The organism is Leifsonia williamsii (genome assembly GCF_030433685.1).
GTDB lineage: Bacteria > Actinomycetota > Actinomycetes > Actinomycetales > Microbacteriaceae > Leifsonia > Leifsonia williamsii.
In genome coordinates, this window is the sequence record NZ_JAROCF010000001.1 from 1,863,438 (window position 1) to 1,976,212 (window position 112,775).

At 71.4% G+C, this 112,775-nt stretch carries 105 protein-coding genes and 1 tRNA gene (1 of these 106 only partly in view); 64 read left to right on the forward strand and 42 right to left on the reverse strand.

What is annotated here, in order from left to right; translation table 11 throughout:
- Positions 1-415 carry the beginning of a glycosyltransferase family 2 protein gene (locus tag P5G50_RS08725; protein WP_301210888.1) on the reverse strand. It extends 482 nt beyond the left edge of the window, so the window shows 415 of its 897 coding nt (coding positions 1-415); it begins with the start codon at positions 413-415; the stop codon falls past the left edge of the window.
- A 22-nt stretch (positions 416-437) separates the two neighbouring features.
- On the reverse strand, positions 438-1,478 hold the full coding sequence (locus P5G50_RS08730; protein ID WP_301210886.1) for a glycosyltransferase family 2 protein: 1,041 nt from the start codon (positions 1,476-1,478) through the stop codon (positions 438-440).
- Here P5G50_RS08730 and P5G50_RS08735 point away from each other — a divergent pair.
- From P5G50_RS08735 to der, 15 genes are all read left to right on the forward strand, one after another.
- A complete protein-coding gene (locus tag P5G50_RS08735) occupies positions 1,477-2,922 on the forward strand; it encodes a hypothetical protein (protein WP_301210884.1) in 1,446 nt (481 codons plus the stop codon). The genes P5G50_RS08730 and P5G50_RS08735 overlap by 2 nt on opposite strands.
- A 10-nt stretch (positions 2,923-2,932) precedes the next feature.
- The gene (locus P5G50_RS08740; RefSeq protein ID WP_301210883.1) at positions 2,933-3,085 is read left to right on the forward strand and encodes a hypothetical protein; all 153 of its coding nucleotides are present in this window, start codon (positions 2,933-2,935) and stop codon (positions 3,083-3,085) included.
- Entirely contained in the window at positions 3,072-3,869 is a 798-nt protein-coding gene (locus P5G50_RS08745) for a TlyA family RNA methyltransferase (RefSeq protein WP_301210881.1), read from the forward strand. The genes P5G50_RS08740 and P5G50_RS08745 overlap by 14 nt, the downstream gene beginning before the upstream one ends.
- Positions 3,870-3,999: 130 nt before the next feature.
- The gene (locus tag P5G50_RS08750; RefSeq protein ID WP_301211391.1) at positions 4,000-4,914 is read left to right on the forward strand and encodes an NAD kinase; all 915 of its coding nucleotides are present in this window, start codon (positions 4,000-4,002) and stop codon (positions 4,912-4,914) included.
- A complete protein-coding gene (recN, locus tag P5G50_RS08755) occupies positions 4,890-6,665 on the forward strand; it encodes a DNA repair protein RecN (RefSeq protein ID WP_301210880.1) in 1,776 nt (591 codons plus the stop codon). Before P5G50_RS08750 ends, recN begins: the two co-directional genes overlap by 25 nt.
- Positions 6,666-6,738: 73 nt before the next feature.
- Positions 6,739-8,454, forward strand: coding sequence for a CTP synthase (pyrG, locus tag P5G50_RS08760; protein WP_301210878.1), 1,716 nt, complete (start codon positions 6,739-6,741; stop codon positions 8,452-8,454).
- Positions 8,454-9,128, forward strand: coding sequence for an NUDIX domain-containing protein (locus tag P5G50_RS08765; RefSeq protein WP_301210877.1), 675 nt, complete (start codon positions 8,454-8,456; stop codon positions 9,126-9,128). Before pyrG ends, P5G50_RS08765 begins: the two co-directional genes overlap by 1 nt.
- 4 nt (positions 9,129-9,132) lie before the next feature.
- Positions 9,133-10,038 (forward strand): site-specific tyrosine recombinase XerD, encoded by a 906-nt coding sequence (gene xerD, locus P5G50_RS08770; RefSeq protein ID WP_301210875.1) that lies wholly within the window; start codon positions 9,133-9,135, stop codon positions 10,036-10,038.
- Between the two features lie 130 nt (positions 10,039-10,168).
- The gene (locus tag P5G50_RS08775) at positions 10,169-11,068 is read left to right on the forward strand and encodes a ParA family protein (RefSeq protein WP_301210874.1); all 900 of its coding nucleotides are present in this window, start codon (positions 10,169-10,171) and stop codon (positions 11,066-11,068) included.
- A complete protein-coding gene (locus P5G50_RS08780) occupies positions 11,052-11,888 on the forward strand; it encodes a segregation and condensation protein A (protein WP_301210872.1) in 837 nt (278 codons plus the stop codon). The genes P5G50_RS08775 and P5G50_RS08780 overlap by 17 nt, the downstream gene beginning before the upstream one ends.
- On the forward strand, positions 11,878-12,516 hold the full coding sequence (gene scpB, locus P5G50_RS08785; RefSeq protein WP_435870857.1) for an SMC-Scp complex subunit ScpB: 639 nt from the start codon (positions 11,878-11,880) through the stop codon (positions 12,514-12,516). Before P5G50_RS08780 ends, scpB begins: the two co-directional genes overlap by 11 nt.
- Positions 12,506-13,282 (forward strand): pseudouridine synthase, encoded by a 777-nt coding sequence (locus P5G50_RS08790; RefSeq protein WP_301210871.1) that lies wholly within the window; start codon positions 12,506-12,508, stop codon positions 13,280-13,282. Before scpB ends, P5G50_RS08790 begins: the two co-directional genes overlap by 11 nt.
- A 9-nt stretch (positions 13,283-13,291) precedes the next feature.
- Entirely contained in the window at positions 13,292-14,380 is a 1,089-nt protein-coding gene (locus tag P5G50_RS08795) for a prephenate dehydrogenase (RefSeq protein WP_301210869.1), read from the forward strand.
- Positions 14,377-15,057 carry a (d)CMP kinase gene (gene cmk, locus P5G50_RS08800; RefSeq protein WP_301210868.1) on the forward strand — a complete coding sequence of 227 codons (681 nt, stop codon included), beginning with the start codon at positions 14,377-14,379 and terminating at the stop codon, positions 15,055-15,057. Before P5G50_RS08795 ends, cmk begins: the two co-directional genes overlap by 4 nt.
- Complete coding sequence (der, locus tag P5G50_RS08805; protein WP_301210866.1) at positions 15,050-16,555, forward strand: ribosome biogenesis GTPase Der; 1,506 nt, start codon at positions 15,050-15,052, stop codon at positions 16,553-16,555. The genes cmk and der overlap by 8 nt, the downstream gene beginning before the upstream one ends.
- Before the next feature lie 31 nt (positions 16,556-16,586).
- On the opposite strand, the gene P5G50_RS08810 is transcribed toward der, so the two are convergent.
- The 3 genes from P5G50_RS08810 to P5G50_RS08820 all read right to left on the reverse strand — a co-directional run bounded on the left by P5G50_RS08810 (position 16,587) and on the right by P5G50_RS08820 (position 20,359).
- Positions 16,587-17,537, reverse strand: a complete 951-nt coding sequence (locus tag P5G50_RS08810; RefSeq protein WP_301210865.1) for an alpha/beta hydrolase — start codon at positions 17,535-17,537, stop codon at positions 16,587-16,589.
- Between the two features lie 92 nt (positions 17,538-17,629).
- Positions 17,630-19,966: a carbohydrate-binding protein gene (locus P5G50_RS08815; RefSeq protein WP_301210863.1), complete on the reverse strand. Its 2,337-nt coding sequence runs from the start codon at positions 19,964-19,966 to the stop codon at positions 17,630-17,632.
- 57 nt (positions 19,967-20,023) lie between these two features.
- Positions 20,024-20,359 carry an L-rhamnose mutarotase gene (locus tag P5G50_RS08820; protein WP_301210861.1) on the reverse strand — a complete coding sequence of 112 codons (336 nt, stop codon included), beginning with the start codon at positions 20,357-20,359 and terminating at the stop codon, positions 20,024-20,026.
- A 57-nt stretch (positions 20,360-20,416) separates the two neighbouring features.
- Between P5G50_RS08820 and P5G50_RS08825 the strand changes: the two genes are divergently transcribed.
- The 11 genes from P5G50_RS08825 to P5G50_RS08875 all read left to right on the forward strand — a co-directional run bounded on the left by P5G50_RS08825 (position 20,417) and on the right by P5G50_RS08875 (position 33,452).
- Positions 20,417-21,055 (forward strand): GntR family transcriptional regulator, encoded by a 639-nt coding sequence (locus tag P5G50_RS08825; protein WP_301210859.1) that lies wholly within the window; start codon positions 20,417-20,419, stop codon positions 21,053-21,055.
- Positions 21,056-21,155: 100 nt separating this feature from the next.
- Complete coding sequence (locus tag P5G50_RS08830; protein ID WP_301210858.1) at positions 21,156-22,394, forward strand: ABC transporter substrate-binding protein; 1,239 nt, start codon at positions 21,156-21,158, stop codon at positions 22,392-22,394.
- An 86-nt stretch (positions 22,395-22,480) separates the two neighbouring features.
- The gene (locus P5G50_RS08835) at positions 22,481-23,374 is read left to right on the forward strand and encodes a carbohydrate ABC transporter permease (protein ID WP_301210857.1); all 894 of its coding nucleotides are present in this window, start codon (positions 22,481-22,483) and stop codon (positions 23,372-23,374) included.
- Positions 23,371-24,195, forward strand: a complete 825-nt coding sequence (locus P5G50_RS08840; protein ID WP_301210855.1) for a carbohydrate ABC transporter permease — start codon at positions 23,371-23,373, stop codon at positions 24,193-24,195. The genes P5G50_RS08835 and P5G50_RS08840 overlap by 4 nt, the downstream gene beginning before the upstream one ends.
- Positions 24,192-26,147, forward strand: a complete 1,956-nt coding sequence (locus P5G50_RS08845; protein WP_301210854.1) for a DUF8034 domain-containing protein — start codon at positions 24,192-24,194, stop codon at positions 26,145-26,147. The genes P5G50_RS08840 and P5G50_RS08845 overlap by 4 nt, the downstream gene beginning before the upstream one ends.
- Positions 26,144-26,941, forward strand: a complete 798-nt coding sequence (locus P5G50_RS08850; protein WP_301210853.1) for an RraA family protein — start codon at positions 26,144-26,146, stop codon at positions 26,939-26,941. Before P5G50_RS08845 ends, P5G50_RS08850 begins: the two co-directional genes overlap by 4 nt.
- 17 nt (positions 26,942-26,958) lie before the next feature.
- Positions 26,959-27,828, forward strand: a complete 870-nt coding sequence (locus tag P5G50_RS08855; RefSeq protein WP_301210852.1) for an amidohydrolase family protein — start codon at positions 26,959-26,961, stop codon at positions 27,826-27,828.
- On the forward strand, positions 27,825-28,763 hold the full coding sequence (locus tag P5G50_RS08860; RefSeq protein ID WP_301210851.1) for an aldo/keto reductase: 939 nt from the start codon (positions 27,825-27,827) through the stop codon (positions 28,761-28,763). Before P5G50_RS08855 ends, P5G50_RS08860 begins: the two co-directional genes overlap by 4 nt.
- A gap of 228 nt (positions 28,764-28,991) precedes the next feature.
- Positions 28,992-31,493, forward strand: coding sequence for a glycosyltransferase family 2 protein (locus P5G50_RS08865; RefSeq protein ID WP_301210850.1), 2,502 nt, complete (start codon positions 28,992-28,994; stop codon positions 31,491-31,493).
- Positions 31,493-33,118 carry a chitinase gene (locus tag P5G50_RS08870; RefSeq protein WP_301210849.1) on the forward strand — a complete coding sequence of 542 codons (1,626 nt, stop codon included), beginning with the start codon at positions 31,493-31,495 and terminating at the stop codon, positions 33,116-33,118. The genes P5G50_RS08865 and P5G50_RS08870 overlap by 1 nt, the downstream gene beginning before the upstream one ends.
- A gap of 260 nt (positions 33,119-33,378) precedes the next feature.
- Positions 33,379-33,452: transfer RNA gene (locus tag P5G50_RS08875), tRNA-Pro, on the forward strand.
- Between the two features lie 224 nt (positions 33,453-33,676).
- Here P5G50_RS08875 and P5G50_RS08880 read toward each other — a convergent pair.
- Together P5G50_RS08880 and P5G50_RS08885 are read right to left on the reverse strand one after the other, a co-directional pair.
- Positions 33,677-37,255 carry an nSTAND1 domain-containing NTPase gene (locus tag P5G50_RS08880; protein WP_363319492.1) on the reverse strand — a complete coding sequence of 1,193 codons (3,579 nt, stop codon included), beginning with the start codon at positions 37,253-37,255 and terminating at the stop codon, positions 33,677-33,679.
- Positions 37,194-37,868: an AfsR/SARP family transcriptional regulator gene (locus P5G50_RS08885; RefSeq protein WP_301210845.1), complete on the reverse strand. Its 675-nt coding sequence runs from the start codon at positions 37,866-37,868 to the stop codon at positions 37,194-37,196. Before P5G50_RS08885 ends, P5G50_RS08880 begins: the two co-directional genes overlap by 62 nt.
- A gap of 152 nt (positions 37,869-38,020) precedes the next feature.
- Here P5G50_RS08885 and P5G50_RS08890 point away from each other — a divergent pair, with 152 nt between their 5' ends.
- The gene (locus P5G50_RS08890; RefSeq protein ID WP_301210844.1) at positions 38,021-38,227 is read left to right on the forward strand and encodes a hypothetical protein; all 207 of its coding nucleotides are present in this window, start codon (positions 38,021-38,023) and stop codon (positions 38,225-38,227) included.
- 18 nt (positions 38,228-38,245) lie between these two features.
- Here the strand turns inward: P5G50_RS08890 and P5G50_RS08895 are convergent, their stop codons facing one another.
- A complete protein-coding gene (locus P5G50_RS08895; RefSeq protein WP_301210842.1) occupies positions 38,246-38,671 on the reverse strand; it encodes a hypothetical protein in 426 nt (141 codons plus the stop codon).
- Positions 38,672-39,006: 335 nt separating this feature from the next.
- On the opposite strand from P5G50_RS08895, the gene P5G50_RS08900 reads away from it, so the two are divergent.
- From P5G50_RS08900 to P5G50_RS08910, 3 genes are all read left to right on the forward strand, one after another.
- Positions 39,007-39,570 (forward strand): hypothetical protein, encoded by a 564-nt coding sequence (locus tag P5G50_RS08900; RefSeq protein ID WP_301210841.1) that lies wholly within the window; start codon positions 39,007-39,009, stop codon positions 39,568-39,570.
- Between the two features lie 263 nt (positions 39,571-39,833).
- Positions 39,834-40,385, forward strand: a complete 552-nt coding sequence (locus tag P5G50_RS08905) for a PadR family transcriptional regulator (protein ID WP_301210839.1) — start codon at positions 39,834-39,836, stop codon at positions 40,383-40,385.
- 5 nt (positions 40,386-40,390) lie between these two features.
- On the forward strand, positions 40,391-42,133 hold the full coding sequence (locus P5G50_RS08910) for an ABC1 kinase family protein (protein ID WP_435870858.1): 1,743 nt from the start codon (positions 40,391-40,393) through the stop codon (positions 42,131-42,133).
- A gap of 18 nt (positions 42,134-42,151) precedes the next feature.
- On the opposite strand, the gene P5G50_RS08915 is transcribed toward P5G50_RS08910, so the two are convergent.
- The 6 genes from P5G50_RS08915 to P5G50_RS08940 form a co-directional block, all read right to left on the reverse strand.
- Positions 42,152-42,607, reverse strand: a complete 456-nt coding sequence (locus P5G50_RS08915; RefSeq protein WP_301210838.1) for a very short patch repair endonuclease — start codon at positions 42,605-42,607, stop codon at positions 42,152-42,154.
- Between the two features lie 73 nt (positions 42,608-42,680).
- Positions 42,681-43,430 carry a DUF6339 family protein gene (locus P5G50_RS08920; RefSeq protein WP_301210837.1) on the reverse strand — a complete coding sequence of 250 codons (750 nt, stop codon included), beginning with the start codon at positions 43,428-43,430 and terminating at the stop codon, positions 42,681-42,683.
- On the reverse strand, positions 43,427-44,308 hold the full coding sequence (locus tag P5G50_RS08925) for a hypothetical protein (RefSeq protein WP_301210836.1): 882 nt from the start codon (positions 44,306-44,308) through the stop codon (positions 43,427-43,429). Before P5G50_RS08925 ends, P5G50_RS08920 begins: the two co-directional genes overlap by 4 nt.
- On the reverse strand, positions 44,298-46,190 hold the full coding sequence (locus P5G50_RS08930) for a hypothetical protein (protein ID WP_301210835.1): 1,893 nt from the start codon (positions 46,188-46,190) through the stop codon (positions 44,298-44,300). The genes P5G50_RS08925 and P5G50_RS08930 overlap by 11 nt, the downstream gene beginning before the upstream one ends.
- Positions 46,187-47,146, reverse strand: coding sequence for a PD-(D/E)XK motif protein (locus P5G50_RS08935; protein WP_301210834.1), 960 nt, complete (start codon positions 47,144-47,146; stop codon positions 46,187-46,189). Before P5G50_RS08935 ends, P5G50_RS08930 begins: the two co-directional genes overlap by 4 nt.
- Positions 47,143-49,698 carry a Z1 domain-containing protein gene (locus tag P5G50_RS08940; protein ID WP_301210833.1) on the reverse strand — a complete coding sequence of 852 codons (2,556 nt, stop codon included), beginning with the start codon at positions 49,696-49,698 and terminating at the stop codon, positions 47,143-47,145. The genes P5G50_RS08935 and P5G50_RS08940 overlap by 4 nt, the downstream gene beginning before the upstream one ends.
- A gap of 114 nt (positions 49,699-49,812) precedes the next feature.
- Between P5G50_RS08940 and P5G50_RS08945 the strand changes: the two genes are divergently transcribed.
- Entirely contained in the window at positions 49,813-50,910 is a 1,098-nt protein-coding gene (locus P5G50_RS08945; RefSeq protein ID WP_301210831.1) for a DNA cytosine methyltransferase, read from the forward strand.
- Between the two features lie 50 nt (positions 50,911-50,960).
- On the opposite strand, the gene P5G50_RS08950 is transcribed toward P5G50_RS08945, so the two are convergent.
- Complete coding sequence (locus P5G50_RS08950) at positions 50,961-51,254, reverse strand: hypothetical protein (protein ID WP_301210830.1); 294 nt, start codon at positions 51,252-51,254, stop codon at positions 50,961-50,963.
- Between the two features lie 107 nt (positions 51,255-51,361).
- Here P5G50_RS08950 and P5G50_RS08955 point away from each other — a divergent pair, with 107 nt between their 5' ends.
- Together P5G50_RS08955 and P5G50_RS08960 are read left to right on the forward strand one after the other, a co-directional pair.
- The gene (locus tag P5G50_RS08955) at positions 51,362-52,954 is read left to right on the forward strand and encodes an FAD-dependent monooxygenase (RefSeq protein ID WP_301210828.1); all 1,593 of its coding nucleotides are present in this window, start codon (positions 51,362-51,364) and stop codon (positions 52,952-52,954) included.
- A gap of 155 nt (positions 52,955-53,109) precedes the next feature.
- Entirely contained in the window at positions 53,110-53,574 is a 465-nt protein-coding gene (locus P5G50_RS08960; RefSeq protein WP_301210827.1) for a hypothetical protein, read from the forward strand.
- Between the two features lie 21 nt (positions 53,575-53,595).
- Here P5G50_RS08960 and P5G50_RS08965 read toward each other — a convergent pair whose 3' ends face one another.
- Complete coding sequence (locus P5G50_RS08965; protein WP_301210826.1) at positions 53,596-54,132, reverse strand: helix-turn-helix domain-containing protein; 537 nt, start codon at positions 54,130-54,132, stop codon at positions 53,596-53,598.
- 181 nt (positions 54,133-54,313) lie between these two features.
- Here P5G50_RS08965 and P5G50_RS08970 point away from each other — a divergent pair, with 181 nt between their 5' ends.
- The 12 genes from P5G50_RS08970 to P5G50_RS09025 all read left to right on the forward strand — a co-directional run bounded on the left by P5G50_RS08970 (position 54,314) and on the right by P5G50_RS09025 (position 66,858).
- The gene (locus P5G50_RS08970) at positions 54,314-55,909 is read left to right on the forward strand and encodes an ABC transporter substrate-binding protein (RefSeq protein WP_301210824.1); all 1,596 of its coding nucleotides are present in this window, start codon (positions 54,314-54,316) and stop codon (positions 55,907-55,909) included.
- Positions 55,910-56,010: 101 nt separating this feature from the next.
- Complete coding sequence (locus tag P5G50_RS08975) at positions 56,011-57,033, forward strand: ABC transporter permease (protein ID WP_301210822.1); 1,023 nt, start codon at positions 56,011-56,013, stop codon at positions 57,031-57,033.
- Positions 57,030-57,947 (forward strand): ABC transporter permease, encoded by a 918-nt coding sequence (locus tag P5G50_RS08980; protein ID WP_301210820.1) that lies wholly within the window; start codon positions 57,030-57,032, stop codon positions 57,945-57,947. The genes P5G50_RS08975 and P5G50_RS08980 overlap by 4 nt, the downstream gene beginning before the upstream one ends.
- On the forward strand, positions 57,944-58,765 hold the full coding sequence (locus P5G50_RS08985) for an ABC transporter ATP-binding protein (RefSeq protein ID WP_301210819.1): 822 nt from the start codon (positions 57,944-57,946) through the stop codon (positions 58,763-58,765). Before P5G50_RS08980 ends, P5G50_RS08985 begins: the two co-directional genes overlap by 4 nt.
- Positions 58,762-59,616, forward strand: coding sequence for an ABC transporter ATP-binding protein (locus P5G50_RS08990; RefSeq protein ID WP_301210818.1), 855 nt, complete (start codon positions 58,762-58,764; stop codon positions 59,614-59,616). The genes P5G50_RS08985 and P5G50_RS08990 overlap by 4 nt, the downstream gene beginning before the upstream one ends.
- Positions 59,613-60,854, forward strand: a complete 1,242-nt coding sequence (locus P5G50_RS08995; RefSeq protein WP_301210817.1) for an amidohydrolase family protein — start codon at positions 59,613-59,615, stop codon at positions 60,852-60,854. The genes P5G50_RS08990 and P5G50_RS08995 overlap by 4 nt, the downstream gene beginning before the upstream one ends.
- Positions 60,851-62,539 carry a DUF885 domain-containing protein gene (locus P5G50_RS09000; protein ID WP_301210816.1) on the forward strand — a complete coding sequence of 563 codons (1,689 nt, stop codon included), beginning with the start codon at positions 60,851-60,853 and terminating at the stop codon, positions 62,537-62,539. Before P5G50_RS08995 ends, P5G50_RS09000 begins: the two co-directional genes overlap by 4 nt.
- A 20-nt stretch (positions 62,540-62,559) precedes the next feature.
- On the forward strand, positions 62,560-62,976 hold the full coding sequence (locus tag P5G50_RS09005; protein ID WP_301210815.1) for a YybH family protein: 417 nt from the start codon (positions 62,560-62,562) through the stop codon (positions 62,974-62,976).
- Positions 62,977-62,989: 13 nt separating this feature from the next.
- Positions 62,990-63,919, forward strand: coding sequence for a dihydrodipicolinate synthase family protein (locus P5G50_RS09010; protein ID WP_301210814.1), 930 nt, complete (start codon positions 62,990-62,992; stop codon positions 63,917-63,919).
- Entirely contained in the window at positions 63,916-65,118 is a 1,203-nt protein-coding gene (locus P5G50_RS09015; RefSeq protein ID WP_301210813.1) for an NAD(P)/FAD-dependent oxidoreductase, read from the forward strand. Before P5G50_RS09010 ends, P5G50_RS09015 begins: the two co-directional genes overlap by 4 nt.
- The gene (locus P5G50_RS09020; RefSeq protein WP_301210812.1) at positions 65,111-65,404 is read left to right on the forward strand and encodes a (2Fe-2S)-binding protein; all 294 of its coding nucleotides are present in this window, start codon (positions 65,111-65,113) and stop codon (positions 65,402-65,404) included. The genes P5G50_RS09015 and P5G50_RS09020 overlap by 8 nt, the downstream gene beginning before the upstream one ends.
- Entirely contained in the window at positions 65,401-66,858 is a 1,458-nt protein-coding gene (locus P5G50_RS09025) for an FAD/NAD(P)-dependent oxidoreductase (protein ID WP_301210811.1), read from the forward strand. The genes P5G50_RS09020 and P5G50_RS09025 overlap by 4 nt, the downstream gene beginning before the upstream one ends.
- Before the next feature lie 13 nt (positions 66,859-66,871).
- Here the strand turns inward: P5G50_RS09025 and P5G50_RS09030 are convergent, their stop codons facing one another.
- The 4 genes from P5G50_RS09030 to P5G50_RS09045 all read right to left on the reverse strand — a co-directional run bounded on the left by P5G50_RS09030 (position 66,872) and on the right by P5G50_RS09045 (position 70,165).
- Positions 66,872-67,567 (reverse strand): DUF6766 family protein, encoded by a 696-nt coding sequence (locus P5G50_RS09030; RefSeq protein ID WP_301210810.1) that lies wholly within the window; start codon positions 67,565-67,567, stop codon positions 66,872-66,874.
- A gap of 142 nt (positions 67,568-67,709) precedes the next feature.
- On the reverse strand, positions 67,710-68,012 hold the full coding sequence (locus P5G50_RS09035) for a DUF5652 family protein (protein WP_301210809.1): 303 nt from the start codon (positions 68,010-68,012) through the stop codon (positions 67,710-67,712).
- Between the two features lie 49 nt (positions 68,013-68,061).
- A complete protein-coding gene (locus P5G50_RS09040; RefSeq protein WP_301210808.1) occupies positions 68,062-68,847 on the reverse strand; it encodes a neutral zinc metallopeptidase in 786 nt (261 codons plus the stop codon).
- A 106-nt stretch (positions 68,848-68,953) separates the two neighbouring features.
- Positions 68,954-70,165 carry an ROK family protein gene (locus tag P5G50_RS09045; protein WP_301210807.1) on the reverse strand — a complete coding sequence of 404 codons (1,212 nt, stop codon included), beginning with the start codon at positions 70,163-70,165 and terminating at the stop codon, positions 68,954-68,956.
- A gap of 217 nt (positions 70,166-70,382) precedes the next feature.
- Here P5G50_RS09045 and P5G50_RS09050 point away from each other — a divergent pair, with 217 nt between their 5' ends.
- From P5G50_RS09050 to P5G50_RS09070, 5 genes are read left to right on the forward strand one after another with little or no spacing between them, the layout of a single operon-like run.
- A complete protein-coding gene (locus tag P5G50_RS09050) occupies positions 70,383-71,312 on the forward strand; it encodes a carbohydrate ABC transporter permease (RefSeq protein WP_301210806.1) in 930 nt (309 codons plus the stop codon).
- An 18-nt stretch (positions 71,313-71,330) separates the two neighbouring features.
- On the forward strand, positions 71,331-72,302 hold the full coding sequence (locus P5G50_RS09055) for a carbohydrate ABC transporter permease (protein WP_301210805.1): 972 nt from the start codon (positions 71,331-71,333) through the stop codon (positions 72,300-72,302).
- Positions 72,303-72,355: 53 nt separating this feature from the next.
- Positions 72,356-73,696, forward strand: coding sequence for an ABC transporter substrate-binding protein (locus tag P5G50_RS09060; RefSeq protein WP_301210804.1), 1,341 nt, complete (start codon positions 72,356-72,358; stop codon positions 73,694-73,696).
- Between the two features lie 48 nt (positions 73,697-73,744).
- Positions 73,745-75,247, forward strand: a complete 1,503-nt coding sequence (locus P5G50_RS09065; RefSeq protein WP_301210803.1) for a glycoside hydrolase family 36 protein — start codon at positions 73,745-73,747, stop codon at positions 75,245-75,247.
- Between the two features lie 8 nt (positions 75,248-75,255).
- The gene (locus tag P5G50_RS09070) at positions 75,256-76,476 is read left to right on the forward strand and encodes a Gfo/Idh/MocA family protein (RefSeq protein ID WP_301210801.1); all 1,221 of its coding nucleotides are present in this window, start codon (positions 75,256-75,258) and stop codon (positions 76,474-76,476) included.
- A gap of 36 nt (positions 76,477-76,512) precedes the next feature.
- Here the strand turns inward: P5G50_RS09070 and P5G50_RS09075 are convergent, their stop codons facing one another.
- Both P5G50_RS09075 and P5G50_RS09080 read right to left on the reverse strand, forming a co-directional pair.
- Positions 76,513-78,210, reverse strand: a complete 1,698-nt coding sequence (locus P5G50_RS09075; protein ID WP_301210800.1) for an MDR family MFS transporter — start codon at positions 78,208-78,210, stop codon at positions 76,513-76,515.
- A 57-nt stretch (positions 78,211-78,267) separates the two neighbouring features.
- Positions 78,268-78,870 (reverse strand): TetR family transcriptional regulator, encoded by a 603-nt coding sequence (locus P5G50_RS09080; RefSeq protein ID WP_301210799.1) that lies wholly within the window; start codon positions 78,868-78,870, stop codon positions 78,268-78,270.
- Between the two features lie 86 nt (positions 78,871-78,956).
- On the opposite strand from P5G50_RS09080, the gene P5G50_RS09085 reads away from it, so the two are divergent.
- Entirely contained in the window at positions 78,957-79,541 is a 585-nt protein-coding gene (locus P5G50_RS09085; protein ID WP_301210798.1) for a YdeI/OmpD-associated family protein, read from the forward strand.
- 5 nt (positions 79,542-79,546) lie between these two features.
- Here the strand turns inward: P5G50_RS09085 and P5G50_RS09090 are convergent, their stop codons facing one another.
- A complete protein-coding gene (locus P5G50_RS09090; RefSeq protein ID WP_301210797.1) occupies positions 79,547-80,080 on the reverse strand; it encodes a hypothetical protein in 534 nt (177 codons plus the stop codon).
- A gap of 121 nt (positions 80,081-80,201) precedes the next feature.
- Between P5G50_RS09090 and P5G50_RS09095 the strand changes: the two genes are divergently transcribed.
- Together P5G50_RS09095 and P5G50_RS09100 are read left to right on the forward strand one after the other, a co-directional pair.
- On the forward strand, positions 80,202-81,626 hold the full coding sequence (locus P5G50_RS09095; protein ID WP_301210796.1) for an MFS transporter: 1,425 nt from the start codon (positions 80,202-80,204) through the stop codon (positions 81,624-81,626).
- Positions 81,623-83,008, forward strand: coding sequence for an MFS transporter (locus tag P5G50_RS09100; RefSeq protein ID WP_301210795.1), 1,386 nt, complete (start codon positions 81,623-81,625; stop codon positions 83,006-83,008). The genes P5G50_RS09095 and P5G50_RS09100 overlap by 4 nt, the downstream gene beginning before the upstream one ends.
- On the opposite strand, the gene P5G50_RS09105 is transcribed toward P5G50_RS09100, so the two are convergent.
- Complete coding sequence (locus tag P5G50_RS09105; protein WP_301210794.1) at positions 82,941-83,345, reverse strand: hypothetical protein; 405 nt, start codon at positions 83,343-83,345, stop codon at positions 82,941-82,943. The two genes, P5G50_RS09100 and P5G50_RS09105, sit on opposite strands and share 68 nt — an antisense overlap.
- A 141-nt stretch (positions 83,346-83,486) precedes the next feature.
- Here P5G50_RS09105 and P5G50_RS09110 point away from each other — a divergent pair, with 141 nt between their 5' ends.
- Positions 83,487-85,076, forward strand: a complete 1,590-nt coding sequence (locus P5G50_RS09110; protein WP_301210793.1) for a Na+/H+ antiporter — start codon at positions 83,487-83,489, stop codon at positions 85,074-85,076.
- Between the two features lie 80 nt (positions 85,077-85,156).
- Here the strand turns inward: P5G50_RS09110 and P5G50_RS09115 are convergent, their stop codons facing one another.
- Complete coding sequence (locus tag P5G50_RS09115) at positions 85,157-87,754, reverse strand: DUF4062 domain-containing protein (RefSeq protein WP_301210792.1); 2,598 nt, start codon at positions 87,752-87,754, stop codon at positions 85,157-85,159.
- A gap of 120 nt (positions 87,755-87,874) precedes the next feature.
- Here P5G50_RS09115 and P5G50_RS09120 point away from each other — a divergent pair, with 120 nt between their 5' ends.
- Entirely contained in the window at positions 87,875-88,198 is a 324-nt protein-coding gene (locus tag P5G50_RS09120) for a hypothetical protein (protein WP_301210791.1), read from the forward strand.
- Positions 88,199-88,305: 107 nt separating this feature from the next.
- Here P5G50_RS09120 and P5G50_RS09125 read toward each other — a convergent pair whose 3' ends face one another.
- From P5G50_RS09125 to P5G50_RS09140, 4 genes are read right to left on the reverse strand one after another with little or no spacing between them, the layout of a single operon-like run.
- Positions 88,306-88,953 (reverse strand): NADPH-dependent F420 reductase, encoded by a 648-nt coding sequence (locus tag P5G50_RS09125; RefSeq protein ID WP_301210790.1) that lies wholly within the window; start codon positions 88,951-88,953, stop codon positions 88,306-88,308.
- Between the two features lie 44 nt (positions 88,954-88,997).
- Complete coding sequence (locus P5G50_RS09130; protein ID WP_301210789.1) at positions 88,998-89,687, reverse strand: glycosyltransferase family 2 protein; 690 nt, start codon at positions 89,685-89,687, stop codon at positions 88,998-89,000.
- Positions 89,684-91,012, reverse strand: coding sequence for a bifunctional PIG-L family deacetylase/class I SAM-dependent methyltransferase (locus P5G50_RS09135; protein WP_301210788.1), 1,329 nt, complete (start codon positions 91,010-91,012; stop codon positions 89,684-89,686). Before P5G50_RS09135 ends, P5G50_RS09130 begins: the two co-directional genes overlap by 4 nt.
- Entirely contained in the window at positions 91,006-92,127 is a 1,122-nt protein-coding gene (locus tag P5G50_RS09140) for a hypothetical protein (protein WP_301210787.1), read from the reverse strand. Before P5G50_RS09140 ends, P5G50_RS09135 begins: the two co-directional genes overlap by 7 nt.
- A gap of 104 nt (positions 92,128-92,231) precedes the next feature.
- Here P5G50_RS09140 and P5G50_RS09145 point away from each other — a divergent pair, with 104 nt between their 5' ends.
- Positions 92,232-92,642, forward strand: a complete 411-nt coding sequence (locus P5G50_RS09145; RefSeq protein ID WP_301210786.1) for a four-helix bundle copper-binding protein — start codon at positions 92,232-92,234, stop codon at positions 92,640-92,642.
- A 49-nt stretch (positions 92,643-92,691) separates the two neighbouring features.
- The gene (locus P5G50_RS09150) at positions 92,692-93,513 is read left to right on the forward strand and encodes an ABC transporter ATP-binding protein (protein ID WP_301210785.1); all 822 of its coding nucleotides are present in this window, start codon (positions 92,692-92,694) and stop codon (positions 93,511-93,513) included.
- 19 nt (positions 93,514-93,532) lie between these two features.
- Here the strand turns inward: P5G50_RS09150 and P5G50_RS09155 are convergent, their stop codons facing one another.
- The gene (locus P5G50_RS09155; RefSeq protein ID WP_301210783.1) at positions 93,533-94,003 is read right to left on the reverse strand and encodes a GNAT family N-acetyltransferase; all 471 of its coding nucleotides are present in this window, start codon (positions 94,001-94,003) and stop codon (positions 93,533-93,535) included.
- A 33-nt stretch (positions 94,004-94,036) separates the two neighbouring features.
- On the opposite strand from P5G50_RS09155, the gene P5G50_RS09160 reads away from it, so the two are divergent.
- A complete protein-coding gene (locus tag P5G50_RS09160) occupies positions 94,037-94,816 on the forward strand; it encodes an alpha/beta fold hydrolase (protein WP_301210782.1) in 780 nt (259 codons plus the stop codon).
- A gap of 195 nt (positions 94,817-95,011) precedes the next feature.
- Positions 95,012-96,391: an FAD-binding oxidoreductase gene (locus P5G50_RS09165; protein WP_301210781.1), complete on the forward strand. Its 1,380-nt coding sequence runs from the start codon at positions 95,012-95,014 to the stop codon at positions 96,389-96,391.
- 85 nt (positions 96,392-96,476) lie between these two features.
- Here P5G50_RS09165 and P5G50_RS09170 read toward each other — a convergent pair whose 3' ends face one another.
- Complete coding sequence (locus P5G50_RS09170) at positions 96,477-97,865, reverse strand: DUF2252 domain-containing protein (protein WP_301210780.1); 1,389 nt, start codon at positions 97,863-97,865, stop codon at positions 96,477-96,479.
- 171 nt (positions 97,866-98,036) lie between these two features.
- Here P5G50_RS09170 and P5G50_RS09175 point away from each other — a divergent pair, with 171 nt between their 5' ends.
- The 4 genes from P5G50_RS09175 (at position 98,037) to P5G50_RS09190 (ending at position 101,913) form a co-directional block, all read left to right on the forward strand.
- Positions 98,037-98,330, forward strand: coding sequence for a hypothetical protein (locus P5G50_RS09175; RefSeq protein WP_301211384.1), 294 nt, complete (start codon positions 98,037-98,039; stop codon positions 98,328-98,330).
- Positions 98,331-98,409: 79 nt separating this feature from the next.
- A complete protein-coding gene (locus P5G50_RS09180) occupies positions 98,410-100,284 on the forward strand; it encodes a glycoside hydrolase family 15 protein (RefSeq protein ID WP_301210779.1) in 1,875 nt (624 codons plus the stop codon).
- A complete protein-coding gene (locus tag P5G50_RS09185; RefSeq protein ID WP_301210778.1) occupies positions 100,281-101,378 on the forward strand; it encodes an ATP-binding protein in 1,098 nt (365 codons plus the stop codon). The genes P5G50_RS09180 and P5G50_RS09185 overlap by 4 nt, the downstream gene beginning before the upstream one ends.
- A 16-nt stretch (positions 101,379-101,394) precedes the next feature.
- Entirely contained in the window at positions 101,395-101,913 is a 519-nt protein-coding gene (locus P5G50_RS09190) for a hypothetical protein (protein ID WP_301210776.1), read from the forward strand.
- Positions 101,914-101,972: 59 nt separating this feature from the next.
- Here the strand turns inward: P5G50_RS09190 and P5G50_RS09195 are convergent, their stop codons facing one another.
- The 6 genes from P5G50_RS09195 to P5G50_RS09220 all read right to left on the reverse strand — a co-directional run bounded on the left by P5G50_RS09195 (position 101,973) and on the right by P5G50_RS09220 (position 107,507).
- The gene (locus P5G50_RS09195) at positions 101,973-103,193 is read right to left on the reverse strand and encodes an AI-2E family transporter (protein ID WP_301210775.1); all 1,221 of its coding nucleotides are present in this window, start codon (positions 103,191-103,193) and stop codon (positions 101,973-101,975) included.
- A 173-nt stretch (positions 103,194-103,366) separates the two neighbouring features.
- On the reverse strand, positions 103,367-103,864 hold the full coding sequence (locus P5G50_RS09200; RefSeq protein ID WP_363319464.1) for an SHOCT domain-containing protein: 498 nt from the start codon (positions 103,862-103,864) through the stop codon (positions 103,367-103,369).
- 232 nt (positions 103,865-104,096) lie between these two features.
- The gene (locus P5G50_RS09205; protein ID WP_301210774.1) at positions 104,097-104,972 is read right to left on the reverse strand and encodes an ADP-dependent NAD(P)H-hydrate dehydratase; all 876 of its coding nucleotides are present in this window, start codon (positions 104,970-104,972) and stop codon (positions 104,097-104,099) included.
- Positions 104,959-105,669 (reverse strand): histidine phosphatase family protein, encoded by a 711-nt coding sequence (locus P5G50_RS09210; RefSeq protein WP_301210773.1) that lies wholly within the window; start codon positions 105,667-105,669, stop codon positions 104,959-104,961. The genes P5G50_RS09205 and P5G50_RS09210 overlap by 14 nt, the downstream gene beginning before the upstream one ends.
- Complete coding sequence (locus P5G50_RS09215) at positions 105,666-106,589, reverse strand: prenyltransferase/squalene oxidase repeat-containing protein (protein ID WP_301210772.1); 924 nt, start codon at positions 106,587-106,589, stop codon at positions 105,666-105,668. Before P5G50_RS09215 ends, P5G50_RS09210 begins: the two co-directional genes overlap by 4 nt.
- Before the next feature lie 78 nt (positions 106,590-106,667).
- On the reverse strand, positions 106,668-107,507 hold the full coding sequence (locus P5G50_RS09220; RefSeq protein ID WP_301210771.1) for a helix-turn-helix transcriptional regulator: 840 nt from the start codon (positions 107,505-107,507) through the stop codon (positions 106,668-106,670).
- 101 nt (positions 107,508-107,608) lie between these two features.
- Here P5G50_RS09220 and P5G50_RS09225 point away from each other — a divergent pair, with 101 nt between their 5' ends.
- A complete protein-coding gene (locus tag P5G50_RS09225) occupies positions 107,609-108,385 on the forward strand; it encodes an SDR family oxidoreductase (RefSeq protein ID WP_301210770.1) in 777 nt (258 codons plus the stop codon).
- 109 nt (positions 108,386-108,494) lie between these two features.
- Here the strand turns inward: P5G50_RS09225 and P5G50_RS09230 are convergent, their stop codons facing one another.
- The 5 genes from P5G50_RS09230 to P5G50_RS09250 all read right to left on the reverse strand — a co-directional run bounded on the left by P5G50_RS09230 (position 108,495) and on the right by P5G50_RS09250 (position 112,770).
- Positions 108,495-109,595, reverse strand: a complete 1,101-nt coding sequence (locus P5G50_RS09230) for a DNA glycosylase AlkZ-like family protein (RefSeq protein ID WP_301210769.1) — start codon at positions 109,593-109,595, stop codon at positions 108,495-108,497.
- Positions 109,592-110,665, reverse strand: a complete 1,074-nt coding sequence (locus P5G50_RS09235; RefSeq protein ID WP_301210768.1) for an NAD(P)/FAD-dependent oxidoreductase — start codon at positions 110,663-110,665, stop codon at positions 109,592-109,594. Before P5G50_RS09235 ends, P5G50_RS09230 begins: the two co-directional genes overlap by 4 nt.
- Positions 110,662-111,396: an alpha/beta fold hydrolase gene (locus tag P5G50_RS09240; RefSeq protein ID WP_301210767.1), complete on the reverse strand. Its 735-nt coding sequence runs from the start codon at positions 111,394-111,396 to the stop codon at positions 110,662-110,664. Before P5G50_RS09240 ends, P5G50_RS09235 begins: the two co-directional genes overlap by 4 nt.
- A 107-nt stretch (positions 111,397-111,503) precedes the next feature.
- Complete coding sequence (locus tag P5G50_RS09245) at positions 111,504-111,896, reverse strand: DoxX family protein (RefSeq protein WP_301210766.1); 393 nt, start codon at positions 111,894-111,896, stop codon at positions 111,504-111,506.
- 40 nt (positions 111,897-111,936) lie between these two features.
- Entirely contained in the window at positions 111,937-112,770 is an 834-nt protein-coding gene (locus P5G50_RS09250) for a class I SAM-dependent methyltransferase (protein WP_301210764.1), read from the reverse strand.
- Between the last annotated feature and the right edge of the window lie 5 nt (positions 112,771-112,775).

Here is a 112,775-nt window from a genome sequence, read left to right on the forward strand (position 1 = left end):
CCGTCGAGACGGGATGCGGGAACTGCGGGCGCACCCTGGCCGTCCCCTCCCACCACTGCACCCCTGTCGTGAAGCTGAAGTCGATCCCGGCGCTGATCCGGCCGAGCTGGGCCCGGAACCGCCCGGGGAGGCTGATGTCGTCGGCGTCCATCCGGGAGACGAGCGGCGTCTCCACCTGATCGAGGAGCACGTTGCCCGAGGCGGCCGTGCCGAGCCAGCGGTCGTCGGCCAGCACGCGCACCCGCGGGTCCGCGACCGCGCGCACGGCCGCCAGCGTGCCGTCGGTCGACCCGTCGGACCGCACGATCATGCGTCCGTCGGCGGGCAGGGCGCTCAGCACGCTGCGCATGGCGAGGCCGACGGTGCGCTCGGCGTCGCGGGCCGAGACGAGGACGGTGATGGCGGGGGAGGGCATGGCTGATCCGTTCGAGAGGGTTTCAGGAGGCGCGGCGGGTTGCGCGGCGTGCGGCGCCGCGTGCGGTGCGCAGAAGGTCCAGCCCGTGGAGGGCCGTCCGCAGCAGCGGGGGAAGGGCGGGCGGGCACGCGCGCAGCAGGAGCACGACGGCGCCGAGCGCGGGGGAGCGACGGAGGAGCCGCGCGAGGCGGACCTCCCGCGCCCGTCTCGCGGCGACCGCGACCGCCTCGCGCACCGCCGCTCGTCCGGCGCGCCAGCGCACCGCGGTCTTGACCGCCGCGAGGCAGAGGAACCGCGCCGTGAACGCGTCCCGCGCGTCCGCCGACGCGTGACGACCGGCGCTGGCGAGGACGAGGTCGTGGGCGCGCTCCAGCGCCGAGGCGTCCGGCGTGCGGCGCGTGATCGACCCGGGCGTCCGCACGTAGGTGTACACGGTGTCGGGGAGGAGGCGGACCGTCTCCGCCGCAGCGAGCGCCGTCGCGACGCCGACGATGTCGCTCTGCGCGGGCAGGGCGGGGAAGGGGGCGGCGCCGAGGGCCTCCCGGCGGAACAGCTTCGACCACAGGAATCCGTGGAACGCGCCCTCGACGAGCATCGCCGATGCGCGGGCGCCGTCGACCTCGGTGGGGCCGTCGACGCGCGCCCCGTCGACCCGGCGGCGCTCGCCGGCGCCGGGGCCCCAGCGGTAGTCGGCGCCGGCCACGACGACGTCCGCTCCTGCGGCGGCCCCGCGCAGCGTCATGAGGTCGCCGGCGGTCCACTCGTCGTCGTGGTCCACGAACCACACGTGCTCGCCGCGCGCCCATGCGAGCGCCTCGTTGCGGCGGGCGGCGACGCCGGCGGACTCCGGATGCCGGACGAGCGTCACGTCGACGCGTCGGGGCAGCAGCCGGGCGAGGGCCTCGCCGGTGCCGTCGGTCGATCCGTCGTCCACGACCACGACGTCGACACGGCGCAGCGCGGCGACGGCCGCGACGCGGGCGGCGACAGCAGGGACCGCGTCGAGCGCGTCGCGGACGCACAGGACGACGGAGGCGGAGGGCGGCGGAGATGAAGGAGTCATGACTGAAATGCAATACGCACTATACTGGACCTTTCATGGAGTTCCGCTGAAGCCCGCCCTCCCTCCCTCCCTCCCTCTGCTCGAACGGACCACCGTGCCCTCCCCCTCCTCGCCTCCCCGTGCCGCTCGCCGCTTCCGGCGCGCGGTCTCCGTGCTGGCCGGGTACCTGGCGGTGCCGCTGCTCGCCGCCGTGTCGCCGCTGCTGGCGCTGCCGGCGATCACGGCGACGTACGGAGACGCGGCGTGGGCGGCGATCGCCCTCGGGCAGTCGCTCGGGGCGACGGCCGGTGTCGTGGCCGAACTCGGCTGGGGCATGTCGGGTACGCAGCGCGTCGCTCGTCAGGCTCCCCGCAACCGGGCCCGGCTCTTCGCCCTCTCGCTGGTCACGAAGGCGATGGTGGGGGTGCCCGTCATCGGCGCCGCGGCCGTGGCGGCGGCGCTGCTCGCTCCCGCGCATCCGCTGGAGGCGTCGCTCGTCGCGTGCGGCGCCGGCATCGGGATGTTCGCGGGCGGCTGGGTGTTCATCGGGACCATGCGGCCGCGGCTGTTCCTGGTGACGGAGGTGCTCCCGCGCGCCGTGCTCGTCGCCGCCTCCGCTGTCGTGATCACGGCAGGCGGGCCGCTGATCGCCTACGCCGCGGCGCTGCTGCTCGCGGCGCTCTCCGCCCCGGTCGCCGGCGCCGTCGTGCTCGGGGTGCGGGCCGCCGACCTCGGCCGGGTCTCGCCGCGCCGCTTGCTGCGGGTGCTGCGGTTCCAGCTGGCCGCGCTGTCGACCAACGTCTTCTCGAGCCTCTACATCTCGCTCGGCGTCACCGTGGCCACGCTCGGGTCGCCGCACTCGACCCTGCTGTACGCCTCCATGGACCGGCTGCTGCGCATGACCCAGCAGGTCATGGCGGCCCCGAACAGCCTGCTGAAGGGCTGGGTCGGACGCGTCGTCGATCCCGCCGCGCGCGTCGAACGCGCGGTGGGCGCCGTGCGGCTGGCGGCCGGGGGCGGCCTCCTCGCCGGGACGACGTTCGCCCTCGGCAGCCCCGTGGCCGCGCGGCTGATCTTCTCCGGGACGGTGGAGGTGCCTCCGGCGGCCGCCGTGCTCGGCGGGCTGTCGATCGCGGTCATCTGCACGAGCATGGCGAGCGGCTTCGTGCTGCTGGTGGCGCTCGGCCGGATGGACGAGGTGGCGCGGTCCGCGGCAGCGGGCGCGGTCGTCGGCATCCCGCTGATCCTCGTCGGGAGCGCGACCGGTGGCGGGGTCGGCGCGCTGTCGGGGCAGCTCGCGGCGGAGTCGGTGGTGCTGGCTTACCAGCTCGCTGCCGCCGGCCGGGCGCTGCGTCGGCGGCGGGCGGCAGCGTTGCGCGGGGCCGCGTCGCAGCCACCGGGACCGGGCCACCCCGGCCCGCGCCACCCCGCCGCGTCCGCTCCCTCCCCGCCGGCCGCCGTGTAGCGTTGTCGGCATGTCCGATCAGACCGGTGACGCCGACGAGCTGCTCGCGCGGCTCGAGGTGATCGAGCAGCAGTCGCTCGCCGATCGCGCCGACGCGTACGCCCAGCTGCACGAGCGGCTGCGCCGCGAGCTGGAGGGCGGCGACGCGCATGCCGCCGGCTGAGCGCCTCGACGTCGCGCTCGCCGCCCGCGGTCTCGCGCGCTCGCGCAGCCACGCCGCCACGGTGATCGCCGAGGGCCTCGTGACCGTGGACGGACGGCCGGAGCTGCGCGCCTCCGCCAAGGTGCGTCCGGAGCAGGTCGTGGAGGTGGCGGGCGCCGACCACTACGTCAGCCGGGGCGCGCACAAGCTCATCGCGGCGCTCGACGCGTTCGACGTGCCGGTCGAGGGGCGGGTGGCGTTCGACGCCGGCGCCTCCACCGGCGGCTTCAGCCAGGTGCTGCTGGAGCGCGGCGCCGCGCTCGTCGTCGCGGTGGACGTGGGGCACGGCCAGCTCGCGCCGCTGCTCGCCGGCGAGGAGCGCCTCCACTCGTTCGAAGGCGTCAATGTGCGGTCGCTGACGGCCGCCGGCTATGCCGAGCTGACCGGGGGAGCGCCCGCGCCCGCACTCGTGGTCGCCGATCTCTCGTTCATCTCGCTGACGCAGGTCATCCCCGCGCTGGTCGCGGTCTCCGCGCCCGGCGCCGACCTGGTCGTGCTGATCAAGCCGCAGTTCGAGGTGGGCAGGCAGGGCGTGCGCGAGGGGATCGTGCGGGAGGCCGGCCTGCGCCTCGACGCCGTCACCGACGTGCTGTGGGCGGCGCACGACGCCGGCCTCGGGACCGCCGGCGTCATCCCGTCTCCGATCGCCGGAGGGCACGGCAATCGGGAGTACCTCGCGCATCTGCGCGCCGGAGCGCCGGACCCGTCCGCGCTGCGCGACGAGGTCGAGCGCATCACCCGCTGATCGCCGCGCGAGCTCTCCCCAGCCGTGAGCCCGGTGAACGTTCTGCACAATCGCGGCCCTGCGGCACATCCCCGGCCCGAAACCAGACAGAATGGAAGGACGACCAGTGAGGGAGGGACCAGTGGCGGCAATCGGTGCAGCGGCACGCTACATCCTCGTCGTCGCGCACACGGGTCGCCAGGACTCCCTCGAGGCCGGCGTGCTGGTGTGCCGGCAACTGCTCGCGGCGGGCGTCGTCCCGGTGCTGAGCGCGGATGAGCGACGCGACCTCCTGCAGGCCGACCCTTCGCTCGGCGAGGTGGCGGTGCTCGGCGACGAGGTGCGGGCGCAAGAGCTGGAGCTCGTCATCGTGCTCGGCGGCGACGGCACGATCCTGCGCGCCGCCGAGCTCGTGCGCGGCTGCTCGGCGCCGCTGCTCGGCGTCAACCTGGGCCACGTCGGCTTCCTCGCCGAGAGCGAGCGCGACGACCTCGAGATCGCGGTCGCGCGCGGCCTGGCCAAGGACTACGAGGTGGAGGAGCGCATGACGCTGTCCGCCCGCGTCAAGGTCGGCAAGGAGGTCGTCTACGAGAGCTGGGCGCTCAACGAGGCCACGGTCGAGAAGGCGAGCCGCGAGCGCATGCTCGAGGTCGTCATCGAGGTCGACGGCCGGCCGATGTCGAGCTTCGGCTGCGACGGCGTCGTCATGTCGACGCCCACCGGCTCCACCGCGTACTCGTTCTCCGCGGGCGGCCCGGTCGTCTGGCCGGGGGTCGCCGCCCTGCTGCTCGTGCCGCTCAGCGCGCACGCCCTGTTCTCGCGGCCGCTCGTGGTCGACGCGGAGTCGTCGCTCGCCGTCGAGCTGCTCGACCGCGCCGGCGGAGCCGGCATCCTCTGGTGCGACGGCCGCCGCGCGTTCGACCTGCCGCGCGGTGCGCGCGTCGTCGTGCGCCGGTCGCCGATCCCGGTGCGGCTGGCGCGCCTCCACCCCGGTCCGTTCACCGACCGGCTGGTGCACAAGTTCGATCTTCCCGTGACGGGATGGAGGGGGCCGGCGGGCTCGTGACCGGCGTGCGTGACGACAGCGGAGCGCGTGGCGCGGGCGAGCGCGGCGGCATCGAGGAGATCTCGATCAAGGACCTCGGCGTGATCGCCGACGCGTCCCTCCCGCTCGGGCCGGGCTTCACGGCGATCACCGGCGAGACCGGCGCGGGCAAGACCATGGTCGTCTCGGCGCTCGGGCTGCTGCTGGGCGAGCGCGCCGACACCGGCGCTGTGCGGGCGGGCAGCCCGCAGGCGTGGGTCGAGGGCCGCTGGCGCGTCCGCGGCGAGGGCGATGTGGTCGAGCGCGTGCGCGACGCCGGCGGCGACGTCGACGAACTGGGCGACGGGGGTGCGGAGCTGGTGCTCAGCCGTTCGGTGTCTGCCGAGGGGCGGTCGCGTGCGGTGGTCGGCGGCCGGAGCGCCCCGGTGAGCGTCCTCACCGAGCTGGGGGAGCAGCTGGTCGTCGTGCACGGGCAGTCCGACCAGCTGCGGCTGCGCTCGGCCATCGCGCAGCGCGAGACGCTCGACCGGTTCGCCGGACCGGCCTTCGCGGAGGCGCTGGAGACCTACGCGAACGTGTACCACCGCTGGCGCGACAACCGCGGCGAGCTGGACGAGCTGATCGCCGACCAGGACCGCCGCGCCCGCGAGGCCGAGGACCTCCGGCTGGCGATGGCCGAGATCGAGGCCGTCGCCCCGCAGCCCGGCGAGGACGACGAGCTGGCCGAGCGCGCCGAGCGCCTGACCAACCTGGAGGAGCTGCGCGTCGCCGCCGCCGGCGCCCGCGAGCTGCTCTCGGCCGAGGAGTCCGAGGGCGCGGACGCGCTCGCGCTGCTCGACAACGCGCGCAGGCAGCTGGAGCGGATGGCGCCGCACGACGCCGCCCTCGGCCCGCTGGCCGAGGCGGTCGCCAACGCGAGCTACCTCGTGTCGGATGTCGCCCTCCAGCTCTCCAGCTACCTCGCCACCCTCGACACCGAGGGCGCGCGCGAGCTCGAGATCGTGCAGGAGCGGCGGGCCGATCTGGCCGGACTCGTCCGCAAATACGGCCCCACCCTCGACGACGTGATCAGCACGCTCGAGACCGGCAGCCTGCGCCTCCTGGAGCTCGACGGCGACGCCGACCGCATCGACGAGCTGACCCGCGAGGTGGAGGCCGACGCGGCCCTCGTCGCGGAGCTCGCCGACGGCCTCAGCGCGAGCCGCCGCGAGGCCGCTGCGCGGCTGGGCGAGGCCGTCTCGGACGAGCTGGGCGCTCTCGCGATGCCCGACGCCCGCGTGGTGGTCGAGGTCACCGAGCGCGACGAGTACTCCGCCTCCGGCCGCGACCAGGTCGCGATCCTGCTGCAGCCGCACCCTGGCGCGGAGCCGCGCCCGCTCGGCAAGGGCGCCTCCGGCGGCGAGCTGTCGCGCGTGATGCTCGCGCTCGAGGTCGTCATCGCGGGCAGCGACCCGGTGCCCACCTTCATCTTCGACGAGGTCGACGCCGGTGTGGGCGGCGCCTCCGCGATCGAGATCGGCCGCCGCCTCGCCCGCCTCGCCGAGTCGGCGCAGGTGATCGTCGTCACGCACCTGGCCCAGGTCGCCGCGTTCGCCACCAACCACCTCACGGTCGTGAAGGGCAAGGACGGCGCTGTCACCGCCTCCAGCGTCCGCCGGCTCGAGGGGGAGGAGCGCATCGCCGAGATGGCGCGCCTGCTCTCCGGTCTCCCCGACTCCGAGAGCGGGCTCGCCCACGCGCGCGAACTCGTGGAGCTCGCCGTCGCCTCCTGAGTGCGGATCGCGCACGACGCGCGCCCGTCGCGGTCGGGACGGCCGGGTCTCGGTGATAAGCTATAAGCCCGTGGTGGATTATTCAGACGCGGGCCCTGTAAACGACAAAACCAACGGCATTACCAAGCACATCTTCGTGACTGGTGGTGTCGTTTCTTCGTTGGGGAAGGGGCTCACGGCCGCCTCCCTCGGCAATCTCCTGACCGCCCGCGGGCTGCGGGTCGTCATGCAGAAGCTCGACCCCTATCTCAACGTCGACCCCGGCACGATGAACCCGTTCCAGCACGGCGAGGTCTTCGTGACCGACGACGGCGCCGAGACCGACCTCGACATCGGGCACTACGAGCGCTTCCTCGACATCAACCTCGGCCAGTCGGCCAACGTGACCACCGGCCAGATCTACTCCAACGTCATCGCCAAGGAGCGCCGCGGCGAGTACCTCGGCGACACCGTCCAGGTCATCCCGCACATCACCGACGAGATCAAGCGCCGGATGCGCCTCCAGGCCCAGCCCGGCCCCGACGGCGAGCCCGCCCCCGACGTGATCATCACCGAGATCGGCGGCACCGTCGGCGACATCGAGTCACAGCCGTTCATCGAGTCGGCCCGGCAGGTGCGGCACGAGCTCGGCCGCAAGAACTGCTTCTTCGTGCACGTCTCGCTCGTGCCGTTCATGAACGCCTCCGGCGAGCAGAAGACCAAGCCGACGCAGCACTCGGTCGCGGCCCTGCGCTCCATCGGCATCCAGCCGGACGCGCTCGTGCTCCGCAGCGACCGCCCGGTCTCCGAGAGCAACAAGCGCAAGATCGCGCTCATGTGCGACGTCGACGAGCAGGCCGTGGTCAACGCGGTCGACGTGCCGAGCATCTACGACATCCCGAGCATGCTGCACGACCAGGGCCTCGACGCCTACATCATCGATCAGCTCGGCCTCGACAAGGCCGAGGATGTCGACTGGGACGGTTGGGCGCGCCTCCTGGAGGCCGTGCACGACCCCAAGCACGAGGTCACCATCGGCCTGGTCGGCAAGTACATCGACCTCCCCGACGCCTACCTCTCGGTGACCGAGGCGCTGCGGGCCGGCGGGTTCGCCCACCAGACCAAGGTCAAGCTCAAGTGGATCGCCTCCGACGAGGCGCAGACGCCCGAGGGCGCGGCCGCACAGCTCGGCGACGTCGACGCGATCTGCGTGCCGGGCGGCTTCGGTGTGCGCGGCATCGAGGGCAAGCTCGGCGCGCTGCGCTTCGCCCGCGAGAACGGCATCCCCGCGCTCGGTCTGTGCCTGGGCCTGCAGTGCATGGTGATCGAGTACGCCCGCAACGAGGCCGGCCTGGCCGGGGCCTCCTCGTCGGAGTTCGACCCCGACACCGAGTTCCCGGTGATCGCGACGATGGCCGAGCAGGTGGAGATCATCGCCGGCGGCGACCTGGGCGGCACCATGCGACTCGGCCTCTACCCGGCGGCCCTCGCCGAGGGCTCGATCGTCGCCGAGCTGTACGGCGCACCCGAGGCCAGCGAGCGCCACCGCCACCGCTACGAGGTGAACAACAACTACCGCGAGCAGATCGCCGACGCCGGCCTGTGGTTCTCGGGCACCTCGCCCGACGGCCACCTGGTCGAGTACGTCGAGCTGCCGCGCGACGTGCACCCGTTCTACGTCGGCACGCAGGCCCACCCCGAGCTGCGCTCGCGCCCGAACCGCGCGCACCCGCTGTTCGCCGGCCTCGTCGGCGCCGCGCTGCAGCGCCAGCAGGCCAGCCTGCTCTTCGAAGTGGCGGCGGACGCCTGATGGCGCGGGTGACCTCCGGGCTGCAGGACGAGCCGTTCCGCCCGGAGATCGTCTCGTCCGAGGTGGTCTTCGACGGCAAGATCTGGGACGTGCGGCGTGACGACTTCCGGTACAACGGCGACGTCATCACCCGCGAGTACGTGGATCACACGGGCGCCGTCGGCATCCTGGTGCTCGACGACGACGACCGCGTGCTGCTGATCAAGCAGTACAGGCACCCGGTGCGGCACCGCGACTGGGAGATCCCGGCCGGCCTGCTCGACCAGGCCGGCGAGGACCCGCTGGAGGCGGCCAAGCGCGAGCTGGGCGAGGAGGCCGACCTCACGGCCGAGACGTGGAACGTGCTCACCGACGTGTTCACGAGCCCCGGTGGCAACGACGAGGTCATCCGCATCTACCTCGCCCGCGGCGTGAAGCCGACCGGCTCCGCCTTCGCCCGCGAGGCGGAGGAGGCCGACATCGAGGTGCGCTGGGTGCCGCTCGACGAGGCCGTGGACGCGGTGCTGGCCCGCAGCCTCCACAACGCCCCCCTGCTGATCGCGCTGCTCACCGCGCGCACCGCCCGCGAGAAGGGGTGGAGCACGCTGGGCGCGGCCGACGAGCCGTGGCCGAGCCACCCGAAGCTGGAGCGGCTCGTTCAGGGCGGGGCGACCGGCGGCACCGGCGCGGAGTGACGGCGTGACCGTCGCGGCGGACGTCGACGCGTACCTGCGGCACGTCACGATCGAGCGCGGTCTGTCGGCCAACACCGTCGCCGCCTACCGCCGCGACCTGGCCCTGTACTCCGGCTGGCTGGCGCAGCGCGGGGTGGGGGAGGTGCAGGAGGTGACGGCTCCGCTGATCGCGGACTTCGCCCTGCACCTCGGCACGCGCCCGGAGTCGCCGCTCACCGCCTCCTCGCTGGCGCGCGTGCTGTCGACCGTGCGCGGCCTCCACCGGTTCCTGCTGGAGGAGGGGCGCATCGAGCGCGACGTCGCCGCCGAGGTGCGCCCTCCCAAGCTGTCGTCGCGCCTCCCGAAGGCCATCTCGGTGGAGCAGGTGACGGCCCTGCTCGCCGCGACCGACGGCGACGAGGTCGCCGACCTGCGCGACAAGGCGCTGCTGGAGCTGATGTACGCGACCGGCGCCCGCGTGAGCGAGGCCGTCGGCCTCAACGTGGACGACGTGGTCGATGCCGAGGTCGTCCGCCTGACCGGCAAGGGCAGCAAGCAGCGGATCGTGCCGCTCGGGAGCTACGCGCGCGCCGCGATCGACGCCTACCTCGTGCGCGCCCGTCCGCTGCTGTCGGCGAAGGGCCGCGCGACCCCGGCGCTGTTCCTCGGGATGCGCGGCGCCCGGCTGTCGCGGCAGAACGTCTGGCTGATCATCCGCGCCGCCGCCGAGAAGGCCCAGCTCGGCGTGGAGGTGTCGCCGCACACCCTGCGCCACTCCTTCGCCACCCACCTCCTCGCGGGCGGCGCCGACGTGCGCGTCGTGCAGGAGCTGCTCGGCCACTCCTCGGTCGCGACCACGCAGATCTACACGCTCGTCACCGCCGACACGCTGCGCGACGTGTACACGACGGCGCACCCGCGGGCGCGGTGAGGCCGGCGCGCTTCACGCCCACTGAGCCCGCCTCACGAACCGCCGCCGGCGCGGCCCGCGGGCGAGGGACACGGTGGATAGACTGTCCCCTTGAAACAGGCCGCCTAGGAGAGGGACGAGGAACACCCCGGTGACGCGCAACGACGAGGTCAGGACCGAGCTTCCGGGCATGGACGAGGCGTCCGTGCCGGCGCGGCTCGGACCCACCGGGCGGCCGCTGCGCTCCTTCGCGCAGCCTCCCGCGCTCGCCCAGCACGGCCCCGCGAAGATCATCGCGCTGACCAACCAGAAGGGCGGGGTCGGCAAGACCACGACCTCCATCAACCTCGGGGCATCGCTCGCCGAGTACGGCCGCAAGGTGCTCGCCGTCGACTTCGACCCGCAGGGCGCGCTCTCGGCGGGCCTCGGCGCGCAGACGCACGACGTGACGACCATCTACGACCTGCTGCTGAACCGCAACGCGGACATCCAGGGCGCCATCCAGCGCACGAACGTGCCGAACCTCGACATCATCCCGGCCAACATCGACCTGTCGGCGGCGGAGGTGCACCTCGTCAACGAGGTCGCCCGCGAGCAGATCCTGGCGGGCGTGCTGCGCAAGGTGAGCGCCGACTACGACGTCATCCTGATCGACTGCCAGCCCTCGCTCGGCATCCTGACCGTGAACGCGCTCACCGCCAGCCACGGCGCGCTGATCCCGTTGGAGTGCGAGTACTTCGCCCTGCGCGGCGTCGCCCTGCTGCTGGAGACCATCGAGAAGGTGCGCGAGCGGCTCAACCCGGCGATCGAGCTCGACGGCATCCTCGCCACCATGTACGACTCGCGCACGCTGCACTCGCGCGAGGTGCTGGAGCGCGTCGTCGACGCGTTCGGCGACCGCGTGCTCGAGACGGTGATCTCGCGCACGGTGAAGTTCCCGGACGCGTCGGTCGCCGCCACCCCGATCACGCAGTTCGCGCCGGAGCACCCGGCCGCTGAGGCCTACCGGCAGCTGGCGAGGGAACTGATCTCGCGTGGCGCCGTCGCCTAGCACGTCGCCTGCGGACCCCGCGGAGGCGCCCGAGGCGCCGGCCGGGTTCCGGGTGTCGCTGGGGGAGTTCGAGGGGCCCTTCGACCTCCTGCTCACCCTGATCGGCAAGCACGAGCTCGACGTCACCGAGATCGCGCTCAGCAAGGTCACCGACGAGTTCATCGCCTACCTGCGGCAGCTCGACACGGAGGAGAGCCTCGACGAGGCGAGCGAATTCCTGCTGGTCGCCGCGACCCTCCTCGACCTCAAGGTCGCCGGGCTGCTGCCGCAGGGCGAGCTCGTCGACGCGGAGGATGTGGCGCTGCTCGAGGCCCGCGACCTGCTGTTCGCGCGCCTGCTGCAGTACCGCGCCTTCAAGGAGGCGTCGGCCTGGTTCGCGCAGCGGCTGGAGGCGGAGGGCGCCCGCCACCCGCGCGCCGTGCGGCTGGAGGACAAGTTCCGCCAGCGCACCCCCGAGCTGGTCTGGACGCTGACCGCCGACGACTTCGCCGCCCTCGCCACGCTCGCGCTCACCCCGCGCGAGATCCCCGTGGTCGGGCTCGACCACCTCCACGCGCCGCTGGTCAGCATCCGCGAGCAGGCCGCCGTGGTGGTCGGGATGCTGCGGCAGGGGGAGCCGCTGTCGTTCCGGCAGCTGGTCGCCGGGGCGGAGCAGAAGGGCGTGATCATCGCGCGGTTCCTGGCTGTGCTGGAGCTGTACCGGCACGCCGCGATCGCCTTCGAGCAGCTGGAGCCGCTGGGCGAGCTGACCCTGCGCTGGACGGCCGAGCACTGGTCGGAGGAGAACCTGTCGAATCTGGGAGCGGACTATGACGGTTGAGACGATGCCCGAGGGGAGCGCCGCCGACGTCACAGAGGCGACCGACACGACCGAGGTGCCGGCGCCCGTCGAGGACGCACGCATCGAGCGAGCGCTGGAGGCCATCCTGATGGTCGCCGACGAGCCCATGAGCGTCGTCACGCTGGCCACCGCGGTCGGCGCGCCGGTCAAGCGCGTGCGCCAGGCGATCGCCGCGCTGGTCGCCGACTACGACGGCGAGACCGACGGTGGCGTGCGGCGCGGCTTCGAGCTGCGGGAGGTCGGGGGAGGCTGGCGCATCTACGTGCGCGACGAGTTCGACGCCGTGGTGTCGGGCTACGTGCTGCAGCAGAACCCGACCAAGCTGTCGCAGGCAGCGCTGGAGACGCTCGCGGTGATCGCGTACAAGCAGCCGATCAGCCGCGGGGCCATCGCCTCCATCCGGGCCGTCAACGTGGACTCGGTGGTGCGCACGCTGCTCGGCCGCGGGCTGATCACCGAGCTCTTCACCGACAGCGAGACCGGCGCGATCAACTACGGGACGACCGACCTGCTGCTCAGCCAGCTGGGCATCAACACGATCGACGAGCTGCCGAAGATCTCGCCGCTGCTCGACGACGGAGCGGAAGGATTCGAGGATGTCCGCTGACAACGGGTTGCAGAGCGAGGGCGAGCGCCTGCAGAAGGTCATGGCCGCCGCGGGAGTCGCCTCCCGCCGCGTCTCCGAGCAGCTGATCGTGGAGGGCCGCGTCACCGTCAACGGCCGCACGGTGACCGAGCTGGGCACCCGCGTCGACCCGGCCGTCGACAAGGTCGCGGTCGACGGCACCGCGGTGCAGCTCGACCCGAGCCGCCGGTACGTGATGCTCAACAAGCCCGTCGGGGTGGTCAGCTCCATGCGCGACGAGCAGGGCCGGCCCGACCTGTCGCGGTTCGTCTCCGGCTACTCCGAGCGGCTGTTCAACGTCGGGAGGCTGGACGCCGAGACCTCCGGGCTGCTCATCCTCACCAACGACGGCGAGCTGGCGCACGTGCTCGCGCATCCCAGCTTCGGCGTCACCAAGACGTACATCGCGCGGGTGCGCGGCATCGTCACGCCGCAGACCATCTCGCGGCTGACGAAGGGCGTGCAGCTGGAGGACGGCCCGATCGCGGCCGACAAGGCCAAGCTGCTCCAGGTCAACCCCGGCGTGCGCGACAGCCTGGTCGAGATCACCCTGCACTCGGGCCGCAACCGGATCGTGCGCCGCATGCTCGCCGAGGTCGGGCATCCCGTCGTCGAGCTGGTCCGCCGCCAGTTCGGGCCGCTGCACCTCGGCACCCTCAAGGCGGGCGCGCTGCGCGACCTGACGAAGGAGGAGCTGGGGGCGCTGCTCACCATCTCGCGCGAGGGCGGCGCCTCCGCCGCTGACTAAGGTGGATGGGTGACCGATCCCTCCTCCCGCCTGGCGGGTCCCGTGCGCGTCGTCGGCGCCGGGCTGCTGGGCGCCTCCGTCGGCCTGGGCCTGCGCGCCCGCGGTGTCGACGTGCTGCTCGCCGACGCCTCGCCCGCGCACCTGCGGCTGGCCGCCGACTACGGCGCCGGCCGCCCGGACGACGGAGCGGCGGAGCCGGCGCTGATCGTCGTCGCGACCCCGCCCGACCTGGTCGCGCGCGTGGTCGCCGAGGAGCTCGCCGCCCATCCCGACGCCGTCGTCACCGACGTCGCGAGCGTCAAGGTCGCCCCGCTCGCCGAGCTGGAGCAGACCGGCGCCGACCTCTCGCGGTACGTCGGCTCGCACCCGCTCGCCGGCCGGGAGCGCGGAGGCCCCAGCGCCGCCCGCGCCGACCTCTTCATCGGCCGCCCGTGGGTGGTCTCCGCACGCCCGGAGAACCCGCGTGCCGCCGTCAGCCTGGTGGAGGCGCTCATCCTCGACCTCGGCGCCACGCCCGTCGAGATGGCGGCCGCCGACCACGACGCCGCCGTCGCCCTCGTGTCCCACACCCCGCAGCTCGTGTCGACGCTCATGGCGAAGCGGCTCGCCGACTCCACCGACGCCGCCCTCGGCCTCGCCGGCCAGGGCGTGCGCGACGTGACCCGCATCGCCGCGAGCGAGCCGGAGCTGTGGGTGCAGATCCTGGGCGCCAACGCACCGGCGATCGTGGAGATCCTGCACGCGTTCCGCGACGATCTCGACCGGGTGCTCGTGGCCCTGGGCGACGTGGACGCCGTCGGCGCCCGCCGGACCATCGCCGAGGAGATCGCGGGCGGCAACGTCGGCGTCTCCCGCCTCCCCGGCAAGCACGGCCAGGACAAGCGCTACGCGAGCCTGATCGTCATGGTGGAGGACCGCCCCGGCGAACTGGCCCGCCTCCTCGCCGAGCTGGGCGAGCTGGGCGTCAACCTCGAGGACCTGCGCCTGGAGCACTCGCCGGGCGCCCCCTTCGGCCTCGCCGAGATCGCCGTGCTGCCCGAGGTGCTGCACCGCACCGTCACCGACCTGACCGACCGCGGCTGGAGGATCGCCGGATGACCGAACTCGTGCTCGCCATGGACGGACCCGCCGGCAGCGGCAAGTCCTCTGTCTCGAAGGCCGCCGCGCGCCGCCTGGGCTGGGCGTACCTCGACACCGGGGCCGCCTACCGCGCGCTCGGCTGGTACGTCGTGCAGCGCGGTGTCGACCCGACCGACGCCGCGGCGGTGATCGACAGCCTTCCCGACTTCGACTACCGCGTCGGCACCGACCCCGACGGATACCACGTGTTCGTGGGCGAGCACGACGTGACGACGGCCATCCGGGAGCCGGAGGTCACCGCCGTGGTCAGCGCGATCGCGCGGGTCCCCGAGGTGCGCACCTTCCTCACCGGGCTGTTCCGCGATATCGTGCGGCACTCCGAGAAGCCGGGCATCGTGGTGGAGGGGCGGGACATCACGACCGTCGTCTGCCCGGATGCCCCGGTCCGCATCCTGCTCACCGCCGACGAAGCAGTTAGAATGGCCAGGCGCGCCGCCGAGCTCACCGAGCACTCCGCGGCGCACGTCGGCGAAGCCCTCCGTCGTCGAGACGCCGCCGATGCGCGCGTCGTCGACTTCATGAACGCCGCGGAGGGCGTCACCACCCTCGACTCCACCGACCTCGACTTCGACCAGACCGTGGACGCCGTCCTCGCGGTCGTGCAGAACGTCGTACAGAAAGAGACCCATGGCTGACTTCGACACCGAGCCCGTCGGCGACGACGACCTCGCCGACCGCCTCGCCGGCATCGACGAGGAGCTCGCCGTCCAGCGGGCCGCCGCGCTGCGCAGCGGCCTCGATGACTACGACCTCGACGAGAGCGACCTCGACGTCCTGCAGGCCGCCACCGAGGACGTCGACACGATCACGTACCTCCCCGCCCTGCCGGTGCTCGCCATCGTCGGCCGCCCGAACGTCGGCAAGTCCGCGCTCGTCAACCGCATCCTCGGCCGCCGCGAGGCCGTCGTGGAGGACACCCCCGGCGTGACGCGCGACCGCGTCTCGTACCAGGCGGAGTGGAACGGCCGCCGATTCACCGTCGTCGACACGGGCGGCTGGGAGCCCGACGCCCGCGGCATCGACGCCTCCGTCGCCGCGCAGGCCGAGGTCGCGATCGACCTCGCCGACGCGGTGCTGTTCGTGGTCGACGCGACCGTCGGCGCCACGGCGACCGACGAGCACGTCGTGCGGCTGCTCCGCAAGACCAAGAAGCCGGTCTTCCTCGCCGCCAACAAGGTGGACGACGCCCGTCAGGAGCCGTACGCGACCGAGCTGTGGTCGCTCGGGCTCGGTGAGCCGCGCCCCGTCTCCGCGCTGCACGGCCGCGGCGTGGCCGACCTGCTGGACGACGTCCTGAAGGTGCTGCCCGAGGTCTCCGCCGTCGCCAAGCACGAGGTCGGCGGCCCGCGCCGCGTCGCGATCGTCGGCCGGCCGAACGTCGGCAAGTCGTCTCTCCTAAACAAGGCCGCGGGGGAGGAGCGGGTCGTCGTCAACGAACTGGCCGGCACCACCCGCGACCCGGTGGACGAGCAGGTCGAGCTGGGCGGCAAGGTATGGCGGTTCGTCGACACCGCGGGCATCCGCCGCCGCGTGCACCTGTCGCAGGGCGCCGACTTCTACGCGTCGCTGCGCACCTCCACCGCCCTGGAGAAGGCGGAGGTCGCGGTCGTCGTGCTCGACGTCTCGCAGCCGATCAGCGAGCAGGACGTGCGCATCATCGACCTGGTGCTGGAGTCGGGCCGCGCGCTCGTGCTCGCCTTCAACAAGTGGGACCTGCTCGACGACGAGCGCCGCCGCTACCTGGAGCGCGAGATCGAACAGGACCTCGCCCACGTCTCCTGGGCGCCGCGCGTCAACATCTCCGCCCGCACCGGACGCCACCTCGAGAAGCTGGTGCCGGCGCTGGAGCAGGCGCTCGAGTCGTGGGACACCCGCATCCCGACCGGCAAGTTCAACGCGTTCCTGGCCGAGCTCACCGCCGCGCACCCGCACCCGGTCCGCGGCGGCAAGCAGCCGCGCATCCTGTTCGGCACCCAGGCGTCGAGCCGGCCGCCGACATTCGTGGTGTTCACGACCGGGTTCCTCGACCCGGGCTACCGGCGGTACATCATCCGCCGGCTGCGCGAGGTGTACGGCTTCGAGGGCACCCCGATCGTGCTCAACATGCGCGTGCGGGAGAAGCGCAAGCGGTAGCGGCGGCGGCCGGCCGTCGGTCGTCCCGGCGTCAGTCGGTGCCGAGCGCCTTCCTCAGGACGTGGATCGCCTGCTCGACGGCCGCCGTGACGGCGGGCGACGGGCGCAGCGGGTTCAGCATCATGAAGTCGTGGATCGTGCCGTTGTACCGGACGGACGTCGTGCGCACCCCCGCCTGCGCCAGCTTGCGCGCGTACGCCTCGCCCTCGTCGCGCAGCACGTCGTTCTCGTCGACGATCACGAAGGCCTCCGGCAGCCCGGCGAGATCGTCGAGCGTGGCCCGCAGCGGGGAGGCCGTGATCTCGGCGCGCTTCGCGGTGTCGGGCAGGTAGGCGTCCCAGAACCACGCCATCGCCTTCGCGGTGAGGTACGTGCCCTCGGCGAACGTGCGGTAGCTCTCGGTGTCCTGAGCCGCATCGGTCACCGGGTAGTACAGCGACTGGTGCACGAAGCGCACGTCGCCGCGCTGCTTGGCGAGCAGCGTCAGGGCCGTCGCCATGTTGCCGCCGACCGAGTCGCCGGCGATCGCCATCCGGCTCACGTCGAGCCCGTGCTCGGCGCCGTGCGCGGTGATGTGCTGCGCCGTCGCGTACGCCTGCTCGATCGCGACCGGGTACTGCACCTCGGGCGAGCGGTCGTACTCGACGAACACGAGGGCCGCACGGGCGCCGACCGCGAGCTCGCGGACGAGCCTGTCGTGGGTCCCGGCGTTGCCGATCACCCAGCCGCCGCCGTGGACGTACAGGATCACGGGCAGCGTCCCGGTGGCACCGGCCGGGCGGATGATGCGGACGCGCACGTCGCCGACCGCGGCGGGCACGGTGGTCCAGGTCTCGTCGACGTCGAGCTTCGCCACGGGTGCGGCCTGCAGGTCGTCGAGCACCTTCCTGGCCCCCTCCGGGCCGAGCTGGTAGAGCAGCGGCGGGGTGGACGTCGCATCCACGAGCGCCTGGGCCTCGGCATCGAGCACTGGTCTGGTCATGTCATTCTCCCTCGATCGGGTGAGGGCTCCGGGAGTGGAACCCTCACCCGATAAAGACCCGGGAGGGTGGTGCGTTGTGACAGGGCGGCCGGTCAGGGCGCGACGGAGCCGAACGACACGGTGTCCACGTCGCCGACGCCCGGCCCGGTGCCGAGAGCGACCAGGTAGACGTCGTGCACGCCGCTGGTGCGCACGATCGGGGCGTACTGCGACGAGAAGTTGTCGAAGCCTCCCGTCGCGTTCACGGTCAGGGTGCCGATGCTCGGCCCGGTGAGCGACCCGATCCGCACGTCGATCCGCTGGCCGGCGTACGGGTCGTCGGTGGCGATGGAGAGCCGGAGGGTGTCCTTGCCCGCGCCGAAGTCGACCGCGCTGTAGCCCACCCAGTCGCCGCCGTCGAAGCTGCCGAACACCGTCCCGCTCGCTCCCGTCCGCGTGTTGACGCCCGAGCCGGAGCTGAAGCTCTCGCCCTGCACGGTCGTCTCGGCGAGGTGCGCTCCGGCTTGCCAGACGGGAGCGCCGAACTGGTAGGCGCCGACGGTCGGAGCCGGGTCGGTCGAGCCGTCGGTGTACGGCGAGCGGACCACGCCGGCATTGCGCGCGGGGGAGGAGGCGGTCACCGAGAAGTCGTGCGTCGCCGGGTTCACGAAGCCCGCGCCGCTGTTCGGGAGGTTGCCCGTGAGGGTGGCACCGGGCACCGAGTCGACCGTGCCGAGGTTGTTCGTGACCTCGATGCCGGAGTAGGTCCCGCCGAAGAGGCTCAGGGCCTTGCTGTCGGTTCCGGAGGTGTTGGCGATCACCTTCGTGCCGGAGGCCGAGGCGCCGTTGGGGTTGATCAGCACGACGCCGTAGGTGGTCCTGTTCCACGTGACGTTGTTGTCGATCAGGCCGTTGTAGGTGCCGAGGTCGAGGTACACCCCGGGCGCGGGAGCGGCGGCGGCCACGGGCGCCGCGTCGTGCATGGTGTTGTGGTCGATCCGGGTCCCGGCGAGGTTCACGCCGCAGCAGATGTAGATCGCGCCGACGTCGTTGACCAGGCGTCCGTAGTCGCCCAGGTCGTTGTACGCCATGCGGATCCCGGAGGCGGCGGTCCCGGCGACCTTGTTGTCGATGTTGATCGAGCTGCGGCCGCTGCCCACGATCGTGTTGTGCAGGAGCTGGTGGGCGCTCCCCAGCACGTTGATGCCCGCCGCATAGCTGCCGAGGTAGTCGGTGTCGGTGATCAGGGTGTTGCTCACCGTGTTCGCCGTCCCGGCCACGAGGACGCCGTTGCCGGCGCTGTACGCGATGGTGCTGTTGCTCAGCGTGTTGTTCTGTCCGCGCAGCAGGATGCCGCTCGTGGTCTCACCGGCGGTGAGCACATCGCAGGCGTCGGCGGGAGTGACCTTGCCGGGGTCCACGGCGAGGTCGGAGTAGGCGGACACGTACCGCGCGTTGAGTCCGTTCAGCGTCAGGTGGGCGGAGGTGTCGGAGGTCTTGATGCTGGTCCCGTGCAGTCCGAACCCGTCGACCGAGAGATACGAGCGCCCGGAGAGGTCGAAGCCGAACGTGCGCTGCTTGACGGTGACGTCGCTCCCCGCCGACGCGCTGCCGAGCTGCATGTAGAGCCGGTGCGCCGTCGTGTCGTAGAACCACTCGCCGGTGCGCCCGATGAGGGCGAGCTTGTCGGACAGGGAGTACAGGTTGCGCTGGTTGGGGCTCAGGCCGACGCACGCGGGGAGGGAGGCGGCCGTCACCGAGCCGGGCGCCGAGGAGGTGACCCGGCCGGTCTCGCTGACGAACCAGTTGTGCGAGGTGAGCCGGGCGCCCACCCAGTAGCCGGCGGGCTGACCGAGCGCGTCGTCGCCGAGCGTGGTCTGCGTGCCGGAGTCGGCGGAGGCGAGCGCGGGGTGCGCGGGGTCGTCGCCGGCGTGCGGCCAGGCCGCCTCCGGGGCCATGCCCGCTCCGCGGAACACCTGCACGCCGGGAAGGTCCGCCGGCATGGTGACGTCGGCGCGGAACACCGTGCCGGCCGCGACACCGGCCGCGAACTCCGAACCGGTCAGAGTCGGGTCCTGCGCCTGCAGACCGGTCAGCTCGGTGCCCGAGACCTGCTGCCAGCCGGTCACGGGGTCGGCGCCGTCGATGACGACGCCCGGCCCGGAGGCGCGGTAGGTGATGGGCGCCTGCGCCGTCCCGCTGCGGGCGGAGCGCACGGTCTCGCGGTACACGCCCGGCTGGATGACGCACGTGTCGCCGGCCGTCATGAGGTCGGCGCAGCGCTGGATGTGCCGGAACGGGTGCTTGCTCGTGCCGTGACCCGCATCGGCTCCGGCCGGGGACACGTAGTAGGTGTGCGCGGGTGGGGACGCCACAGCCGGGGCGGCGGACACGGTCGCGAGCGCGAGGACGGCCGCGGCGAGAAGCGCGACTTTCGGAACAGGGGTCATCGTTGACATCCAATCATCTATCGATAATCGATGAATAGCAGGCGCGCGAGCGCGCCGTCAATGCCCGGCGACCTCTTCCGACAACTCCCAGACGAGGGGGAGGGGGCGGGAGGCGTCCGGCGCATCGTTCACGAGCGTGCCGATGAGCGCATCCCACTCCGGGTCGATCGGCCCGAGCGCCGCCATGCGCCGCAGCATCTCGGCGCGGCCGTCGGTCGTCTCGATGGCGTGGAACAGCGTCTCCCCGTCGACCCAGATCCGCCACGACACCAACCCGCTCGCCCGGAGCGCCGCCGCGACCGGCTCCGGGATGCGGGCGTGCACCCGGCGGTACCGCTCCGCCTGCCCGGGCCGCAGCCGCGTCCGGTATCCATCGATGTGCGTCCGTGTCATCCACCGTCTCCTATCGATCATCGCTAGCGTGGGTACGTTAGCCCAGAAGGAGTGCACATGAGTGAAGCCGGCATCAGCCGCGGACTGCTGTCCGACCAGGTCTACGACCTCATCCTGACCTCGATCCTCGACGGGTCGCGGGCCCCCGGCTCCCGCGTGGTCGAGTCGGAGATCGCGCGGCAGCTCGAGATCAGCCAGGCGCCGGTGCGGGAGGCCGTGAAGCGGCTGGTGCACGCCGGGCTCGTCGTCTCCATCCCGCGGCACGGCAGCTACGTCACGGAGATCTCCGAGAGCGAGTTCGCGATCGCGCGCGAGGTGCGCTCGTCGCTGGAGGCGTCGGGGGCCCGGCTGGCGGTGGAGGCGCTGGACGAGACCGCGATCGCGCACCTCCGCTCGCTCGTGGACCAGATGGCGACGGCCATCGCGGCGGACGACTGGGCGGGCTTCCGCGCGCTCGACGTGCAGTTCCACCGCTACGTGATCCGGCTCTCCGGGGTCTCCGTGCTCGCCCGCCTGTGGGACACGCTCGAGCCGCTCCTGATCAGCCAGCGCGCGATCGGCGACCCCTCGTTCCTCGGCGATCGGAGCCGGGTCGTGGAGTGGCACGCCGAGTTGGTGGACGCGCTGGACGGCGGCGATGCCGAGGCCGCGTCGGCCGCCTTCGCCGCCCACGCCGCGGGCGATCTCGCGGAGTGAATGCCCCGATTTGGCGACGCGAGTGTTCAAGCGCTACTGTCGCACTCGCTACCTTGCAATCGCCTATCGATAGGCGATTGTCCTGACTCGAGGAGGATTCATGCGACACAGCAAGCGTGCCCTGGCCATCGCGGTGGCCGGAGCAGCGGTGGCGGCACTCGGCCTCGCCGGGTGCTCCGCCGACGGCGGCTCCGGCAAGACGGAGCTGCGCATCCTGGCCAACATCACACCCGTGCTCACCAAGCAGTACTACGAGAAGCTCGTCCAGCCCTGGACCGAGAAGAACCCCGACGTCACCGTGACGATCGAGGTGCCGAGCGCCGAGAACGTGCAGTCGACCCTGCAGCAGGAGCTCGCCTCCGGCGATGTGCCCGACATCGTCGCGAGCAACCTCGACCCGGTCGTCGCCACCCAGCTCCTGGCGTTCCCGGATGAGAAGTGGGTGACCGACACCCCGCTCGCCGAGGAGAACAAGGCGGACGGGAAGATCTGGCAGGTCGCGACCGGTGCCCAGATCCAGTCGCTCGTGTTCTACAACAAGGACGCCTTCGCGAAGGCCGGCATCACGGAGGCGCCGGCGACCATCGAGGAGTTCACCGCCGACCTCGGCAAGCTGAAGGCGGCGGGCTACACCCCGCTCGACACCGCGGGGGAGTGGGTCACCGGCGCGCAGTTCGCGATGCTGGCGAACCCGGCGCTCCTCGGCGGCGACGACTTCTACGCGGCACGCAACGACGGCAAGGCGACCTTCGCCGACAGCGCGTACAAGAGCTGGCTGGAGACGTACTCCGGCTGGGTCGCCGACGGCCTGGTCGCGAAGGACGCGCTCGGCCTGAAGTACCAGGACTCCATCGACGCCTTCACCTCGGGCAAGGCCGCGACCTACGTCATGGGCAACTGGATCGTGCCTTCCATCGACGAGGCGAAGCCCGCCTTCGGCGTCGGCGTCTTCCCCGTCCCGACCGAGGGCGGCGAGACCGGCTACCAGATGAGCGGTCCTGCGCAGCCGTACTCGGTGCTCAAGGCGTCCAAGCACCAGAAGGAGGCGCTCGACCTGGTGAAGTACCTGGTCACCGATCCCGACGCCGTCTCCGCCTCGCTGAAGTCCGAGGGCAACTTCCGTCAGGGCTTCAGCTACGACGGAAGCGAGCTCAACCAGGCCGTCGGCGCGATCCTGGACGACGCCAAGGGTTTGGTCATCGGCACCTCCGGTCCTCAGGTCCCTGGCGGCTTCGGAGACGAGGTCGGCAAGCAGGTGCAGGCCCTCTACGTCGGCACCAGCGCCTCCGACGCCGCCAAGGCGCTCGACACGTGGTGGGACGCGAACCAGAAGAAGTGATCCACCCCGGCCGGCGGGGAGGGGCTCCCCGCCGGCCGGAATCCCCGCACCAGCACCATCCCCGACCGTAGGAGCCACAGAACCGAATGAGACGTCATCGCCGGGCCGCCAGAGCCGCCTTCGCGGTGGACGCGGTCATGATCACGCCGGCCCTCGCCCTGGTGGCGCTGTTCGTGCTGATCCCCATCGCCATCGCCGTGTACCTCAGCCTGACCGACTGGGACGGGTTCACCATCCCGCCGTCCTGGGTCGGCGTGACGAACTACGAGCGCCTCTTCACCGACGGCGAGTTCCTCCGGGCCTCCGGTCTCACCGTGGCGATCACGGTCGTGGGGACGCTGGTCTGCAACGCGCTCGGACTCGGCCTCGCGGTCCTGCTCAACAAGAGCACCCGGCTGAACGCCCTCATGCGCATCCTCGTCTTCTCACCGTACGTGATCGGCCCGGTCATCCTCGGCTTCCTGTGGGCGTCGATCCTCGGGACCAACGGCGCGGTGAACGGCCTGCTGCGCTCGGCCGGGGCCGACGGCCTGCCCTTCCTCGCCGACCCGACCTGGGCCGTGGTGACGATGGTGCTCGTCATCGTGTGGGCGAGCTTCGGCGTCAACGTGGTGCTGTACCTCGCGGGTCTGCAGACCATCGACGCCTCGCTGCTGGAGGCGGCGACCATCGACGGGGCGACCCCCTGGCAGACCTTCTGGCGGGTGAAGCTGCCGGTGCTCGCGCCCACCGTGACGCTCAACATCGTGCTGGCCGCCATCGGCCTGCTGCGCGTCTACGAGCTGGTGCTCGCCCTCACGAACGGCGGGCCGGCGGGGGCGACCCAGACGGTCGTCTTCACCATCCTGACCACCTCCTTCAACCGCTCACAGCTCGGCTACGGCGCCGCGCAGTCCGTCGTGCTCATGATCGTGATCATCATCGTGACGGTGGCGATCACACAGCTGCGCCGGCGCAGCGAGGAGGCGGTGTCCGCATGACCCGCGTCCTCCGCGGCCTCGGCCTCATCGTCCTCGCGGCGGTGATGGTGCTGCCCCTCTACCTGCTCGTCACGAACGCCTTCAAGTCGCAGCACGACATCGTCTCGTCGCCCTTCGGCTGGCCGGCCGACGGCTTCACGTTCGACAACATCGTGGCGGCGGCCACCTCCACCGACTTCAACGTGCTCAGCGCGTACGTCACGACCGGGCTGCTCGTGGTCGTGGTCAACGTGCTGTCCATCCTGGTGACGGGCCCGGCGGCCTACGCGATCGGCCGCGGCACCCGGCGGGGCCACCGGGTGGTGCTCCTCGTGCTGCTGGCCGGGCTGTTCATCCCGAGCCAGGCCATCGTCATCCCGGTGATCTACGTGCTGAAGACGATCGGGCTGATGGGCACCGTGCCCGGCCTCGTGCTCTTCCAGACAGCGCTCACGGTGCCGACCACGCTCTTCCTGTTCGTCGCCTACGTGCAGAGCATCCCGCGAGAGCTCGACGAGGCGGCGCGCATCGACGGCGCGAGCCGGATCGGCACCTTCTGGCGCGTCATCTTCCCGCTGATGACGCCCGCGGTCGCCACCGCGGTGGTGCTCAACTCGGTGGGCGTGTGGTCGGACTTCGTGAACCCGCGGGTCGTGCTCGGCCCCGGCTCCGGCCTGTACACGGTCACCACCGGCGTGTTCGCCGCGGTCAGCAAGTACTCGACGGACTTCACCGTCGTCTACTCCAACATGCTGCTCGCCGTCATCCCCGTGATCGTGTTCTACGTGCTGCTGCAGAAGCGCATCATCGGCGGCCTGACCTCCGGGGCGGTGAAGGGATGACGCCCTCGCTCGTCGTCGTCGAGGCGACCACCCCGGTGCGTTCGCTCCCCGCGTGGGCGCTCCTCGAGCGCCGCCTCTTCGCGCTGCAGGAGGAGGCCTGGCGCCTGTTCGAGCGACGCTTCTGCGAGCCGGACGGCAGCCTCCGCTACCACGGCCGCATGTACGGCCGCGACGGCGTCGACGACTTCTACGAGCCGTTCTTCAACTGGCCGACGCTGTACCGGCTCGGCGGATCCGACGCGTTGCTTGCAGCGGCCAAGCGGCACTGGGAGGGCGTGACGGCCCAGCAGACCGCATTCGGCTTCGTGCGCGACGAGTACGAGCTGGGCTACGACTGGTTCCACCAGGCGGAGTCGCTCGGGCTTTTCCTCGCGATCTGTGCCGCGGACCCCGACGACGAGCGCTTCCGCGAGCGCGCCGAGCGCTTCGCCGGCCTCTACCTGCCCGGCTCGCCGCTCGGCAACTACGACGCCGAGCGCCGCATGATCGTCGCCCCGCACACCGGCTCGGGCGGTCCGCGCTGGGGCGTGGGGGAGGACTGGGAGGAGTACCGGGCCGACCAGGACGGCATGGCGATCTACGGCCTCCCGCTGCACGACCTCCCCGGCATCGAGAGCTGGGACGACCTCCGCCGTCCCGAGGCCGCGCGCGCGATGGGCGCCGCCATGCAGGAGCGGATGGGCCGCGGGGACACCGCGATCGACCTCGCGGCGACCACCCTGGCCGCGAACGCCTGGCTGTACGGCCACGACGAGCGGTTCTCGCGCTGGCTGCTCGACTACGTCGACGCCTGGCGCGAGCGGGCGGCGCAGAACGACGGCATCCTTCCCGACAACGTCGGTCCGTCCGGTCGCGTCGGTGAGCTCCACGGCGGCGCCTGGTACGGCGGCCACTACGGCTGGACCTGGCCGCACGGGCTGCACTCGATCGAGCCGGCCGCGGCCGTGGCGGCGCTGAACGCCACCCTGGTGACCGGCACGCTCGACCGGCTCGACCTGGCCCGGGGTCCGCTCGACGCGGTGCTGGCCGAGGCCGTCGTGCTCGACGACATCGAGCACCGCGGCAGCCTGGGGCCGGGCTGGGCGCGCAAGCTCGGTGCGACGCCGGAGACGCGCGAGCTGCTGGTGCCGTACCGGTACGGACCCGACGGCTGGTTCGACCTCCACCCGCTCGCGCTCACCTATCCCATGTGGCTGGCGTGGGCCTCCGGCAGCGCGGAGGACCGCGCCCGGCTGGACCGGCTGCGCGAGGCGTCGCCGACCGACTGGACCGAGGTGCGCTGGTTCCGCGACAAGGAGGAGCAGGGGCACGAAGGTCCGTGGCTCGCCTATCTCGACGGCGACGCGCCCGACTATCCCGCGCGCGCGCTGGAGATGGCGATCGGTCAGGTGCTGCACCGGATGGCGCTGATCGAGCAGGCGCCCGACGAGCCGGAGGACGGCGACATCCACTTCTGGCAGCGGCTCAACCCGGTGGCGACCGAGATCCTCAGCCAGCTCATCACCGGCGCGCCGCCCGCCATCTACTACGGCGGCCTCGCCTTCGCGCGGGTCGTGCTCGGCGACGGCGAGCGTGGGCGCCCCGGCCTTCCCGACGACGTCGCGGCGCTGGTCAGCGCCATCACGCCTGAGAGCGTCACGCTCGAACTGGTCAACACCGGCTCCGCCGACCGCCTCGTGGTCGTGCAGGCCGGCGCGTTCGGTGAGGACCGTGTCGAGGAGGTGCGGTTCGACCGCGCGCTCGACGGCTATCCCGGGAGCGACACCGCCTACGACATCCCCGCCGTGCGCACCACGAGCGAGACCGCGGCGATCGGCGCGCCGTCGTTCGCCGTCCGCCTCCCCGCGCGAACCAGGATCACCCTCGACCTGCGGGTCGGGCGCCGCGCCGAGCGCGCCAGCCACACCCGCTTCCGGTCGGCCATCACCCCATCACAGAGGAGCCCCGAATGACCACGACGACCGATACCGCCCGCGACGTCTCCGAGGTGTGGCCGCTGCCGGTCCGCGGAGCGCCGTTCGAGCGCGCCGACGCCGACATCGTCCGGCGGATGGAGGCGGTGAGCGCGGCCACCGCGTGCGCGAAGCTCAACGGCATGGGCATCACCCGCACCGCCGTGCAGGGTCCCACCGCGCTCGAGCGCGGCAGCCGCGTCGTCGGCTCGGCCCTGACGCTGCAGTTCATGCCGCAGCGCGAGGACGTCGCCAGCGGGCTCGGCCAGGAGTACGTCGAGCGCGACACCGCGCTCTGGGCCGTGCTCGAGACGGTGCAGGAGGGCGATGTGCTCGTCGTCCAGGCGTGGGGGAGCAGCTTCACCGGTTGCTTCGGCGACATGCTGGTGCGCTACTTCAAGCGGCGCGGCGGCGCCGGCATCGTCGTCGATGGCCGCATCCGCGACGCCGCCCGTGTGCGCGAGCTGGGCGTGCCGATCTGGTGCACCGGAACGACGCCGCACTACGCGTCGCAGACCGACCTGTTCCCGTGGGCGTACGACGTCCCTGTGGCGGCGGGAGGCGTGCTGTGCCTGCCCGGCGACGTTGTCGTCGCCGACGACGACGGCGCGGTGATCGTGCCCGCCGGCCGCGCCCTCGACCTCGTGCAGGACGCCGAGGATCACGAGAACTGGGAGGAGTTCAGCCGGATGCGCCTCGAGCAGGGCGCCCGGCTCTCCGACTACTACCCGCTCGCGCCGGAGAGCCGTGCCGAATACGAGCGCTGGCGCGACGCGGGCCGCAAGCCCTTCTGACCGATGCCGTACGAGCGATGATCGTCGACGCCCACACCCACGTCTGGGGACCGGACGCGCTGGAGCTGGACTGGCTCGCCGATCCGACCGCCGGGCCGCTGCGGCGCCCGTACCCGGTCGGGGAGTTGCTGGCGGAGGAGGCCGCGTGCGGCGTCGACGCCGTGGTTCTCGTGACCGCGGTCGAGTCTGTCGCCGGCACGGCGGCCCTGCTCGCGGAGGTGGAGCGGGACGACGCCTCCCGTGCTGCGCCCGGCGCCCCCCGCGCTGCGCCTCGCATCGGTGCCGTCGTCGGCTGGGTCGATCTGACGGCGCCCGGCGTCGGAGGACGCCTCGACGCCCTCCGCGCGGGGCCGGGCGGTCGCCTGCTGCGCGGTGTGCGGCTCGTTCAGGAGCAGGTGGAGCCGGGGCGGCGGTCCACGGATGCGCTGCTGCGGGCCTGTGACGCGCTGGCCGAACGCGGGCTCGTCCTCGAGGTGCTGGTCGCCCCCGGGCGGCTCGCCGACCTCGCCGAGCTGGTCGACGCGCGCCCGGAGCTGCCGGTCGTGCTGGATCATCTCGGGGGTCCGTCCCCGGACGCCGGGGAGGCCTGGCGCCTCGACCTCTTCGGTCTCGCGCACGCTCCGCGCGTCTTCTTGAAGCTGTCCGGCCTCGACCTCCGAACGCCGTTCGGAGCGGACTGCGCCGCATTCGCCCTCGACCTGTTCGGCCCGCGCCGGGTCATGGCGGGGAGCGACTGGCCCGTGCTCCGGCTGCGCTCCACGCTCGAGGCGGTGTGGAGCGACCTCGCCGTCGCGGCCGCCGGGCTGACGTCCGCGGAGCGCGACGCCGTCCTCGGCGGGACCGCGGCCGAGGTGTACGGGATCGATCACCAGGGAGGGACCCCATGACCACACGGCTCGCGCGGCGCGGCCTCCATCCCGGCGACCTCGGACTCGGCACCGCTCAGCTCGGCGACCTCTTCCACCGGCTCACGGACGCCGAGGCAACCGCGATCGTCGACACCGCGTGGGAGGCCGGCATCCGGTACTTCGACACGGCGCCCCACTACGGGCTGGGCCTGGCGGAGGCGCGGCTCGGCACTGCCCTGCGGCAGCGGGAGCGCGACGACTACGTGCTGAGCACGAAGGTCGGCCGGCTGATCGTCGACGACGGCGCCGGAGAGCGCACCCGCGTGTTCGACTTCTCCGCCTCCGGCGTGGCCCGCTCGCTCGACGCGTCGCGCGAGCGGCTGGGCGTCGACCGGATCGACATCGCGCTCATCCACGACCCGGAGGGGCATGCCGAGCAGGCCGTCTCCGCCGCGTATCCGGCGCTCGCCGCCCTGCGGGATCGTGGCGAGATCGGGGCGGTCGGCGTCGGGACGAAGGACGTCGCCACCCTGCTCCGGGTGGTCGAGCGCACCGACGTCGACGCGGTCATGGTCGCCGGGAGGCTCACCCTCCTCGACCATTCGGCCGCCGACGAGCTCGTGCCGCTGTGCGCCGAGCGCGGTGTGGCCATCCTCAACGCCGGCGTGTTCAACAGCGGGATCCTCGCGGGCGACGCCCCGGCCTCGACCTCCCACTTCGACTACGGCGAACCGTCGTCGCGCGTGCTCGCAGCGGCTCGTCGTGCCGCGGCGGCGGCCCGCGACCAGGGCGCGGGGCTGCCCGTCGCGGCTCTGCAGTACGCGAGGTCGTTCCCCGGCGTCGCCTCGGTCGTCGTGGGGGCGGACAGCGCGGCCCAGCTGGCGACGACCGCCGGATGGATGCGCGCGGCGATGGGGGAGCGGCTCGACCTGCGCGCCGTGCTCGACGCGGTCGGCGCGGATGCGATGATGTGACAGGCGGTACGCGCCGCCATTTCGTGGACATCCACAAGATTACGTATATTACATACGTCTTACGATGTTCACCATGCGTACATCGCCTTGTGGTCCTGAGTGCCCCTGCGTGACCATAACGCGGGGTTTTGTACCCCATTCTGTCCTCACTATTGTGGACAAGCGAGGGCTACCCCGACGCGCAACCCGAATGCGCGGGCTCTCGTCTCGAAGGACGCATACCCGATCATGAGTTCTACAAGTTCATACACGCCTGCCCGAAAGCGCCAGCTCGGCTCCGAGAAGCGCACCGACCCCCTGCCGACGGTCCACCCGAAGCCGTCCGACAGCAAGATCACCTGGAGCCGCGTCGCCATCGTGCTGACGATCCTGTTCTGGGCGATCTACGTCGTCACGACGATCATCCGCCAGTTCATCGACAGCGGATCGCAGAACTTCCGCTTCACCATGGAGGCGATCGGCTACACGGTCGTCGTCACCTTCCTCACCTTCTCCGCCCTGATGTACCTCGTGGCCCGGCAGGGAGCGCTCCAGCGCTTCCAGAAACACGTCCGCGTGCCGCGCGCCGAGCTCGACCGGCACTTCGCCCAGACCCAGCCCTCGATCACCGTGCTCGTGCCCTCCTACGCGGAGGAGCCGGAGGTCGTCCGCATGACGCTGCTGTCGGCCGCGCTGCAGGAGTTCCCCTCCAAGCGGGTCGTGCTGCTGCTCGACGACAACCCGAACCCGACCGACCCTGCTGTCGCCGAGCGCCTCCAGGCCACCCGCGACCTGGCGACCAGCATCGAGGACCAGCTCTCGGAGCCGCGCTTCCGCTTCACCGACGCGCTGATGCGCTTCGAGCTCGGCGACGACCGCGCGCTCGCCGAGCCGGAGGCCGCGCGCGAGCTCGCCGGCCACTACCGCTGGGCCGCGCAGTGGCTGTACGACCAGGCCGACGCGCACACCATCGAGGACCACGTCGACGTGTTCTTCGCCGACCAGGTGCTCCGCGCCCTCGGCGACGACCTCGCCCTGACCGGGGAGGCGGTGGATGCCGCGCTCGACGAGGGCGCCCTGCTCACCTCCGAGCGCGTCGCGCAGCTGTACCGCCGGCTGGCGTGGACCTTCGACGCCGACCTCGAGGTGTTCGAGCGCAAGAAGTGGGCCTCCCTCTCGCACGAGGCGAACAAGGCCATGAACCTCAACGCCTACATAGGCCTGATGGGCGGCACGTACCGCGTCGAGGAGACGCCGGAGGGCCCGATCCTCAGCGCGGTCCCCGTCGGCAGCCGCCGGCCCGGCGACATCGAGATCCCTGACAGCGACTTCCTGCTCACGCTCGATGCCGACTCGATCCTGCTGCGCGAGTACTGCCTCCGGCTGACCTTCTTCCTGCAGCAGCCCGACAACGCACGGGTCGCAGTGACGCAGACGCCGTACTCGTCGTTCCGCGGCGCCGGCACCCGCATCGAGCGCCTCGCCGGTGCGACGACGGACATCCAGCACATCCTCCACCAGGGCAAGAGCTACTACGGCGCCACGTTCTGGGTCGGCGCGAACGCGGTCATCCGCAAGCGCGCGCTCGACGACATCGTCGAGACCGAGTTCGTCGGCGGCTTCGAGGTGCGCCGGTACATCCAGGACCGCACCGTGATCGAGGACACCGAGTCGAGCATCGACCTCGGCACCCACGGCTGGACGCTCGTCAACTACCCGGAGCGCCTGAGCTACTCCGCGACCCCGCCCGACTTCGGCTCGCTGATCGTGCAGCGCCGGCGCTGGGCCAACGGCGGCCTGCTGATCCTCCCGAAGCTCTGGCGTCAGGTGAAGGAGCGCCGCCGCCGCGGCGAGAACGTCTCGCGCGTCGAGCTGCTGCTGCGCATCAACTACATGGCCTCGATCTGCTGGGCCAGCTTCGGCCTGGTGTTCCTGCTGGCGTACCCGTACGACGGCCGCCTGCTGAGCCCGATGGTGCTGCTGGCTGCTCTGCCGTACTTCATCAGCCAGGCCGCCGACCTGCGCTACTGCGGGTACAAGGCGATGGACATCTTCACGATCTACGGCTTCAACCTCATCCTGCTGCCCGTGAACCTCGCCGGGGTGCTCAAGTCGATCCAGCAGTCGCTGACCGGCAAGAAGATCCCGTTCGCCCGCACGCCCAAGGTGAAGAACCGCACCGCCTCGCCGCTGCTGTACGTCGTCGCGCCGCTCGCGATCGTCGCGTTCTCGCTGTTCACGCTGTGGCGCGACGTCACCGCGCAGAACTGGGGCAACGCCGCGTTCGCCGCCTTCAACGCGGTCTGGGCGATCTGGGCGATCTGCGCCTACATCGGCGTCGGCAACACCATCGTCGACATCTGGCTCGGCATGACCAAGCCGCTGTACGTCGACAAGAGCAAGCGCGCCTCCACGCCGGAGCCCGCCGCCGTGACGGCGTCGATCGACTGGCGCTCGGTGCTGTACCACGGACACGCCGGGGGCGAGCTGTCGCACCAGGAGCGCGCGGCCGTCGCCGTGCCGGTCGAGGTCGAGGAGCAGCTCGCTGCGGCAGCCGCCTCCGGCGCCGCCGAGATCGCCGCTGCCATCGCCGCAGAGCCGGCCGCTGCTGTCGCCGCTGCCGCTCCGGCTGTGGAGGTCGCTGAGGCGAACGAGACAGAGTCGGCCGACGCTGAGTCGATCCACGCGGAGTCGGTCGAGGCCGGTTCCATCAGCGCGGGTTCCATCAGCGCCGAGAAGCAGGCCGCCTGATGGCGCGCAAGAAGGGTGTGGAGGCCGCGGTCGCGTCTGCTCCGGCCGCTTCCGCGACCGAGCGCGCCCAGGCGCCTGAGGCGGACTCCGGCCGCCGGCTGTCGCCGTGGCGAGTGATCGGCGCCGGCCTGGTCGCCGTGATCGTCGTCACCGGCGGCGTCGTCGGGTTCCAGTGGTGGAGCGCCAAGGCGGCGGTCGACCAGAAGCCGTGGTTCGCCTCCTACGTGGACGTCACCGCGACTCCGCGGTTCGCGTTCGAGAACCTCGGCACGACCACCACGAAGGACGCCGTCCTGTCGTTCGTCGTCTCCTCGAAGGACGAGGCGTGCGAGCCCTCGTGGGGCGCCGCGTACTCGCTGGACGAGGCGCGCGGCTCCCTCGACCTGGATCGCCGCATCGCGCGCCTCCAGCAGCAGGGCGGCACGGTCGCCGTGTCGTTCGGCGGCCTCAACAACGACGAGCTCGCCGTGAACTGCGACGACCCGTCGAAGCTGAAGGCCGCGTACGCCTCCGTCGTCGACCGCTACAAGATCGGCACGATCGACCTCGACCTCGAGGGCGAGGGCCTGCAGGACGCCGACGCGAACGCCCGCCGGGCCACCGCGATCGCCGCGTTGCAGAAGGAGCGCCGCGCAGACGGCAAGAGCCTCGCCGTCTGGCTGACCCTCCCCGTCGCGCCGTCCGGCATGACCTCCGCCGGCACCGACGCGATCACGGCGATGCTCGACGCCAAGGTCGACATCGCGGGCGTCAACGTCATGACCATGGACTTCGGCTCCTCCAAGGAGGCGAAGAAGTCGATGGCGCAGAACGCGGAGGCCGCCGTCACGGCCGCCCAGCGCCAGCTCGGCATCCTGTACGACCGCGCGAAGCTGCACCAGAGCGACCCGAGCCTGTGGGCGAAGGTCGGTGCGACCCCGATGATCGGTCAGAACGACGTCGAGGACGAGGTCTTCACCTTCGCCGACGCCGCCGCCTTCAACAAGTGGGCCGTCTCGACCGGCATCGGCCGCATGTCGATGTGGTCGGCGAACCGCGACAAGACCTGCGGCTCGAACTACGTGGACACCTCTGTGGTCTCCGACGCCTGCAGCGGTGTCAGCCAGGGCAAGAAGACGTTCGCCGCCACGCTGGCGAAGGGCTTCGACGGCCACATCTCGCTGGGCGAGGCGGCCGTCACCACCGCCGAGCCGGTCGCGACCGCGGCCGCCGACGACCCCGCGACCTCCCCGTACCCGATCTGGAAGACCAGCTCCTCCTACCTCAAGGGCACGAAGATCGTCTGGCACCGCAACGTCTACCAGGCGAAGTGGTGGACGAAGGGCGACATGCCCGACGATCCGGTGCTGAACTCGTGGGAGACCCCGTGGGAGCTGGTGGGCCCGGTGTTGCCGGGGGAGACCCCGATCCCGCAGCCGACCCTCCCCGCCGGCACGTACCCGAACTGGAGCGGCACTGCCGCCTACGACAAGGGTCAGCGGGTGCTGTTCGACGGCACACCGTACGAGGCGAAGTGGTGGACCCAGGGCGACAGCCCGGAGGCTGCCAGCGCCGACCCCGACTCCTCGCCCTGGTCCCCGCTGACCCAGGACGAGCTGGACAAGCTCGCGGGCGGGTCGTCCTGACCCTGCCCGCGTGAAGACCCGGCGGCGGGATGCTGACCCCCCTCGCATCCCGTCGTCGACTGAACCAGGACCACCCCGCTGCGGGGCGGAGGGTCCGGGCGCCACCGTGTGCGAGACGGCTTCGTCGGGAAGCCGGTCACGGCAGGGCGCCGGTCGGCGGGGGTGCTGCGTGCCACGGGTAGTGCACGGAGCACCCCTGCCGACACGCTAGGATGGGGGAGTTGCCTTGCTTGGTGCTCAACGCCTGGGCGGGGCAGCAACGGGCTGTGGCGCAGTTTGGTAGCGCACTTGACTGGGGGTCAAGGGGTCGCAGGTTCAAATCCTGTCAGCCCGACGCAGTGAAAAGAGCCGGTGGGCATGTGGTCGCTTCGCGACCTCCATGCCCACCGGCTCTTTTCACTGCTCGCACTGACAAATGGGGTCCCCGCCCGCGAGGGGCCCCGGGCGTCGCTTCTCGCGCAGCGAGACGCGGCGTTCGGGGTAGCGGGTGGGGCGCAGCCTGGTGACGAGCGTGGAGAACCTGTGGCCGCGAAGCGTCTCCACGCCGACCATCAGCCTTCAACCCCCAGCCCCCGCACACGTCCCCACCCGCCCCTCCCCAGGGAAATACGTAGCCCACTCCTCCTCCGAGAGCTCCCGCCCCGCCAACTCACACGCCCGCAACGCCTGCTCAGCCACACGTAAATCCCACACCCGGATCCCATCGGGGAGCGCCTCGAGCAGGGTCTCGCCGTCGGCGGTGAGGTACCCACCCCGCAGCCGTACCCCCGACGCGTCGCTGTCGACCGGACTGGCGAGCGCGATGTCCGCCGTCAGGTCGTAGAGGGTGAGTGCGTTGTTGAAGCCGACGTTCAGGAGGGTGCGGCCGTCGGTGCTGACCGACGTCAGCTGACTACCGCCGATGGCTCGGGCGAGAGCCGAGAGCGGCTTGAGGGTGTGGATGTCGTAGCGGCGCGCATAGCTCGCAGCGACACCGATGAACTGATCGTCGTCGAGTACGAGGCTCGATTCGAGGTCATGGAGGCCGCGCACGAGGAGTCGTCCGCTCGGGATGTCGAAGACGCCGGTCTCCGAGCGTGCCTGGTCGACCGCCCAGGTGACCACGGCGAGTGTCGCGTCGGGGGTCTCGCTCGCCGCGCGGACATCGAGCCGGCTGTCCGGCACTCTCATGATGGGCCCGAGAGGCGTGCCCGTTGACGGGTCGAAGGCGACGATCCCCTGTGGCCACCAGGCGAAGGCCGGGGCGTCCCATCCGCCGGGCAGGACGTTGAACGATTTCGGCACGCCGGGGATGCGAAGCGGGATCGTCTCGCCCGTCGATCGGCGCTCCAGCCGCGGCTCGCCCGACCGTTCCTCCGGGTCGTAGCGGGCGTATCTCGCCACGACACCGGAGCCGAGCGGAATGATCAGATCCGCCTCCTCGCCGACCGGGGCGTCACGCTTCAGGTCCCACAGTCGCATGCGGCCACCGCCGACGGGCTGGGTGACGACGAGCGATCCTCCTGCCTCCGGACCGTTCACGAGTTCGCGCCCCTTCGCTACGACGTCCGCATCGGTGCCGCCGCCGTCGATCCGCCAGCGCATCCAGGTCGGAGGTTGCGAGACGGCCACGAGGAGGGTTCCGCCATCGATCCTCTCGAACCTCGGCAGCTGATTCAGTTGAAGCGCGGCATGCGCCCTCCTCGTCTCGCCCGTCGCAAGGTCGACGAGTGCGACTCCTTCGTACGACCCGCACGCCACGGTCGTGTCCGTTGCGAGGTACAGGGAGTAGCAGTTCCGTGTCGGGTCCGGGAACCGCCGCCAGAGGGTTTCGCCCGTGGCGAGGGAGACGCGCACCGTCCCGTCCCATCCCGTCGTCACGACGCCTCCTCGGCCGTCGGCGATCACATCCATGCTCGATACGTCCCCCTCGAGCGGGATGGTCCGGGTCAGCGCGAGGGTCGCGCGATCGTACAGGCGGAGCTGGTTGCCGGCACCGACAGCGACGAGGCCGTCGCCGACGAGCGCCACACCATGGACGTTCTCGATCTGTTTCGGATGGGCGTCGAAGGCGGCAGCGCTCGAGCGCACCTCCCCCGTCGCCGTGTCGACCGCGATGATGTCTGCGGTGACCGTTTCCGCGACGTAGAGAGTCCGCCCCGCTGGGTCGAGGGTCATCATCCCCGACATCGGTGAGCGGACGAGCCCTGTGCTGGGCAGCGGCTTCCCGTTCGAGAGATCCAGGAACGTGAGGTGCGCCCAGCAGCACTCGTCGGTGTTGGAGGGGTCCGGGTAGACGGGCGATTGGATCGCCGCGACGGATCCGTCGGCACTCACCTCGACGGTGCGGCTCCAGCCCGGCGGCGTAGCGGGCAGGCCGAGCTCGAACGTCCGGAGCACGTCGCCCGTGGCGACGTCGACGACCTCGACGGCGGGGTGTCCGGTGCTGTCCCGGTTGGACGAGACGCGCAGCGCCGTCCCCGTGTCCGGGAGCATGTCCATCGAGGGGTAGAGCGCACCCCTGTCGTGGTGCATGTCGACGAGACCGGCCGTGCTCGTCATGACCCCCCAGAGCGCGGATCGCGTGCGCGGATCGTCGGGCCACCGCCGGTATGTCTCCGCCGCGAGCAGTGCGGCCGTCTCACGGTCGTTGTCGAGCAGCGAGAGGGAGGTCGCCACGAGCGCCTCGATGCGGGCGTCCTCGGCAGCGCGGCCCGCCTCTCCGCCGCGCACGGCAGCGAGCGCTCCGCCGAAGATCGCGGCGATCAGCAGCACGCCGGCGCCGGCCATCGCCCACCGCAGCCAGCGGTTGACGCGCTTGTCGCGAGCAGCGCGCCGCGCGAGTTCCCGGATCTCGTCCTGTTCCCGCTCGGCGGACGCATCCAGGAACTCCCGCTCCACCGTCGTGAGCTCCGGCTCCGACCCGTCTCGCCAGTCCAACGCCGCCTGCAGCCGGGCACCGCGCAGGAGGTCGTCGTTCCGCCGCCCCGAGCCGTTCCATAGCTCTGCCGCCGTGGAGACGGTCGCCACCAGACGAGCGCCTTCAGCATCCTCCTCGAGCCATTGGTCCAGGCGCGGCCACGCCGTGGCGAGCGCCTCGTGAGCGACGGTGACCTCGTCGCCGTCGGTCGTGAGCAGCCGGGCGGCCACGAGGCGGTTGAGCACCCCGCGCCACGCCGGATCGGCGACGAGGGGCGCGAGCGCGGCGGTGCGTCGCACGGAGGCGCCATCGGCTCCGCGGTGCACGAGGCGGAGCATGAGCGAGCGGCAGGCGGCGGCGTCGTGGGCGTCGAGGGAGCGGTAGAGCGTCTCGGCCGACTGGGCGATGGCCCCCGTGATGCCACCGGACGCCTCGTACCCGGCCACCGTGAGGGTCGCTCCTTCACGGCGGACCCAGGTCTCCTCCAGGGCGTGGGAGACGTGGGGGAGGGTGGTGCGCCGGTCGGCGGCATCCCGCACGATCACCTCGACCAGCCCCGGCTCGAGCCGCAGGCCGGCACGGGCGGCCGGCCCCTCGATCGCCTCGCGCAGACCGTCGGTGTCGAGTGGTCCGATGGCGTACACGGCACGGCCGATCAGAGCGCCGATGCGGGGGAGGCCCGTCGCCCGGTCGAGGAAGTCGCTGCGCAGCGTCATGAGCACGATCGACCCGCCAGCAAGCGCCTCTGCGACGATCCTGCACAGCTCGTCACGTTCCCGCTCCGGTAGCTGGAGGATCGCCTCGGCTTGATCGACGACCACGATATCGGCGGGTCCGCCGGCGTCGATCGTCGCGCGCAGGGCGCTCGCGGCCTCCCGACCCGCCGTGATCACCGCAGTGCGTCGTCCGTCGGCGATGCGCGGCAGCAACCCGGCCAGCACGAGGGAGGACTTGCCCGAACCGGAGGCGCCCACCACGACGGTGAGCGACCCCTCCCGCACGCGCTGGCGCATGGCTTCGATGTCGGCATCCCGTCCGAAGAAGTCCTCCGTGTCGGCCGGCGAGAAGGGCTGGAGGCCGCGGTAGGGGCAGGTGTCGCTCACGCGATGCGGCGGCGCGGTCGGCGCCAGCGCCGGATCCTGCCGCAGCATCGACGATTCGAGCGCACGGAGCCGATCACCGATGTCGATGCCGAGGTCGTCCGCGAGCCGCGCCCGCGCCGACCGGATGCTCGACAGCGCCTCGGCTTGCCGGCCGGCGCGGTAGTTTGGCGATCGCGAGGATCGCCCAGCGGTTCTCGCGCAGCGGCGACTCCCGCACCAGCCGCTCCGCGTCGGCGACGACGGCGCTGTGCTCGCCCTCCGCGAGCCGCGACTCGAGCAGCTCCTCCTCGACGCTGCGACGGATCTCCACCAGCCTCTCGGCCTCGACGGCGGCCGGCTCCCAGTCGACCAGCTCCGGGTACGGTGCGCCCCGCCACATCCCGAGGGCCCGCCGGTACGCGGCGACAGCTCGGTCGTGCTCGTCGTGCATCGCGTGCTTGCGAGCATCGGAGACCAGCCGTTCGAACTCGAACGCGTCGATTGTCGCCGGGTCGAGGCCGAGGGTGTACTCGGAGCCCCGGGTGATCACCGCGCGCTGTCCGAGGTCGGCACGGATTCGAGCAACCGCCGTCTTCACCTGCTGGGTCCACGTGCGCGGAAGGTCCGCCCCCCAATACGCCTGGGCGAGCTCGCCGGTGGCGACGGAACGGCCCGCCAGCACGATCAGAGCGGAGAGCACGACGCGCTCTCGCGGACTCAGGGTGTGCGCGGTCCCGGTATCGAGCGGACCGAGCACCTTCACGGTCATGAGGACAGTGTGGGCGGTGTCCGGGAGGGCGGCAACGGTTGTTGTTGCGGGTGAATACCGGACGAGTACCGGGGGAGGAGGCGGCGAGTACCGGGGGGCGGGACGGTGGAGGGGTGCCTCCTTGAGGCGTGCCTTCGTGAAAGGGGAAGATCATGAACTACGACACGTTCGTCGCCTCCCGCATCGACTCTCACCGTGCGGCTGCGCTGGCGCGGGAGAACGAGCTGCTTCGGTCGCAGGGGGAGCGGGGGGTTGCTGTGCGGCGGCCGGTTGTTGATGCGCGGCGCAGGTTGAGCGGTGCGTGGTGGGCGGTGTTCGGGCGGATCGGGCATGGGCACCGGCCGGTGGCGCATCTGTGAGGGAGTCGCCTGACCGCGTCACCGGACCGTGATCCCGACGCTGTACCCGGCGCACGATCCGAATCCTGAGTCGTCGCACTGGTCGTACGTGCTGCCCTCCACCACGATGACGGCCTCGCCAGCTGTGAACGCCTCGGGCACCGTGATTGCGGCATGGAAGGTTCCGTTCTCCTGCACTGGCACCCCTATCGCGGGAGATGACGCCCCGACCTGCCTGACGGTCACGCGGTATGAATGGTCGCCTTCGTAGCCGAGGTTGCACTCCACGCCCCCGCTGGAGATCAGGACCACTTCGCCGGGCGCGGCCGCCGACGGCTCGGCGACCAGCCGGTCGGGGAGGCATACGTGCGCCGAGACGTACGCCGGGCCGGCGCATCCGGCGAGTGCTGCGGCTGCCAGGACGACGACGGCGCCGAGAACCCCGAGACTCCTGATGCGCCGCATGCGGGCAGCCTAGTGCCGCGTGCCCGCGGTAGACGAGGCGTTGCACCCTGGCCTATAGACCCCCTAGTCTGCATATGTGAAGTGCGAAATATTAACTTCACTTGCCGACAAGAAAGGCCACGTTGATGCGGCTCAGGACAACGCTTGCTTCGATCACCACTGCCGGATTTCTCGCCATGACTCTCGTCGCGGGCGCTCCGGCCTCCTCCGCTGAGCCGGACCCGTCTACGCCGGACGGCTACGCAGCAGCACTGGAAGCGAGAGCGACGAAATCGCCTGAAGCCAAACGCTCGCTGAAGCAGTTCAAGGCTCTGCCGGCGGCCAAGAAGAAGCGCTTGCTCCAGATCCTCCAGGACCCTGACTTCCTCGCCGAGTTCTTCGACAAGACTGGCGAGGTCGAGGGAGTCGAGCAGAGCGAGGAGTTCCCGGGCGAAGTGACCTACACGGAGTCGGATTCGGTCACCGACCCGTCGATCACCGCGGAGACATCCTCGAAGCTGTCCGAGTTCACCGCCCGTCCCACTGTGCGCAGTGCATCCATCCTGCGTGCGAACTACCCCGCGAACAGCGTCGCCACCGGAACGGCCACGTCGTCGTGCGTGGTGCTCGGCGTTACGATCACCACTCTGAAGATCTGGGTGACCTTCAAGACCGGCAACCTCGGCATCCCGAAGTCGGTCGCGAGCTACGGCTCAGGAGCCAGCAACTTCAACTTCTTCGTCACCGTGAGCGCCACCAACAACCCCGCCTGCGTCGACTCCTCGAAGGGCCTCGCGGTGGCCTCCACGACCTGGCACGGCTACGTGCTGGTGAAGGGCCTCGGCGCCTCCTTCGACAAGCGCGACACCGCGAAGTTCTTCAACGGCGGCCTGTACTCGCACACGCTGGTGAACATCTGATGGGGATGTCGAAGCGGGCGCTGGTGGTGTTGATTGTGGGGGTTGTGGCGGTTGCGGTGGTCGGGGTTGCGCTTGCTGTGACGGGGGTCGTTGCATGGATGAGTTTCGAGGTGGGTTAGTAGACGTCGGTGATGCCCCGCTGGAGAGTTTGAGTCCCTCCAGGGCCCGAATGTCTCTGTCTGCGTGCATGCTGAGTTCTCTGTGCGTGGGGCGAATAACGATATATCGTGAGCTATCGCCAACGACGAAGGAGGCTCCCCGTCATGAGCACCTCATTCCCCAACAACCCGTTCGGCTCCGGCCCCAACGCCGAGTCCCTCTGGCAAGCCTTCGACAATTTCCGCTCGACCTTCGAGAAGCGCGTCAACACCCGCATGGGCCGCGGTGACGTGCGCGCCGCCGTGCTCGCCCTGCTCAAGGAGCAGCCCATGCACGGCTACCAGATCATCCGCGAGATCGAGGAGCGCAGCGGCGGCTCGTGGAAGCCGTCCGCCGGCTCCGTGTATCCGACCCTCCAGCTCCTCGCCGATGAGGGCCTCATCACCGCCACCGAGGAGGGCGGGCGCAAGACGTACGCGCTCACCGAGGAGGGGCGGGCCGTCGCCGCCGAGAGCACCGATGTGCCGTGGAGTGGGAGCGGCAGCGACAGCCAGCCGAAGAGCAAGTCGTTCGGTGACCTGCCCAAGGCCGGAATCGAGCTTGCTCAGGCCGCCGCGCAGGTCAACCGCACCGGGACCGCGGCCCAGGTGCAGGAGGCCGTCGCCGTGCTCGAAGAGGCGCGGCGGAAGCTCTACGCGATCCTCGCGCAGGACTGAGCCCGGTGACCGCGCCGTCCGACGCGACCACCCCCGCCTCCGCGCCGGCGAACCCCGGCGCGGGGGTGACGCGCGCCCGCTACCGGCGCATCCTCCGGTTCGCCGGGTGGAACCTCGCCGTGACGTGGTGGTACGAGCTGTTCCTGCCGCGGATCGGGCTCGCGCGCGTCGCCGAGCGGACGCGGTCGAAGCGGATGCGGCGGTTCGCCAAGCGGTTCCACGGGCTCGCGATCGAGCTCGGTGGGCTGATGATCAAGGTCGGGCAGTTCATGTCGTCGCGGCTCGACGTGCTGCCGCCGGAGATCACAGCCGAGTTGGAGGGGTTGCAGGACGAGGTTCCGGCTGTTCCGTTCGGTGAGATCCGGGCGCTGGCGGAGGCGGAGCTGGGAGTGCCGCTGGAGCGGGCGTTCGCGTACGTCGACCCGACTCCCGTCGCGGCGGCCTCCCTCGGGCAGGCGCATCGCGGACGGCTCGCGCCGGAGACGGCCGCGGAGGTCGGGTTCAACGAGATCGTCGTCAAGGTGCAGAGGCCAGGGATCGACGCCATCGTCGACGTCGACCTCGCGGCGCTGCGGCGGGTCGGGCGGTGGCTGAGTCACGTGCGGCTCGTGTCGGATCGGGTGGATGCGCCGGCGCTCGTCGAGGAGTTCGCTGCTACGAGCCTCCACGAGATCGATTACGTGCATGAAGCAGGGAATGCCGAGCGGTTCGAGGCGGACTTCAGTGGTGATGCGCGTGTGGCGGTGCCGTCAGTGGTGTGGGAGCGGACGACGCGTCGTGTGCTGACACTCGCGGATGTCACGGCGATCAAGATCACCGACGCCGAGGCGTTGCGCGCGGCGGGCATCGACCCGGCCGCGGTGGCGCCGGTGTTCGCGACGGTGATGTTCGATCAGCTGTTCACGAGCGGGTACTTCCACGCGGACCCGCACCCGGGCAACATCTTCGTCACGCCGGTGGCGCCGGGAACGCCCGCGGCCGGCGACGGTTCGCAGCCGTGGAAGCTGACATTCATCGACTTCGGAATGATGGGGGAGGTGCCGGCGGGCATCCGGCGCGGCCTCCGCAAGCTGCTGATCGCCGCGGCGGGACGCGACGGCAAGGGGCTGGTCGACGCGATGCGCGACGTGGGCGTGCTGCTGCCGACGGCCGACACGACCGAGCTGGAACGCGCGATGGCGCACCTGTTCGCGCGGTTCGGCGGGATGGGATTCGCGGAGCTGCGGGAGGTGAACCCGCGGGAGTTCCGCGACTTCGCCAACGAGTTCGGGGACGTGGTGCGGTCGCTGCCGTTCCAGCTGCCGGAGAACTTCCTCCTGATCGTGCGCGCGATGTCGCTGACGTCGGGGGTGTGCAGCGCGCTCGACCCGTCGTTCAACCTGTGGGACTCGGTCGAGCCGTACGCCGCGCAGCTGCTGCGCGAGGAGCGCGGGAACGTCGCGGGCGACTTCGGGCGGGAGGCGCTGGAGATCCTCGGGGTGCTGTCGCGGTTGCCGCGGCGGGTGGACGCGCTGGTGACGCAGATCTCGGACGGGAAGCTGGAGGTCACGAACCCGCGGCTGGAGAAGGCCGCTCTGCGGTTGGAGAAGACCGGGCGGCGGTTGGTGGCCGCGCTGGTGTTCGGGGCTGTGCTGGTGTCGGGGGCGTTGGTGCGGGGGGAGGATGCGGGGTTGGGGAATGTGTTGATGGTGGGGAGTCTGGTGCCGTTGGGGTTCGCGGTGTTTGCGGGGAGGGGTGGGCGGCGCTGAGGCAGCCGTTCGCGGCCGTTAGACTCTATCGGCTGGATCGTGCTCCGGCCGCAGGGAGGCGATGATAGCAGCCGCTATGCTTTCTGGCGCCTCATGCTCCCAGAATCGCTGCACCGTCCATCCCGCATCACGCAGCAATCGGTCGGTGTCCCGGTCGCGTTGGATGTTCGTGCGTAATTTGGGCAGCCAGTAGTCGCTGTTCGCTTTCGGATACGTTGCGTGCTGCGGGCATCCGTGCCAAAAACAGCCGTCGATGAAGACCGCCAGCTGTACGCGCGTGAACACTATATCGGCGCGGCGTCGACCGCCCAATGGAGGGAAGTCCACCCGATAGCGAAGCCCCGCGCGATGCAAGAGGGTGCGGACGGCGAGCTCAGGAGCGGTGTCGCGCCCGCGGTTCGATTGCATCGATTTGCGGGACGCGAGCGAACTCGCCCACGAGCCATTGGCGGTACCCGATCCGGGACGTGCCATCGATTCATCTCCTCCACGCCCCGACCTGCTGGGTCGAGCGACCTCGAATCGGCGGCAGAGCCTTCCAGCACAATCAGGCGACGTCCTCCTCGCCTAGCTCCTGAGGCGCTTCGACCACCCAGGCCGCGGATTCGTTCAGCATCTCTTGACATAGCCACGTTACGCCGGTGTCATCGAGTGCTCTCGCATCGATGAAGGCCAGACGGCGACGGAGGCGTGCCGCGGCATTTCGGATGAGATCCCGTCGGTGGCCCGGCAGTTGGGCATTCGTCCTGACCAGCGCGTCAGCGATACCGATGACCAGTCGAGGGTCCCCACCGATCACGCGCCGCTCAAGAACCTGGTTGAGGTCGCTCTCCGAGAGGACATCCAACAGATCGGGCCGCTGTTGGAACACAGTTCCTCTCCACCACGCCCGTGCCCAGATATGCCGCGTCAAGTCGCTCGCGATCCATCGCTCAGGATTGCCAGTGCCGAATCGCCATCGTGTCACGTCCGGCAGCGCTACCAGCGCGAGGAACGACCAAATCTCGGTCGCGGCGGCTTCACTCCAAGACAGGTCCATGACCTCGACGAGTACACGTGCCACGCGGCGATCGAATTCAATTCGCTTCGCAGGCTCAAGTGACGCCGGAAAACCGCACGCTGTGGCCTCTGCGCGGACAGCATCGGACACTTTTGCGACATCGGTTGGAGTCGCTCGTCGTCCACCGACGGGAGCAAAAATCTGAGCGCTGTGTTCAGTCGCGGCTGACAGGTCTTCGGCGGTCTCATACAGGCGCTCCGCAGCAGATCGTGGGAGCCTCGGGTAAAGCAGATTCATCCGAAACGCCTCCCGAAGCCTTCTGCGCGAGCCGCCCCTTGGAATGCTGCGCTGATCGCCGTGGCGTCATCGCCGTGGATGGTTCCGATCACACCCTGGTCATCAGCTATCGCCAGATATCCCGCGAGCAACTCACCGACAGACTGTTCTTCCCAATCCTCGGACTCGATCTCGATGCGGCGCGAGGCCGCCTGCGCGATCAGAAAGCCCCCCACCTGCCCCTCGAGCTCGTTGATGAGGGCGGCCTGCCTCTGATCCGGTGTGGCGGCCGCGAGGGCCGTCAGAAGGTCGGCATCCCTCGTATTGATGAGGAGAAGCACTGAACCGAGCACAGGAAGACTCAGGTCGTCGGGAAGTTGCAGCGCCCAACTTGCGTCAGGGTGGTATCGCGTCACGGAGAAGTCGAGCTCCGTCATAGGGAACATCGGCCCGCTTCCCTCCAGGACGACGGTTCGTTCGTGTTCGAAAAGGACGGATCCCGCCCACCGGGCGGTTCCGAGGGGTCTCGAAATGTCGGTGGTCGCGACTGCGATCGTCGTTCGTAGGGAGATGCTTCCGCCCAATCGGCCGGCGGGAAGCGTCAATTCGACAAGTTGCTCAGCGAGGAGTGGTGCGCGATATGCGGACTCGGTCATGAACGATTGCCTGTTGTTCCAGCTGACCGTAAGTACGAGCGGAGTTTCGGAAGGAAGGCCCGAGTCGTCAAGCACCGCGTTCGGATCGCAACGGATCGAACGTTGTACGCAGATATCGGTGAGGGGATCCCACCCCTCGAGGTACTCGGGAAGCTCCCGGCCATCCGCCTCTGGCATCAACCATTCCGACATCTCCACCGTGCCCTCGGCGATTTTGCGGAAGGGCCACACGTCATGCGACATCCGTATCGTCCTCCACTTCCAGGCGGAATCGAGTGACCGCGGCGTCGCTGAACTGTGCAACCACCACCCAGTCCTGTACGCCGCGAAGTGCTGTGACTGTGTCGCCCGCTTGATTGATCGACGAATCAGTCGCCGCATACCACCCAAGCACTTGGGGAGTGAACGCACCCCTCGGCGCGGCGCTCTCACGGCTGCCACCATCCAAGACGACATCCAACCTCGCTCGGACCGCCGTAACAGACGCTGGATCCTCCACACGGACTCGGGTGAACACCCCCAACGAGCCCTCGTAGGGCTGAACCCAGGGGTCGCCTTCGAGTCGAGCGCGCTGGGGGCGGCGCCCCGGGCCGGTACCGTCTCCCGTCCTGCCTGCGCCGCTCGTAGTGCCGCGACCTTCACCGTTTCTCGCGCTTCCCCGTCCGACGCCCCCGATCCCGATCGGGTCGGCTCCTGTCGCGCGGAGACCGGCCACAAGCCGGGACAACCGACGCGAGCCGTGCCCGAGGCCTCGCGATCCGTTCCCCTTCGGGGTCGCGGACATAGCGAACTGCCTGTTGGCGGCATCGCGGATCCAGCGCTTGGCTCCGTCCACGACTGCCCGCGCAGACTTGTCGAGTCCCTCAGGATTCCATCGGTCGTGGGTCGGAGGCTCGGCTGCTGCGAAGAATTCATCGGCCTCGGACGAGGCTCGAAACACGCCCCCATAACAGAACAGAGGATCAGGGTGAGGTGGGCCCTCGAAGTAGTCCACGACGAGCCCTGCCTGGCGCATGCGAACGACATGATGTGCCGGCCCGTCGAACGGTCGAGCGGATGCGATGACCGGCGTTTCGATCTGTTCAGCGAGCCCAGTCCGGACGACGAGGTCGCCGACGTGTATCCGAGGCTCGGAGGTGCGGTTATACGTTCTCTTGTCCCCGCCGCCCAGCAGCTTGAAGGATTCAGCGAACGGTCTGAGCCCCAGAACGTCAGTGGGAGAGGGGATCGGGATGGCCTCGTCTTCGACGTGCACGCTGAAGGTCATGGCGGGCTCCGACGACGCCGATATGGCGCGGAACTTCGGCCAGAGATTCCACAGAATCGCAGACGCCAGGTGGACACCGATAGCAGTCGGGTTCGTGCGTCTCTCGGAGATGCCGCCGAGTTCTAGGTCTGCGGCGAGTACCACGATGTTGGTGCCCGTCGCATCGGCCTCGAATTCGGGCAGTCCCAGCGCTCTGGCGACGACGTCTGCGTCGTCGTCGAGAAGAGGATCGACGACGTCGCCGTCGAGGCGCCCCCACCAGTGGCGTCCGGTCAGCCTCACATCGGAGCCGTCCTCCCACAGGTCGTCGCCCAGGGCTGCGCCCATCAAGCGCCGCTGATGTCTGCTTCCATGAAGGACGCGGCTGTCGGCCAGAATGGTCCGAACGCGGCTTGTTCGATAAAAGATTCCCTTCCCGAAACCGTAGGTGCCACCCCCGAGGACGGTGTCACGAGGTTCGCCCACGTTCCTCAGAAACTGAACGAAGTCATTCTTCTCGCCGACCCTCGGCCGCTGCGTCGCTCTGATCGGGCCGGCGAGACCCTGAGTGCCGCGGTCGGAGATGATCAGCTGCCAGGAATCGGGCGCCAACGCTGCGTCGAAGCCGTCGATCGAGCGAGCCGGCGGACCGGGGAGCAGGAGATCCTTCCAAGCCTCGGACCGATCCCCTAGGCGCTGAAGTCGCATCGCGAAATGAACGTCTGAATCCCCCCGCCTGGCGTCCCAGCTGTTCTGAGCGGCCTCACGGACCAGGATCGTGAATTCATCCAAGCTGGGGCGTCCGAGCTGTCGCAGAATGCCTGAGGCGGTCGACGAGCCCTCGGCGTCAAAAGTCTGGGACTTCCACTGGCCGGTCATCTCGCCGCTTTCGCGATCGCCGCGCTCGGCGCAGACGGCTTCATGATCGCCCTCAGGGCGTCGATCGACACGTCGTACTCCGCTCTTGTAATGCCCCCCACAGCAGCCTCCAGTCGAGGAATGCGATCATCGACTTCGACGACGAACGCATCAACGACCACGAGGCGTTCATCCGGCGTCGTCTTGGTGAAGCCGACCGCTGCCAGCGCATTGTCCAAGGCGCCCGAGCCGCAGCGACTTTCGATGTCCGAAATGAGCTGTCGAATGGTGCTGCCCTCCTCGGACTCGCCGAGTCGGTACACGAGAAGCGCTAGCGGGCGCTCATCGTGAGCAGCCAGTTGCTCGAGCCCGTGAATCGTTACGGAATTCGATGATGTGCTCGCGCCCTTGACCTCGATACAACCGCCCGGAAGCTCGAAATCATGGCTGAGGCCAGAGGGTCCGGTCCAGTACTTGGCGGCGCTCGCACCGAGAGATTCAGCGCTCGCCTGCAGCGTCAGCAGTTCCGCGAAGAGGCCGAAGCGTTGATTCCGGCCGAAGCCGACGAGCGCGGCCGCCCTGAACATCGCGCGCCACTCCGAGAGCGAGCTGTCCACGGCGGCTCCGACATCCCCTGCCGAACGGGCCCTACCGAGCACTCCGATAATGAGCTCGTCGAAGAGATCGAACAGCGTTGCGTTCGAGCATCGGACGTCGAGGTACCTCTTACCGTGCGCGCCGGCGAACGCGAGTGATCGCACCGATTCCCGGAGGGGTGAGTCAATCTGGTTCCAAGGGCGAGTGGGGATGCCCGTGGGCACGAGCAAGTGTCGAGAGCGATCACTGTCGATGGCGATCCGTACGCCGATTTCGTGGAGCGCTTCCAGCGGCAAGGAAGCCATCTCGGCGGATCGCGAGCTCGCCAGTGCTTCCCATGATCCTGCAAGCAGACCGCGCGAAAGGTGAATCGCCGTCACCGAACCCCCTCGGCCGCTCCCTCGAGGTCGTCCTCGTACGTTGACGGGTCCTCGATGGTGACATCCGACAGATCCACGGCTACCTTGCCGGCCTTCAACTGTTTCCTCTCCTCGGGCTCCCCAGGGAACACGATGCCGAACCCGACTACAGCGCCGACGGCATCCAGTGCTTGACGAGACGCACGTGACCGCTCGGTCTGGGGGGCGCTCAGGGCATCGATCGGGTAAAGGACGAGAAGGCCCTTGTCGCGAACGCGGTCGACCGTCTCTCGGAGCGCCACCAACTCCTGTTCGCTCATCGCGTCGAGCTCGCCGGTAGAGCGTTCGAGGTCGAGTCCGCGGTCACCTCGATTCATCACGTTCTTGATATCCGCTTTGGAATCGGGTCCTTTGAGACGTGCGCGGATTACAGACCGCCAGCTTCGCGAGCCCAAGTCGATCGGTGCGTTTCCCTCCGGACCCTCAACGACCGCGACGGTCCAAGCTTCGAGGGATGCGGGAGAGTCCTGCACCCGCTGCTGAATGTACTTGAGCATCAGCTTTCGATCGAGATCCGGAGAGTCCTCGTGCACTTCGTACTGGCTGAGGAACCGTCTGATCGCTGTCCACGATACGTCTTCGAAAAGTGTTGCGCGCCCATTGGTGAAGTGCGAAGAGGTCGACGCCGTCGAAACCAGCTCGTCCGCGGCCTTCAGGTTCTTCTCAAGCCAAGCGGCGTCCTTGGGTTTGAAGTAGCGCGTGTACAGCCTGCGGCCGGCGAACGATACATAGTGAGGCGTGGCGGCGCCCATTTTCGCAGTGATACGCAGACTGGGATGGGTTCGGATGCGAACTGCAGCTTCCAGGGGGGTTAGATCCTGTCGCTGGTAGTGCTCTATATCGTCACGCATCTCCCGTTCCACCGTCACGAGATGGCGGAAGTTCTCCTCCAGCTCCTCGGTCATCCAGATACGCGGGAGGTCCTCGTAGCCCGTCCTATAGCCGAACCACCGCCCCATCTGCATCAGCGTGTCGTAGGTGTTGGCCGACCGCACGAAGAAGGAGACCACCAAGCCTTCGAGGGTCAGCCCTCGCGACAACGTGTTGCCCCCGATCGCGATAGCGACCAATGGTTCGTCCTCTTGATACAGCAGACGCTCGTCGCTCATCGAGTTGTCGAGTATTACCCGAGTGCTGTCGAGAATGCTTGCGAGGTGCGTGGCGATCTCCTCATAGCTGTTCTGTGAACGACCCCAGTCCGACGCGGGCACGCGAGAGGACTCCTCGTCCCAGAGGGATCGAAGCTCGGCTTGGACACTCGAGTCGACCTCGTCGAGCTCCGCACGGACCGATGCCAGAAGGTCGCTGATCGGGCCATGGAATGCGCGATGCACAGTCACGGGGATTGCGGTATGAATCAGCATGGTGCTGTGCGCGTTATGCTGCCCGCGGGCGTGGCGGGCCGCGGTGGCCAGCAAGAACCAAAGCACAGCGCGTCGGAGCTCGTCAGTTATTTCGGGCCGGAAGGACGCAGTAGCAGCCTTGTTGCGCGGCCTCAACTTCGGGATGTCGAGACCGGGCACTGCGCGGATCATGTCGTAGCCGTCGTTGCTGTCGGGATGCTCGGGCGGAAGGTCGTTGCCGAAGATCCTCTCGGGGCCGAAGTATCCGTCCGGCCGGGGAAGGTTGAGGATGAAGGACTTGGGATAGAGGTCGTCCGAGGCGGGATCGATGAACACGTTGGCGAACGGGGTCGCGGTGTACCCGATGTAGGTGTGTTTCGGAGTGAGCTCAAGAAGCTTACGGATCTTCGGGTTGATGGAGCGGGTCGCGACGGACGCCTGGTCGGCTTCATCATCGATAATGAGGACACGCATGTCGGCCAACTTCGATCGAGCGGACTCGGTGTCGAGCCACTTGATGAGCCTGGCGAGAACCGCCGCGTTCTTCTTGACCACAGCCAGCGCGGTTCGATGGTCGCTGAACACACTGACCGGCGGGCTGGCGGGTGTCTGGAAGTCGCCGTTCTCATCTGTCAAGAGATGCCAGCGCGTTGCGTTCGGTGCATGAAGCTGCGACGACAGGCGGGCCTGCGTCTGCTTGCGCAGGCCGTTGTGAACCCCGGCGAGTACGATCACGAACCGGTAGTCCTCGTCCGCCATTTTCGCGATCACGGAGATGAAGTTGGTGGTCTTGCCGCTCTGGACGTACCCCACGACGAGGCCCTTGCCGTCGAAGCTCTTCGCAGTCGGTTGCGGCGTGTGCGCAACCACCTTGCTCGAAGAGCGGTCGACGCTCGCGATCACGTCATCTCCGAGACCGGATGTCCGAAACGCGTCACGCAGCGGGTTCCAGTAGAGCGCCTCTGGTGAGGGGCCCGGATACCAAGCGTCGCCGCCGGCCTTGAGGATCGCGGGTCCGCCGTTCTCTATGAGCGCCACCTGGCTGTTGTAGAAATCGGCGAGTTCTCGGAGCGTCTCGCTCGGAAACCCGGCCGACAGACGGTCGACGGCGTTCTCAACCCCGTGTCGCCGAGCCCAATCGGCGAACATCGGGTAGATGACGTGGTCCATTCGCACTCCGAACGTGATCTTCTCAACTGAACTATGGCAGAACGAGGCGTTCTCTCTCATCACGAGTCGGTGAGTCGATCACCAGGGTCAGTGGCTGACCCTAGAATCTTGAGCATGCCAAGTGAAATCACCGTCCTTGACCTGTTCGCGGGCGCGGGCGGATTGACCGCGGGACTTCACGAGGCATCCGATCGGTTCCGCACTGTTGGGGCGGTGGAGTGGGACCAAGCAGCGGCAGCTTCCTACGAGGCCACGTACGGTGCGGGAATCGTCCACGCAGGCGACATCAAGAGCTGGTTGAACAACTCGGATGTCCCTCGGGCGGACGTGATAATCGGGGGGCCCCCGTGCCAGGGGTTCTCCAGTCTGGGCAAGCAGGACGTCGAGGACGAACGCAATTCGCTCTGGATGGAGTACGCGAGAACGATCCGGCGTGCCGAGCCGAAATATTTCGTCGTTGAGAACGTCGCCGAATTCAAGAAGTCGCCACAGTACAAGCTCTTCCTCGCTGAGACCCAACGCGGAGGGATGCTTCCGGAGTACTCATTCGAGTCAGCGGTGCTCAATGCCGCTGACTTCGGAGCCGCGCAGTCCCGTCGGAGAACCGTGATAATCGGATATCACCGTGACCTCGGTTTCCCAGGCCTACCTGAGGCCACACACTCAGCCGATCCATCGGCTACCGGGCTGAAGCGGCACGTGACGGTTGCAGATGTCCTGGGCACGGTACCGCGTAGACCGGATCGGGACCACGTCTTCGCTGAGCGTCGCACGTCTTTCAACGGGAAGTCGTTTGCAGGACAGTTCGAAGCTCGAGATCTGCATTGGAGTCGGAATTACACCGAGCTGTCCCTTCGACGATTCAGTGTCATACCAGCTGGGGGTAACCGTCGGGACCTCGAGCCGTACCCTGACCTCATGCCGGCCTGCTGGGTCAAACACAAGACGGGATCCGGCGATGTCATGGGGCGTATGCATTGGGACCGGCCGTCGGTGACGATTCGCACGGAGTTCTTCAAGCCCGAGAAGGGGCGATACATCCACCCGGAGGAGAACCGCGCAATCACCCACTACGAGGCCGCGCTGCTGCAGGGGTTCGGACCTGGACATCGCTTCGTCGGTTCGCGGACTGAGATAGCGAGGCAGATCGGCAATGCTGTGCCGATCCCATTAGGCGCCGCGATCGGTCGACAGCTCGCCGATCGGTTCTGATTCGAGTCTCTGGGCCGCGAGCGCAACCCGGCGCAGGTTTAGGGTGGCGGCTACCGCCCACCCACCTCATAAACCACCGCCGACCAATGCTCCTCCACCGCATCCCACGCCTCGGCCCCTTGGAACGCGACCCCGTACTGCACGTTCAGGATCGGCCCCAACAGGTTGAGCACGTCCGGCTGGAACGGCGTTCCCGGTGGGAAGCCCAGGCCGAAGCTGTGGATGATGGAGTCGTCGGCGGCGCGGAGCCAGATGCCCCAGCCTTGCGAGACGGGCATCGCGACCACGCGGAAGACGTGGGCGGGGTCGTAGTCGGCGGGGAGGGCGTCCGGGCGGTCCGTCATGAGGGCCACGCTACACAACCGGTGAGCGGGGGTGCGGGAGTGTCGGAGCGCGCCGGTAGGGTGCGGGTACGTCTCGGGGAGGAGCATTCATGGGTGGGGATGAGCCAGTGGCCGACGTTGTGGCGGCCGACGTTCTCGTGGTCGGGGCCGGGCCGGTCGGGTTGACGCTTGCGGGGGATCTGGCGCGGCGTGGGGTTCGGGTGCGGATCATCGACAACCTTCCCGCTCCCACCACCGAGTCGCGGGCCATCGTGCTGCATTCGCGGTCGCTCGATCATCTGGAGGCGCACGGGGTCGTCGACGAGGTCCTGGCGCGGGGGATCGTGTCGACGGCGATGGAGTTCCATGCCGGGGGCGAGAGCATTGCGGAGGTCGCGTTCGGGTCCATCGATGCGGTGTACCGGCATTCCGTGTCGTTGCTGCAGACCGATACTGAGCGCATCCTCGCGGATCGGCTCGCCGAGTTCAGCGTGGAGGTCGAGCGCGGGGTCACGCTCGCCGGCTACCAGCAGGACGAGGAGGGCGTCACCGCTACCGTCCAGACGCACGCGGGCGACCCCAGCACCATCCGGGCCCGCTACCTCGTCGGCGCCGACGGGGCGCGCAGCACGGTGCGGCACCTGATGGGGCAGAAGCTGGAGGGGGACTTCGCGGGGGAGGACTTCCTGCTCGCCGACGTCGACGGCGAGCACGGGTACGAGCGGGCGCACTTCCACACGTTCCTGTCGCCGGGGGAGACGACGGCGCTGATCTTCCCGCTACCGGAGGGGCGGGTGCGGGTGATGGCGGAGCTGCCGCCGGGCACCGATCCGGAGCGGGCGGTGACCGTCGAGTGGGTGCAGCAGGCGCTCGCGGACCGTGGAGTGGAGCTGCGCATCACCGCGGCGCACTGGCTCACGCGGTTCCAGCTCAAGCACGGGCAGGTGGCGCGGTATCGCGATCGGCGGGTGTTCCTCGCGGGGGATGCGGCGCACATCCACTCGCCGGCCGGTGGGCTCGGGATGAACACCGGGATCCAGGATGCGATGAACCTCGGGTGGAAGCTGGCGCTGGCGCTGCGGGCGGGTGGCGACGACGGCGCCGAGACGCTGCTCGACAGCTACCAGAGCGAGCGGTATCCCGTCGCGGCGGCGGTGATCGCCTTCAGCACGCGGCTGTCGACACTCGGGACGCTAAAGAACCCGCTGGCCCAGCGGGTTCGCAACGCGGTTCTCCACGCGGGTGCGAAGCTGCCGCCCGTGCAGGAGCGGCTGGCAGACGAGGTAGAGGAGCAGCGCGTCCGGTACGAGGGCAGCCCGATCGTCAGGGGGAGCGGCGGCCGGCGCGGGCACGCGCTGAAGCCGGGCGACTTCCTGCTGCTGCGCGATCAGCACGTGGCGGCAGCGCTCGCGCAGACGACGGGGCATTTGGTGATCGAGCTTCCGGGCGCGGGAGGGGCGGTGGAGGCCGGGGCAGCGGAGGCCAAGGCGGCGAAGGCCGCAGCGGTGAACGCAGCCGTGCTGCCGTACGTGACAGGCGAGACGACCCCTCTGAGGCTCTCCGAAGCGGATGCCGGCCGGCTCGCGGATGCCGCCGGACTGCGCGACGGAGGTGTCGTCGTGGTGCGCCCGGATGGCTACGTGGCGTACATCGGCGATGCGGAAGAGGCGCCGGCGGCGGAAGCGAGCGAGTCGGCGGCGGTGGAGGCCGAGCGCCGCTGACACGCCCGCTCGCCCCTCCCCGACCACATCCCGGGCGTGTCGCCCGAATTGGGGTACAAACTCGTGTCCTCCATTTGGCCCACATACCGTTCGTTCTCGCTAAGCTCGCCGACGGAACCCGAATCCCGCAGTACGTCGACCCGAAGGACAACACTGTGCACTCGAGAACGACCTCGTACAACCATGCCCACGACGTGGCGCGCCGCCAGCTCCGGCGACGCGAGCTCGACCTCCACTGGGCCAAGGAGCAGCGCCGGCAGCAGGAGCAGCAGCTCGCCGCGGCCGGCGCTCTCGTCGCCGCCACGCGCGGCGCGCTGATCCGCAAGCCGGTGCTCGTCGCCTGCCTGGTGCTCGCGGCCGACGCGGGCATCGCCTGGGGCGCGGCCGAGACCTCCCTGCTCGGCTCGGCGACGCTCGCCGTGCTCGTCGCGGTGGGGGTCTTCGCGCTCGCCGTCGTCGCCGGGCTGGCGGTGCGCGTGTTCGCGCTCCGCAAGCAGCGCCGGGCCGCGCGCGACCTGTTGTGGGTGCGTGACCGGCGGCACCAGCACACGCAGTTCCACATCCAGGAGAGCCTCGGCTCCTACCTGGAGGCGAAGCTGCTGGCGCACTCGACGCGGTAGGCGCGCGGCGACAGCAACAGCTCAGGGGGAGGGCGGAGTCACCGCGATGATGATCTCGGTGGGCTCCGCGCTCTCGTTGATGTAGCGGTGCGGCTCGCGGGAGTCGAACGTGACCGACTCGCCGGCGCCGATCTCCACGCGCTCCGCGCCGACCTCGACGACGAGGCGGCCGCGGACGACGAACGCGCACTCGGTGGACGGGTGCGCCCACGGGTGGGGTGAGCTCGACAGGCCCGGCGGGATGTCGGCGTGCAGGACCTCCAGGTCGCCGCGGCCGGGGGTGAGGCGCTCGTAGGCGTATCCGGCGTCACCGGCGATGAGCTTGTGGCGCGAGCCGGGGCGGCTGATGTGCACGTTCGGTGCGTCGGGGTCGCTGAACAGGGTGGCGATCGACGCCTCGAAGACGTTCGCCAGGGTGCGCAGGGAGCCGAGGCTCGGGTCGGCGGCGCCGCTCTCGATCTGGCTCAGCATGCTGACCGAGAGGCCGGTGCGCTCCGACAGCTGACGCAGGGTCAAACCCCTGCCGGTGCGGAGTGCCTTCAGGCGGTCTCCGAGCACGTGGTGTCCTTCCTCGCGGCAGCGCCTATTTGCGCCGAGTCGTTAAATCTGGTGGAATCCATTCAATCAGATTGAAATCGATCCGAGGCTCCACCCTTTCCGAGAGGTCGTTCCGAGGCACCGTCGCCGAAGGAACTCTACTGCCTCGTCCTGCCCCACACTCCCGAGAAAGAAATCGACGATGAAATCTCTCCACGCGGCCCGATGGGCTGTTCCGGCGGGCGTCCTCGCGCTGGCCCTGACCATGACGGGGTGCGCGGGCGCCTCCAACGGCTCGTCCTCCTCGAACAAGACCCTCACGGTCGACACCTCGTTCGTCGTGAAGACGCTCGACCCGGGCACGGTCTACGAGCAGACGGGCAACATCGCCGTGCACGCGCTCTACGACACGCTCGTCACCTTCGAGGGCTCGAACGTGACCGATATCAAGCCCGAGCTGGCCTCGAAGTGGGAGCAGTCCTCCGACGGGAAGACCTGGACGTTCACGCTCGACAAGGACGCGACGTTCAGCGACGGCTCCGCGGTCACCGCCGAGGATGTCGTGTTCAGCCTGAACCGCCTCAAGAACCTCAAGGGCTCGTCGTCGCAGACCGTGCAGACGCTCTCGTTCGCGGCGAAGGGCGACGACACCGTCGTCGTCACCAGCGAGACTCCCGACCCGAACGTGCCGATCATCCTCGCGATGCCGGCCACCAGCGTGATCAACGCCGAGGCGGCGAAGAAGCTCGGCGCGACCGACGCGGACGACGCGGCGGCGAAGGACAAGGTCGGCACCCAGCTCGACACCGAGAGCATCGGCAGCGGCCCGTACGTGATCAAGAGCTACGACCCCAGCTCCAAGATCGTGCTGACGGCGAACCCGAAGTACTGGGGCGAGAAGCCGGCGTACGGCCGCGTCGTCATCCAGAACGTCGACGTGCAGAACCAGAAGCTCGCCATCTCGCGCGCCAAGGGCGACGAGGTCGCGCTCGACCTCTCCGGCCCGCAGGCATCGGAGCTCTCCAGCAAGCTGAAGGTCTCGGGCGTGGCAGACACCTCCTACTTCCTCAGTGTGAACCAGGACCCGGCGGTCTCGGCTGTCACGAGCAACCCGGCGTTCGTGAAGGCGCTGCGCCAGACGGTCGACGGCCCGGGCATCGCGAAGCTGTTCGGCAAGGGCGCGACCCCGGCCTCCGGATTGGTCCCGCCCGCGTTCGCCGGCGCGCTGCCGGAGGCCGACGCTCCGAAGCAGGACATCGACGGCGCCACGAAGACCCTCGCCGACGCCGGCCTGACCGGTGCCAAGGCCGCCCTGGTCTACCCGGCGATCACCTACCGCGGTGTCGACCTCGGCACCATCGTGACGAAGGTGCAGCAGGACGCCAAGAAGGCGGGCATCGACATCGAGCTCACCCCGCAGCCGATCAACGTGTTCCTGCAGTCGCAGTCGGAGGGGAAGAACGAGATCAACTTCTCCCCGAACAGCCTGAACTACCCGGCGTCCGACTCGCTGGTGAACAACATGGCGCCGGGCGCCTCCACCTCCCTCCGCACCGGCTGGACCGTGGAGCGCGCGAACCCGGCCGCCGTCCAGGCGAGCAAGGCCGTCACCGCGGCCGTCACGCCGGACGCCCGGACCGATGCGATGGTGGCCTGGCAGAAGGTCATGAACGAGTTCTCGCCGTACATCGCCCTCGCCAACAACGCCGGCATCGTCGTCGCCACCGGCGACCTCACCGGCGCGGAGTACACCCCCGCCGGCTGGACGGTCGACCTGGCCGCGATCGCCGCGAAGTAGCCGCGCCAGCATCCGAGACCGCGGGCGTCCCTGTCCTTCCCTTCAGGGGCGCCCGCCCTCCGGCGGACGTCGACGTCCGCCCCGACCCGAAGACGGGACTCATGCCACCTCTCGCGAGAATGATCGTGCGGCGACTGGTCAGCGCCCTCATCCTGCTCTGGGGCGTCACGGTCGTGACCTTCCTGCTGGTGAGCGTCGTGCCGGGCGACCCCGCCGCGGCCAACCTGTCGCAGCAGGCCTACGACGACCCAGAGATCCGCGAGGCGTTCCGCGCCAAGTGGGGACTCGACCAACCCATCTGGGTGCAGTACGGCCGCTACCTCTGGAACATCCTCCACGGCGACCTCGGCACGTCGCAGCAGACCCACCGCCCGGTGACGCAGGACCTGGAGCAGTACGTCCCCGCCACCCTCGAGATCGCCATCCCGGCGATGATCCTGGCGATCATCATCGCGGTCGGCCTCGGGATGCTCTCGGCCATGCGCAAGAACCGCCCGGTCGACACCGGCATCCGCACCGTGGCGCTGGTCGGCCTCTCCACGCCGCCGTTCTGGCTGGCGCTCGTCGCCCTCTACGTGTTCTTCTACCTGCTCGGCTGGGTGCCCAACGGCGGCCGGCTCAGCAACGACTTCGACCCGCCGCCCACGCTCACCGGGCTCTACACCGTCGACTCCGCGCTCGCGGGGCAGTGGGACGTGTTCGGCGACGCGGTGTGGCACCTGCTGCTGCCGGTCGGCATCCTGACCGCGCTCACCGTCTCCGGGCTGCTGCGCTTCGTTCGGTCGGCGATGATCGAGGTGCTCGACGCCGAGTACATCCGGTCGGCCGTGGCGAAAGGGCTGCCCAGCCGGGTGATCACCTGGCGCCACGTCTTCCGCGCCGGTCTGCTGCCGGTGCTGACGGTCTCCGGCCTGATGTTCGCCTCTCTGCTTGGCGGCGCCGTCCTCGTTGAGCAGGTGCTCTCGTGGCCGGGGCTCGGCCAGTACGCCTACAAGAGCGCGATCTCGCTCGACCTGCAGTCCATCCTCGGCGTGACGCTGTTCGTCGCCGTGGTCTATACCCTCATCAACCTCCTCGTCGACGTGCTCTACAGCGTCATCGACCCGAGGATCGGAGCGAAATGACCATCCTGTCCTCCGACCGGGTCGCCGTCACCCGGGGAGCCCGCCTCGGCCGCTTCGGCGGGCGCCGGGTGCGCCGCGACGGATCCCCGGCGACCGGGTCCTTCTGGCGCCCGCTGACCATCGTGTCCGTCGCCGTGATCGCGGTGTGGTGCATCCTCGCTGCCTTCGCGCCGTGGATCGCCCCTTACGACCCGCTGAAGACCGTCGGCGACAACCTGGAGGCGCCGAGCGCGGCGCACTGGATGGGTACCGACGACCTCGGGCGCGACATGCTCAGCCGCCTGATCTGGGGGTCGCGCCTGTCGCTGCCCCTCGCGGTGGCGATCGTCGCCTGCTCCCTCGTGGTGGGCGGAATCGTCGGGCTCGCCGCCGGCTACTTCGGCAAGGCGGTCGACAACGTCGCGATGCGGTTGGCCGACCTGGTCCTCGCGTTCCCGCAGATCATCCTCGCCATGGCCGTCGCCGCCGCCTTCGGGCCGAGCGTCGGCAACGCGGTGCTCGCCCTCGTGATCGTGTCGTGGCCGCTGTACGCCCGCATCATCCGCAGCTCGGTGCTGAGCGTGCGGGAGCAGGAGTACGTGGTCTCCGGCCGCCTGCTCGGCTCGCGCACCCTCCGCTCGATCGTCAAGGACGTCATCCCGAACAGCGCCGGGCCCGCGCTCGTGATGTCGACCATCGAGCTGGGCAACGCGATCCTGATGCTCGCCGCCCTGTCGTTCCTCGGCCTCGGGCCGCGGCCGCCGGCGGCGGAGTGGGGCGCGATGATCGCGCTCGGCTCGCAGAACCTCGGCAACTGGTGGGTGAGCCTGTTCCCCGGCCTCGCGATCCTCACGATCGTGATGGCCTTCAACCTCCTGGGCGACGCCGTCCAGGACCACCTGGACCCGCGGTCCAGAAGGGGGAGGTCGCGATGACCGCGCCGCTGCTCACCATCGAGGGCCTGACGGTGACGATGCCGACCCCATCCGGAGACACGGAGCTCGTCCACGACACCGACATCGCGATCGGCGACGGCGAGATCGTCGGCCTGGCCGGCGAGAGCGGGTCGGGCAAGACGATGACCGCCTCGGCGATCATGGGCATCCTGCCCGCGGGTGCCCGTGCCACGGGCCGGATCATGTTCGAGGGCCGCAATCTGCTCGACCTGCGCCGCTCGGAGCTCGACACCGTCCGCGGCAACCGCATCGCGATCGTGTTCCAGGACCCGACGGCTGCACTGCACCCGCTGCTGACGATCGGCACCCAGATCACCGAGCACCTCATCCACCACACGGGGGTGTCGAAGAAGGTCGCGAAGGCTCGCGCCGTCGAGCTGCTCGACCTGGTGCGCATCACCGACCCGCACACCGCGGTGAAGGCGTTCCCGCACCAGTTCTCCGGCGGGATGCGGCAGCGCGCCGCCATCGCGATCGCGCTCGCCTGCGAGCCTCGGCTGCTGATCGCCGACGAGCCGACCACCGCGCTGGACGTCACGGTGCAGGCGGGGATCCTCCGGCTGTTCGACCGCCTGTCGCGCGAGACCGGGGTGTCGATGCTGTTCATCACGCACGACCTGGGCGTCATGAGCGCGATCGCCGACCGCACGTACGTCTTCAAGGACGGCACGGTGGTCGAGTCGGGCGTGACGACGCAGATCCTGAACGCGCCGGAGCACGAGTACACCAAGGCGCTGATCGCCTCCCGCGCGCAATCGCTGGCGCAGGGCCGGACCCGAGCGGAGGAGACGCTGTGAGCATCCTCGATATCGACGACATCGTCGTCACCCACCGCCGGCCGGGCGCCCCGCCCGTGCGGGCCGTCCGCGGCGTCTCGCTCTCGGTCGAGCCAGGTCAGGTGGTCGGACTCGTGGGCGAGTCGGGCTGCGGCAAGTCGTCGCTCGCCCGGGTCGCCGTCGGCATCGAGGCGCCGACCTCCGGGACGGTGCGCTTCGAGGGCCGCCCGCTCGAGCCGCTGCGGATGCGGCAGCGCCCCGCGCCCGACCGGCGGCTGCAGATGGTGTTCCAGAACCCGTACGCGTCGCTGAGCCCGCGCCGCACGATCGCGAGCCAGCTGCTCGACGGCGTCGCCGAGAACCTCGACCGGCGGCAGCGGGAGGCGGAGGTCGCGCGGCTGCTCGCGCTGGTCGGCCTCGACACCGCCGCCGCAACGCGTTATCCGGCGCAGTTCTCCGGCGGCCAGCGGCAGCGCCTGGCGATCGCGCGAGCCCTCGCCGCGAAGCCGAGCCTGATGGTCGCGGACGAGCCGGTGACGGCGCTCGACGCCTTCTCATCGGCCCAGATCGTGCGGCTGCTGCAGTCGCTCGTCGCCGAGCTGGGGATGGGGATGCTGTTCATCTCGCACGACCTGTCGCTCGTGCGCGCCATCGCCGACGAGACCGCGGTGATGTACGCGGGCGAGATCGTGGAGCGCGGCCCGAGCGAGCAGCTCTGGGAGCGTCCGCAGCACCCGTACACGCGCACCCTCATCGCGGCGATCCCCGAGATCGGCCCGGTCAAGAAGCTGCCAGGGCTCGACGAGCAGCCCCCGACAGCACTCTCGAACGCCGGCACGGACGCCGGCCTCACGAACGGAGCACGCCCATGATCCTCGACACCACCACGGCGACGCCCGCACTGCTGACCGGTGCACGCGTCTTCACGGGCACCGGGGACGGGCTCATCGACGCCGCCGTGCTGGTCGGGGCGGACGGCCGCATCGCCGCGGTCGGACCCGCGAAGGAGCTGCGTGCTCAGGCGGCCGGCGGTCCGTTGCGCGACGTCGACCTCACCGGTCGCGTTCTCGCGCCGGGCCTCATCAACATGCACGTTCACCTCGGGCTCGCCCTGCCGGGGACGGCCGGAGCCGCGATCGCGAGCAAGTCGGACCCCGACCTCCTGCTGGTCATGGCCGACGGGGCGAAGCGCACCCTGCACGCGGGCGTGACCACGGCGCGGCTGGTGGGGGAGAGCCGCTACCTCGACTTCGCCCTGCGGCGCGGCATCGACGCCGGGATCGTGCCGGGGCCGCGCCTGTTCACGGCCGGGCACGCCCTGTGCTGCACCGGCGGGCACGGCTGGGACTCCGACGCGCTGGAGGGCGACGGCGCCGACGAGCTGCGCCGGCTCGCCCGGCTGCAGATCCGTCACGGCGCCGACCTGATCAAGGTCTGCATCTCGGGCGGCATCGCGGGCGAGCACGAGCAGATCGACACGCCGCAGCTCACCGACGAGGAGATGGGCTCGATCATCGCTGTCGCGCACGACTGGGGCCGCAAGGTCACCGCGCACGTCGGCCCGTCGGAGACCTTGCGCCGTGCGATCGAGCTGGGCCTCGACTGCGTCGAGCACGGCTACCAGCTCACCCGCGAGCTGACCGACCTCATGGCGGAGCGCGGCGTCTGGTACGTGCCCACCATCACGGTCAGCCGCTGCGAGGAGTTCTTCGACGCCCAGGGCGTGCCCGACTGGATGAAGCAGCGCGCGCTCGGCGCCGGACCCCGCCACTGGGAGAGCCTGCAGAACGCGATCGCCAGCGGCGTCTCCATCGCGATGGGGACCGACATGCCGCCGGCCGCCGACTTCGACGGCACGACCGCGACGGTGCGCGAGATGGAGTTCATGCAGGAGGCGGGGATGAGCGCGCTCGACGTCATGCGCTCGGCCACCGTGCGCGCCGCCGAGCTGCTCGGCACCGACGGACTCGGCACGATCGAGGCCGGGGCGCACGCCGACCTCGTCGCCATGACCGACGACCCGACGCTCGACGTGGCCGCGCTGCGCGGCATCGACTGGGTGATGAAGGACGGCGTCACCGTGCGCGACGACCGCGCCGGTCTGCTGTGAGCGGCTCCGCGACGCGCGAGGTCGCCGACCGCCATGTCTCCGCGCTGGCGGAGCACGAGCCGACCGCCGCGCAGGCGCTGGGCCTCGCCTCCACCCGCCCGCTGCCGGACCTGAGCCCGGAATGGGCGCAGGAGCGACGCGCGCTCACCCGGCGCACGGCGGCCGCCCTGCGCGGGGCCGAGCCGGACGGGGAGGCGGACCGCAGCCTCCACGCCGCCATGACCGAGCGGATGCGGAGCGAGGCCGAGCTGTTCGACACCGGATTCACCGCCCGGCTGCTGGCGCCGCTCGCGTCGCCCGTGCACGAGGTGCGCGAGAGCTTCGACGACGTCGTGGTCACCGACGACGACGCCGGCGACCGGGTTATCGAGCGCCTGCAGGCGGTCGACGGCGCGCTCGCCGACCTGCGCAGGAGGCTCGGCTGGGCGCGCGCCGCGGGGAGGGACAGCCGCTTCACCGGCACCGGCGTCGCCGCAGCGCGTCAGGTCACGGCCGTCGCCGACCAGATCGCGACGTGGATCGACCCGCGAGGGATCGACTACTTCTCGAGCATCGCAACGGCCGGCCTCGCGACGGCGCGGCGTCAGGCGCTCGATCGCGCCGCGGCGTCGGCGACGGCTGCGTTCGCCGACCTCGAGGACTGGCTGCGCAGCGATCTGCTGCCGGACGCCCCCCGCGAGGACGCCGTCGGCGAGCACGTCTACGCGCAGACCGCCCGCAGCTTCCTGGGCACCGAGCTCGACCTCGACGAGGTCTACGACTACGGCTGGCAGGAGCTGGACCGCCTGTTCTCCGAAGCGCTCTCCCTCTCTGCGCAGGTGCTCGGCGGACACGTCGGCGACGGCGGACCCGGGGAGGTCGCGGCGGCTGCGCGTGCGCTCGACGCCGATCAGCGCCACCGCGTCGAGGGGCGCGCGAACATCGTCGGCTGGCTGAACGACCGCCTCGACTGGACGCTCGAAACGGTCGGTGACGCCTTCGACCTTCCGGAGAGCATCCGCGACGTGGACATCGTCGTGCCGACCGCCGCCACCGGCGTCGTCTACTACCTGCCGGGCGCTCCCGACGGCTCCGTGCGCAGCAAGATCGTCTGGACCGTGCCGGAGGGCGCCGACGCCATCGGCACCTGGCAGGAGGTGACGAGCTTCCACCACGAGGGCGTTCCCGGCCATCACCTGGAGCACAGCATCAACCGCGCGAACGCCGGGCTGCACCCGTGGCAGCGCTACCTGTGCGAGATCCACGGCTACGCGGAGGGATGGGCGCACTACTCGGAGCAGCTCTCGGCCGACCTCGGCCTGCTCCGCGACCCGGCGGAACGCCTCGGGATGGTGCTGGGCCAGCTGTGGCGCACCGTGCGGATCGTCGCCGACATCGGCCTCCACACCGGTCGTCGGCTGCGCGCGAACCCGCTCGGCGCGACCGGGCAGTGGACGCCCGAGCTGGCCCGCCGCTTCTTGACCGACATCGCCTTGGTCGACCCGCGGACCGCCCGGTTCGAGGTCGACCGCTACCTCGGCTGGCCGGGCCAGGCGCTCGCCTTCAAGGTGGGGGCCAAGCTCTGGACGGAGGCGCGTGCCGCCGCAGGGCGCGCGGGCGCCTCCGCCGCCGACTTCCACCGCCGCGCGCTCGGCCTCGGACCGATGGGACTCGCGCCGCTGCGCGCGCTCCTGACCGACTCATGAACACCACGAAGGGGAACACCATGACCGACGCGCAGACGCTGCACGACTTCGTCGTCGCTCTCTACCGCGACCTCGGCGACCGCGCCGCCTTCGACACCCGCCTCGACCCGGACGTCACCGTGTGGGAGACGCCGCGCCCGCAGCTGATGCGCGGCATCGCCGAACTCGATGAGCTGCGGGGGCCGGCCGTGCCGCCGGCGGAGCGCACCGAGCCGCTGCCGCTCGTCACTCCCGTCGACATCGTCGCCGACGCGTTCGGTGAGACCGGGATCGTGCGCTACGTGCTGGAGGTGCGCGCACCGGAGTCCGGCGGGCTCCTCGAGACCGTGCGGGTGACCGACGTCGTCCGGCGCGGCGGCAGCGCGGGCTGGCTGATCGTCCACCACCACGCGCAGGACCTCGCTGCGCCCGCCACCGCCTCAACGACCGAGAACTGACGAAGGAGTCGCCATGGACAGGAACAGCGTCGACTGGCACGGGTACATCCCGGCCATCACCACCCCCTTCACCCGTGAGGGCGCCTTCGACCGGGAGGCGTTCGCAGGGCAGCTGGGCTGGCTCGCGGACGAGGGGATGCACGGTGTGATCCTCGCCGGCACGTCCGGCGAGTGGTTCAGCCTCTCGGCGGACGAGCGCGCGGAGCTGTTCGCGTCCGGCGCGCGGCACGGCTCCGGGATGACGGTCATCGGCGGGTGCAACGCGTTCACCGCCGCCGAGGCGATCCAGCACGCCCGAGCGGCCGAGAAGGCGGGGCTCGACGGCATCCTGCTGACGCCTCCGCCGTACATGGTGCCGACGAAGGCCGAGATCGTGGAGTTCTACCGCGAGGTCTCCGATGCGACCGAGCTGCCGATCTGCGTGTACAACTGGCCGCGCGGCTGCATCGTCGACATGGGCGTCGACACCCTCGCCGAGCTGGCCGAGCTCGACAACGTCGTCGCGATCAAGAACTCCACCGGGGACTTCGCCGCGTTCCTCGCCGGTCTCTACGCGCTCGGCGACCGGGTGCGCTACTTCGGCATCCCCACCAGCGAGATCGGCGCGGACCTCGTCCAGGGCGGGCACGGCGACGGGCTCATGGGCTCCGGCGCTCCGCTCGGCCGCGACCACCCCGACTTCTGGAATGCGCTCGCGGCGGGGGACCGGGAGCGGGCGATCGCCCTCGGCGCCCGCGACCGCGTCATCATGACCAGCTGGTTCGGCGCCGACTACGGCGCGAAGTTCGGCAACCAGCAGGCCATCATGAAGACCGCTCTGCGGCTGCGCGGCGTGCCGGCCGGCTACGTCCGCCGGCCGCTGCTCGAGCTCGACGAGGAGCAGGTCGCGCTCGTCCGCACGACGCTCGAAGGGCTCGGCATCGGGACCGTCCCGCTCTCGTGAGTGAGCGCTACGACAGCGTCGTCGTCGGAGGCGGGCTGCTGGGCTCCGCCCTGGCCTGGATGCTCGCGCGCGACGGCGCCCGCGTCGCCCTGCTCGAACGCGACCAGCTCAATCAGCACGCGTCGGGGCAGAACGCCGGCAGCCTCCACTTCCAGCTCGAGTACCGGATGGTGGAGAACGGCTGGGAGTCGGCCCGCACGGCCGCCGAGGCCATGCCGCTGCACCTGGAGGCGGCCCGTGAGTGGGCGGCCCTGGGCGATGAGCTGGGCGAGTCGGTCGGCGTCAAGCAGCCGGGCGGACTGATGCTCGCCGAGACGGCGGAGCAGGTCGCCGTGCTGGAGCGCAAGACCGCCCTCGAGCAGGAGTGGGGACTCGACGTCTCCCTGCTCGACGGCGACGAGGCCCGCCGGCTGGCGCCGTACCTCTCCGACTCGGTGGTGGCGGCCGCGTTCTGCCCGCTGGAGGGCAAGGCCGACACCCGCATCGCCGGGCCGGCCCTGGCGCGCGGCGCTGTCCGGCTCGGGGCGGAGGTGCTCACCCGCACCGAGGTGACCGGGCTGACGCGCACGGCCGATGGATGGCGGGTGGAGGCGGTCTCCCGCCCGGGCGGGGAGGGCGGCCACGCCGTCACGCTCGAGACCGACTCGGTGATGCTGGCGGCCGGGGTATGGACGACGCGCCTCGGCCGCATGGTCGGCGCGGAGCTTCCGACCATCCCGCTCGCCCTGCAGATGAGCGTCACCGCCCCGACCGCCCCCTTCATCCCGCACCTCGTGCAGCATGCGGGCACGAAGCTCTCGCTCAAGCAGACCGGCAACGGCACGGTGCTGATCGGCGGCGGCTGGCCGGCCCGCATGCCGCTCGGCGCGGGCGGAGAGCCCGACGTGGACGCCCGGCCGAGCCTGCTGCGCTCCTCGCTCGTCGGCAATGCGCGGGCGGCGATCGGCGTTGTTCCCCGCACCGCCCGGCTGCCCGTTCTGCGCTCGTGGGTGGGGACGACGACCGTGACCCCCGACCAGCTCCCGCTCGTGGGCGAGGTGCCGGGCAGCCCCGGAGTCTTCGTCGCCACGGGCGGCTCCGCCTTCACCCTCGGCCCCAGCTTCGCCCGATCGCTGATCGCGCTCGCGGGCGGGCGGCGGCCCGACATCGACCTCGACCCCTACGACCCGCGACGCTTCGGAGGCCTCATCCATGTCTGACAGCAGCGGCCTCCACGCCACCCGGCTCCCCGGAGGCAGAGGCGAGCCGATCGAGATCACGGTCGACGGCGAGCGCGTCGCGTGCTTCGCCGGGGAGACCGTCGCCGCCGCGCTCCTCGCCGCGGGTGTGCCGGAGTTCTCGCGGCGCGGTGGGGAGCCGCGGCTCCCGCTGTGCAACATGGGTACCTGCTTCGAGTGCGGCGTCACCGTCGACGGCGTACCGCTCACCCGGGCCTGCCTGCTGGCGGTCTCGGCGGGCATGACCGTGGAGACGAGCCGCGCATGACCACGCACGACCTCGTGATCGTCGGCGCCGGCCCGGCGGGCGTCGCCGCGGCGCTGACGGCGGCCGACCAGGGCCTCGACGTGCTCGTCGTGGACGAGCAGAGCCGGGCGGGCGGGCAGATCTTCCGCCGGCCTCCCGCTGCCTTCCGCGCCGAGGCGAAGCTCCCCGTCGGGTACCCGTGGGCGGCCGAGCTGCTGGCCCGGGCCGAGGCCGACGAGCGTATCGCCTGGCGGTACGGCACGACCGTCTTCGGCGTCCTGCGTGCGGGCGGCGGTGATGCGGAGCAGCCGATGGAGGTGTTCCTCGCGCGCGGCGCCGAGTCGGGCAGCGTGCTCGCCCGGCGTGTGCTCATCGCGACGGGCGCCTATGACCTCCCCGTCGCCCTCCCCGGCTGGACGCTGCCGGGCGTCATGATGGCCGGCGCCGTGCAGGGGCTGCTGAAGGCGCAGCGCATGCGCGCCGCCGACCGCGTGGTGCTGGCCGGCGCCCACCCGCTGCTGCTCATCGTCGCCGCCCAGCTCGTGCAGGCGGGCGCCGCTGTGAGCGAGGTCGCCCTGGCGCGCTCGCTGCCATCGCCGTTGGAGGCGTTGCGGGCGCTGCCGGCGATCCCCGGACACCTGCGCCTGCTGCTCTCACTGGCCGGGTGCGTGCTCACGCTGCGGCGTGCCGGGGTGCGGATCTCGCTCGGTACCGTCCCGACTGCCGTCGAGGGGGAGGACCGCGTGCGCGCGGTCCGGCTGGCGAAGGCCGATGCCGCCTGGCGGGTGCGCGGGCCGGGGCGCCGCATCGAGACCGATCAGCTCGTGCTCGGCTACGGCTTCCAGCCCTCAGCCGAGCTCGCCAGGCAGCTGGGCTGCGCGCTGGTCTGGGACTCCGCCGCCGGCGGCTGGGTCGTGGAGCACGACGAGGGGATGGCGACGAGCGTCTCCGGCGTCTTCGTGGCAGGCGAGCCGACGGGAGTGGCCGGCGCTGAGCAGTCGCGGGCGGAGGGCGAGCTCGCCGCGCTCGCCATTGCCGCGGACCTCGGACGCGCGGTTCCGCCGCGGGCCGTCGCCCGGGCGCGGCGTGCCGTGCGCCGTGCCGGCCGCTTCTCCGCCGTGGTGCAGCGCATGTTCGCCCCCCGGCGGGAGGCGCTGCTCGACCTGGCGACGCCGCACACCGAGATCTGCCGCTGCGAGACGGTGAGCCGCGCCGACATCGACGGATACCTGGATGCGAACCCGCACGTGTCCTCGGTGAACTCGGTCAAGCTCGCCTGCCGTACCGGGATGGGGCCCTGCCAGGGCCGCTACTGCGAGACGGCGGTGGCCGGGCTCGTGGCCCAGTCGCGCGGGGGCCGCATCGAGCAGGTGGGCCGGTTCGCGGCGCACGTGCCGGTCAAGCCGGTCGCGCTGGCCGCCTATGCGGCGCTCGGGGCGGACGAGCCGGCGGGGGAGGAGACCGGCGAGCGCTGATCGCTGCTCCGCGTCACTCCGCCTCCGTCGCCGTCTCGTGGTGCGGGGTGCCCACCGGCTTCGACTCCGACGAGCCGCGCTGGCGGAGGAAGATCGAGAACGCGATCATGCTGCCGACGGCCAGGAACTCCGACTGCCAGTTCTGCAGCGTGCGGTTCCAGAAGTCCGCGGAGACCAGGTAGCCGCCCCAGCTGACCAGCTCCTGCCCGTGTTCGAGCTGGTCCTGGTTGTAGGAGACCTGGCCGGCGAGGGACTGCACGAGCCACGAGGCCAGGAAGATCGCGCCCATCACGAGCAGCAGCGAGTTCGAGTAGAGGGTGTGCCGGAAGCCGCGGACCTTCGCCCAGGCGGGGGACTCCGGGCGGGCGTACTCGTGGACGAGCTGCTCCTCGTCGGTGCCGAGGCCCTCGTCGCCGACCTTCTTCGACTCGGGCGATCCCTTCTGCACGAGCCAGATCGTGGCGAAGATGAAGAGGAAGAACTGCAGGTACTCGCTCTGCCAGTTCTCGGCGACATCCACGACGAAGTCCGACGAGGTCACGAAGTCGAGCCAGCCGACCGTCGCGGCGTGGTGGGCGATTTGGTCCTCGTTGTAGGCGGCCAGGCCGGCGAACGACTGCCCGACGAGGGCGGCGAGGAAGATGACGGCGAAGGCGATGCTGAGGCCGTGCTCGCGCAGGCGGAAGCGGGCCGTGGACGTGCCGCTCATCGGCCGAGCGCCACGACGAGGACCATGGCCGCGAGGCCGATCACGACGAACGCCAGCCACCCGGTGAACACAGCTTTCATGGGCTGGACGTTACCCGGGAGCCTCCAGGGAGTGGAGGGGTGGACCGGGAGGCCGGGCGGGACTAGTCCTCCAGGTAGCTCCTGCCCAGCTGCTCGGGCTCGCCGGTCGTTTCGAGGATCGTCTCCTCGTCGTCGTCGAGCGCGCGCCGGTCGCGGTCGATGACGAACAGGTACAGGGCGTCGAGCAGCCCCATGGTGTTCGACAGCAGGAGCGCGACGAACCACGGCTTGCTGTCGTTGCGGGCCGCCCGCCACAGCGAGGCGCCCTTCCAGGCCAGCGTCCAGCAGACGGCGGCGACGAGCCCGGCGCGGGCGGCCGGGGAGAGGTCTTCGAAGCGCATCGGAGCGCGGCGCTTGGTGTTCATGGCGCCCATTGCACCGCCGGGGGACAGCCCTGCACAAGGGGCGGCGCCGCTACTCCTGCGGCAGGCACGCCGTCACCCCGCCGCGGCGGCCCGCGTCGAAGAACTCGATGCGCTGGAAGGTGTCGCCGTGGTCGGCGGTGTCGGTCCAGGCGGTGGAGTCGGAGAGGAAGGTCAGTGCGCTCGTGATCTCCTTCTCGTCGCCGTCCTCGAACTGCAGGCTCCCGTCGGCGGCGGCGCCGTAGAGCGCGGCGGCGGCCAGGCAGTCGGCCTGCAGCTCGTAGGCGTCCGTTCTGATATCGGAGACGCGCGCCTGGATGCTGTGGCCCCACTCGTGCGCGACCACCAGGTAGGCGAAGGCGTCGCCCTGGGCATAGCCTCCGCTCATCAGAGTGACGTCCCACGAGAGCTCGTCGGTCTCGCCGCAGTAGAAGGCGTTGCCGGCCTCCAGCGGCGTTCCGTTGCAGGTGGGGGCGCTGTCGGGGTCTTCGCCGTCGTAGTACCCGTAGACGGTCGGCGACGTGTACTCGCCGGTGAAGTAGTCGGACCAGTGGGTCGCCCAGAACGTGTCGACGACATCGATGGCGGTCTGCGTGTCCTCATCGAGGGCCTCGAGGTCGACCGTTTCTGCGGTCTCCTCGGGCGTGGGAGTGGCGGGGGCGGAGGTCGTGGGAGGCGCGGAGGTCGTCCCTCCGCCTCCCGCCGCGCCGCCCCAGCGGATGCTGATGCAGCCGGTGAGGGCGACGACGGTCAGGGCGGCGGCGGTGACGGCCGCGATGGTGCGGGAGGTGCTGCGGGTGGAGGTGCGGCGGGTGGAGGTGCGGACGACGGGTGTCACGGGACGCTTCTTTCGGGTGGACGCGCGCGGATGCGGTCACGGTAGCGCCGTGTGAGGATGGCTCACAATACGGGCGAACACTGAATAACAGCCGTTCGGCAGAGGCTCAGGCCGCCTGGCGCAGCAGCCGCACCGCCTCCGCAGGGTTCGGGAACGCGTCGCGCCCGCGCACGGCCTCCTCCAGCACCGCGGTGAGGTGATCGGCGGCGAGGCTGACGCCTCCCATCGCCACGGCCTCCGACCCCAGCGTCGAGGCGACGACGACGGGCGGCAGCGGGACGATGCGCCGCAGCGTCTCCTCGAAGCGGGGGAGGAACACGTCGGCGCTGGGCGAGCTGCCGCCGCCGATCACGAGCAGCTCGGGGTCGATCGCCAGCGTCATGGCGGCCGCGCCCGTCGCGAGGTCGTCGGCGAACTCGTCCACCGCGGCGCGCGCCGCGGGGTCTCCCTGACGGGCGAGCTCGAAGATCTGCTGCCGGCTGGGCCGCGGCGTGCCGAGCACCGAGCTGCCGTAGCGCTCGTTGAGCTCGGCCCAGCGCAGCTCCGGCATCTCGCCGACGATGCCGGCGGCGCCGTGCACCCCGCGGTGCACCTTGCCGCCGACGATGGAGGCGCCGCTGGTGCGAGCGCCGCAGAGCACGTAGACCACGTCGGCGTGGTCGCGCGCGGCGCCGATGGCGAGCTCGGCGCGGGCGCCGAGCGCCACATCCCCCTCCACGAGCACGGCGGCGTCGAACTCGCGGCCGAACCGCTCGCGCAGGTCGAGCCCGGTCCAGCCGGGCATGCCGGTGCCGCCGAAGTGCAGCACGCGGCCGCCGGTGCTGATCGAGCCGGGGGAGCCGATCGCGACCGTCCACAGCGTGGAGCGGTCGAGCGCGAGGCTCGCGAGCAGCTCGTCGGCGACGCGAAGTGCGGTGGCGACCCGCTCCTCCGCGTCGATGCCCTCCTCGGTGGCGGCGGTGAGGTGCCCCCGGACGCCGCCGGCCAGATCCGTCACGACGGCGTAGGTGTGGTTGGCGCCGATGTCGATGGAGAGGAAGTGACCGAGGCGCGGCGCGAGCCGGTAGGAGGCGGCAGGCCGGCCGAGGCGTCCCTCTGCCGCGGCGGCGTCGCCGGGGACGAGCCAGCCCAGGTCGACGAGGTCGGTGACGATCGCGTCGATGGCCGTGCGGGAGAGGCCGGACTCCGCTGCGAGGTCGCGCATGGTCTGCGGCCGCAGCATGACCGCTCGCAGGATGCCCCACGAGTTCATGCGGCGCAGCAGGGAGCGGCTGCCGACCGATCCGTCGATGCTGTGCACCAGTGCCTCTCGTGCCATGTCGTCCCTCTTCTTCGCGGCGCCCGGGGCTCTCCGGGGTGATCTGGAGCGAGTTTCATCCGGGGTCTTGCGCTTTATAACGCCAAGTTGCAGAATTAACCCGCCCAGACGACTCTACCGCGGATGGGCGCCCCCGGGTCCGCGAACCTCCCACGGACTCTGCGATTCGACACTGCGCCGACGACGGACAGCCTGCCGCCGGTGCTGAGAGGCACCCATGACAGCACTCCTGACCAGGGCAGCGGCCCGCGGCGGCGCGCCGGGCACCCGCCCGCGCCGCCGCAGGGACGACCGCAGAGTCGCGCTCCTGTTCATCGCGCCGGTCCTGATCGGCTTCGCCGTGTTCTACCTGTACCCGACGATCCGCGGGGTGTGGTGGTCGTTCACCGACTACAGCCTCCTGGGCGATCCCACGTTCGTCGGCGTCGAGAACTACGCGGCCGTGCTCCAGGACAAGGAGTTCTGGAACTCGATGGGCGTCACCCTCTACTACGTGATCGTCAACGTCACGACGCAGACCGCGCTCGCGCTGCTGCTGGCGGCGCTCATGCACCGGCTCACCCGGTCCGTGGTGCTGCGCACGACGCTCCTGCTGCCATGGCTCGTGCCGAACGTCACCGTCGGGCTCATCTGGCTGTGGCTGCTCGACACGAACCTCGGCTTCGTCAACCACCTGATCACGGGGATGGGCCTGCCGGCGGTCGGCTTCTTCACCAACCCGGCCCTCGGCATCCCGACCATCTCGATCGTCAACACCTGGGCCTTCACCGGTTACACGGCTCTGCTGTTCTACGCCGGCATGCTGCAGATCCCTGGCGACCTCTACGAGAGCGCGTCGCTCGACGGGGCGGGGGAGTGGAGGCTGTTCACCCGCATCACGCTGCCCCTGCTGCGTCCGGTGATGGCGCTCGTGCTGGTGGTCTCGCTGATCGGGTCGTTCCAGATCTTCGACACGGTGGCCGTCACCACCAAGGGCGGACCCGTCAACGCCACCCGGGTCATCTACTACTACATCTACCAACAGGCGTTCACGTTCTTCCACATGGGCTACGCCGCGACCATGGCGATCGTCCTGGTGCTGATCCTCGGCATCCTCACGGCCGTGCAGCTGCGGCTCCTCCGCGCCTCCGAATCCCAGCTCGCCTAGGCCAGAGAGGACACCTCCATGACCACGACACAACCCGCGACGCCCGTCCTCGGCGCTCCCGCCGACGCGAGCACGGACGGGGTCGCCCCGGCTCTCGCCCGCACCACCGCGCGCCGCCGCTTCTCCCTCGGCCGGTTCCTCGGCTGGGCGGTGCTGATCGTCTCGCTCGTGCTGACGCTCTTCCCCTTCTACTGGATGCTCAAGACCGCGCTGACGCCGGCGGCGGACGTGATCAAGGACTCCGGGTCGTTCTTCCCCGGCAGCCCGACGATGATCAACTTCGCCCGCGTGCTCGGCTTCCTCAGCCCGGCGGAGGACCAGGCGGCGGGCGGGTCGGGAGCGTCGATCAACTTCCTGCTCTACCTGTGGAACTCGATCGTCTACTGCGCGCTGATCGGCTTCTTCCAGACGCTGTTCTGCGCGATGGGCGGCTACGCCTTCGCGCGGCTGCGGTTCCCCGGCCGCAACGTGCTGTTCGCGATCCTCATCGCGGCGCTCATGGTGCCCGGCATCTTCACCCTGCTGCCCAACTTCGTGCTGGTGCGCGACCTGGGCCTGCTCAACAACGTGTTCGGGATGGTGGCGCCCAGCCTCCTGATGACCCCGTTCGCCCTGTTCTTCCTGCGGCAGTTCTTCCTCAACATCCCGGTGGACGTGGAGGAGGCCGCGATGCTCGACGGCGCAGGCAAGGCCCGCGTGTTCTGGCGGATCGCCCTGCCCATGAGCAGGGGGCCGCTCATCACGATCGGCCTGATCACGGTCGTCTGGGCGTGGAAGGACTACCTCTGGCCCCTGCTGATCGGACGCGACGAGAGCGTGCGCACCATGACGGTCGCGCTCGGCGTGTACCTGCAGCAGTCGCCGAACACCCAGCCGGACTGGACCGGCCTGATGGCCGGCTCGACGCTCTCCGTCATCCCGGTCCTGATCCTGCTGATCTTCCTCGGCCGGCGAATCGTCGAGTCCCTCAACTTCACCGGCATCAAGTGACCAACTCCACCTCCCGCTCCATCCCCGTGCACCACTCACAGAGAGAGAAACGAATGACCAAGGTCCGTCGCGTCGCCGCCATCGCCGCCGCCGCCGCACTGCTCGCCGGAGTCACGGCCTGCTCGTCGAACGGCTCCGGCTCCGACGAGAAGGTGACTCTGCAGTACTGGATGTGGGACGACACGCAGGTGCCCGCCTACCAGCACTGCGCCGAGCAGTTCACCAAGGAGAACCCGAACATCACGATCAAGATCACCCAGTCGGCGTGGGCCCAGTACTGGACCAACCTGTCGACGCAGATCGCCGCGGGCAGCGCGCCCGACGTGTGGGTCGACCAGGCGTCGTACTACCCGCAGTTCGTGCAGGACAAGCAGATCGTCGACATCCAGCCGATGGTCGAGAAGGACAAGATCGACCTCGACCAGTACGTCGACGGCCTCGCCGACCTGTGGAAGGTCGGCGACGCCCGCTACGGCCTGCCGAAGGACTGGGACACCATGGGCCTGGTCTACAACAAGGCCGACCTGAAGGCGGCCGGCATCGACGAGGCGTCGCTCGCCGACCTCACCTGGAACCCGGACGACGGCGGCACCTTCGAGCAGACCATCGCGAAGCTGACCGTGGACAAGAACGGCCGCAACGGCCTCGACCCGGCCTTCGACAAGAACAACGTCAAGGTCTTCGGCTTCCTCCCCGAGTGGGCCGACGGCTCCCAGGGGCAGAACGGCTGGGGCAACCTCGCCGCCTCGACCGGCTGGACGTACTCCGACAAGAACCCGTTCGGCACGTCGTTCAACTACGACGACCCGAAGCTGGCCGAGACCGTGCAGTGGCTCGCCGACCTCTCCCAGAAGGGCTACGCGCCCAAGCTCGACGTGCAGTCGACGCTGGCCAGGTCGGAGGTGCTGGCCAATAACGGCGGCGCGCTGACCACGCTCGGCTCGTTCAACCTGGCCGCATACAAGGGCAAGACCGACCAGTTCGGCTTCGCCCCGCTGCCGATCGGGCCGGAGGGCCGCAAGTCCGCCATCAACGGCCTGTCCGACGCGATCTACGCCGGCACCAAGCACAAGGACCAGGCGTGGGAGTGGGTCAAGTACCTCGCCTCGGCCGACTGCCAGAACACCGTGGCCGAGACGGGCGTCGTCTTCCCCGCCATCAAGGAGGCGTCGGAGAAGTCGGCGAAGGTGCGCCAGGACGCCGGGCTGAACGCGCAGGTCTTCCTCGACGAGCAGCAGGCGAAGGACGGCACCTTCATCATCCCGATCAGCTACCACGGCACGGAGATCAACCAAATCGTGCAGGACGCCATCCAGAGCGTCGCGCTCGGCCAGCAGAAGGCGAAGGAGGCCCTGCCGAAGGCCAACGACCAGGTGAACGCGCTGTTCAAGTAGCCGCGGCACGTCGGCCTCCACCTCCACCATCCCTCCAGAAAGCAGACCATGCTGCACACCTTCGACTTCGGAGAGCTCCGGATCCCCGCCAACGTCTCCGGAGCGCCGCAGCCGGCGCCCGGCGGCCACATCGTCCCCGCCGGCCCGCTGGCCCTGCTCCATCCCTTCGGCGACACCGAGTTCTACCGGCACGGCTGGAACTCGTGGAGCCCGTCGGGCTGGGCACGCACCGACGGCGAGACCATCGGCATCAAGAACAGCCCGGGCCGCCTGCTCACAGCCGACGACGCCGCGAACGAGACCCCGCACGCCCACTCCGGCGCCGCGGTGGGCGCGGTCGCCGGCGAGGGCGGGAACGTGCTGCTCGTCGGGGCGCTCGGCCTCGGCTCCCCGCGCGTCGGCGCCGACGGCAACGTGCTGTGGGGGAGAGGGGAGGAGGATGCCGCCGACTGGTTCGTCGCCTACGGGCCCGAAGCCGTGGTCTTCGCCGACTACGCCGACCTGCTGTCGGCGCGACTCGGCCGCCGGTCGGGCCGCGCCGGCGCGGTCTGGAGCAGCTGGTACTCCTACTTCGAGGGCATCGACGAGGAGCTCGTGGCCCGCACGGTCGCCGACCTCGCCGGGTATCCGTTCGACGTGGTCCAGCTCGACGACGGCTGGGAGCCGATCGTCGGCGACTGGACCGCCGGGCCCGACTTCCCGTCCGGGATGGCGGCGACCGCGCGGACGATCTCCGACGCCGGGTTCACCCCCGGGCTCTGGCTGGCCCCGCTGATCGCGCTGCCGGGGTCGGAGTTCGCGCGCACCCGCCCCGACCTCCTGGTGCAGGACGATCACGGCGAGCCGCTCGTCACCGGCTACAACTGGGGCTCGCACTACTACTCGCTCGACACCACGAGGGACGAGGTCAAGGACCACCTGCGCGAGGTCTTCGAGCGCGTGGTCGGCTGGGGCTTCCGCTACCTCAAGCTCGACTTCATGTACGCGGGCGCCGTCGCAGGCCGCCGCAGCACCTCCCTCCACCGCGAGGCCGTGTACCGGGAGGCCGTGGAGCACATCCGCTCGGTGGTCGGGGACTCGGTGTACCTGCTCGGCTGCGGCGTGCCGATGATCCCGAGCGTCGGGGTCTTCGACGGGGCCAGGGTCGGGCCGGACGTCGGCGCCTTCTGGGACAACGCCGAACGCGTCGGAGACCCGTCGGGGGTCGGCGCGCGCAACTCGATCGTCGCCTCCCTCAACCGCACCTGGATGAAGCGGCTGTACGAGGTCGATCCCGACGCGGTGTACTTCCGCAGCGCCCGGAACCTGCTGGACGACGGGGAGCGCCAGGCGCTGCGCGACGCCGCGGCCATCCTGGAGTTCCGGTCGACCTCCGACCCCATCGCCTGGCTGAACGCCGCGGAGCGGGCGCACCTCGCCGAGTGGATCCAGGAGACGGCCGTCATCGAACAGACCGGACGCTACGCGTTCCGCATCGACGGGCGCGCGGTCGACCTGACCCCCATCGTCACCGGCACGGCTGCGACGGACGCGGCGTCGCTGGTGGTGTGATGGAGGTCGTGACGGACACCTCCACCCCCGACCTGAATGGCGCCGGCCTGCGTGGCGCCGCCGACCTGCGCATCGGCGTCGTCGGCTTCGGCAACCGCGGGCGGCTCGCCCTGGAGGCGCACCGGCCGGGCGGCGGCTCGCGCGTCACGGCCGTCTGCGATCTCAGCGAGCGGTCGCGGGCGGAGGCGGCGGAGGCGTTCCCGGGAGCGCTCGTCACCGCGAACCTCGCCGAGCTGCTCGGCTCCGGCGTCGACGCCGTGATGGTGCTGACGCCCGACCACCAGCACGCCGCGGTCGCGATCCCGGCGCTGGAGGCGGGCGTCGCCGTCTTCTGCGAGAAGCCGCTCGCCATCTCCCTCGACGACTGCGACCGCATCCTCGAGGCGGCCCGGCGCACCGGCTCCCGGCTGTACGTCGGGCACAACATGCGGCACATGCCGGTCGTGACGCTGATGCGGCGGCTGGTGGAGGAGGGCCGCATCGGCCGCGTGAAGGCGGTGTGGTGCCGCCACTTCGTCGGCAACGGCGGCGACTACTACTTCAAGGACTGGCACGCCGACCGGTCGAAGTCGGTCGGCCTCCTGCTGCAGAAGGGCGCCCACGATCTTGACGTGATCCACTGGCTGGCGGGGGGCTACGCCCGCGGCGTGCAGGCGATCGGCGCGCTCAGCGTCTACGGCGACATCGACGACCGCCGCGACCGCTCGGGCGAGCGGGTCGGCGACTGGTTCAGCTTCGACAACTGGCCGCCGACCGCGCAGATGGGCCTCAACCCGGTGGTCGACGTGGAGGACATCTCGCAGGTGAACCTCGTGCTCGACAACGGAGTGCTCGCCTCCTATGAGCAGTGCCACTTCACCCCGGACTACTGGCGCAACTACACGGTGATCGGCACGGAGGGGCGTCTGGAGAACATGGGCGACACGGCCGGCTCGGAGGTGCGGCTGTGGAACCGGCGGCACGGCAGCGCGGCGCCCGCCGACGAGACGTTCCTGGTGGAGGAGGGCGTCGGCGGGCACGGCGGCGCGGATGCCCGGCTCGTCGCGGAGTTCGTGCGGTTCGCGCGGGACGGCGGACCGACGCTGACCTCCCCGGTCGCGGCGCGGCAGGCGGTCGCGGCCGGGCTGGTGGCCACGGCGTCGATCCGCGGAGACGGGAGGCTGCTGCCGGTGCCGCCGCTCGACGACGGGCTGGTGGCGTACTTCGACGCGGGCCAGACGGGCGCCTGACCCGCGTCGACGTAACGCACGTCGACACACCGCACGTCAGCGGGAGGCGCGGACGCTTCCGGTCGTTGCCTCCGGCTCCGCGGGCTCCTGCGCTGCCTCCTGCGCGGTCGGCTGGGCCTCCGGCGCGCCGGCGCCGGCGCGCCGCTGGGCCTCCAGGCGCTCCGCCTCCTCGCCGCCGATCGCCTCGCCGCGGGCGACGAGTCCGGCCTGGTCGGAGAGCGGGATCTGCTTGAGGAACAGCGACAGCAGGAAGGCGGCCGCGATGAACGGCAGCAGGTACCAGAACACCGGCGCGAGCGCGTTCGCGTAGGCGTCGACCACGCCGGTGTGGATGGCGTCGGGGAGGGTGTTGAGCACCTCCGGGCTGAGCGTCGCGGTGGCGCCCTGCGCGTCGGCCGGCGACGCGCCCGCCTGGGTGAAGACGTCGCGCAGGTTCTCGCTCAGGCGGGTCGTGAAGAGCGTGCCGAAGACGGCGGTGCCGAGCGCGGCTCCGACCTCGCGGAAGTAGTTGTTGGTGGAGGTCGCGGTGCCGATCTGCGCGGCGGGCACGGCGTTCTGCACAACCAGCACGACGACCTGCATGATCAGGCCGAGGCCCGCGCCGAAGACGAACAGGTAGACGCAGATCAGCCAGATCGGGGTGGACGCGGCGAGGGTCGTCATGCAGACCATCGCGATGCCGGTGATGATCGTGCCGAGGATCGGGAACAGCTTGTACTTGCCGGTCTTTGTGATCGCGGCGCCCGACAGGATCGAGGTGCCGATGAGGCCGACCATCATCGGGATCATCAGGAGGCCGGAGGCGGCGGCGGAGGTGCCGGACGACATCTGCAGGAAGGTCGGCACGAAGCCGATCGCCGCGAACATGCCGATGCCGAGCGCGAGGCCGATGGCGGTCGCGTTGATGAAGATCGGGTTCCTGAACAGCGAGAGCGGGATGATCGGGTCCTTGGCCTTCGCCTCCGCGATCACGAACGCGACGGCGGCGACGAGCATGCCGGCGCCCCACATCCAGGTCGCCATCGAGCTCCAGCCGTGGTCCTTGTCGCCGCCGAAGTCGGTGAAGAAGATGAGGCAGGTGGTCGCGACCGAGAGGAAGAGGATGCCGAGGATGTCGATCCGCTGCGTCGCCTTCTTGCTCGGCAGGGTGAGGGCGAACAGGGCGATGACGAGCGCCGCGATGCCGACCGGGATGTTGATGTAGAACGCCCACTGCCAGGTGAGGTGGTCGACGAAGAAGCCGCCGAGCAGCGGGCCGGCGACGGCCGAGAGGCCGAAGATCGCGCCGAGCGGGCCGAGGTACTTGCCGCGCTCGTTGGCCGGCACGATGTCGGCGATGATCGCCTGCGAGAGGATCATCAGGCCGCCACCGCCGAGGCCCTGCATCGCGCGGAACACGACGAACGACCAGAAGTCGCCCGCGAAGGCGCAGCCGACAGAGGCGGCGGTGAAGACGGCGATCGCGATGATGAACAGCCACCGCCTCCCGAGCACATCGCCGAGCTTGCCGTAGACCGGCATGACGATCGTGGTGGCGAGGATGTACGCGGTCGTGATCCACACCTGGTGCTCGACGCCGCCGAGGTCGCCGACGATGGTCGGCATGGCGGTCGAGACGATGGTCTGGTCGAGGCTCGACAGCAGCATCCCGGCGATGAGGGCGCTGAAGATGATCCAGATGCGCCGCTTGGTGAGCAGCAGCGGCGCCGGGCCGGCGGGGGAGATGGCGGTCATGGGGTCCGTTCGGTGCGTGGGGTGTTCGGGGTGTTCTGAAGGGGGATCAGGCGCTGGTCAGTGCAGCAGCTCGCGCACGACGTCGAGCCGACGCCGTACGATGACCGGCAGCTCGTCGCCGTCGGGGCCGGCGAAGAACTCCTCGACGCTCGCGCGGAAGACGGCGCCGACGAGCTGGACCGCCGCGGCGGCGCGGAGGTCGCCCTCCGGCAACCCCTCGCGGCGCTCGATCAGCTCGCGGTCGTCGCGCTCCGCCACGCCGGCGAGCTGCAGCAGGTGGGCGATCAGGCGCGGCTCGCGCTCGAACGCCCGCGTGAGCAGTGGGAGGTCGTCGACGGTCAGGCCGCCGTACTCCCAGCGCTCCAGCATGAGCGCCATCACGTCGTCGACGAGTCTGCGGATGCCGCGGGGCCCTGCGGCGAGGAAGCGCTCGGCCGCGCCTGACTCGTCCATGTCGAGCGAGAGGCCGAGGACGGCGTTCTCCTTGGAGGCGAAGTAGTTGAAGAAGGTGCGGCGCGAGACGCCGACCTCCTCGCAGACCTCCTCGACGGTGTAGCCGGAGAGCCCGTGGTCGACGGTCATCCGGCGGGCGGTGTCGGTGAGCGCGCGCGCCGTGAGCGCCTTGCGGCGTTCGCGGGGAGAGGTTGCACTCGTGGCCATGAGGTGCATTTTTGCACTGATCTGCTGAGAGTGCAATGTGAGGGGGGATCGCTGCCGGTGTCGGCGGTCGCCCCTAGCATCGGAGCGTGACCCCTCCCGCCGTCGTCGTCACCGATCCGCTCGTCGTCGCCGACGTCGCCGCCTGGCGCGCCTGGCTCGACGCCAACGAAGAGAGCTCCGACGGCGTGTGGCTGGTACTGGCCAAGAAGGGGACGACGACCCCGACCTCCCTGCGCTACGACGAGGCCCTGCTCGAGGCGCTGTGCAGCGGGTGGATCGACGGACAGGTCAAGAGCAACGACGCGGCCACCTACTACCAGCGCTTCACCCCGCGCCGGAAGGCCTCGCTCTGGTCGGAGCGCAACATCGGCCTGGTCGCGACCCTGATCGCGGAGGGGCGGATGCGGCCGCGCGGGCACGCCGAGATCGAGCGCGCCAAGGCCGACGGCCGCTGGGACCGCGCCTACGCCGGCCCCGCGACCGTGCAGGTGCCGGAAGATCTCGCGGCGGCGCTCGCCGCGTCTCCCGCCGCCGCGGAGATGTTCGCCGGATTGAAGGGGCAGAGCCGGTACTCCACACTGCACCGCATCATCACCGCGCCCAACCCGACCACGCGCACCAACCGGCTGACGAAGCTCATCGAGAAGCTGGAGCGGGGCGAGACGCCGTAGGGCGGCTACTTCTTCTTGTCGTCCTTCTTCGAGTCGATGATGCCGCCGATGAACCCGCCGATCTCGCCGCCGAGGATGCCGCCGGCCGCGCCCCCGATCAGCGCGCCGATCCCCGCGCCGATCGCGGTCAGGTGCGGCCCGTAGCTGAACTTGTAGACGACGACGGTCGGAGTGCCCTCCTCGTCCGCCTCCACATCGAACGCGCCCACCGTGGCGGAGGCGACGAGGAGGGCGACCGGGCTCGCCTTCCCGGAGGCGGCGAGCTGCGCGTGCATCCTGCGCGCCTCGAAGAACGCCCGCGGCACGTCGCCCTTGTCGCGGCTCGCCTCGTGGCCGACCTTGAAGATGCGGAGCAGGAACTCGCGCTCCTCCGCGCTGACGAGCCCGGCCTCGGCGAGCCGGCTGAGCAGCATGTCCTGCTCGGCGACCAGATCGCCCTTGCTCTCCTCGATGATCCGCCGGGCCTCCACCCGTGCGGCGTGCATGCCGTCCGCGATGCCGATCACGGTGTGCGGCGGCAGGGTGTGCGTCTCGTTCATGGTGCGCCTCCTCGCGCTGGTTGCCGATTGCGGGGGCAGTATGGCACCGGGGGTGCGGGGTGGGGAGGGGTCGCGTGATCCCCTCCTGACACCGTCGGAGGCATGCCGTACCCTCGGTGGCATGTCCGAGTCGATGCCGACCGCGGCCTCTGCTCCTCCGCCTCCCGTCAACGGGATGCGGACGTTCTTCCAGGTGCTCGTCAACACGATGATCGCCAATGTGACCACGTCCTTCCTGTGGTTCGCGCTGACGTTCTGGGTGTACCTGGAGACGCGGTCCGTGCTGGCCACCGGCATCGTCGGCGGCGCGTACATGCTGCTGCTCGCGGTGCTCGCCATCCCCTTCGGGACCATCGTCGACCGGCATCGCAAGTACCGGGTGATGATGTTCGCGAGCGTGGTGTCGCTCACGGCGTTCGCCGTCGCCGGTGCGCTCTACCTGGTGTTCCCGGAGGCGACCCTGCTCGACCTCGGCGGGCCGATGTTCTGGGTGTTCGCCGGGGTGGTGCTGTTCGGGGCCGTGATCGAGAACATGCGCAACATCGCGCTGTCGACGACGGTCACCCTCCTGGTCCCGGTCGAGAAGCACGCCAACGCGAACGGGATGGTCGGCACGGTGCAGGGGCTGGCCTTCGTCGTCACCAGCGTCTTCAGCGGGCTGGCGATCGGGCTGCTCGGGATGGGGTGGACGCTCGTCATCGCGATCGTGCTGACGGCGCTCGCGCTGCTGCACCTGGGCACGCTGCGCATCCCCGAGGCGGAGCCGCGCGTGGAGGCCGGGCCGCACGGGGAGACCAGGAAGCCGGCGGTCGACCTCCGCGGGAGCGTCGCGGCGATCAAGGCGGCGCCCGGGCTGTTCGCGCTGATCATCTTCTCGACGTTCAACAACCTGATCGGCGGCGTCTACATGGCGCTGATGGACCCCTACGGGCTCGAGCTGTTCGCCGTCGAGTGGTGGGGCGTCGTGCTCGGCATCTCGGCGACCGGGTTCATCATCGGCGGGCTGGTGGTCGCGCGGTTCGGGCTCGGCAGCAACCCGATCCGCACGATGCTGCTCGTGGTGATGGGCATGGGGCTCCTCGGCGCGCTCTTCACGATCCGCGAGTGGTGGCTGCTCTACGCGGCCGGGATCTGGGTGTACATGCTCCTGGTGCCGGTGGTGGAGGCGTCGGAGCAGACGGTCATCCAGAAGGTCGTGCCGTTCCGCCGGCAGGGGCGCGTCTTCGGGGTGGCGCAGGCGTTCGAGTCGGCGGCGGCGCCGATCACGTCGTTCCTGATCGCGCCGATCGCGCAGTTCGTCGTCATCCCGTACATGGCGAGCGACGCCGGGCAGGCGACCTGGGGGTGGCTGCTCGGCGGAGGGAGCACGCGGGGGATCGCACTGATCTTCCTGTTCTCGGGGCTCGTGATGATCGTGCTGTCGCTCGCGGCGTTCGGCACGCGGTCGTACCGGCTGCTCACCGCGGAGTACCGGGAGGCGGCGCCCGGATCAGAGGGTGAAGGCGCGGGCGAGGGCGAGCCGGAGTCGGAGGCGGCCTCGCCATGACCGCCCCGTCCGCCGTGAGCACGCCAGGCCGCGTGCAGGCCGTGTACCTCACGCTCATGCTGGGGAACACGCTGGCGGCCTCGTTCATCTGGGGCATCAACACGCTGTTCCTGCTGGATGCCGGGCTCACGAACTTCGAGGCGTTCGCGGCCAACGCGTTCTTCACGGCCGGGATGGTCGTCTTCGAGATCCCGACCGGCGTGGTGGCGGACACGGTCGGGCGGCGCGCGTCGTACCTGCTCGGGACGGTGACGCTCTCCGCCTCCACCGCCCTCTATTGGTTACTGTGGCTCTGGCAGGCGCCGTTCGTGTGGTGGGCGATCGTGTCGGTGCTGCTCGGGCTCGGCTTCACGTTCTTCTCGGGGGCGGTCGACGCCTGGCTGGTGGACGCGCTGACCGCGACCGGGTACACGGGCAGCCTGGAGACGGTGTTCGGACGCGGGCTCGTGGTGACGGGGATCGCGATGTTCGCGGGCTCGGTGCTCGGCGGGGTGATCGCGCAGGCGACGAACCTGGGGGTGCCGTTCCTGCTGCGCGCGGGCGTGCTGCTGCTGATGCTGCTCTTCGCGGCCGTGGCGATGCGCGACCTCGGCTTCACGCCCGACCGCTCGCTCGGGCCGCTGCGGGCGACCAGGCACGTGCTCGACGAGTCGATCGAGCACGGGCTGCGGAAGCCTCCGGTGCGCTGGATGATCCTGGCGGCGCCGTTCGCGGGCGGCGTCGGGATCTACGCCTTCTACGCGCTGCAGCCGTATCTGCTCGAGCTGTACGGCGACCCGACCGCGTACTCCATCGCCGGGCTGGCCGCCGCGATCCTGTCGCTGGCGCAGGTGCTCGGCGGTCTGCTGGCGTCGCGCGTGCGGCGGCTGTTCGCACGGCGGACCACGACGATCATCGGCGCCTCGATCGGCAGCGTCGTCGCGCTGGTGCTGCTCGGGCTGACCAGCGCATTCTGGCTGGCGCTGGTGCTGCTGGTGGTGTGGGGCTTCGTGTACGCCGTGTCGGGGCCGGTGCGGCAGGCCTACCTGAACGACATGATCCCGTCGAAGCAGCGCGCGACGGTGCTGTCGTTCGACTCGCTGTTCGGGAGCCTGGGCGGGGTGTTCATCCAGCCGGCGCTGGGGCGGTCGGCCGACCTGTGGGGGTACGGCACGTCGCTGGTGATCGGGGGAGCGGTGGAGCTGGTGGGCGTGCCGTTCCTGGTCGCCTCGCGCCGGCGACGCGACCCGGCGGACACGGCGACGGTGGCTCCGGGCGGGACGACGGAGGCGGGGCCCGCGGAGGCGACGCCCGAGGAGCCGGCGGCTCCTGCCGTCAGCGCAGCAGCGCAGCGCCCACGAGAGCGGCGGCGAGCGCGGGGGCGCCGACCATCACAGCCGTGATGGTCGCGATGCGCTTCGCCCAGTTCTGGAAGGGCTCGTCGGTGCTGGTCGGGTCGGCCCACTCGCGGTAGACGGCGAGGCGCGCCTCCTCGAGCGTCTCGTGCACGCCGAGGTCGCGGCCACAGCCGTCGGTGGCGACGAAGCCGTCGTGGTTGCGGTCGACCATGCCGAGGTAGTCGGAGGGGGTCGAGGCGACCCACATGCCCTCGACCGGCGAGTACCACGAGACGCGCTCGGTGTCGTCGGAGGACAGCTCGGCGGCGGGAGCGGCGGGCGCGGTGGCAGCGGCCGTGCTGGTGGTCTTCGTGGTCTTCGCGTCGGGCTGCAGGGCGGTCATCGCTGCTCCTTCTCGTGGCTTCCTCGTCGCGGGACCGGGATCGGCCGTCGCGATATCTCGATCATCGAGTTATCCGGACTTCGTGACAAGTTTCGGCCGGGGGGTTGATTCCTGGCCGGATGCCGCGCTATATGGACCCCGATGCTCGGACTCGAACTGGTCGTCGCCATCGGCCTCGCGACACTCCTCACGAAGATCGTCGCGCGCAAGACGGGGATCGCCCAGCCGCTGCTGCTGGTCGCGATCGGGGCGCTGATCGGCCTGATCCCGGCCTTCCGCGACGTCGCCCTCGCGCCAGAGGTGGTGCTGTTCCTGTTCCTCCCGGCGCTGCTGTACTGGGAGAGCCTGACGACGTCGTTGCGGGAGATCCGGCACAACATCCGCAATATCATCCTGAACGCCACCGGGCTGGTCTTCCTCACCGCGGGGGCGGTGGCGGTGCTCGCCCACTCGCTCGGGATGCCGTGGGGGCCCGCGTGGGTGCTCGGAGCGGCCGTCGCGCCGACCGACGCCACCGCTGTCACCTCCCTGACGCGGGCGCTGCCGCGGCGCAACGTCACGATCCTCAAGGCCGAGAGCCTCGTCAACGACGGCACCGCGCTGGTGCTGTGGTCGCTCGCGGTCGGCTTCACGGTCGGCGAGACGGAGGTGCACGCCGGCACGATCACGGTCGCGTTCCTCCTGGCGGTCCTCGGCGGGGGCGCCGCGGGCGGACTCGTCGCCTGGCTGTCGATCCTCGCCCGCAAGCGGCTGCGGGACGCGCTCACGCAGAACCTCGCCATGCTGCTGACGCCGTTCGCCGCGTACCTGATCGCCGAGGCGATCCACGCCTCCGGCGTCCTCGCCGTGGTCGTGGCCGGGCTCATCCTCAGCCAGGCCGGCCCGCGCATCGGGCTTGCGGAGGCGCGGCGGCAGACGGACGCGTTCTGGAGCCTCGCGACATTTCTCCTGAACGCCAGCCTGTTCGTCCTGGTCGGGACGGAGTTCCCGATCGCGGTGCGGAGCCTGGTGAGCACCGACCTGTGGATGGCGCTGGGCGCGGTGTTCGCGGTGTCGGCGCTGATCGTCGCGGTGCGGTTCGCGTGGCTGTTCGGCACGGCGTACTTCCTGCGGCTGGTGGACCGCCGGCCGATCCAGCGTGAGCGGCGGCTGACGAACCGGGCGCGGGTGGTCAGCGGGTTCTCCGGCTTCCGCGGAGCGGTGTCGCTGGCCGCCGCGCTCGCGGTGCCGGCGTCGGTGGGGTCGGGGCAGCCGTTCCCGCACCGCGACCTGATCGTCTTCGTCGTCACCGGGGTGATCGTGGTGACGCTCGCGGTGCAGGGGCTCATCCTCCCGGCGCTCGTGCGCTGGGCGAAGCTGGAGCCGGACCCGTCGGAGGACGAGGAGCGGCGCCTCGGCGAGGAGAAGGCGCTGGAGGCGGCGCTGGACAGCCTCCCTTCGCTCGCGGCGGAGATCGGGGTCGACGACGAGATCGCCGAGCGGGTGCGGGCAGAGTACGAGGAGCACCGGCAGCTGCTGGAGGCGGAGGAGGACGAGCACGAGGGCGAGACCACCCTCGAGCGCGACCGGCAGGCGACGGAGCTGCGGCTCGCGATGCTGGAGCGCAAGCGCCAGGCGGTGCTCGACCTGCGCGACGAGGGCCGCATCGACGACATCGTGCTGCGCGACCTGCAGCGCCGGATCGACGTGGAGGAGGTGCGCCTCTCCGGCGCCGAGCCCGGCGGCGTCTAGATCGCGCTGGGCAACCGCCGAGTACGCGGAAAGTCCGCGTACTCGGCCGTTTCGGGGCGAATTCGCGCGTACTCGCGTGCTTACGCGGGGGTCGGGAGGGCCTCGGCGACGGCCTGCTCGGGGGTGAGGTCGCGGCCCTCGGCCATGGCGGCCGCGACCAGGTCGGCGGAGGCGCCGGTGAGCAGCCGCTCCACGTACTTCTGGTGGAAGGTGAAGATCGGGCCGTTGTGGGTGCCGCTGCGCTCGCGCAGAGCCTGCGCGGCGCCCGCCAGCCGGCCGGCGCGCACGGGGTCGCCGGTGAGCGCGGCGACCGCGACCAGACCCTCCAGCCCGTACGCGATGCCCTCGGTGTGACCGAGGGTCGCCGACACGGTGACGCTGCGGACGAAGTGCTTGCGCGCTTCCTCCACGTCTCCGCGGATCAGACACGTCCAGCCGAGGTGGTACGTGGCGATCCGCTCGCCGACCGCGTCGCCGTCCTTGCGGGTGAGGGCCAGGCTGCGCTCGAAGTGCTCCTGCGCCTCGTGGATCTTCTGCTGCAGCAGCGCGACCCGGCCGAGCAGCACGTGCGCCATCGACTCGCCCCAGACGCTGTGGGTCGAGCGGAACAGCTCCAGCGACCGCTCCATCACCTCCCTGGCCCGGGAGGTGTCCGGCCGTTCGCCGGCCATCAGGGCGAGCGCGAGGGAGATGCGGGCCAGCCCCTCGCCGTCGGCGTCGCCCACGCGGTGGAACAGGTCGGCGCTCTCGGTGAGGTCGGCGGCGACGCTGCCGTCCGGATCCTTCCAGAACATGATCGTGCGGGTGAAGTACAGCGCGATCGCGCGCGTGTGGTCGCCGAGGGCGTCGCCGGAGGCGAGCGGCTCGTCCATCCAGGTGCGCACCTCGCCGAGCAGGCCGGTGACCCACCAGTACAGGTAGAGCCGGTAGGCGAGCTCAGCGGCGCGGTCCCAGTCGCGGGAGCCGAGGAGGTGCCGCTCGGCCGCGCGCAGGTTGTCGCGCTCGTCGCCGAGCCGCTGCATCCACTCCCGCTGGCCGGTGCCCTTGAGGTCCGCCTCGGCGCGCGCGGCAAGGGCGCGGAAGTACTCGGCGTGGGCGTCGCGGGCGCTGCCGAGGCCGCCCTCCTTCTCCAGCCGCTCGCGGGCGTATTCGCGCACGATGGCCTGCATCGAGAACCGGGCGCGCTCCTCGCCGTCGTGCTGCTGGCCGACGAGGCTGCTGTCGACGAGCGCGGCGAGGTCGCTGAGCACGTCGTCGCCGTCGTCGCCGACCGCCTCCGCCGCCTCCAGCGTGAACCCGCCCTCGAAGACGCCGAGCCGGGCGAGCAGGCGGCGCTGGTCGTCGGTGAGCAGCTGCGTGCTCCATTCGATGGTGCGGCGGATGGTCTGCTGCCGCTCGGGGAGGTCGCGCGACCCTCCCACGAGCACCGACAGCCGCCGGTCGAGGCGGTCCAGCAGGTCGGCGGGGGAGAGCACGCGCACCCGGGCCGCGGCCAGCTCGATCGCGAGCGGGACGCCGTCGACCGCCGCGCAGACGCCCGCGACGGCGGAGGCGTTCTCGGCGGTGACCTCGAAGTCGGGTTTGACCGCGTGCGCGCGGTCGACGAACAGGCTCACCGCCGAGTCGTCGCCCAACGGCCCGACCTCGTAGCTCTGCTCGGCGCTGACCCGCAGCAGGGCGCGGCTCGTGACCAGCACGGCGACGCCGGGGGCCTGGGCGAGCAGCCGGGTGAGCAGCGGCGCGGCGTCGAGGATCTGCTCGAAGTTGTCGAGCACGAGCAGCATCTGCCGGTCGCGGAGCGCGGTGACGAGGTTGTCCGCCATCGGCGCGTCGCCGGTGTCGCGCACGTCGAGCGCCTGCGCGATGCGGTTGGGGACGCGGTCCGGCTCCTGCACCGCCGAGAGGTCGACGAAGACGGCGCCGTCGTCGAAGCCCGGGGCGGCGGCTCGCGCGGCGGCGATGGCGAGGCGGCTCTTGCCGATGCCTCCCGGGCCGACCAGGGTGAGGAAGCGGGTGCCGGACTGCAGCATCCCGCGGATCACCGCGACGTCGGCCTCCCGGCCCACGAGTCCGGTGAGCGGGGTGGGCAGGCGCACGGGGTCGGCGAGGCCGTCGGCGTCGGCACCGCCTCCACCCGGGCCGCCGTGCGGGCTCACCGCGGGCGTCGGCCCGGTCGCGGCGGCGAGGAGGGCGGCCCTGCTCTGGTCGAAGCGCTCGGCGAGCAGGGTGGCGAGGTCGGCCTCCAGCAGCCGCGCCAGCTCCCTGGCGGTCTCGAAGTACTTGTAGGCGGCGCGGTCGTCTTCGCGGATGCGGCCGATCAGCTCGGTCAGCCGCGGCTCGCGATGGCTGGCCGGGCTCTTGATGTAGAGCAGCCGCGGGAGGTCGTCAGGGCACAGGTTGTACTCGTCCTCGAGGCCCGACACCGTCTCTTCGGGGGCGACCCAGCCGTACTTCTCCCAGTACAGGCCGACGAAGACGTCGCTCTGGTCGAGGTAGGCACGGTAGAGCTCGCGCGGCGGATGCGGCCGTGCGCCGAGCTCGAACATGACGGGGGCGAGGTGGAGGCGCTCGATGGCGGTCCGCGCGGCTCGGCGCTCGTCGGCGAGCTCCTGCAGCGTGGAGGAGACGAAGACCCGTAACCGCTGATCGGGTGTGCGGATTACGTGAGGGGCACTCATGTTATGCATTTTCTTGCGTTCGCATGCGGTTGTACAAGGGCGGAGCGCGCACTCATACCACTGGTGGGCCCGGAATCAAGGCTCTTCAGGCATTCCCCCGGCCGCGGCACAGTGGCGAGCGTGAAAAGCGTCGCCTGGTCCCTTCTCGGCTTCTGCACCGTCGTGTCGGCGGTGGCCTTCGTCCACCTCCTCACGCCGGACGTGCAGGACAGCCCGTCAGCGTTCGTCGGGGCAGGTTCGGCGGCGGTCGGAGCAGCGTCCGGAGCGGCCGGGCCGGAGGCGACGACCGGCGGGGTGCTGTCGTCGCTGACCGCGACCGGATGGGCCGACGCCGTTGTGGCGCTCGTGTTCGCGGCGGTCGCGTTCGCCTTCGGCTCGTACCTCACCGCGAAGGCGGCGGCGGACGCCGACACGGACGACGCGCCCGTCCCCGAGTTCGCCTGACCGGCCGGCTGCCGGATCGGGCAGCCCCCGAGTACACGAAAAATGCGCGGATTCGTTGCGAATCCGCGCATTTTTGGTGTACTCGACGGCTGGCTGCCGGGGGAGGGCTACATGTCGCGGTAGCGGCGGGCGGCGGCGAGGGCCTCGCGGAGCTGGGCGACGTCCATGCGGTGCACGTAGCCGGGAGTGTCGCGCTGGATGCGCCAGCCCTCGGCGAGCGGGCCGATGTCGAGCGGGTCGAAGCCGAACTGGTCGATCAGCTCGGCGACGCGGGCGCGGGCCTCCTCGTCGTCGCCGGCGACGATCAGCGCGCGGCGGCCGGGCGTCCCCGAGGACTGGCCCTCGGTCGTGAGCGCGGCGGCGCCGATGTGGTTGAACGCCTTCACGACCTTCGAGGTCGGGAGGATCGCCTGCAGCCGCTCGGCGACGGTCGTGGACTCGTCGTCCAGCTCGGCGATGTGGCCGTCGCGCTGCGGGTAGTAGTTGTTGGTGTCGATCACGATCTTGCCCGCCAGCTCGGCCACGGGGAGGGTCGCCTCGGCGGCGAGCGGTGTCGTGACGACGACGAGGTCGCCGGCGGCGGCGGCCTCGGCGGGCGTGGCCGCGCGGGCCTGCGGGCCGAGCTCGGCGACGAGGCCTGCGAGGGTCTCGGGGCCGCGCGAGTTGCTCAGCACGACGTCGTAGCCGTGCGCGACGGCGAGGCGCGCGAGCTGGGAGCCGATGTGTCCAGAACCGATGAGTCCGATGGTTGCCATGTCTTTCGACAACCGGTGCCGCGCCGCGCCCATTCCCGGGGAGGTCAGGGCGCGAGGGCGGTGAGGTACGCGGCGTAGCCGTCGGGGGCGCGGCCGGAGAGGCGCGCGGAGGTGATCACCGGCTGCTCCTCGGAGGCCGCGATGGCCACCCCGGCCGCACGGAGCCGGTCGACCAGGGCGACGTCCTCGCCGGTCGCGAGCGGCTCCATCCCGCCCACCATGCGGTACGCGCCGGCACGCACGCCGAGGTTGGCGCCGTGCACGTGCCCCAACGCGGCGCCGGGGGAGTGGCGGGCGTGCCAGACGCGGCGCCGTGGGTCGTCGAGGTCGTCGAGGCGGGGGACCACCGCTCCCACGTAGGCGTCGGCCGTGGCGGCGGCGCGGAGGTGCTCGCGGAGCCAGCGGCGCGGCACGACGCCGTCGCCGTCGGTCATCGCGATCCACACGGCGTCGTCGGCCTCGGGGGCGCTCGCGAGCGCGGCCTCGATGGCGGCGGCGCGGCTGCGGCCGACGCTCTCGTACGAGCGCTCGATCGTGCGGACGAGGGGATGCCGTGCCGCGATCTCCGCCGAGTCGTCGGTGCACGCGTCGAGCAGCAGGACGAGGGACGTGCGCACCAGCGGCACCGCCGCGCAGGCCCGCTCCAGGGACGTGAGGCAGGCGTCCAGTGTGGCGGCCTCGTCGCGGGCGGGCACGGCGACGACGACGCGCTGGATGGGCGGGCGGGCGGTCACGCGGTCGCCTCCGGTCGCGAGTCCTCGGGTCGTCGCGGCCCCTCGGGTCGCCGCAGCATCTCGGGTCGCCGCAGCACCTCGAGCAGGAACCCCTCGTCGCGGTGCTCGACCACCACCTCCAGGCCGCTGCGCTCCCGGAAGACGCGGTGCGCCTCCACCCCGGACTGCGCGAAGTCGTCGGCGTGACCGGTCCAGTGGCAGAGCACCACCTCTCCGCCCGGGGCGAGGGAGGCGACGCAGCGGTCGACGGCGTCCCTCCACTCGTCCGCCGCCAGGTAGTAGGCGACCTCGCTGACGAGCACGAGATCGAAGGGACCCTCCGGCCAGTCGCGCGGCACCCGTGCGCGCTCGACCACGGCCTGCGGGAAGGACGCGACCCGTCGGGCCGCCGTCTCGACCGCTGCCGCCGAGGCGTCGACCGCGAGCAGCGCGTCGCAGCGCTCGGCGAGCACGGCGGTCAGCTCCCCGACCGAGCAGCCGACCTCGAAGGCGCGCCCGTACCGCTCGCGCGGCAGGACGGCGGCGATCAGGGCGCGCTTGCGCCGCTCGTACCAGCGCGAGCGCACCGACCACGGGTCCTCCCGCTCGCGGTGCAGGCGCTCGAAGTGCTCGTCCAGCGCTGCCCGCTCGGCGAGGATCAGCGCCTCCCGTCCCTCCGCCGCCCGCTGCACGAAGCCCTCCGCCAGCACGCCGGCGGGGTTCGCCGGGCTGCGCAGCTGGGAGGTGAAGGAGCGCAGCGCCTCCCGCTTGCGCCTCCGCTGCGCCGGGGTCAGCTCGACCGCCCGCAGCCGCTGCCACGGCACGTCGTCGGGCCGGCCCCACTGCCACAGCCAGACCGGGTACGAGAGCACCGTCTCCCCGCGCTCCTCGGCGGCCCTGGCCACCTCGCGGCCGAGCGTGCGGTGGTCGCCGTGCCGGTCGCCCGGCCAGGGCGCGAGCAGCAGGCGGGGGCCGGGAGCAGCGTCGAGCACGCGGGCGATCGCGGCGTGCAGCGTGTCGGCGTGGTGCTTGAGCGCGCCGTCGGGGAGGTGGAGTGGCACCACGCGGGCGTCCGGCAGCCCCAGCACGGCGAGCGCCTCCGCCAGCTCGTCGAGCCGGGCCGGGTCGTCGCTCGTCGCGGCGACGACCGTGACCTCGACGCCGCGGTCGGCGGCGATCGCGAGCAGGCCGCCGGCGCCGAGCGTCTCGTCGTCGGGGTGGGCGGAGAACATGATCAGGCGCGGAGGGAGGCCGTCGGGGTCGAACGCGGGCACCGCCTCCCACTCGGGCCGGTCCTCCCAGTCGCCGGGGGCGGTCACGGCGGTGAACGGGTCGAAGCTCACCACCAGCGGCCGTCCTCGCCCGCAGCGGCGGTGGCGGCGACCTTGGCCGCGAGGGAGGCGTCGTCGCGGCCCCGGTGGTACTGGCTCACGTACAGCTCGAGGTCGGCGCAGCGGCGGGCGAGAGCGTCGTCGAAGGCGAGCGCGGCCGGTCCGAGCACGTCGCGCACGGCGGCGAGTGCGGCGACGGCGGCATCCGCGACGACCCCGCGCACGAGGTGGCCGAGCACGGCCCCGTTGTCGCCCGCATCGATGGCGGCCGCTGCTGCGTCAAGCTGCAGCCGGGCAGAATCGAGGAGGCGGTAGACCTCCCCGACGCGCGCCCCGGTCAGCGCGTCGTCGGGGCGCGCGGAGGCGCGCTCGACCAGCGCGCGCAGCAGCGGCAGAGAGCCGCCGTACCAGCAGGCGGCCACGCCGATCGCTCCCCAGCGGAACCCGGGCCGCGACAGGTACCAGCCGGGCGCGCCGACCGGCACGGCGACCGCGCCGTCGAAGCGCAGCGGGCCGCTCGTGACCTCGCGGAGCCCGCGGGCGACCCATTCCGCCGGTTCGGAGGCGATGGCGGACTGCTGGAGGCGGACGGCGAACATCCTCCGCCCCCCGTCCTCCGTGTGAGCGGTGACGAGGGCGTCGGTGAGCCGGTCGCCGAGGGAGCACCACGGTTTGACGCCGTGCAGCGTCCACCGGTCGGCGGCGGGATCGCGTCGCGCCTCGAGCACTGTGCCGGGGGCCTCGGCGGCGAACACGCCCCAGGTCGTCCCTGTGTCGGCAGCAGGATGGGCGCCGGGAGCGGGATGGGCGCCGGGAGCGGGCTGGGCGCCGGGAGTGGGATGGGCGCCGGGAGCGGGATGCCCCGCCTCGGCCAGGATCGCGACCGCGTCGAGGTGCGGCTCCAGCACGCGGGCGGCGGTCAGGTCGGTGCGGGCGACCTCCGCGAGCGCGGCGAACCGCTCCGACGTCCGGCCCGAGCCGGGGAGAGGAGCGAGCGCACCCGGGTCCACGGCGGCGAGCGCGGCGAGCAGCGGGCCCACCTCGCCCGGGCGGGCCGCGGCGGCGGCGCCGTACGCGTCGAGCGGAGAGGCGGAGGTGGTGGGCGCCTCGTCGACGCTCGCGCGGGTCATTCCCTCAACAAACCACGGGACGGGCCACTTCTCGACCCCCTGGTCAGGCGGCGTACCGTGGCTCGACGGCGTACCGTGGCGGCCAGCCGACGAAGGGAGCCGCCATGTCCACCGCGTCCGAGATGCTCGCCGCCCATCCATCCGCCGAGGAGACGGGCGGCTCGGGCCTTGCCGCGCTCGCCGCCTGCATCGACACGTGCGTGGAGTGCGCGCAGGCATGCACCGCGTGCGCCGACGCGTGCCTGGCCGAGGAGATGGTCGCCGACCTGCGCGCGTGCATCCGCACCGACCTCGACTGCGCCGACGTGTGCGCCGCCACCGCCGCGCTCGTGACCCGGCGGACCGCTCCGCAGCCCGCCGTGCTGCGCGCCGTGGTCGAGGCCTGCCGTGTCGCCTGCGCCACCTGCGCCGCCGAGTGCGAGCAGCATGCCGGCATGCACGAGCACTGCCGCATCTGCGCCGAGGCCTGCCGTCGCTGCGAGCGGGCGTGCGCCGAGCTCCTGGCAGTGCTCTGAGTCGCCCGCCGACCGGGCCCCGTACCGTTCGGTCGGTAACCTGGAGGCGATGAACACCACCGCCCCCGCCGTCCTCGAACTGCACGACGTCACCTTCCGCCGCGACGGCCGCAGCATCCTCGACGGGATCGAGCTCACCGTGCGCGCGGGCGAGCACTGGGCGTTGCTCGGGCCCAACGGCGCGGGCAAGAGCACGATGCTGGGCTTCTGCGGCGCGATGACCTTCCCGACCTCCGGCACGGTCGACGTGCTCGGCCGGCGGCTCGGCCGGGTCGAGCTGCAGGAGCTGCGCCGGCACATCGGGCACGTGAACCCGCGGCACCCGGTGCGCTCGCCGCTGACCGCGCTGGAGGTCGTGCTCACCGGGTTGACCGGCACGCTGGAGCCGCCGATGCGGTGGGAGCCGAGCGCCGACGAGACCCGCCGCTCGCGCGAGCTGCTCGACACCGTCGGGTTGGCCGACCATGCGGACGCCCGCTGGCCCACCATGTCGCAGGGGGAGCGCGGGCGCGCCCTGATCGCGCGGGCGCTGGTCGCCGAGCCGAGTCTCCTGCTGCTCGACGAGCCGACGACCGGCATCGACGTCGCGGCGCGCGAGCAGCTGCTGGAGACGGTCGACGACCTCTCGCACAGCGCCCCCGACCTGGCGTCCGTGCTGGTGACCCACCACCTGGAGGAGCTGCCGGAGACCACCACGCACGCGCTGCTGATCGCGCACGGCCGCATCGTGGCGAGCGGCGACATCGCGGAGGCGGTCACGACCGAGACGGTGACCGCGGCCTTCGAGCACCCCATCCGCGTCGAGCGCGACGGCGGGCGGTGGAGCGCCCGGGCGGTGCGCGACCGGCGGGACGCGGCGGCGCGGGCGTAGCGGGCGCGCGGCTCCTGCCTCACTCGAGCCGCAGCACCAGCTCCTCCACCGGGGCCCCGGCCCCCGCCGCATACGACACCTCGCGTCCGACCTGCACGAATCCGGCCCGGTCGAGCACCCGCCGGGACCCGATGTTGTCGGCGGCCACCCGCGCGTGCAGCGGGCGCACCGGTTCGGCGGCGACGAGGAGGCGCAGCGCCGCCGTCGCGATCCCGCGGTTCCACAGGTCGCGCCGGATCCAGTAAGTCACCTCGCGGTCGCCGTCGAGCGTGAAGGCGGCGACCGTGCCCGCGAAGGCGCCGTCGGCCTCCACCGTCCGCATGCTGATGGTCGGGGAGGAGCGCAGCCGCCCCAGATGCGCGTCGAACGCCGCACGGTCGTCGGGGTCGGCGGCGGTGAACGCGGCCATGCGCACGGCCTCCGGGTCGCGCATCATCGCGAAGATCGCGTCGGCGTCGTCGTCGGCCACCGCGCGCAGCGTCACGTGCATGGGCCGATGCTAGCGCCGGTACGCTGGAGGATCGTGCCCGACTACGCCATCGCCGACGACGGGGTGCGGCTCGCCGTCGAGGAGCGCGGCAGCGGCGTCCCCGTCCTTCTCATCGCCGGGCAGGCCACGGGGATGCGCGGCTGGGGACCGTTCGCCGACGCGCTGGCCGAGGACTTCCGGGTCATCCGGTTCGACCATCGCGGCATCGACGACAGCGAGGAGGGAGACCCGGCCCGCTACAGCACGCGGCTGTTCGCCGACGACGCGGTCGCCGTGCTCGACGCGGCGGGCGTCGCCGCGGCGCACGTCGTCGGCCACTCGATGGGCGGCCGGGTCGCGCAGTGGCTCGCCGCCGAGCACCCGTCGCGGGTCCGCCGGCTGGTGCTCATCGCGACGAGCGCGAACGACCGGGTCGCCCCGCGGCGCGATCCCACGGCGGTGGCCGACCTGCTGAGCGGCGACCGCTCCCGCATGACGCCGCTGTTCTTCGACGACGACTGGGCGCAGGCCAACGCGAGCACCGTCGACGCCTTCTTCACCCGCACGGCCTCGCGTCCCGCCCTCCGCGGGCACTTCGCCGCCAGCCGCGACCATGACGCGGTGGAGGCGCTGGGCCGCATCCGCGCCGAGACGCTGGTCGTCCACGGCACCCGCGACCCCCTCGCTCCCGTGGAGCACGCGCGGCAGCTCGCCGCCGGCATCGCGGGAGCCCGGCTCGACGAGCGCGACGCCGGCCACGGCCTCCACCTCGACACCCCGGAGGTCGTGGAGGCGGTGCGCGCGTTCCTGCTGCCGCCCGCGCAGCGGGGCTGATCAGACCCGCTGAGCACACCCGCTGAGCACGCCGCTGGGGGGAGACCCGGCCCCGCCCCTCCGTGCTACCACGGAAATTCCGAGAATCTCTCGGAAACCTCTGGTGCGCCGGTCGGAGGAGCGGGCATCCTGTGCTCCGGTGCGCCCCGCTGTGCGGCCACCGAACACCCGAGAACACCCGAACAGGAGACCCCCATGTCGCTTACCGAGACCGCCGTCTCGGATCGCTTCCGAGACCTCGCCGCGCGCCTCACCGGCTCCGTGGTGACCGCCGCCGACCAGGACTGGGACGCGGCCCGCCAGGCGTGGAACCTCGCCGCCGACCAGCGCCCGGAGTCCGTCGTCGTCGCCGCCGACGCCCCGGACGTCGTCGCGGCCGTGCAGTTCGCCGCCGCGAACGGCCTCCGCGTCGTCCCGCAGGGCACCGGCCACCTCGCCGGCCCGCTCGGCGACCTCTCCGGCGTGCTGCTGCTGCGCACCGCCGCCCTGCGCTCGGTCGACGTCGACCCCGACGCCCTCACCGTCCGCGTCGGCGCGGGCGTGGTCTGGGGCGAGGTCACCGCGGCGCTCGCCCCGCACGGGCTGGCGGCCCTGGCCGGCTCGTCACCCGACGTCGGCGTCGCCGGTTATATGACCGGTGGAGGCTACAGCTGGCTCGCGCGCGAGCACGGGCTGGGCTGCACGGCCGTCACGGCGTTCGACGTCGTCACCGCCGACGGCGTGCAGCGGCACGCGACCGCCGACGAGGAGCCGGACCTGTTCTGGGCGTTGCGCGGAGGCGGAGGCAACACCGCCATCGTCACCTCCCTCACCTTCGGGGTCTTCCCGATCCCGCAGGTCTACGCCGGCATGATCCTCTACCCGATCGAGCGTGCCGACGAGGTCCTGCACGCGTACGAGCGCTGGACGCGCGACCTCACCGAGGCGGCGACCACCTGCGTGCGGCTGGTGCGCGTGCCGCCGATGCCCGACATCCCCGAGTTCCTGCGCGGCAAGGCGTTCGTCGGCGTCGACGGCGCGATCGACCTCCCGGACGACGAGGCGGCCGCGGTGCTCCAGCCGCTGCGCGACCTGGGCCCGGCGATCGACACGTTCGGCCCGCTGCCGACCGCGCAGCTCGGGATGCTGCACATGGACCCGCCAGGGCCGGTGCCCGGTCTCGGCGACGGCCTCATCCTCACCGACCTCACCGAGGGCGCGATCGAGGCGCTGCTCGACGTGGCCGGACCGGAGGCGCAGACCGCGCTGCTCGCTGTCGACCTGCGGCACCTGGGCGGCGCCGTCGCGCGTCCCGCAGAGCAGGGCGGCGCGCTCGACCACCTCGCCGGGCGGTTCCTTCTGTACGCGGTGGGCGTCGTCGCCGACCCGGCGCTCGTGCCGGTCATCGAGCGCGACCTGGCGACGCTGCGCGCAGCGCTGGAGCCGTGGACCGAGCCGATCGACTACGCCAACTTCCGCGAGGTGAAGGCGGACGCCACCCGCTTCTTCGGGCCGGAGACCCTCGACCGCCTCCGCGCGGTCAAGGCCCACTACGACCCGCAGGACGTCATCCGCACCGCGCACCCGCTCGGCTGACGAACCGCCGAGTACGCGGACTCTCCGCGTACTCGGCGGTTTCCGGCCGAATTCGCGCGTACTCGGCGGCCTCCGGGGGCGGGGATCAGGCCGTGGCGAAGGCGCCGTCGCGGGCCGCCTCCAGGAAGACCGCGTAGTCGGCCTCGGCCTGGTCGGCGTACGCCACCGACCAGCGCGTGACCGCGCGCACGAAGGCGTTGCCCCCGCCGAGGTAGCCGGCGATATACGCCGCCTTCGGCGACCGCGCATGCGCACGGGCGAGCACCGCCGCGCACACCCGCGCGTAGTCGTGGAACTGCGCCCTGTTCATCGCCGCGAGGTCGAACGACGCGTTCCGGTTGCGGAACAACCGCATGTAGAAGCGGAACCTCTCCGCCGTGAGATAGCCGAGGAACGGGTCGGAGACGGCCTGCAGGATGCGCTGGCACGCCACCACCCGGTAGCCCTGCTCGTCGGGCAGCAGCACAGGGTCGAGGTAGCCGGGCAGCGGCTGCACCCCGCCGAACCGTTCGACGACGGAGCTGGTCGCCTCCTTCAGCTGGAGGAGCAGCACCTCCTCGACCGGGCCGACCAGCGCGAGCACGAAGCATCGGGTGCCGACGCTGCCGACGCCGACCACCCGGCGGGCGATGTCGGCGATGCGCAGCTGCGAGAGCAGCAGGGCGACGTTGGGCGGCACGGTCAGCCGGTAGCGCTCGAACGCGAGCAGCGCCTCGTCGCGGAGCTCCGGCTCCAGCCGGGTGAGGATCGGCGGCTGTTCGACGAACCGGAAGTCCCCGTCGCCCCCGTCGGTGAGCACCCGGCGGGCGACGCGCTCGCTGGTGCGCTTCTGCGACGAGCGGACCACCTCCGCGATGAGGCGCTCCATGTCCTCGCTCAGCCGCCTCCGGCGCTCCTGCACCGACGTCGGCGTGAAGTACCGCTCCTGCAGGGGCAGCCGCAGGGCGCGGGCCAGCCAGTCGCGATAGACGCCCGCGGCGGCGGACACGGTGTCGCGGATGTGGTCGTCGGGCAGCCGCAGCGACCGGCCGGCGAGCACCACGCTCGTGAGCAGCCGCTTCACGTCCCACTCCCACGGCCCGACGGTCGCCTCGTCGAAGTCGTTGATGTCGAACACCATGGAGCGCTCCGGCGACCGGTAGATGCCGAAGTTCGACAGGTGCGCGTCGCCGCAGATCACGACCTCGGCGCCGGTGACGGGACCCGCCGCCAGGTCGGCGGCCTGGATGGCGGCCGTGCCGCGGTAGAACGCGAAGGCGTCCGCGCTCATCCGCTCCACCCGCAGGTCGATCAGGTTCTGCAGGCGCTGCTCGTGCTGCGCCCGCAGGATGCCGATGGGGTCGCGGCCGGGAGGCGGCGAATAGTCGCCGTGCGCCGAGCGCGGCAGGTCGGCGCGGCGATCGTGCCCCGCCTCCCGCAGCTCGGCCTCCAGCAGGGGGCTCTCGGCGTTGGCGGGAACGGCTTGGGCACTCATGGCGTACCTCCTCGGGCGGGCTCATCATAGGGCGGGGGAGGCGGGCGCGGGCATGGGGAAGTCGGCCGTTGCTACGCTCCTCCCGTGGACGGGAACGGTAGCGGCAACGTGAGCACCAACGCGGACGACTGGATCGAGCACCGCCGCGGCGACGGCGAGCGCGTCGGGTGGATGCGCCCCGACGGCGACGGGTTCGTCGCCGTCGACCTGCTCGGCCGCGAGCGCACCGGCGTCGTCGACTGGCTCACCGCCGAGGAGACGCTGGAGACGGTCGGCATCGGCTACCTCGCCGACATCTACGAGCTGGAGCAGGAGGACGGCACCCGGCTGCGCGTTCGCATCGCCGAGGTGTCGCCGCGGCGCGTGCTGGTGAAGCACGACGACTTCGGAGCGGTCGGCATCCCGCAGGTGTACATCGACCTCCCGTTCCCCGCGCCGGAGGGTCTGCGGCCGCTGCGGCGCTGACCGTCGAGCTCCCCCTGTTGCACCCCCGCGGCCCGGCGTTAGCATCCGGGCCAGGCGCCGGGCCACGCGGCGCAGGAGGGTGTGCGCCATGACCGAGCCGTTCCCCGACATCGCCGACCACGGCCTCATCGGCGACCTGCAGTCCGTCGCTCTCGTCTCGACCGCGGGGTCGGTCGACTGGTTCTGCGCGCCGCGGTTCGACTCGCCGTCGATCTTCGCCTCGCTGCTCGACCGCGAGAAGGGAGGGTATTTCCGCATCCACGCCGCGGGCGAGGGGATGCGCGTGAAGCAGATGTACTTCCCGCAGACGGCGGTGCTGATCACCCGGTTCATGAGCGAGGCCGGCGTCGGCGAGGTGATCGACTTCATGCCGGTCGCCGACGAGCCGACGGTGCCGACGCCGAACCGGCTGCTGGTGCGCGCGATCCGGATGGTGCGCGGGGAGCTGACCTTCCGGGTGGAGTGCCGCCCACGGTTCGACTACGGCCGCCGGCAGCACACGGCGACGGGGTACCCGCACGGCGTGCGCTTCGAGTCGGGCGACACCAGCGCCGCGCTGCACGGGCTGGGCGGCGACGTGCTCGACGGCGACGACGTCGACACCTCCCTCACGCTGAAGGCGGGCGCCCTGCGGATGCTCGTGTTCGAGACCGAGCCGGAGTCCGCTCCGCACGAGCTGACCAGCGCCCGCGGCACCCGGCTGTTCCGCGAGACGGTCGCCTTCTGGCGCGAGTGGATCGGCCGCAGCACCTACCGGGGCCGGTGGCGGGAGGCGGTCGAGCGCTCCTCCATGGTCCTCAAGCTGCTGCAGTACGCGCCGACCGGGGCGCTCGTCGCGGCGCCGACCGCGGCCCTGCCCGAGCAGCTCGGCGGGGTGCGCAACTGGGACTACCGGTACACCTGGATCCGCGACTCCTCGTTCTCGATCGACGCGCTGCTCGCCCTCGGCCACTCGGAGGAGGCGCTCGGCTTCATCCTCTGGGCGGGCGACCGCGTCGTCGAACAGGTGGGGGAGGCGTCGGGGCCGCTCAAGATCATGTACCGCATCGACGGCTCCTCCGACCTGGAGGAGCTGACGCTCGACCACTTCGAGGGCTACGCCGGCTCCCGGCCGGTGCACATCGGCAACGGCGCGGCCGACCAGCTGCAGCTCGACATCTACGGCGAGGCGATCGACGCGCTCGCGATCGGCGAGCGGGTCCGCGCGATCGGGCATCCCGGCTGGACCAAGCTCGTGTCGATCATCGACTGGCTCGCCGACAACTGGGACCAGCCCGACGAGGGCGTGTGGGAGACGCGCGGCGGCCGCAAGGACTTCACCTACGGTCGCATCATGTGCTGGGTCGCGTTCGACCGGGCGATCAGGATGGCGGTGGAGCGGGGGAGGCCCGCCCCACTGGAGAAATGGACGGCCGCCCGCGACGCGGTCTACCAGCAGGTGTTCACGCGCTGCTGGAACCCCGACCGCCGGGCGTTCACGCAGTATCCCGGCACGGACGTCCTGGACGCGATCACCCTCCTGATGCCGATCGTCGGCATGATCTCGCCGCAGGACCCGATGTGGCTGTCGACGCTCGACGCGATCACCGACGAGCTCGTCACCGACAGCCTGGTGTACCGCTACAACCCGTCGGCCTCGCCGGACGGGCTGCCGGGCGCGGAGGGCACCTTCTCGCTCTGCTCGTTCTTCTACGTGCGAGCGCTCACCGACGCCGGACGGCTGGACGAGGCCCGCTACGCGTTCGAGAAGATGCTCACCTACGGCAACCACGTCGGGCTCTACGCCGAGGAGATCGACCCGGCCGGCCTCCAGCTCGGCAACTTCCCGCAGGCGTTCACGCACCTGGCGCTGATCAGGGCGGCGATCAGCCTGGACGCGGCCCTGAACGCGCATCCCGCGGGCGCGCAGCAGCAGCAGCAGCCGGCGGGCGCGCGGACCGGGGTGCTCTCGTGATCCCGCTGACGATCGGCACGGCTGTGGAGGCGCCGGAGCGCCCGGCGGTCATCGACGGCTCCCGGTTCAACCGGCACACCTTCTGGTGCGGGCAGAGCGGCTCGGGCAAGACGTACGCGCTCGGCGTGGTGCTGGAGCAGCTCCTCCTGAACACGGAGCTGCCCATCGCCGTGCTCGACCCGAACGCCGACTTCGTGCGCCTGGCCTCCACCCGGGAAGACGCCGACCCCGACCAGGCCGCCCGGTTGGCCGCCCTCGACATGCGCGTGCTGCACTCCAGCACTCCGGCCGAGCCGCAGCTCCACACCCGGTTCGTCGACCTCAGCGTGCGCTCGCAGGCGGCGGTGGGGCGGCTCGACCCGATCGCCGACGAGGAGGAGTACAACGCCCTCCTGCACCTCGACAAGAACGTCGGCCACTTCGACCGCTCGACCTTCCTCTCCGGACTCGTCGGCTCGCCCGACGCGGCCCAGCACCGCCTGGGGCTGCGGATCGACAACCTGGAGATCCTCGACTGGCCGCTGTGGGCGTTCGGCGGCGGCTCCGCGACCGACGTGGTCGACGAGCGGCCCCGCGTGACGGTGCTCGACGTGGGCGGCTTCGCGCACCCGGCCGAGCCGCAGGCCGCCGCGCTCGGCATCCTGGAGCACCTGTGGGAGCGCAGGATGGAGCGCCGGCCGCTGCTGATCGTGATCGACGAGGCGCACAACTTCTGCCCGCCGGAGCCGCGGAACAGCGTGGAGGCGCAGCTCACCGAGCAGCTCATCCAGATCGCCGCCGAGGGCCGCAAGTTCGGCCTCTGGCTGTTCCTGTCGACGCAGCGGCCGACGAAGATCCATCCCAACGTGCTCTCGCAGTGCGACAACCTCGGCCTGATGCGGATGAACGCGCCGCGCGACCTCGCCGAGATCGGCGACGTGTTCGGCTTCGTGCCGCAGCACCTGCTGGAGCAGTCGCCGTCGTTCCGCAAGGGCGAGGCGCTGTTCGCGGGGGCGTTCAGCGACGAGCCGCAGCTGGTGCGGATCGGCCGCCGTCTGACGGTCGAGGGCGGCGGCGACCTGTCCGTCGAGCCGAGCCCGGCGGCCGGGGCGTGACGTGGCGGATGCTGAGATGACGGCGACGGCTCCGCACCCGGCGCACCGCGCGCTCTGGCGCCACTGGGGCACCCCGGCGGCGGTCTACGGCACCGTCGTCTACTCCAGCCTGATCGCCGCCGCGTCGGTGGAGGCCGAGCACGCCGCCGCCGGTCGCATCCTGCTGTTCAGCGTGACCACGATCGTCGTGTTCTGGCTTGCCCACGTCTTCTCGGTCGCCCTCGCGCACCACGGCGACGCGGACAGCGTCGGCGCCCGGGTGCGCGACTCGCTGGGCCACGCCTTGTTCGAGTCGAGCGGGATGCTGGAGGCGGCGATCGTGCCGAGCATCCCGCTGGTGCTGTCGGTGTTCGGGCTGCTGCAGGTGCGCGCGGCGGTCGTCCTGTCGCTGTGGTGCGCGGTCGTGGTGCTCGCCCTGCTGGGCTACCTGGCGTTCCGCGTGCGCGACCGGCCGCTGTGGGTACGGCTGGTGGGTGCCGCCGCGACCGCGCTGTTCGGGGTCGCGGTGGTGGCGCTTGAGGCGCTGCTGCACTGAGGGCGCTGCTGCACTGATCCGCTGCTGAACTGATCCACCGTGGCACGGGGCGATGCCGACTACGGAGCCGTCCCGTCGTGCCGGTGCGCCTTCAGCTCGTGCCGCTCGGCCTTGCGCTCGGCGCCCTCCTGCCTCATCAGGGCGCGGGTCGCTTCCAGGTCGCCGAGCATCGGCCGCCAGGTGCGGGCGCGGGGGTCGGAGTCGACCAGCACCGCGCGGACCAGCAGCGTCAGCGGCACCGCCAGGATCGCGCCGATCGCCCCGAGGACGACCGCCCAGAACAGCACGGAGAAGAAGGTGAGCGTCTGGCTCAGCGCCACCGCGTTGCCGACCACCTTCGGCTGCACCACCGACTGGACCACCGCGTTGATGACGCCGTAGACGATGATGACGGCGACGACGGTCGGCCAGCCTCCCGTCAGCCAGCCGAACACCAGCGGCGGCACGAGGGCGATGAAGTAGCCGACGTTCGGGATGAACGAGCACAGGAACGACAGGATGGCCCACAGCAGCGCCGCCGGCACGCCGAGGATCAGGAGCGCGACGCCGTTGATCACGCCCTGCACGACGCCGAGCGCCGTCGTCACGACCATGTAGCGGCGGACGCTGTGCGCGAAGCCGGTCAGCGCGTAGACGAGGTTCGGTCGCACCGGTTGCAGCTGCCGTAGCAGCGTCGGCGTGTAGGCGGCGTCCGCCGGCATCAGGATGAGCATGGTCAGCACCACGACCAGGAACGACACCAGGCCGAACGCGCCGCCCAGCAGCCCGGTGAAGAAGTCGAGGAACTTCGACGGGTCGAAGCCCTTGGTGATCTGCGACACCTCCTGCGGCCCGACGCCGATGCTCTGCAGCCAGGAGCCGATCTGCTGGCCCGCCTGCTCCAGCTGCGGCTTGTACTGCGGCAGCATGGCGACGAACTGTGCGAGAGCGATCACGATGACCGCGGCGAAGGCGGCGAGGAGCGCGAAGATCGTCAGCGCGACCGCCCCGGTGGCGACCCCCTCCGGAGTGCCGTGCCTGGTCAGCCAGACGCGCACCGGCTGGGCGCAGATGGTGAGGACGAGCGCGAGGAGGGTCGGTGCGAGGATGCCGCTGATCGCGGCCATGCCGAACGACACGACCGTCGCTCCGGCCAGCGCGAGCAGGATGCGGGTGCTGCGCCCGACCCCGGTCTGCACGGAGGCGGCTGTGCTCTCGGCGTCCGCGTCGTCTCCGCTGGGGGGCGCGGGCTGCGGCGTCTTCGCGCGGCGCCGGAGCGGCCACCACTGCGGTGTGGGCATGGCTGCTCCTCACTGCGCGCGGAGCCGGGCAGGGCTCGAGCGGGCGCGCATCGCGTGCGGTGAGACGGCCGGGCGGGCGGGTGCCCGCCCGGCCGTGGCGCCGGGTCGCCGAGCGACTCGGCGGGTCCGTCGGCCCAGGCCGTCGGTTCAGGCCGTCGGTTCAGGCCGTCGGTTCAGGCCGTCGGTGCCGCAGGCGGCGTCGTCCCGGTGGGCGGTGCTGCTGCCGCAGCGGTCGCGGCCATCGGGGCGGCATGCGCGCCGGCCCCCGATGCAGGCGGCGTGGCGGGCCGGCCGAGCGCGACCGACTTGAGGTGCTCGAACTCGGCCGGCGAGATGGCGCCCGAGTCGAGCAGGGCCTTCGCCTTGCTGATCTCGTCCGCCGGGCTCGACCCGGCCACCTGACGGATGTAGTCGTCGGTCGCCGACTGCATCTGACGGGCCTCCCTCTGGTTGCGCTGAGCCATTCCGGGGCCGCGCGCGATCAGGTAGACCAGCGCCGTGAGGAACGGCACGAAGATCAGGAAGATGATCCACACCGCCTTCCACCAGCCGTTGAGCGTGTGGTCACGGAACAGGTCGCTGATGATCGCGAACAGCGCGAACAGGTACGCGACGAACGCGAAGCTCCAGAAGAAGAGCCAGATGACACTCCAGAAGTTGCTCCAGTCCATTACGGTTCACCCCTCCCTCCGGGCCCGGTCGAGCCTGGATGTGGGCTGAAGATAACTCCGCCGACCGCCTTCCGGCTATACCGCAGTTTTGCCGTCTTCCCGGGGGCGCCCGATGCCCGTACGGTTTGGGCGTGCGAGCCGCTCCGCGTGCGCGGCACCCCTCCGCCGCGTACGCGGTTCCGCCCGCCGGCCCCTGCGACCGGCGGGGCGGCAGGACCGCCGCGGCCTCCGATCAGGACAGCGCGGCGAGCTCCCGGGGGAGGCGGTCGACGAGCTCCGACGCGAGGTAGCCGACCGGCGCGAGGTCCGCAGCCAGCGCCGCGCCCGCGGCCGTGTGCAGGTAGGTGCCCCACACCGCCGCCTGCAGCGGGTCGGCGCCGCGCGCGGCAAGGCCCGCGATGGCGCCGGATTGGACGTCGCCGCTGCCGGAGGTGCCCAGCCCGTGGTCGTCGTCGTCGAGCGCGAACAGGTCGCCGGCGGGGGAGGCGATGCGCCCGAAGCAGCTCACCACCGCGTCGTAGTGGCGCGCGATCGCGAGGGTGTCGTCGTCGAGCGAGCGGAGGTCGCGGCCCAGCAGCCGCGCCGCCTCCGCCTGGTTCGGCGTGAGGATGCGCCGCCCGCGACCGGCGAGCCGCGGGTGGCCGGCGAGCGCACCGAGCGCGAAGGCGTCGAGCACGAGCACGGTGTCGCGTCCGACCGCGCGGGCCGCGCGGGGCAGCATGCGGGCGGTCTCGGCCGCGTCGTCCAGTCCGGGGCCGAGCAGCACCGCATCGGCCGAGTGGAGGTCGTCGGCCGCAGCCCCCAGCGCCGAGCCGCGCACGTGGCCGTCGCGCGTCTCGGCCAGCGGGACGACACCCGACTCCGGCACCGCGACGGCGACGGCGGTGGCGACCGAGGCGCCGACCGCCAGGCTCAGCCTCCCCGCTCCGACCCGCAGCGCCGCCCGGCCGGCGAGCATCGCCGCGCCGGGAGAGCGGGAGGCGCCGCCCACGACCAGCACGGACCCGCGCGACCGCTTCGAGCCGGTGGCCTCCGGCAGCGGCCAGCCGCGCAGCAGCTCGGGCGTCACGCGCCGCGGAGCTGCGCCGCCGCGATCACGCGTCGGCACGGGTCGCCCCAGGGTGCTCGGTGGCGGGGAGGCCCGCGACGGCGAGGTGGGCGTCGTCGGCGAACGCCTCCACGCGCCACCGGCCGTCGTCCGCCTGGGTGAGCGCGGTCACGGACGCGTTGGTCACCGGGCGGGTGAGCAGGAAGTCCGCGAGCTCCTCCTCGGTCATCCCGAGCAGCACGTAGAGGAAGACGCTGACGATGGCGTCGTGCGCGAACACGGCGACGGTGTCGGCCGCCGGGAGGTCGCGCAGGAACGAGCGCAGCCGCAGCGCCAGGTCGGCCCACGACTCGCCGCCCGGCGGCCGGTAGTACAGCTTGCCGACCCAGCGGCGCCGGGCCGCCTCGTCGGGCAGGCGGCGCTCGACTCCCAGGGTCGTGAGCGCGTCGATGACGCCGAGCTCGCGGTCGCGCAGCCGCTCGTCGATGCGCAGCGGCGCCTGCTCGCCGAGGGCGATGCGACCGGTCTGCAGCGCGCGGCGGTACGGGGAGCTGAACAGCACGACGTCGGCCGGCAGCGCATCGCGCAGCCGCGCCCCCAGGGCGGCGGCCTGCAGCTCGCCGAGCGGGGAGAGCGGGATGTCGGCGTCGCGCGCCTGCACCGCGATCGTCTCGCTGCCCGCGGCCTCGGCGGCCGTGGCGGCGACGTTCGCGGTGCTCTCGCCGTGCCGGATGAGGAGGAGCCTGCGAGCGGTCATGCGGAGGACTGTACGCCCGCTCCCGCCCAGTCCAACACGCGCAGCGCCCGCAGCGTGACCATGCGGCTCGGCTCGCCCACCGCCTCCAGGTCGATCAGCGGCCGCCCGGGCAGCACGCGGTCGAGCAGCCAGCGGCCGTCGGGAAGGCGCTTGCTCTCGACCAGTGCCACGGCCTCCGCCGCCCGCTCGTCATAGGGCACGCCGGCAGCGCGCAGGTGGTCCAGCCCGCGGAGCACGTCGTAGTGCCAGTACGCCGGGAAGTGGAAGGCGAGCCAGTGCTCGTCGGGGACGACGCCGTCGCGCAGCCGCCGCATCATCCGGCGCTCCAGCAGGTACTCCTGGCCGCGGGCGAGCGCGGTCCGCACGTCGGTCGGCCCACCGCCGTCGCGGTAGGCGGCCAGCCCCTCCAGCACGCAGATCGTGCTGTGGAACGAGCCGGGCTCCTGCCGGGTGCGGGCGTAGCAGTTCCAGCCGCCGTCATCCTGCTGCTGCGAGAGGAGGAGCGCGACCAGCTCCTCGCGCGCCTCGCCGAAGTACGCGCTCGCGGTGAGGACGCGGCCGTTGATGCACGGCTCCTCCTCGCCGACGAAGAAGGGGTGGTGGTCCCACTCGGCACCCCAGTCGACGCCGGCCTTCACCCGCTCCACCGCCTCCCGCACCCGGGCGTCGCGCGGCCGGACGCCGAGCGTCGCGAGCAGCAGCAGCGCGTCGTCGGTGGCCGTGCGGTCCTCGGGCAGCCACACCGCGCCGCCCCAGGTGCCGTCAGCGTCCTGCCGGTCGAGCACCGCGGCGCCCCAGCCCTCGTGCGCGACGCGCTCGCGCTCGTTCGTCCACTCCGCCGCGTGCTCGCGCAGCAGGTCGCGCCTCACCTGCCAGCGCACCGCCGGATCCCCCTCGAGCAGCCACCCCACCACATCCATGCCGCGACCCTAGCCTCGGGCACCGACACCGGCACTACCCGCAACGAGTCACGACCCGACGAGCGGGTGGGTGGACGGTCAGGCGAAGGACTGGGTGCCGAGCACGGAGAGCAGCGCGAGCTTCTCGGCGGCCTCCGTGCGCGGGGAGGCGGTGAGCACGAGCAGGCACTGCGACTGGTCCTCGGTGAACAGCGCCTGGCAGTCCAGCTCGATCGCGCCGAGCTCCGGGTGCACGAGCGTCTTGTGGTCCTCGAACCGCCGAGCCACCTCGTGCCGCTCCCACAGCTGCGCGAACTCGGGGCTCTCGCGCAGCAGCGCGCGCACCAGCTCCCCGGCGCGCGACCGCGCCCCGAGCATGCCGTACGCGTCGCGCAGGGAGGCCACCTGCGCGCGGCTCTGCCGGTCGCGGTCCTCCTCGGGGTACATCGCACGCGCGGTCTCCGGCTGCGTGAACCAGCGGTAGTACTCGCTGCGCTCCAGCCCGGTGTAGCCCGACCGGTCGCCGAGCAGGGCGACCGCCATGCGGTTCTGCACCAGCGTCTCCCCGGTGTTCGACAGCACCAGCGCGGGCGTGTCCTCCAGCCGGTCGAGCACCCGCTGCAGCGCGGGAGGCACGTGCGCGCCTCCCGAGAGCCGGTCCGGCGGGTTGTGGCCGGCGACCCGGTAGAGATAATCGCGCTCGTCGGCGCTCAGCCGCAACGCCCGGGCGAGGGAGTCGAGCATCTGCTCGCTCGGCTGCGGGCCGCGGCGCTGCTCCAGCCGCGTGTAGTAGTCGGCGGACATCGCGGCGAGCAGGGCGACCTCCTCGCGGCGCAGTCCGGCGGCGCGGCGGCGGGCTCCGGCGGGCAGCCCGACGTCGGCCGGCTGCAGCGTCTCCCGGTGGCGGCGGAGGAAGTCGGCGAGCGCGGAGCGGTCCATCCCTCCATGATGCGCGACCGGGAGCGGCGCAACCAGGGATCGCCGATCCTCCGATGAGCGGTTCCCTTCCCCCGCCTCGCACTGCGACGGAGGCTGATGGCATGAACATCACAGGGAACACCGTCTTCATCCCCGGCGCGACGAGCGGCATCGGCCTCGCGCTGGCCGTCGCCCTCCAGCAGCGCGGCAACACCGTCGTCGTCGGCGGCCGCCGCACCGACCTGCTCGAGCGGATCGCCGCCGAGCACCCCGGCATCGACACCGTGCGCATCGACACCGCCGACCCCGACAGCATCCAGGAGGCCGCGGCGACCGTGCTCCAGGCGCACCCCGATCTCAACGTGCTCGTCACCATGGCGGGAATCATGCGCGTGGAGGACTGGCACCGCCCCGAGGGCTTCCTCGCGACTGCGGAGGCGACCGTCACCACGAACCTGCTCGGCCCGATCCGCCTCATCGGCGCGTTCATCGAGCACCTGCAGACCCGGCCCGACGCGACGATCGTGACCGTGTCGTCCGGGCTGGCCTTCGCCCCGCTCGCCGCGACCCCGACCTACAACGCGACCAAGGCGGCCATCCACCTCCTCAGCGAGAGCATCCGCCTCCAGCTCGCCGGCAGCAGCGTGAAGATCGTGGAGCTGGAGCCGCCGTCGGTCGCCACCGATCTCATGCCCGGGCAGCGTGAGAGCGCCTTCGCGATGCCGCTCGACGCGTTCGTCGCCGAGGTCATGCAGCTGATCGAGACGCAGCCCGACGCGACGGAGATCCAGGTCGAGCGGGTGAAGTTCCTCCGCTACGGGGAGGCTCGCGGCGACTACGCCGAGGTGGTGCGGGTGCTCAACGCGTCCGACCCGCACGGCAAGGACGCGGCCGCCTGAGCGGCCGGCCCTCGGCCTTCGGTCTCATCGATGTGTCACGACACGCCGTGCGGGCGCTCGCCTGCACGGCGTGTTGCGCCACATCGAGTACGACGGGCGGTGAGGCCGCTCACGGCCACGCGACCGTGAGCCCCTGCCAGGCCGCGAGCTGGTCGACCGCCGTGCGCACGGCCTCCCGCGTCGCGGCGTCAGCGTGCTCGTCCTCGTGCACGGCCGCGACGCGCAGGAGGCCGGCTTTGCGGTCGGCGGTCGCGTCGAGCTTGCCGATCAGGCGGTCGTCGTGGAGGATCGGCAGCGCGAAGTAGCCCCACCGCCGTTTCGCCGCCGGCTTGTACATCTCGAGCAGGTACTCGAAGCCGAAGACCTCCTGCGTGCGGATGCGGTCGTGGACGAGCCGGTCGAACGGCGACAGCAGTGCGGTCCGGCCCCGGAACCCGGCGCCGACCGCCTCCGCCCCGACGAGCGCGGGATCGACCCGCCAGCGCAGCCGGCTGCCCTCCACCGTCGCCTCGTCGCCGGCCTCGCCGACCAGCTGCGGGCGCGCGATACCCAGCGAGCGGAGCCTCCGCTCGTCGCGCAGCGGACGCGCCTGCTCCTCGGGCACCGGTTCGGGGAGGTCGGGGTGGAGGCGCTCGGTGAGGTCCCAGGTGCGCTGGCGGCCGATGCGCCCGGCGACCGCGATCTCGCCGCGCGCGGCCAGCGCCTCGAGCATCCGGGTGACGTTCTGCTCGTGCGTCCATCCGCTCGAGACCCACGGCGTCTGGGCGGTGTCGGGGATGTCCTTCGACAGCAGCGGCCCCTCGGCGCGGAGGCGGTCGAGCACGTCCTGCCGGAAGCGCGGATTGGCGGCGAGCCACGCCCGCCAGCCGCCGTGCTCCGGGCCCGCGGACATCCGGTCGAGCAGCAGCGGGAGGTCGGAGACCGGCCGGATCATCGCGAACGGCGGCGTCACCGGGTCGTCCTGGGCCTTGAGCTCGTAGAGGAGGCGGTCCTCCTCGAGCGCGGCCCGCAGCTGCTCGGGCCGGTAGTCGGCACCGAGGCGGGTGAAGGCGATGAGGTCGGCGCTCGGCGCGACGGCCGCGGTGGGGTCGAGCTGCAGGAAGGTGAGGTGCTCGACCAGCGGCACCAGCTCGCCCGGCCGGTCGGCGTCGAGCCGCTGGGCCCGCACCGCGATCCGCCGGGCTTCGTCGCGCTCGAGGTGGATGGTCATGCGTCGAGCACCCGCCGCGCGAGCAGGTCGCCCACCAGCGGGCCCATCGTCAGCCCGGCGGCGCCGAAGCCCGCGTTCACGAACAGGCCGGCGTGCCCCTCCACCGGTCCGAACACCGGCTCGTCGCCGTCGGCCAGCGGACGCAGCCCCACGCGGGTTTCGATCACCGTGGCGTCGGCGAGGCCCGGCGCGACGGCGAGGGCGTCGGCGAGCACCTGGCGGAGGCCGTCCGCGGTCTCGCGCGCGTCGAAGCCCGAACCCGTCTCGCGAGTCGCCCCGGCGACCACCCGGCCGCCGTCGAACGCGACCAGGTAGTGCGGAGCGACCGGATGCACCGAGGGCCAGTCGCGCGTCTCGACGCCCTCGACCCGCAGGTGCACGAGCTGCCCGCGCTGCGGCTCCACGCCGACGCGGGCGCCGAGCGGCGCGAGCAGGAGGTCGGTCCAGGCGCCCGCCGCGACGACGACCGCGTCGGCCGGGACCGCGCGGCCCTCCACCTCCACGCCGCCGCTCTCGGTCAGTGCCGCCGTGCCCTCGATCAGCTCGGCCCCGTGCGCCTGGGCTCCGGCGAGGAGCGCCTCGCGCAGCCGACGGCCGTCGACCCGGGCGCCGCCGCTGAGGTGGAGGGCGTCGAAGCCGTCGGCGAGCGGCGGGAACAGCTCGCGCGCCTCCGCCGCGCCGATCCGGCGCACCTCGCCGATCGTGGCGGCCTCGGCCGCCCGGGACGCGATGCGCTCCTCGGCCGCGTCGATCACCGCGCGATCGCGATTGACGACGAGCGCTCCGGCGCGGTGGTAGCCGGTGTCACGCACTCCGGCCTCCGCCAGCCGTTCCACGAGTTCGGGGTAGTAGTCGGCGGCGGCCGCATAGAGGCGGTAGAAGTCGCCGCCCGCCGACGAGCTCCACGGCTGGATGATGCCGGCTCCCGCCGCGGTCGCCCGGCCCGCGAGCCCCGCCTCGACGAACGTCACCGCGGCACCCCGGCGCGCCAGTGCGAACCCGGTGGCCGCGCCGGCGACCCCGGTGCCGACGATCGCGACGCGGAGCCGCCCCTCCGCACCGCCGCTCAATCGATGACCTCGAGGATCTTCTCGGCGAGCTCGCGCGGACGGGTGAACATCGGCCAGTGGCCGGTCGGCAGCTCCACGACCTCCCAGTCGCGCAGCATCCGCAGCTCGGAGACGAAGTCGACTCCGCCCTCCACCCACGACCGCAGCTGGTCGGCGCCGAACTCGCAGGCGATGATCGTGGCAGGGACGGCCCTGCGCCGCTCGTCGTCGTCGAGCTCGATGGCGCCGGTCACCACCAACCCGGGCTCGGGCACCGCCTGGCGGCGGAACTCCTCGCGCAACTCATCGGTGAGGTCGACCAGGTCCTCGTCCTCGAAGGCGTCCCACTCGGGCAGCGGCACGACGCCGTCGACGGGTTCCAGCCCGGACGGGACCACCTCTCCCGGGGCCAGCGGCCACGCGTCCACGTAGATGACGCGCGCCACCCGCTCGGGCCGCGCGTCGAGCGCCGCGGCCGCGAGCGGACCTCCGCCGGAGTGCCCGACGAGCACGACGTCGCGCTCACCACCCTCCGGGTCGCCGAGCGCGTTCGTCTCGCGCGCGCCGTCGATGGCGGCCACGATGGCGGCGACCTGGTCGGGCACGGTGACGACGGTGCGCGCCGGGTCGTCGCGTTCCAGTCCGGGCAGAGTCAGGGGATGCGCCCGGTGCCCCGCGTAGTCGAGGTGCCGCGCCACCTCCTGCCACGCCGATGCGCCGAGCCAGAATCCGGGGACGAGCACGATCTCCATCCCCCGACGCTACCCGGCGCCACCGACAGCGGGCCAGGGCCGGCCGTCACCGCCGCGCGCCCGTCAGCGCCCCGCCCGTCACCGCCCCACCCGTCAGCGACCGCCCGTCAGCGCCGCGCGGTCGACCAGAGCGCCGCCGCCACCAGCACCGGCTGGAAGAACAGCCGCACGAACCGCTTGCGGTCGGTGTCGAGGCCGAACGCGCTGCGGCGATGGCGCCACTGCGAGAGGTTGCCGGGGAACACCGCCACGAAGAAGGCCGCGGCCACCCGCCCGACCGTGTTGCGCCTCCGCCGCGCCACCAGCAGGGCCGTGCCGAGCGCCACCTCGGCGACGCCGGAGCCGAGCACGACCGCGTCCTCGTCGACGGGGAGCGCCGCTATCAGGCCCTCCGGCACCTGCGCGCGGAACTCCTCCCGCGCGAACGTCAGATGGCTCGCGCCGGCGAACACCAGTGCTGCTCCCAGCAGCACGCGGACGACGGTTCGGGGTGCGGACATGCGGACTCCTTCTTCTTCTGCGGTCAGGTGGTGGTGCCGGTCAGCCGACCGGCTTCGACGCCCGCAGCGAATAGCTGAGCGGCGCAACGCCGTCCAGCGCCCCGAGCGCGTGCTCGCCGCCCGGGCGCTCGACCATCTGGCCGGGGAGCGCCTCCCACGGCACGCTGTCGTGCTCCTCGAACAGGTCGATGCGGAGGCCCGCCGACAGCAGGGCGGTGATGATCTCGCCGAGCGAGTGGTTCCACTCGTATGTCGTCGTCGCCGTGAGCGGCCGGGCCGTCTCGACATAGCTGGAGTCGTCGCTCCACACCAGCGGCCGCTCGCGCTCGAAGTACGGGAAGCGGAGGTGCAGGTCCTCCGTCATCGTCTCGTCCATCGCCCAGAGGATGGGGTGACCCTCCCGGATGAAGAGGAATCCGCCCGGCTTCAGCAACTCGGCCACGACCCTCGCCCAGCGCTCGACACTCGGCAGCCAGCACAGCGCTCCGATGCCCGTGTAGACGAGGTCGAACGTCCCGGCGGGCAGCGCGGAGGCCGCGTCGTAGACATCCGCCTCCACGAAGTCCACCTCGTCGCCGGTCTCTGCGACGAGCCGGCGCGCCTCGGCCACCGCCACGGGGGAGAAGTCGAGGCCGGTCACCCGCGCGCCGAGCCGCGCCAGCGAGAGCGTGTCCGTGCCGATGTGGCACTGGAGGTGCACCGCGCGCAGCCCCGCCACCGAGCCCAGCCGGGGGAGGTCGAACCGCACGACGTCGGAGAGTGCCTCCCTGTCCTCGATGAACCGCGAGACCCGGTACCCGTGCTCGCCGCGGTCGGCGTGCAGTTCGGCGCGCTCGTCCCAGTTGGCGCGGTTGGCGTCGGCGTAGGCGGTCATGGCGG

What these genes read in the sequence shown, in the direction of transcription:
- P5G50_RS08735 (WP_301210884.1), top strand. Translation starts at nt 1,477, where the DNA reads ATGACTGAAATGCAATACGCACTATACTGGACCTTTCATGGAGTTCCG.
- P5G50_RS08730 (WP_301210886.1), bottom strand. Translation starts at nt 1,478, where the DNA reads ATGACTCCTTCATCTCCGCCGCCCTCCGCCTCCGTCGTCCTGTGCGTC.
- P5G50_RS08740 (WP_301210883.1), top strand. Translation starts at nt 2,933, where the DNA reads ATGTCCGATCAGACCGGTGACGCCGACGAGCTGCTCGCGCGGCTCGAG.
- P5G50_RS08745 (WP_301210881.1), top strand. Translation starts at nt 3,072, where the DNA reads ATGCCGCCGGCTGAGCGCCTCGACGTCGCGCTCGCCGCCCGCGGTCTC.
- recN (WP_301210880.1), top strand. Translation starts at nt 4,890, where the DNA reads ATGGAGGGGGCCGGCGGGCTCGTGACCGGCGTGCGTGACGACAGCGGA.
- P5G50_RS08765 (WP_301210877.1), top strand. Translation starts at nt 8,454, where the DNA reads ATGGCGCGGGTGACCTCCGGGCTGCAGGACGAGCCGTTCCGCCCGGAG.
- scpB (WP_435870857.1), top strand. Translation starts at nt 11,878, where the DNA reads ATGACGGTTGAGACGATGCCCGAGGGGAGCGCCGCCGACGTCACAGAG.
- P5G50_RS08790 (WP_301210871.1), top strand. Translation starts at nt 12,506, where the DNA reads ATGTCCGCTGACAACGGGTTGCAGAGCGAGGGCGAGCGCCTGCAGAAG.
- cmk (WP_301210868.1), top strand. Translation starts at nt 14,377, where the DNA reads ATGACCGAACTCGTGCTCGCCATGGACGGACCCGCCGGCAGCGGCAAG.
- der (WP_301210866.1), top strand. Translation starts at nt 15,050, where the DNA reads ATGGCTGACTTCGACACCGAGCCCGTCGGCGACGACGACCTCGCCGAC.
- P5G50_RS08810 (WP_301210865.1), bottom strand. Translation starts at nt 17,537, where the DNA reads ATGACCAGACCAGTGCTCGATGCCGAGGCCCAGGCGCTCGTGGATGCG.
- P5G50_RS08815 (WP_301210863.1), bottom strand. Translation starts at nt 19,966, where the DNA reads ATGACCCCTGTTCCGAAAGTCGCGCTTCTCGCCGCGGCCGTCCTCGCG.
- P5G50_RS08820 (WP_301210861.1), bottom strand. Translation starts at nt 20,359, where the DNA reads ATGACACGGACGCACATCGATGGATACCGGACGCGGCTGCGGCCCGGG.
- P5G50_RS08825 (WP_301210859.1), top strand. Translation starts at nt 20,417, where the DNA reads ATGAGTGAAGCCGGCATCAGCCGCGGACTGCTGTCCGACCAGGTCTAC.
- P5G50_RS08830 (WP_301210858.1), top strand. Translation starts at nt 21,156, where the DNA reads ATGCGACACAGCAAGCGTGCCCTGGCCATCGCGGTGGCCGGAGCAGCG.
- P5G50_RS08835 (WP_301210857.1), top strand. Translation starts at nt 22,481, where the DNA reads ATGAGACGTCATCGCCGGGCCGCCAGAGCCGCCTTCGCGGTGGACGCG.
- P5G50_RS08840 (WP_301210855.1), top strand. Translation starts at nt 23,371, where the DNA reads ATGACCCGCGTCCTCCGCGGCCTCGGCCTCATCGTCCTCGCGGCGGTG.
- P5G50_RS08845 (WP_301210854.1), top strand. Translation starts at nt 24,192, where the DNA reads ATGACGCCCTCGCTCGTCGTCGTCGAGGCGACCACCCCGGTGCGTTCG.
- P5G50_RS08850 (WP_301210853.1), top strand. Translation starts at nt 26,144, where the DNA reads ATGACCACGACGACCGATACCGCCCGCGACGTCTCCGAGGTGTGGCCG.
- P5G50_RS08855 (WP_301210852.1), top strand. Translation starts at nt 26,959, where the DNA reads ATGATCGTCGACGCCCACACCCACGTCTGGGGACCGGACGCGCTGGAG.
- P5G50_RS08860 (WP_301210851.1), top strand. Translation starts at nt 27,825, where the DNA reads ATGACCACACGGCTCGCGCGGCGCGGCCTCCATCCCGGCGACCTCGGA.
- P5G50_RS08865 (WP_301210850.1), top strand. Translation starts at nt 28,992, where the DNA reads ATGAGTTCTACAAGTTCATACACGCCTGCCCGAAAGCGCCAGCTCGGC.
- P5G50_RS08870 (WP_301210849.1), top strand. Translation starts at nt 31,493, where the DNA reads ATGGCGCGCAAGAAGGGTGTGGAGGCCGCGGTCGCGTCTGCTCCGGCC.
- P5G50_RS08885 (WP_301210845.1), bottom strand. Translation starts at nt 37,868, where the DNA reads ATGACCGTGAAGGTGCTCGGTCCGCTCGATACCGGGACCGCGCACACC.
- P5G50_RS08890 (WP_301210844.1), top strand. Translation starts at nt 38,021, where the DNA reads ATGAACTACGACACGTTCGTCGCCTCCCGCATCGACTCTCACCGTGCG.
- P5G50_RS08895 (WP_301210842.1), bottom strand. Translation starts at nt 38,671, where the DNA reads ATGCGGCGCATCAGGAGTCTCGGGGTTCTCGGCGCCGTCGTCGTCCTG.
- P5G50_RS08905 (WP_301210839.1), top strand. Translation starts at nt 39,834, where the DNA reads ATGAGCACCTCATTCCCCAACAACCCGTTCGGCTCCGGCCCCAACGCC.
- P5G50_RS08915 (WP_301210838.1), bottom strand. Translation starts at nt 42,607, where the DNA reads ATGGCACGTCCCGGATCGGGTACCGCCAATGGCTCGTGGGCGAGTTCG.
- P5G50_RS08920 (WP_301210837.1), bottom strand. Translation starts at nt 43,430, where the DNA reads ATGAATCTGCTTTACCCGAGGCTCCCACGATCTGCTGCGGAGCGCCTG.
- P5G50_RS08925 (WP_301210836.1), bottom strand. Translation starts at nt 44,308, where the DNA reads ATGTCGCATGACGTGTGGCCCTTCCGCAAAATCGCCGAGGGCACGGTG.
- P5G50_RS08930 (WP_301210835.1), bottom strand. Translation starts at nt 46,190, where the DNA reads ATGACCGGCCAGTGGAAGTCCCAGACTTTTGACGCCGAGGGCTCGTCG.
- P5G50_RS08940 (WP_301210833.1), bottom strand. Translation starts at nt 49,698, where the DNA reads ATGGACCACGTCATCTACCCGATGTTCGCCGATTGGGCTCGGCGACAC.
- P5G50_RS08945 (WP_301210831.1), top strand. Translation starts at nt 49,813, where the DNA reads ATGCCAAGTGAAATCACCGTCCTTGACCTGTTCGCGGGCGCGGGCGGA.
- P5G50_RS08950 (WP_301210830.1), bottom strand. Translation starts at nt 51,254, where the DNA reads ATGACGGACCGCCCGGACGCCCTCCCCGCCGACTACGACCCCGCCCAC.
- P5G50_RS08970 (WP_301210824.1), top strand. Translation starts at nt 54,314, where the DNA reads ATGAAATCTCTCCACGCGGCCCGATGGGCTGTTCCGGCGGGCGTCCTC.
- P5G50_RS08975 (WP_301210822.1), top strand. Translation starts at nt 56,011, where the DNA reads ATGCCACCTCTCGCGAGAATGATCGTGCGGCGACTGGTCAGCGCCCTC.
- P5G50_RS08980 (WP_301210820.1), top strand. Translation starts at nt 57,030, where the DNA reads ATGACCATCCTGTCCTCCGACCGGGTCGCCGTCACCCGGGGAGCCCGC.
- P5G50_RS08985 (WP_301210819.1), top strand. Translation starts at nt 57,944, where the DNA reads ATGACCGCGCCGCTGCTCACCATCGAGGGCCTGACGGTGACGATGCCG.
- P5G50_RS08995 (WP_301210817.1), top strand. Translation starts at nt 59,613, where the DNA reads ATGATCCTCGACACCACCACGGCGACGCCCGCACTGCTGACCGGTGCA.
- P5G50_RS09005 (WP_301210815.1), top strand. Translation starts at nt 62,560, where the DNA reads ATGACCGACGCGCAGACGCTGCACGACTTCGTCGTCGCTCTCTACCGC.
- P5G50_RS09010 (WP_301210814.1), top strand. Translation starts at nt 62,990, where the DNA reads ATGGACAGGAACAGCGTCGACTGGCACGGGTACATCCCGGCCATCACC.
- P5G50_RS09020 (WP_301210812.1), top strand. Translation starts at nt 65,111, where the DNA reads ATGTCTGACAGCAGCGGCCTCCACGCCACCCGGCTCCCCGGAGGCAGA.
- P5G50_RS09025 (WP_301210811.1), top strand. Translation starts at nt 65,401, where the DNA reads ATGACCACGCACGACCTCGTGATCGTCGGCGCCGGCCCGGCGGGCGTC.
- P5G50_RS09030 (WP_301210810.1), bottom strand. Translation starts at nt 67,567, where the DNA reads ATGAGCGGCACGTCCACGGCCCGCTTCCGCCTGCGCGAGCACGGCCTC.
- P5G50_RS09035 (WP_301210809.1), bottom strand. Translation starts at nt 68,012, where the DNA reads ATGAACACCAAGCGCCGCGCTCCGATGCGCTTCGAAGACCTCTCCCCG.
- P5G50_RS09045 (WP_301210807.1), bottom strand. Translation starts at nt 70,165, where the DNA reads ATGGCACGAGAGGCACTGGTGCACAGCATCGACGGATCGGTCGGCAGC.
- P5G50_RS09050 (WP_301210806.1), top strand. Translation starts at nt 70,383, where the DNA reads ATGACAGCACTCCTGACCAGGGCAGCGGCCCGCGGCGGCGCGCCGGGC.
- P5G50_RS09055 (WP_301210805.1), top strand. Translation starts at nt 71,331, where the DNA reads ATGACCACGACACAACCCGCGACGCCCGTCCTCGGCGCTCCCGCCGAC.
- P5G50_RS09060 (WP_301210804.1), top strand. Translation starts at nt 72,356, where the DNA reads ATGACCAAGGTCCGTCGCGTCGCCGCCATCGCCGCCGCCGCCGCACTG.
- P5G50_RS09065 (WP_301210803.1), top strand. Translation starts at nt 73,745, where the DNA reads ATGCTGCACACCTTCGACTTCGGAGAGCTCCGGATCCCCGCCAACGTC.
- P5G50_RS09075 (WP_301210800.1), bottom strand. Translation starts at nt 78,210, where the DNA reads ATGACCGCCATCTCCCCCGCCGGCCCGGCGCCGCTGCTGCTCACCAAG.
- P5G50_RS09080 (WP_301210799.1), bottom strand. Translation starts at nt 78,870, where the DNA reads ATGGCCACGAGTGCAACCTCTCCCCGCGAACGCCGCAAGGCGCTCACG.
- P5G50_RS09090 (WP_301210797.1), bottom strand. Translation starts at nt 80,080, where the DNA reads ATGAACGAGACGCACACCCTGCCGCCGCACACCGTGATCGGCATCGCG.
- P5G50_RS09095 (WP_301210796.1), top strand. Translation starts at nt 80,202, where the DNA reads ATGTCCGAGTCGATGCCGACCGCGGCCTCTGCTCCTCCGCCTCCCGTC.
- P5G50_RS09100 (WP_301210795.1), top strand. Translation starts at nt 81,623, where the DNA reads ATGACCGCCCCGTCCGCCGTGAGCACGCCAGGCCGCGTGCAGGCCGTG.
- P5G50_RS09105 (WP_301210794.1), bottom strand. Translation starts at nt 83,345, where the DNA reads ATGACCGCCCTGCAGCCCGACGCGAAGACCACGAAGACCACCAGCACG.
- P5G50_RS09110 (WP_301210793.1), top strand. Translation starts at nt 83,487, where the DNA reads ATGCTCGGACTCGAACTGGTCGTCGCCATCGGCCTCGCGACACTCCTC.
- P5G50_RS09115 (WP_301210792.1), bottom strand. Translation starts at nt 87,754, where the DNA reads ATGAGTGCCCCTCACGTAATCCGCACACCCGATCAGCGGTTACGGGTC.
- P5G50_RS09125 (WP_301210790.1), bottom strand. Translation starts at nt 88,953, where the DNA reads ATGGCAACCATCGGACTCATCGGTTCTGGACACATCGGCTCCCAGCTC.
- P5G50_RS09140 (WP_301210787.1), bottom strand. Translation starts at nt 92,127, where the DNA reads ATGACCCGCGCGAGCGTCGACGAGGCGCCCACCACCTCCGCCTCTCCG.
- P5G50_RS09145 (WP_301210786.1), top strand. Translation starts at nt 92,232, where the DNA reads ATGTCCACCGCGTCCGAGATGCTCGCCGCCCATCCATCCGCCGAGGAG.
- P5G50_RS09150 (WP_301210785.1), top strand. Translation starts at nt 92,692, where the DNA reads ATGAACACCACCGCCCCCGCCGTCCTCGAACTGCACGACGTCACCTTC.
- P5G50_RS09155 (WP_301210783.1), bottom strand. Translation starts at nt 94,003, where the DNA reads ATGCACGTGACGCTGCGCGCGGTGGCCGACGACGACGCCGACGCGATC.
- P5G50_RS09165 (WP_301210781.1), top strand. Translation starts at nt 95,012, where the DNA reads ATGTCGCTTACCGAGACCGCCGTCTCGGATCGCTTCCGAGACCTCGCC.
- P5G50_RS09170 (WP_301210780.1), bottom strand. Translation starts at nt 97,865, where the DNA reads ATGAGTGCCCAAGCCGTTCCCGCCAACGCCGAGAGCCCCCTGCTGGAG.
- P5G50_RS09175 (WP_301211384.1), top strand. Translation starts at nt 98,037, where the DNA reads ATGCGCCCCGACGGCGACGGGTTCGTCGCCGTCGACCTGCTCGGCCGC.
- P5G50_RS09190 (WP_301210776.1), top strand. Translation starts at nt 101,395, where the DNA reads ATGACGGCGACGGCTCCGCACCCGGCGCACCGCGCGCTCTGGCGCCAC.
- P5G50_RS09195 (WP_301210775.1), bottom strand. Translation starts at nt 103,193, where the DNA reads ATGCCCACACCGCAGTGGTGGCCGCTCCGGCGCCGCGCGAAGACGCCG.
- P5G50_RS09200 (WP_363319464.1), bottom strand. Translation starts at nt 103,864, where the DNA reads ATGGACTGGAGCAACTTCTGGAGTGTCATCTGGCTCTTCTTCTGGAGC.
- P5G50_RS09210 (WP_301210773.1), bottom strand. Translation starts at nt 105,669, where the DNA reads ATGACCGCTCGCAGGCTCCTCCTCATCCGGCACGGCGAGAGCACCGCG.
- P5G50_RS09215 (WP_301210772.1), bottom strand. Translation starts at nt 106,589, where the DNA reads ATGGATGTGGTGGGGTGGCTGCTCGAGGGGGATCCGGCGGTGCGCTGG.
- P5G50_RS09220 (WP_301210771.1), bottom strand. Translation starts at nt 107,507, where the DNA reads ATGGACCGCTCCGCGCTCGCCGACTTCCTCCGCCGCCACCGGGAGACG.
- P5G50_RS09225 (WP_301210770.1), top strand. Translation starts at nt 107,609, where the DNA reads ATGAACATCACAGGGAACACCGTCTTCATCCCCGGCGCGACGAGCGGC.
- P5G50_RS09230 (WP_301210769.1), bottom strand. Translation starts at nt 109,595, where the DNA reads ATGACCATCCACCTCGAGCGCGACGAAGCCCGGCGGATCGCGGTGCGG.
- P5G50_RS09240 (WP_301210767.1), bottom strand. Translation starts at nt 111,396, where the DNA reads ATGGAGATCGTGCTCGTCCCCGGATTCTGGCTCGGCGCATCGGCGTGG.
- P5G50_RS09245 (WP_301210766.1), bottom strand. Translation starts at nt 111,896, where the DNA reads ATGTCCGCACCCCGAACCGTCGTCCGCGTGCTGCTGGGAGCAGCACTG.
- P5G50_RS09250 (WP_301210764.1), bottom strand. Translation starts at nt 112,770, where the DNA reads ATGACCGCCTACGCCGACGCCAACCGCGCCAACTGGGACGAGCGCGCC.